This is a genomic window from Enterobacter cloacae complex sp. BZL2005, from assembly GCF_049238885.1.
In the GTDB taxonomy this organism is placed as follows: Bacteria; Pseudomonadota; Gammaproteobacteria; order Enterobacterales; family Enterobacteriaceae; genus Enterobacter; species Enterobacter roggenkampii.
The window spans coordinates 112986-203815 of the sequence record NZ_JBMKGI010000007.1 but is presented as its reverse complement, the minus strand read 5'-3'; the positions used below and the strand labels follow the sequence as shown (position 1 = coordinate 203815).

General features: G+C 57.0%; 77 protein-coding genes and 3 tRNA genes (1 of these 80 only partly in view). 57 read left to right on the top strand and 23 right to left on the bottom strand.

Features of this window, described 5'->3' with window-relative positions; all coding sequences use genetic code 11:
• Positions 1–115 precede the first annotated feature (115 nt).
• Entirely contained in the window at positions 116–1504 is a 1389-nt protein-coding gene (locus ACOTXI_RS14715) for a sugar porter family MFS transporter (protein WP_421633943.1), read from the top strand.
• A gap of 133 nt (positions 1505–1637) precedes the next feature.
• Complete coding sequence (locus ACOTXI_RS14710) at positions 1638–2330, top strand: aspartate/glutamate racemase (RefSeq protein WP_008499677.1); 693 nt, start codon at positions 1638–1640, stop codon at positions 2328–2330.
• Here ACOTXI_RS14710 and ACOTXI_RS14705 read toward each other — a convergent pair.
• Positions 2325–3251, bottom strand: coding sequence for a LysR family transcriptional regulator (locus ACOTXI_RS14705; RefSeq protein WP_058653956.1), 927 nt, complete (start codon positions 3249–3251; stop codon positions 2325–2327). The two genes, ACOTXI_RS14710 and ACOTXI_RS14705, sit on opposite strands and share 6 nt — an antisense overlap.
• A gap of 121 nt (positions 3252–3372) precedes the next feature.
• On the opposite strand from ACOTXI_RS14705, the gene lysA reads away from it, so the two are divergent.
• A complete protein-coding gene (gene lysA / locus ACOTXI_RS14700) occupies positions 3373–4635 on the top strand; it encodes a diaminopimelate decarboxylase (protein ID WP_008499675.1) in 1263 nt (420 codons plus the stop codon).
• On the opposite strand, the gene ACOTXI_RS14695 is transcribed toward lysA, so the two are convergent.
• On the bottom strand, positions 4605–5642 hold the full coding sequence (locus tag ACOTXI_RS14695; RefSeq protein ID WP_008499674.1) for a LacI family DNA-binding transcriptional regulator: 1038 nt from the start codon (positions 5640–5642) through the stop codon (positions 4605–4607). The two genes, lysA and ACOTXI_RS14695, sit on opposite strands and share 31 nt — an antisense overlap.
• Positions 5643–5862: 220 nt before the next feature.
• Here ACOTXI_RS14695 and ACOTXI_RS14690 point away from each other — a divergent pair, with 220 nt between their 5' ends.
• Positions 5863–6348: a GNAT family N-acetyltransferase gene (locus ACOTXI_RS14690; protein WP_008499673.1), complete on the top strand. Its 486-nt coding sequence runs from the start codon at positions 5863–5865 to the stop codon at positions 6346–6348.
• Here the strand turns inward: ACOTXI_RS14690 and galR are convergent.
• Positions 6309–7325 (bottom strand): HTH-type transcriptional regulator GalR, encoded by a 1017-nt coding sequence (gene galR / locus ACOTXI_RS14685; RefSeq protein WP_021242019.1) that lies wholly within the window; start codon positions 7323–7325, stop codon positions 6309–6311. The genes ACOTXI_RS14690 and galR overlap by 40 nt on opposite strands.
• Before the next feature lie 425 nt (positions 7326–7750).
• On the opposite strand from galR, the gene aas reads away from it, so the two are divergent.
• Both aas and lplT read left to right on the top strand, forming a co-directional pair.
• Positions 7751–9910 carry a bifunctional acyl-ACP--phospholipid O-acyltransferase/long-chain-fatty-acid--ACP ligase gene (aas, locus tag ACOTXI_RS14680; protein ID WP_058653955.1) on the top strand — a complete coding sequence of 720 codons (2160 nt, stop codon included), beginning with the start codon at positions 7751–7753 and terminating at the stop codon, positions 9908–9910.
• Positions 9903–11096, top strand: a complete 1194-nt coding sequence (gene lplT / locus ACOTXI_RS14675; RefSeq protein ID WP_058653954.1) for a lysophospholipid transporter LplT — start codon at positions 9903–9905, stop codon at positions 11094–11096. Before aas ends, lplT begins: the two co-directional genes overlap by 8 nt.
• Before the next feature lie 92 nt (positions 11097–11188).
• Here lplT and ACOTXI_RS14670 read toward each other — a convergent pair whose 3' ends face one another.
• The 3 genes from ACOTXI_RS14670 to mutH all read right to left on the bottom strand — a co-directional run bounded on the left by ACOTXI_RS14670 (position 11189) and on the right by mutH (position 13400).
• The gene (locus ACOTXI_RS14670; protein ID WP_023294476.1) at positions 11189–12229 is read right to left on the bottom strand and encodes an NADP(H)-dependent aldo-keto reductase; all 1041 of its coding nucleotides are present in this window, start codon (positions 12227–12229) and stop codon (positions 11189–11191) included.
• A gap of 131 nt (positions 12230–12360) precedes the next feature.
• On the bottom strand, positions 12361–12579 hold the full coding sequence (locus ACOTXI_RS14665) for a YgdI/YgdR family lipoprotein (protein WP_058653953.1): 219 nt from the start codon (positions 12577–12579) through the stop codon (positions 12361–12363).
• A 128-nt stretch (positions 12580–12707) separates the two neighbouring features.
• Positions 12708–13400, bottom strand: a complete 693-nt coding sequence (mutH, locus tag ACOTXI_RS14660; protein WP_021242015.1) for a DNA mismatch repair endonuclease MutH — start codon at positions 13398–13400, stop codon at positions 12708–12710.
• Positions 13401–14083: 683 nt separating this feature from the next.
• On the opposite strand from mutH, the gene rppH reads away from it, so the two are divergent.
• The 12 genes from rppH to recD all read left to right on the top strand — a co-directional run bounded on the left by rppH (position 14084) and on the right by recD (position 32413).
• Positions 14084–14614 carry an RNA pyrophosphohydrolase gene (gene rppH, locus ACOTXI_RS14655; RefSeq protein ID WP_013098553.1) on the top strand — a complete coding sequence of 177 codons (531 nt, stop codon included), beginning with the start codon at positions 14084–14086 and terminating at the stop codon, positions 14612–14614.
• Between the two features lie 12 nt (positions 14615–14626).
• On the top strand, positions 14627–16873 hold the full coding sequence (gene ptsP / locus ACOTXI_RS14650; protein ID WP_008499665.1) for a phosphoenolpyruvate--protein phosphotransferase: 2247 nt from the start codon (positions 14627–14629) through the stop codon (positions 16871–16873).
• A gap of 192 nt (positions 16874–17065) precedes the next feature.
• A complete protein-coding gene (lgt, locus tag ACOTXI_RS14645; protein ID WP_008499664.1) occupies positions 17066–17941 on the top strand; it encodes a prolipoprotein diacylglyceryl transferase in 876 nt (291 codons plus the stop codon).
• A gap of 6 nt (positions 17942–17947) precedes the next feature.
• A complete protein-coding gene (gene thyA, locus ACOTXI_RS14640; protein ID WP_008499663.1) occupies positions 17948–18742 on the top strand; it encodes a thymidylate synthase in 795 nt (264 codons plus the stop codon).
• Between the two features lie 184 nt (positions 18743–18926).
• Complete coding sequence (locus ACOTXI_RS14635; protein WP_032622705.1) at positions 18927–19391, top strand: prepilin peptidase-dependent protein; 465 nt, start codon at positions 18927–18929, stop codon at positions 19389–19391.
• Positions 19382–19942, top strand: coding sequence for a prepilin peptidase-dependent protein (locus ACOTXI_RS14630; protein ID WP_032622690.1), 561 nt, complete (start codon positions 19382–19384; stop codon positions 19940–19942). The genes ACOTXI_RS14635 and ACOTXI_RS14630 overlap by 10 nt, the downstream gene beginning before the upstream one ends.
• Positions 19939–20340, top strand: coding sequence for a DUF2509 family protein (locus ACOTXI_RS14625; RefSeq protein WP_021242011.1), 402 nt, complete (start codon positions 19939–19941; stop codon positions 20338–20340). Before ACOTXI_RS14630 ends, ACOTXI_RS14625 begins: the two co-directional genes overlap by 4 nt.
• A complete protein-coding gene (locus ACOTXI_RS14620) occupies positions 20325–20648 on the top strand; it encodes a prepilin-type N-terminal cleavage/methylation domain-containing protein (protein WP_008499660.1) in 324 nt (107 codons plus the stop codon). Before ACOTXI_RS14625 ends, ACOTXI_RS14620 begins: the two co-directional genes overlap by 16 nt.
• 12 nt (positions 20649–20660) lie before the next feature.
• Entirely contained in the window at positions 20661–24035 is a 3375-nt protein-coding gene (recC, locus tag ACOTXI_RS14615) for an exodeoxyribonuclease V subunit gamma (RefSeq protein ID WP_058653952.1), read from the top strand.
• A gap of 139 nt (positions 24036–24174) precedes the next feature.
• Positions 24175–27057 (top strand): pitrilysin, encoded by a 2883-nt coding sequence (gene ptrA / locus ACOTXI_RS14610; RefSeq protein WP_058653951.1) that lies wholly within the window; start codon positions 24175–24177, stop codon positions 27055–27057.
• Entirely contained in the window at positions 27054–30596 is a 3543-nt protein-coding gene (gene recB / locus ACOTXI_RS14605; protein ID WP_058653950.1) for an exodeoxyribonuclease V subunit beta, read from the top strand. The genes ptrA and recB overlap by 4 nt, the downstream gene beginning before the upstream one ends.
• Positions 30593–32413 (top strand): exodeoxyribonuclease V subunit alpha, encoded by a 1821-nt coding sequence (recD, locus tag ACOTXI_RS14600; protein ID WP_023325996.1) that lies wholly within the window; start codon positions 30593–30595, stop codon positions 32411–32413. Before recB ends, recD begins: the two co-directional genes overlap by 4 nt.
• A gap of 34 nt (positions 32414–32447) precedes the next feature.
• On the opposite strand, the gene argA is transcribed toward recD, so the two are convergent.
• Positions 32448–33779 (bottom strand): amino-acid N-acetyltransferase, encoded by a 1332-nt coding sequence (argA, locus tag ACOTXI_RS14595; RefSeq protein WP_008499655.1) that lies wholly within the window; start codon positions 33777–33779, stop codon positions 32448–32450.
• 227 nt (positions 33780–34006) lie between these two features.
• On the opposite strand from argA, the gene amiC reads away from it, so the two are divergent.
• Positions 34007–35260: an N-acetylmuramoyl-L-alanine amidase AmiC gene (amiC, locus tag ACOTXI_RS14590; protein WP_021242006.1), complete on the top strand. Its 1254-nt coding sequence runs from the start codon at positions 34007–34009 to the stop codon at positions 35258–35260.
• A gap of 87 nt (positions 35261–35347) precedes the next feature.
• Here amiC and ACOTXI_RS14585 read toward each other — a convergent pair.
• The 3 genes from ACOTXI_RS14585 to ACOTXI_RS14575 all read right to left on the bottom strand — a co-directional run bounded on the left by ACOTXI_RS14585 (position 35348) and on the right by ACOTXI_RS14575 (position 35666).
• Positions 35348–35424: transfer RNA gene (locus ACOTXI_RS14585), tRNA-Met, on the bottom strand.
• A 44-nt stretch (positions 35425–35468) separates the two neighbouring features.
• Positions 35469–35545: transfer RNA gene (locus tag ACOTXI_RS14580), tRNA-Met, on the bottom strand.
• A 44-nt stretch (positions 35546–35589) separates the two neighbouring features.
• A tRNA-Met gene (locus tag ACOTXI_RS14575) sits at positions 35590–35666 on the bottom strand.
• A gap of 208 nt (positions 35667–35874) precedes the next feature.
• Between ACOTXI_RS14575 and mltA the strand changes: the two genes are divergently transcribed.
• Positions 35875–36972 (top strand): murein transglycosylase A, encoded by a 1098-nt coding sequence (mltA, locus tag ACOTXI_RS14570; RefSeq protein WP_021241890.1) that lies wholly within the window; start codon positions 35875–35877, stop codon positions 36970–36972.
• Between the two features lie 75 nt (positions 36973–37047).
• On the top strand, positions 37048–37854 hold the full coding sequence (gene tcdA, locus ACOTXI_RS14565) for a tRNA cyclic N6-threonylcarbamoyladenosine(37) synthase TcdA (RefSeq protein ID WP_008499651.1): 807 nt from the start codon (positions 37048–37050) through the stop codon (positions 37852–37854).
• Here tcdA and csdE read toward each other — a convergent pair.
• Complete coding sequence (gene csdE / locus ACOTXI_RS14560; RefSeq protein WP_058653949.1) at positions 37845–38291, bottom strand: cysteine desulfurase sulfur acceptor subunit CsdE; 447 nt, start codon at positions 38289–38291, stop codon at positions 37845–37847. The genes tcdA and csdE overlap by 10 nt on opposite strands.
• The gene (gene csdA, locus ACOTXI_RS14555) at positions 38291–39496 is read right to left on the bottom strand and encodes a cysteine desulfurase CsdA (protein WP_058653948.1); all 1206 of its coding nucleotides are present in this window, start codon (positions 39494–39496) and stop codon (positions 38291–38293) included. Before csdA ends, csdE begins: the two co-directional genes overlap by 1 nt.
• A gap of 192 nt (positions 39497–39688) precedes the next feature.
• Between csdA and ACOTXI_RS14550 the strand changes: the two genes are divergently transcribed.
• The 4 genes from ACOTXI_RS14550 to rlmM all read left to right on the top strand — a co-directional run bounded on the left by ACOTXI_RS14550 (position 39689) and on the right by rlmM (position 42711).
• Positions 39689–39916 (top strand): YgdI/YgdR family lipoprotein, encoded by a 228-nt coding sequence (locus ACOTXI_RS14550; RefSeq protein WP_008499648.1) that lies wholly within the window; start codon positions 39689–39691, stop codon positions 39914–39916.
• Between the two features lie 349 nt (positions 39917–40265).
• The gene (gene gcvA, locus ACOTXI_RS14545; RefSeq protein WP_008499647.1) at positions 40266–41183 is read left to right on the top strand and encodes a glycine cleavage system transcriptional regulator GcvA; all 918 of its coding nucleotides are present in this window, start codon (positions 40266–40268) and stop codon (positions 41181–41183) included.
• Positions 41184–41222: 39 nt separating this feature from the next.
• Complete coding sequence (locus ACOTXI_RS14540) at positions 41223–41618, top strand: DUF423 domain-containing protein (protein ID WP_058653947.1); 396 nt, start codon at positions 41223–41225, stop codon at positions 41616–41618.
• The gene (gene rlmM, locus ACOTXI_RS14535; RefSeq protein WP_021241891.1) at positions 41611–42711 is read left to right on the top strand and encodes a 23S rRNA (cytidine(2498)-2'-O)-methyltransferase RlmM; all 1101 of its coding nucleotides are present in this window, start codon (positions 41611–41613) and stop codon (positions 42709–42711) included. The genes ACOTXI_RS14540 and rlmM overlap by 8 nt, the downstream gene beginning before the upstream one ends.
• A 63-nt stretch (positions 42712–42774) precedes the next feature.
• On the opposite strand, the gene xni is transcribed toward rlmM, so the two are convergent.
• The 5 genes from xni to queF all read right to left on the bottom strand — a co-directional run bounded on the left by xni (position 42775) and on the right by queF (position 49210).
• Positions 42775–43530 (bottom strand): flap endonuclease Xni, encoded by a 756-nt coding sequence (gene xni, locus ACOTXI_RS14530; protein WP_421633942.1) that lies wholly within the window; start codon positions 43528–43530, stop codon positions 42775–42777.
• Between the two features lie 112 nt (positions 43531–43642).
• Positions 43643–45010, bottom strand: a complete 1368-nt coding sequence (locus ACOTXI_RS14525; RefSeq protein ID WP_058653946.1) for an L-serine ammonia-lyase — start codon at positions 45008–45010, stop codon at positions 43643–43645.
• 65 nt (positions 45011–45075) lie between these two features.
• Positions 45076–46371 (bottom strand): HAAAP family serine/threonine permease, encoded by a 1296-nt coding sequence (locus ACOTXI_RS14520; RefSeq protein ID WP_008499642.1) that lies wholly within the window; start codon positions 46369–46371, stop codon positions 45076–45078.
• A gap of 515 nt (positions 46372–46886) precedes the next feature.
• Entirely contained in the window at positions 46887–48251 is a 1365-nt protein-coding gene (gene ppnN, locus ACOTXI_RS14515) for a nucleotide 5'-monophosphate nucleosidase PpnN (protein WP_008499641.1), read from the bottom strand.
• Positions 48252–48367: 116 nt separating this feature from the next.
• A complete protein-coding gene (gene queF / locus ACOTXI_RS14510; RefSeq protein ID WP_023294462.1) occupies positions 48368–49210 on the bottom strand; it encodes an NADPH-dependent 7-cyano-7-deazaguanine reductase QueF in 843 nt (280 codons plus the stop codon).
• Between the two features lie 69 nt (positions 49211–49279).
• On the opposite strand from queF, the gene syd reads away from it, so the two are divergent.
• The 8 genes from syd to ACOTXI_RS14470 all read left to right on the top strand — a co-directional run bounded on the left by syd (position 49280) and on the right by ACOTXI_RS14470 (position 57633).
• Entirely contained in the window at positions 49280–49825 is a 546-nt protein-coding gene (gene syd, locus ACOTXI_RS14505) for a SecY-interacting protein (protein WP_032653211.1), read from the top strand.
• 631 nt (positions 49826–50456) lie between these two features.
• Positions 50457–50786, top strand: coding sequence for a YqcC family protein (locus tag ACOTXI_RS14500; protein WP_046091902.1), 330 nt, complete (start codon positions 50457–50459; stop codon positions 50784–50786).
• Positions 50783–51559 carry a tRNA pseudouridine(65) synthase TruC gene (truC, locus tag ACOTXI_RS14495; RefSeq protein WP_023325990.1) on the top strand — a complete coding sequence of 259 codons (777 nt, stop codon included), beginning with the start codon at positions 50783–50785 and terminating at the stop codon, positions 51557–51559. The genes ACOTXI_RS14500 and truC overlap by 4 nt, the downstream gene beginning before the upstream one ends.
• Positions 51560–51583: 24 nt before the next feature.
• Positions 51584–52033 carry a flavodoxin gene (locus ACOTXI_RS14490; RefSeq protein ID WP_008499636.1) on the top strand — a complete coding sequence of 150 codons (450 nt, stop codon included), beginning with the start codon at positions 51584–51586 and terminating at the stop codon, positions 52031–52033.
• 334 nt (positions 52034–52367) lie between these two features.
• Complete coding sequence (gudP, locus tag ACOTXI_RS14485) at positions 52368–53723, top strand: galactarate/glucarate/glycerate transporter GudP (RefSeq protein WP_032675441.1); 1356 nt, start codon at positions 52368–52370, stop codon at positions 53721–53723.
• Positions 53723–55063, top strand: coding sequence for an enolase C-terminal domain-like protein (locus ACOTXI_RS14480; protein WP_058653945.1), 1341 nt, complete (start codon positions 53723–53725; stop codon positions 55061–55063). The genes gudP and ACOTXI_RS14480 overlap by 1 nt, the downstream gene beginning before the upstream one ends.
• A gap of 15 nt (positions 55064–55078) precedes the next feature.
• A complete protein-coding gene (gudD, locus tag ACOTXI_RS14475; RefSeq protein ID WP_058653944.1) occupies positions 55079–56416 on the top strand; it encodes a glucarate dehydratase in 1338 nt (445 codons plus the stop codon).
• A gap of 77 nt (positions 56417–56493) precedes the next feature.
• On the top strand, positions 56494–57633 hold the full coding sequence (locus ACOTXI_RS14470; protein WP_058653943.1) for a glycerate kinase: 1140 nt from the start codon (positions 56494–56496) through the stop codon (positions 57631–57633).
• Positions 57634–57722: 89 nt separating this feature from the next.
• Here the strand turns inward: ACOTXI_RS14470 and barA are convergent, their stop codons facing one another.
• Positions 57723–60482: a two-component sensor histidine kinase BarA gene (barA, locus tag ACOTXI_RS14465; RefSeq protein WP_021241900.1), complete on the bottom strand. Its 2760-nt coding sequence runs from the start codon at positions 60480–60482 to the stop codon at positions 57723–57725.
• A gap of 57 nt (positions 60483–60539) precedes the next feature.
• Here barA and rlmD point away from each other — a divergent pair, with 57 nt between their 5' ends.
• From rlmD to eno, 5 genes are all read left to right on the top strand, one after another.
• Complete coding sequence (rlmD, locus tag ACOTXI_RS14460; protein ID WP_058653942.1) at positions 60540–61838, top strand: 23S rRNA (uracil(1939)-C(5))-methyltransferase RlmD; 1299 nt, start codon at positions 60540–60542, stop codon at positions 61836–61838.
• A gap of 51 nt (positions 61839–61889) precedes the next feature.
• Complete coding sequence (relA, locus tag ACOTXI_RS14455; protein WP_008499628.1) at positions 61890–64121, top strand: GTP diphosphokinase; 2232 nt, start codon at positions 61890–61892, stop codon at positions 64119–64121.
• A gap of 65 nt (positions 64122–64186) precedes the next feature.
• On the top strand, positions 64187–64978 hold the full coding sequence (mazG, locus tag ACOTXI_RS14450) for a nucleoside triphosphate pyrophosphohydrolase (RefSeq protein WP_058653941.1): 792 nt from the start codon (positions 64187–64189) through the stop codon (positions 64976–64978).
• A 223-nt stretch (positions 64979–65201) separates the two neighbouring features.
• Entirely contained in the window at positions 65202–66839 is a 1638-nt protein-coding gene (pyrG, locus tag ACOTXI_RS14445; protein WP_008499626.1) for a glutamine hydrolyzing CTP synthase, read from the top strand.
• 82 nt (positions 66840–66921) lie between these two features.
• Complete coding sequence (gene eno / locus ACOTXI_RS14440) at positions 66922–68220, top strand: phosphopyruvate hydratase (RefSeq protein WP_003862715.1); 1299 nt, start codon at positions 66922–66924, stop codon at positions 68218–68220.
• 53 nt (positions 68221–68273) lie between these two features.
• Here the strand turns inward: eno and ACOTXI_RS14435 are convergent, their stop codons facing one another.
• Positions 68274–69377: an SDR family oxidoreductase gene (locus ACOTXI_RS14435; RefSeq protein WP_058653940.1), complete on the bottom strand. Its 1104-nt coding sequence runs from the start codon at positions 69375–69377 to the stop codon at positions 68274–68276.
• Positions 69378–69741: 364 nt separating this feature from the next.
• A complete protein-coding gene (locus ACOTXI_RS14430; protein WP_008499624.1) occupies positions 69742–70566 on the bottom strand; it encodes a MurR/RpiR family transcriptional regulator in 825 nt (274 codons plus the stop codon).
• A gap of 165 nt (positions 70567–70731) precedes the next feature.
• On the opposite strand from ACOTXI_RS14430, the gene ACOTXI_RS14425 reads away from it, so the two are divergent.
• From ACOTXI_RS14425 to queE, 3 genes are read left to right on the top strand one after another with little or no spacing between them, the layout of a single operon-like run.
• Positions 70732–72291 carry a PTS transporter subunit EIIC gene (locus ACOTXI_RS14425; RefSeq protein ID WP_058653939.1) on the top strand — a complete coding sequence of 520 codons (1560 nt, stop codon included), beginning with the start codon at positions 70732–70734 and terminating at the stop codon, positions 72289–72291.
• Complete coding sequence (locus ACOTXI_RS14420) at positions 72291–72998, top strand: N-acetylmannosamine-6-phosphate 2-epimerase (RefSeq protein WP_046091899.1); 708 nt, start codon at positions 72291–72293, stop codon at positions 72996–72998. The genes ACOTXI_RS14425 and ACOTXI_RS14420 overlap by 1 nt, the downstream gene beginning before the upstream one ends.
• A gap of 54 nt (positions 72999–73052) precedes the next feature.
• Positions 73053–73724 (top strand): 7-carboxy-7-deazaguanine synthase QueE, encoded by a 672-nt coding sequence (queE, locus tag ACOTXI_RS14415; RefSeq protein WP_021241905.1) that lies wholly within the window; start codon positions 73053–73055, stop codon positions 73722–73724.
• A gap of 88 nt (positions 73725–73812) precedes the next feature.
• Here queE and queD read toward each other — a convergent pair whose 3' ends face one another.
• The gene (gene queD / locus ACOTXI_RS14410; protein WP_008499619.1) at positions 73813–74175 is read right to left on the bottom strand and encodes a 6-carboxytetrahydropterin synthase QueD; all 363 of its coding nucleotides are present in this window, start codon (positions 74173–74175) and stop codon (positions 73813–73815) included.
• A 306-nt stretch (positions 74176–74481) separates the two neighbouring features.
• Between queD and cysJ the strand changes: the two genes are divergently transcribed.
• Genes cysJ through cysH form a run of 3 tightly spaced genes read left to right on the top strand, consistent with a single transcriptional unit; the run spans position 74482 to position 78749 of the window.
• Positions 74482–76287 (top strand): NADPH-dependent assimilatory sulfite reductase flavoprotein subunit, encoded by a 1806-nt coding sequence (gene cysJ / locus ACOTXI_RS14405; RefSeq protein WP_045417797.1) that lies wholly within the window; start codon positions 74482–74484, stop codon positions 76285–76287.
• Positions 76287–77999: an assimilatory sulfite reductase (NADPH) hemoprotein subunit gene (gene cysI / locus ACOTXI_RS14400; RefSeq protein WP_023325980.1), complete on the top strand. Its 1713-nt coding sequence runs from the start codon at positions 76287–76289 to the stop codon at positions 77997–77999. The genes cysJ and cysI overlap by 1 nt, the downstream gene beginning before the upstream one ends.
• Positions 78000–78014: 15 nt before the next feature.
• Complete coding sequence (gene cysH, locus ACOTXI_RS14395; protein ID WP_008499616.1) at positions 78015–78749, top strand: phosphoadenosine phosphosulfate reductase; 735 nt, start codon at positions 78015–78017, stop codon at positions 78747–78749.
• Positions 78750–78847: 98 nt separating this feature from the next.
• On the opposite strand, the gene ACOTXI_RS14390 is transcribed toward cysH, so the two are convergent.
• Positions 78848–79891 (bottom strand): aminopeptidase, encoded by a 1044-nt coding sequence (locus ACOTXI_RS14390; protein ID WP_008499615.1) that lies wholly within the window; start codon positions 79889–79891, stop codon positions 78848–78850.
• A 246-nt stretch (positions 79892–80137) separates the two neighbouring features.
• On the opposite strand from ACOTXI_RS14390, the gene cysG reads away from it, so the two are divergent.
• The 11 genes from cysG (at position 80138) to ACOTXI_RS14335 (ending at position 88924) form a co-directional block, all read left to right on the top strand.
• Positions 80138–81487, top strand: a complete 1350-nt coding sequence (gene cysG / locus ACOTXI_RS14385; protein ID WP_165614934.1) for a siroheme synthase CysG — start codon at positions 80138–80140, stop codon at positions 81485–81487.
• Between the two features lie 9 nt (positions 81488–81496).
• The gene (gene cysD / locus ACOTXI_RS14380) at positions 81497–82405 is read left to right on the top strand and encodes a sulfate adenylyltransferase subunit CysD (RefSeq protein WP_008499613.1); all 909 of its coding nucleotides are present in this window, start codon (positions 81497–81499) and stop codon (positions 82403–82405) included.
• Between the two features lie 9 nt (positions 82406–82414).
• A complete protein-coding gene (cysN, locus tag ACOTXI_RS14375; protein ID WP_058653938.1) occupies positions 82415–83839 on the top strand; it encodes a sulfate adenylyltransferase subunit CysN in 1425 nt (474 codons plus the stop codon).
• Positions 83839–84444: an adenylyl-sulfate kinase gene (cysC, locus tag ACOTXI_RS14370; protein WP_021241908.1), complete on the top strand. Its 606-nt coding sequence runs from the start codon at positions 83839–83841 to the stop codon at positions 84442–84444. The genes cysN and cysC overlap by 1 nt, the downstream gene beginning before the upstream one ends.
• Positions 84445–84502: 58 nt before the next feature.
• Positions 84503–84829, top strand: a complete 327-nt coding sequence (locus tag ACOTXI_RS14365) for a DUF3561 family protein (RefSeq protein WP_008499610.1) — start codon at positions 84503–84505, stop codon at positions 84827–84829.
• 166 nt (positions 84830–84995) lie between these two features.
• Entirely contained in the window at positions 84996–85307 is a 312-nt protein-coding gene (ftsB, locus tag ACOTXI_RS14360; RefSeq protein ID WP_008499609.1) for a cell division protein FtsB, read from the top strand.
• A gap of 19 nt (positions 85308–85326) precedes the next feature.
• Positions 85327–86037: a 2-C-methyl-D-erythritol 4-phosphate cytidylyltransferase gene (gene ispD / locus ACOTXI_RS14355; protein ID WP_058653937.1), complete on the top strand. Its 711-nt coding sequence runs from the start codon at positions 85327–85329 to the stop codon at positions 86035–86037.
• Positions 86037–86516 carry a 2-C-methyl-D-erythritol 2,4-cyclodiphosphate synthase gene (ispF, locus tag ACOTXI_RS14350; protein WP_008499607.1) on the top strand — a complete coding sequence of 160 codons (480 nt, stop codon included), beginning with the start codon at positions 86037–86039 and terminating at the stop codon, positions 86514–86516. Before ispD ends, ispF begins: the two co-directional genes overlap by 1 nt.
• Positions 86513–87562 carry a tRNA pseudouridine(13) synthase TruD gene (truD, locus tag ACOTXI_RS14345; protein WP_058653936.1) on the top strand — a complete coding sequence of 350 codons (1050 nt, stop codon included), beginning with the start codon at positions 86513–86515 and terminating at the stop codon, positions 87560–87562. Before ispF ends, truD begins: the two co-directional genes overlap by 4 nt.
• Positions 87543–88304, top strand: coding sequence for a 5'/3'-nucleotidase SurE (gene surE / locus ACOTXI_RS14340; RefSeq protein WP_021241911.1), 762 nt, complete (start codon positions 87543–87545; stop codon positions 88302–88304). Before truD ends, surE begins: the two co-directional genes overlap by 20 nt.
• Positions 88298–88924, top strand: coding sequence for a protein-L-isoaspartate(D-aspartate) O-methyltransferase (locus ACOTXI_RS14335; RefSeq protein WP_058653935.1), 627 nt, complete (start codon positions 88298–88300; stop codon positions 88922–88924). Before surE ends, ACOTXI_RS14335 begins: the two co-directional genes overlap by 7 nt.
• A gap of 94 nt (positions 88925–89018) precedes the next feature.
• On the opposite strand, the gene ACOTXI_RS14330 is transcribed toward ACOTXI_RS14335, so the two are convergent.
• On the bottom strand, positions 89019–89150 hold the full coding sequence (locus tag ACOTXI_RS14330) for a peptidase (protein WP_369751013.1): 132 nt from the start codon (positions 89148–89150) through the stop codon (positions 89019–89021).
• On the opposite strand from ACOTXI_RS14330, the gene nlpD reads away from it, so the two are divergent.
• A complete protein-coding gene (gene nlpD, locus ACOTXI_RS14325; RefSeq protein ID WP_240613108.1) occupies positions 89092–90165 on the top strand; it encodes a murein hydrolase activator NlpD in 1074 nt (357 codons plus the stop codon). The two genes, ACOTXI_RS14330 and nlpD, sit on opposite strands and share 59 nt — an antisense overlap.
• 59 nt (positions 90166–90224) lie before the next feature.
• A protein-coding gene (gene rpoS / locus ACOTXI_RS14320; protein WP_008499600.1) for an RNA polymerase sigma factor RpoS crosses the window boundary here: on the top strand, positions 90225–90830 show its 5' portion. It continues 387 nt past the right edge of the window; only the first 606 of its 993 coding nucleotides appear in the window; the start codon lies at positions 90225–90227; its stop codon lies off the right edge, out of view.

The following is a 90830-nucleotide window of genomic DNA, read 5'->3' as shown; positions in this document are numbered from 1 at the left end:
CATCCGCATAGTGCACTGGGTTATCGCTCGCCACGGGAATATCTGCGGCAGCAGGCCAGTAATGGGTTAAGTGATAACAGGTGTCTGGAAATATAGGGGCAAATCCACTACCCTAATGCCCGCTGCGCTGCGTGATACTCGCCGCATGAACCAGTTTGTCTCTATTGCCGCCGCCGTGGCGGGCCTGTTATTTGGACTGGATATTGGCGTCATTGCCGGTGCATTGCCCTTTATTACCGATCACTTTACCCTGAGCAGCCGCCTGCAGGAGTGGGTGGTCAGCAGCATGATGCTCGGCGCGGCCATCGGCGCGCTGTTCAACGGCTGGCTCTCGTTTCGCCTGGGGCGCAAATACAGCCTGATGGCCGGAGCGGTTCTGTTTGTCGCCGGCTCCATTGGCTCCGCGTTTGCCGCAAACGTTGAGGTTCTGCTGCTTTCCCGCGTGCTGCTGGGCGTGGCGGTGGGGATTGCCTCCTACACGGCGCCGCTTTATCTCTCCGAAATGGCGAGCGAGAACGTGCGCGGAAAGATGATCAGCATGTATCAGCTGATGGTCACGCTGGGTATTGTGCTGGCGTTTCTGTCTGACACCTACTTCAGCTACAGCGGCAACTGGCGCGCAATGCTTGGCGTGCTGGCGCTGCCAGCGGTGGTGCTGATTGTTTTAGTGATTTTCCTGCCGAACAGCCCGCGCTGGCTGGCACAAAAAGGGCGCCACGTGGAGGCGGAAGAGGTGCTGCGTATGCTGCGCGATACCTCCGAAAAAGCCCGCGAAGAGCTGAACGAGATCCGCGAAAGCCTGAAGCTCAAGCAGGGGGGCTGGGCGCTGTTTAAAATCAACCGCAACGTGCGCCGGGCGGTCTTCCTCGGCATGCTGCTGCAGGCGATGCAGCAGTTCACCGGCATGAACATCATCATGTACTACGCGCCGCGCATTTTCAAAATGGCCGGGTTCACCACAACCGAACAGCAGATGATCGCCACCCTGGTGGTCGGGCTGACCTTCATGTTTGCCACCTTTATTGCCGTATTCACCGTGGACAAGGCGGGCCGCAAACCGGCGCTGAAAATTGGCTTCAGCGTGATGGCGCTCGGCACGCTGATCCTCGGCTACTGCCTGATGCAGTTTGATAACGGCACGGCTTCCAGCGGACTCTCCTGGCTTTCTGTCGGGATGACCATGATGTGTATCGCAGGCTACGCGATGAGCGCCGCGCCGGTGGTGTGGATCCTGTGCTCCGAAATTCAGCCGCTCAAATGCCGCGACTTTGGCATCACCTGTTCCACGACCACCAACTGGGTATCGAACATGATCATCGGCGCGACCTTCCTGACGCTGCTGGACGCGATTGGTGCAGCGGGGACGTTCTGGCTCTATACGGTGCTGAACGTGGCATTTATTGGCGTCACGTTCTGGCTGATACCAGAAACCAAAGGCGTGACGCTGGAACACATCGAGCGCAAGCTGATGGCCGGGGAGAAACTGCGGAACATCGGCGTGTGATCGTATTGCCTGTCTACGTATTCCAGCGTATGCAGGCGATTACGGATATTGGTTTAACAAGGCGCTGAACAGAGCGCCTTTTTTTATTGGCACCGGTTGTGTTAAAAGAAGAAATCAACGAAAAGGAGGGATGATGAAAACGATCGGCCTGTTAGGTGGAATGAGCTGGGAATCGACAATCCCTTATTATCGCCTGATTAACGAAGGGGTGAAGCAGCGTTTGGGTGGTCTGCATTCCGCAAGCCTGCTGCTGCACAGCGTGGATTTTCATGAAATCGAAGCCTGCCAGTCGAGCGGCGAGTGGGATAAAGCCGGGGCGATCCTGGCCCAGGCGGCGCTGGGGCTAGAGCGGGCTGGGGCCGAGGGGATATTGCTTTGTACCAATACCATGCACAAAGTGGCATCGCATATTGAGAACCGCTGCTCGCTGCCGTTCCTGCATATCGCTGACGCGACCGGGCGTGCAATTGCGGCATCCGGGATGCGCCGCGTAGCGCTGCTGGGCACGCGCTACACTATGGAGCAGGATTTCTATCGCGGGCGTTTGCGCAGCGAGTTTGGGATCGAAAGCCTGATCCCTGAAGAAGAGGACCGGGCGCGCATCAATCAGATTATTTTTGACGAGCTCTGTCTCGGCACCTTCAGCGAAACCTCCCGCGCCTTCTACGTCAGCGTCATCGAAAAACTCGCGCAGCAGGGGGCTGAAGGGGTGATCTTCGGCTGCACGGAGATCGGTTTGCTGGTACCCGTTGAGCGAAGCCCTCTTCCGGTATTTGATACCACCGCTATTCATGCTGCGGATGCCGTGGCGTTTATGCTGTCATAATGGGTCCTGCAGGTCAGGTAAGCGAAGCGCCACCTGACGCGCGTGCTCCATGACGTGTTCGGTGAAAGCATCCACCAGCGCGGAAGCCGGACGGTGTAGCGGACGGATAAGGTTTACGGTGAACGGGACGGACACGCTAAAGCGGCGGATGACGATCCCGCTTCCCGCATAATCCAGCGCCGTGAGCGGATTCACCACCGCGACGCCGACGCCGGCACGCACCATCGCGCAAATCGAGGCCGCGCTGTGCGTTTCCACCGCCATTCGCCGTTTTACCTGATGCTCGGCAAACAGGGTATCCAGCAGCTGTCTGTAACTGTCGGTCTGCGACAGGCTGATGTAGTTTTCCCCGTGGAAATCCTCCGGCGTGAGCACCGCCTTACCGGCAAGCCGATGCCCGGCGGGCAGAACGCACACTTCATCTAACGAGAGCAGCTCCGTGCGCGCCGTGCCCGCTGGGGTGGTGAGGGTTTCGGTTAGCCCTAAATCATGGCGCTGAGCCGAAAGCCACTCTTCAAGCAGGGGAGATTCCTGCGGCACGATGGTGAGGCTGACCTCCGGGTATCGGGCCAGAAAGGGTTGCAGCAGCATCGGCAAAAAGGATTGCGAAAAGACGGGCAGGCAGACAATCGACAGCTCGCCCTGGCGAAACTCGCGCAGGCTTTCCGCGGCGCTCACGATTCTGTCCAGCCCGTACCAGGAGCGCTGAACTTCCTCAAACAGGCGTAACCCTTGTACAGTCGGGTGAAGCCTGCCCCGGGTGCGTTCGAATAGCTTCAACCCCAGCACTTTCTCGAAGCGCGCCAGCTCGCGGCTCACCGTCGGCTGCGAGGTATGCAGCATCTGTGCGGCTTCGGTGAGATTGCCGGTGGTCATCACGGCGTGAAAAATCTCGATATGGCGTAAATTGACGGCGGGCATAGGGCACCTGAAAGCAGAGAACTGTCCATATCATTTTTGCATAGACTCGCGATAAAACGATATTTTTTATTCTCCTTGCGCTGTGGCGTAATCATCAAAACGTATTTATCCGGAGAAGACCATGCCACGCCCGCTGAACCAGACTGATACCGATTTGAACGCCGACAACCTGCTGCGCCTGCCTGCCGAGTTTGGCTGTCCGGTGTGGGTCTACGACGCGCAGATCGTCCGCGAGAAGATCGCCGCCCTGCATCAGTTCGACGTGGTGCGTTTTGCCCAGAAGGCCTGCTCCAATATTCATATTCTGCGCCTGATGCGCGAGCAGGGCGTGAAGGTTGACTCCGTTTCACTCGGCGAAATCGAGCGCGCGCTGGTAGCCGGATACGATCCGAAAGCCGACAGCGACGCGATCGTCTTTACTGCCGATGTGATCGACGATGCGACGCTGGCGCGCGTTCACGAACTGCAGATCCCGGTAAATGCCGGTTCTGTGGATATGCTCGAGCAGCTCGGTCAGGTTTCTCCCGGCCACCGCGTCTGGCTGCGCGTGAACCCGGGCTTTGGTCATGGCCACAGCCAAAAAACCAATACCGGCGGCGAAAACAGCAAGCACGGGATCTGGTATGCCGACATGCCTGCCGCGCTGGAGGTGTTACAGCGCTACAACCTGAAGCTGGTGGGCATTCATATGCACATTGGCTCTGGGGTGGATTACGGCCACCTGGAACAGGTGTGCGGCGCGATGGTGCGTCAGGTTGTCGACTTCGGTCAGGATCTGGAGGCGATCTCTGCGGGCGGTGGTCTCTCCATTCCTTATCGCGAAGGGGAAGAGGCGATCGATACCGATCACTATTACGGTCTGTGGAGCGCCGCGCGCGATCAAATTGCCGCGCATCTGGGCCACGCGGTGAAGCTGGAAATTGAGCCGGGTCGTTTCCTGGTGGCGGAAGCCGGCGTGCTGGTTTCGCAGGTCCGCAGCGTGAAAGAGATGGGGTCTCGCCACTTCGTCTTGATTGATGCAGGCTTTAACGACCTGATGCGTCCGTCCATGTACGGCAGCTATCACCACATTACCGCCCTGGCTGCCGACGGCCGCGATTTAACGCAGGCGCCGCGCGTTGAGACGGTCGTTGCGGGGCCGCTGTGCGAATCGGGTGACGTGTTTACCCAGCAGGAGGGCGGCAAAGTGGAAACCCGCGCGCTGCCAGAGGTCAAACCGGGTGATTATCTTGTGCTGCACGACACCGGTGCCTACGGGGCGTCTATGTCCTCTAACTACAATAGCCGCCCGCTGCTGCCGGAAGTGCTGTTTGATAATGGCAAGGCGCGGCTGATACGCCGTCGCCAGACCATTCAGGAACTGCTGGCTTTAGAACTCATCTGATGAAAGTACGGCCCCGTTGTGACCGAATCGCGTAACACCAGCGTGCCGGTAAACGGCGGGATGGCATCGACCGGCTGGTTTCTTGCCAGCCGGATCGCCTGATCGATGGCGGTGACAATCATATTGTCGATGGGCAGATAAACCGACGAGAGCGCAGGCTCCAGCCATTTCGCGCTTGGGGCATCGTCAAAGCCGAACAGGGAGATATCCTGCGGGATTTTCAGCCCCGCCTGGTGCAACGCTTTGGACGCACCCAGCGCCATATCGTCGTTACAGGCAAACAGGGCGCTAAACGGTACTCCGTCGGCAATCAATTCCTTGCAAAGCTCGTATCCCCGCGTCATTCCTGCATCGCCGTACTTTATCCGACGCTCGTCCAGACGGATACCGTGCTTTTCCAGCGCCTTGCGATAGCCCATCAGCCGCGCTTTACCCGTGGGAGTGTGGATCGGGACGGTGATACAGGCGATCTCCCGATGGCCCTGGCCGATCAGGTAATCCACGGCCTTGAATGCGGCATCCTGCTGTTCGAAGAACACGCAGCGATCCGGCGCCTGGCTCACTTCACGGTTAATGACCACCAGCGGCGTTTTCACGGTGTTCATCAGTTTGACGATCGCTTTTTCGCTCATGTAGCGCGTGTAAAGCACGATGGCGTCGCACTGGCGATCGGCCAGCATCTGCACCGCCTGCTCTTCCTGTTCCGGCGCGTCGTGACCGTCGGTGACGATCAGCTGTTTCCCGTGAGTTTCGGTCTGCCGCGACGCCTGCTGGAGAAGGCGGCCAAAATAAAAGCCGTCAAAGGTCGAGACGACCAGACCAATGCTGTTGCTGGTCTGGTTAGCCAGCGAGCGCGCGAGAAAGTTCGGGCGATAGCCCAGCTCTTCCATCGCAGCAAACACCTGCTGACGCGTACTCTCTTTTACCTGACCTGTGCCGTTCAGCACGCGCGATACCGTGGCCTTCGACACGCCCGCGCGCAGTGATACATCCAGCATTGTTGCCATTCTATATTCCTGCTTCCACGTAACGATCTGCAGTTTACCACAGAGCTTATGCCGTATAAGCGATGCGGGAAGCGCAAAAACTCTGCCACGATCACGCTTTTTGGTAACGATTCGTCCGGCCAGCCTGAAGTCAAACTCAATAGCCTGACTCTGGTAAGATAATCACCGAACCGGGCTGGAGCATCAGGCCAGTAAATACATGAGAAAATGCAGGTGAAACATGAATAAGGCTGTCATCCTCCCGCTTTACAAGGCGCCACACTTCGCAGAGCAGGTTACTGACTGGATCTGGCAGGCCTTTGGCGAAGGGCTTCCTCGGGAATTTTTCCACAGTATTGTTGAGCACAGCCAGACGCCGGGGGCATTACCATTGACGTTTATTGCCGTTGAAGGCGAACAGCTTCTCGGCACGGTGGGACTCTGGCGCTGCGATTTGATCACCCGTCAGGATCTCTGTCCGTGGCTGGCGGCGCTCTACGTTGACGACGCGGCGCGAGGCAAAGGGCTGGCGGGGCAGCTTCAGCAGCATGTTATCGCTTACGCCGCGCAGTCCGGGTATGAGGAGCTCCATCTCTGGTCTGCCTGCCGCGACTTCTACGAACGTTACGGCTGGCAGTATATCGGTGATGGGCTGGAATACCCCAACACGCGGGTGCACCTCTACCGTTATTCGCTCTGCGCTTCTGCAGGCGACGCAACGGAGTGACGACGGACCAGCGTCGGGCTAAACAGATGGGTAATTTCCGGCGGCTGGCGCTGTTCAGCCAGCGCTAGCGCCAGCTCGGCGGCCTGCGTTGCCATGGTGATGATCGGGTAGCGCACGGTGGTCAGACGCGGGCGAACGTAGCGGGAGACCAGCACGTCATCGAAGCCAATCAGCGAAATTTCCGCCGGTACCTCAATTCCGTTGTCATTCAACACCCCCATTGCCCCTGCGGCCATAGAGTCGTTATAGCTGGCAACCGCCGTGAAATTCCGTCCGCGGCCCAGCAGTTCGGTCATGGCCTGTTCACCGCCGCTCTCGTCCGGTTCACCGTAGGCCACCAGACGGTCATTACACGGCAGCCCGTTTTCACGCAGGGCATCGTAGTAGCCCTGCAGACGGTCTTCCGCATCAGAAATGGGGTGATTGGAACAGAGATAGCCAATCCGGGTATGGCCCTGCTGAATCAGGTGCCGCGTGGCAAGCCAGGCGCCGTAGCGGTCGTCGAGCGCCACGCAGCGTTTCTCAAAGCCGGGAATGATACGGTTGATAATCACCATTCCGGGCATCTGCTTCATCAGGTGAATCAGTTCGGCATCCGGGATCATTTTAGCGTGAACCACCAGCGCCGCGCAGCGGTGGCGGATCAGTTGCTCGATAGCCTGGCGTTCCTTTTGTTCGTTATGATAGCCATTGCCGATCAGCAAAAAATTGCCTGTCTGATAGGAAACCTGTTCAACCGCTTTCACCATGGCGCCGAAAAAAGGATCAGAAACATCGCCCACCACCAGACCAATCGTTTCTGTGGACTGCTGGGCGAGCGCGCGAGCGTTGGCATTGGGATGATAATTCAGGGATTCCATGGCGCTTTGTACCGCCTGACGTGATGCGTCACTGGCCTTTGGTGAATCATTAATCACGCGCGAGACGGTTGCCACCGACACGCCAGCCAGACGGGCCACATCCTTTATTGTCGCCATTCATTACCTTCTTATTGGGGGTAAGCGTTTACACACCAAATAGTGTTGCGGAAAAGCGGCGTGCATTCAAGGGGAGCGGATTTCCGCTCTCCACAAACGTGACGCAGCACACCCCTGGCGGTGTAATCGTTACACGCCCAGTCATGTCTGAAAAATGTGAATCTGAACCTTTAGTTACACTTTGCCTCAGGCTGTTGCGATTGTCCGATAGCAAGGGTGTTAAAGAGGTTGATACAGTTGAGATCCCAGAGGTATTGATTGGTGAGAATTCTTAGTACGGTTTCGTACTCATCTCTTGCACCAACCTGCGCGGATGCGCAGGTTTTTTTTCGCCTCCACTTTTGCTGTCGCTCCCTTATCACTTCTCGTGTAATCTGCCACCATTTACTAATAACCCTCCACACTGGCTGGCAAAGGGAGTTGAGATGCTATTTGGGTTCTTCCGTACGCTTTTCCGTATTCTTTTTCGCATCCGCATCACTGGCGACACCCGGGCGCTTAGCGGCGAACGCGTTTTGATCACACCAAACCATGTTTCCTTTATAGACGGCATCCTGCTGGCGCTGTTTTTGCCCGTGCGTCCGGTGTTTGCGGTGTATACCTCCATCAGCCAGCAGTGGTACATGCGCTGGCTCTCGCCGCTGATTGATTTTGTGCCGCTCGACCCGACAAAGCCGATGATGATTAAGCATCTGGTACGTCTGGTCGAGCAGGGGCGCCCGGTGGTCATTTTCCCTGAAGGACGGATCTCCGTGACCGGTTCGCTGATGAAAATCTACGACGGCGCGGGGTTTGTTGCGGCGAAGTCAAAAGCGACCGTGGTGCCGCTGCGTATTGAAGGCGCGGAGCTGACCCATTTCAGCCGTCTGAAGGGGCTGGTGAAGCAGCGTCTGTTCCCCAAAATCACGCTGCATATCCTGCCGCCAACGTCATTACCGATGCCCGACGCGCCGCGTGCCCGCAATCGCCGTAAAATCGCCGGGGAAATGTTGCATCAGATCATGATGGAAGCGCGTATGGCCGTGCGCCCGCGCGAAACGCTCTACGAATCCCTGCTTTCCGCGCAGTACCGCTATGGCGCGAAGAAAAACTGCATCGAAGACATTAACTTTACTCCGGATACCTATCGCAAGCTGCTGACCAAAACCCTGTTTGTGGGGCGTATTCTGGAGAAGTACAGCAAAAAGGGCGAAAAGATTGGCCTGATGCTGCCTAACGCGGGCATCAGCGCGGCGGTGATTTTCGGTGCGGTTTCCCGGGGCCGTATTCCGGCGATGATGAACTACACGGCGGGCGTGAAGGGGCTGACCAGCGCGATAACCGCTGCGCAAATCAATACCGTATTCACCTCCCGCCAGTTCCTGGACAAAGGCAAGCTCTGGCATCTTCCCGAGCAGCTCACTCAGGTGCGCTGGGTCTTCCTGGAAGATCTGAAAGCGGACGTGACCACCGGCGACAAGCTGTGGATTTTTGCGCATCTGCTGATGCCGCGTCTGGCCCAGGTCAAACAGCAGCCGGAAGATGACGCGATTATCCTCTTCACGTCGGGTTCTGAAGGCAACCCAAAAGGCGTCGTCCACAGCCACAAGAGCATTCTGGCAAACGTTGAGCAGATCAAAAGCATTGCCGACTTTACCGCGAACGACCGGTTTATGTCGGCGTTGCCGCTGTTCCACTCCTTTGGCCTGACGGTGGGGCTGTTTACCCCGCTGCTGACCGGCGCTGAAGTGTTCCTCTATCCCAGCCCACTGCATTACCGCATCGTGCCGGAACTGGTGTATGACCGTAACTGCACCGTGCTGTTCGGGACCTCTACCTTCCTGGGGAACTATGCGCGTTTTGCCAATCCGTATGACTTCTATCGCGTGCGGTACGTGGTGGCTGGCGCAGAAAAACTGCAGGAGAGCACGCGGCAGATCTGGCAGGACAAGTTTGGCCTGCGCATCCTCGAAGGCTATGGCGTGACCGAGTGTGCGCCCGTGGTCTCGATTAACGTGCCGATGGCGGCGAAACCGGGAACGGTTGGCCGCATTCTGCCGGGGATGGACGCGCGTCTGCTGGCGGTGCCGGGCATAGAGGACGGCGGCCGTCTGCAGCTGAAAGGGCCAAACGTGATGAACGGGTATCTGCGCGTGGAAAACCCAGGCGTGCTGGAAGCGCCGACGGCGGAGAACGTCAACGGCGAGGTTGAAACCGGCTGGTACGACACCGGTGATATTGTCCGCTTTGATGAACAAGGCTTTGTACAGATCCAGGGACGCGCGAAACGCTTCGCCAAAATCGCCGGTGAAATGGTCTCTCTGGAAATGGTGGAGCAACTGGCGACAGCCGTGTCCGCCGAGAAGATGCACGCCACCGTCGTGAAGAGCGATGCCAGCAAAGGTGAGGCGCTGGTACTGTTTACGACCGACAGTGAGCTTAAGCGCGACAGATTACTGAGCTATGCACGCGAACACGGTATTCCTGAACTGGCCGTGCCGCGCGATATTCGCTACCTGAAACAGCTCCCGGTGCTGGGCAGCGGGAAGCCCGATTTCGTGACCCTGAAAGGCATGGTTGAAGAGGCGGAACAGCAAAATGCGTGAGTCAGTACACACTAACACTTCACTCAGGTCGAAAGGCATGATGGCCGTCATTGCCGCGCAGTTTCTCTCTGCGTTCGGCGATAACGCGCTGCTGTTTGCCACGCTGGCGCTGCTGAAAGCCGAGTTTTACCCCGACTGGAGTCAGCCGATCCTGCAGATGGTGTTTGTGGGCGCTTACATTATCTTTGCCCCGTTTGTGGGACAGGTGGCGGACAGTTTCCCGAAAGGCCGGGTGATGATGTTTGCCAACGGCCTCAAGCTGCTGGGTGCCGCCAGCATTTGCTTTGGCTTCAATCCGTTTATTGGCTACACGCTGGTGGGCATTGGAGCCGCCGCCTACTCCCCGGCGAAGTACGGCATTCTCGGCGAGTTGACCACCGGGGATAAGCTGGTGAAAGCCAATGGTCTGATGGAGTCATCCACTATTGCCGCTATCCTGATTGGCTCCGTTGCGGGCGGCGTGCTGGCCGACTGGCATGTGTTGGCGGCACTGGGCGTGTGTGCAGTGGTGTATGGCGGGGCGGTCGTGGCGAACCTGTTTATTCCGAAGCTGCCTGCGGCTCGCCCGGGTCAATCCTGGCGATTTAAACCGATGACCGGCAGTTTCTTTACCGCCTGCCGCGTGCTGTGGCATAACGGTGAGACGCGTTTCTCCCTGATGGGGACCAGCATGTTCTGGGGCGCGGGCGTCACGCTGCGCTTCTTGCTGGTTCTGTGGGTGCCGGTGGCGCTGGGCATTACTGATAATTCGACGCCAACCTATCTTAATGCGATGGTGGCCATCGGCATTGTGGTTGGGGCGGGCGCGGCGGCGAAGCTGGTCACGCTGGAGACGGTCGCACGCTGCATGCCCGCAGGGATCCTGATTGGCGTTGTGGTGCTTATCTTCTCGCTGCAGCATGCGTTATTGCCCGCGTATGCTCTCCTCATCCTGATTGGTATTCTGGGGGGCTTCTTCGTGGTGCCGCTGAATGCGTTACTGCAGGAGCGGGGCAAGCAGACCGTCGGGGCAGGCAATGCCATTGCGGTACAAAACCTGGGTGAAAACCTGGCGATGCTGTTAATGCTGGGGCTCTACTCGCTGGCGGTAAAAGTGGGTGTGCCGGTGGTGGGGATTGGCGTCGGGTTTGGCGGGCTGTTTGCGATTGCGATTGCGAGCTTGTGGATGTGGCAACGTCGCCGTTGATATCTGGCCGGGTGGCGGCTTCGCCTTACCCGGCCTACGTTTGCGCACCTGCAGGCCCGGTAAGCGTAGCGCCACCGGGCAAAAGTATCAGGCTACGGTGCAGGATAAGTATAAACCTGGTGCACCGCTTCAATCTCCGCTAACACCTCTTCACTCAGGTTCAGATGGAAACTCTCAATATTGGTTTTCAGCTGTTCCATCGTGGTTGCGCCCAGCAGGGTACTGGCAACAAACGGCTGACGACGCACGAAGGCCAGCGCCATCTGCGCAGGGTCAAGACCGTGACGCTTCGCGATATCCACATAGGCGGCAACGGCTTTCTGCGTCTGCTCGCCGCTGTAGCGGGTAAAGCGGCTAAAGAGGGTATTACGCGCACCGGCCGGTTTCGCACCGTTCAGGTATTTCCCCGTCAGCGTGCCGAAGCCGAGACAGGAGTAAGCGAGCAGCTCCACCTCTTCATACTGCGTCACTTCGGCCAGACCCACTTCATAGCTGCGGTTAAGCAGGCTGTACGGGTTCTGGATAGTCACGATACGCGGCAGATCGTGCTTATCCGCCAGGTGTAGATAGCGCATGACCCCAAAGGCCGTTTCGTTAGACACGCCAATGTAGCGGATTTTTCCCGCACGCTGGCATTCGGTCAGCGCTTCCAGCGTTTCCAGTAGCGTCACGGTGGGGGCGCTCTCATTCCAGCTGTAGCCGAGCTTACCAAAGCAGTTGGTTGACCGCTGCGGCCAGTGCACCTGGTAGAGGTCGAGATAGTCGGTTTGCAGACGCTTGAGGCTGGCATCCAGCGCGGCGCGGATATTTTTGCGATCGAGGATCTGGTTCGGGCGGATCCCGGTATCGTTGTTGCGCGCGGGGCCACTGACTTTGGAGGCAATTACCAGCTTTTCACGGTTGCCGCGTTTTGCCAGCCAGTTACCGACGTAGGTTTCGGTAAGTCCCTGCGTCTCAGGACGTGGCGGAACAGGGTACATCTCTGCGACATCAATCAGGTTAATGCCCTGGCTGACGGCGTAATCGAGTTGTGCATGGGCATCGGCTTCGCTGTTTTGTTCACCAAATGTCATCGTGCCCAACCCAAGTTGGCTAATTTCCAGAGCGCTGTGGGGGATACGGTGATAATGCATAGCCGGCTTCCTCAGTAGACTTATAGACCGCGTCAGGCCGTGCCCGACAAAGGAATATAAACATGGCAGAGGGGAAGCAAAAGGGGAAGAAAAAAATCAAAAAGGCCAGCAAGCGACTGACCTCTCTCTGTTTATCGCTCGATAATTTGCGAGACTTCGTCGCGATTGATCTGCATTTTATTGCCTTCCTGGTCGCGGTAGCTGACCAGACCGGTATCATCGTCGACTTCGGGTTTGCCGTCGGTCAGGATCATTTGACCATCTTTTGTCGCCATGACGTAATCGCTGCTACAGCCCGATACAGCAAACGCTAAACCGACTGCTGACACTAACACTGCCCATTTTTTCATCGTTATCGTCCTCATCTGGCTTGTATCAAATCATAATCTAGTATTAACCCGATATAGCGACTTGAGGAAGCGGTAAAATCTTAAAAAGCAGTCGATTATGTTCGAGAGCTCTCAAAATAAGTAAAAAACTATGTTTTCAACAGGAAATGACGTGCAAGTAGTGCACCGGTGAAATTCTTTTTGAGATAAAAACCGCGCGGCAACGTCAGGATAGGCTCGCCCTGCGCGCCGATTGCCTCGGTAAGTGCTTTACTGTTGGCCGCTTTCGGACGCAGCTGTAATACTTCTCCGTGTCGGGCGGTGATACGCTCTACCTGCCCAAGCACAATCATGTCCATCAGTTCCTCCCAGTCCAGACGCAGCTGATGCTCCTCATCCTCGTCAGGGCTCCAGAGCAGCGGCGCGCCAACGCGACGGTCAGCCAGGGGGATCTGACGCTCACCCTCAACCGGTACCCACAGTACGCGCTTCAGCTTGTGGCGAACGTGGCTGGTTTCCCAGGTTACGCCGGTATTGCCGGTTAATGGCGCAACGCAGACGAAGGTGGTTTCAAGCGGCTTGCCCTGGCGGTCTACTGGGATGGTTTTTAACTCCACGCCAAGGGCTGCAAAATCCTGCTCGGGTTTGCTCCCTGCGCTGGCACCCAGCCACAGCTCCAGCAGCATACCGATCCAGCCTTTATCCCGCTTCAGATCCTTTGGGATCGGAAGCCCGGCCATTGCCGCCAGCTCGCCAAGCGAAAAGCCAGCCAGACGCTGTGCCTGCAGTAGCAACTGGCTCTCGCTGGACGGTGGTGAGAGCAAGGGTGTAAGCGGGTGCATGACGGTAACCTTTTGATTAAAAAATAAACGAAGAAAATGTCCCCTGTGGATAGAGTTTAACTATTTCTGTACCAATATGACATCTCTATGATTTATAGGATTTTTTATTGGTCTGAAATCGTTCCGCCTGGGTGAGAAAACCGGTTGTTCAAATCTGGTCACTGACAATGAACAGGATCTTACACCATGTTATCCACAGAAAAATGGGATAACTGGGCATAACCCTGACTACTGTTTCCATTTACAGCCTTGACGTGCGATGAAAATCGAATTTTCAAACAAATTGTGACTAACTTATTGGCACAATCTGTGGATAAAACCGACGCTGTTCGATCTTTCATCAGTGCGACGATCCCTGATGTGACGATCGTCACGCTAATCAGTTTTTTGTTTATCTCAATGCGTATAACAATATGAAAATAATCATATTAATGGAGTGGGGTATAAAAAGACGTTTTGTGGTGCTTGAGGTTGTTCATCGGTAATCAGACACTTCTTCACAACTATATCCACAGAAAAGGTGAATAAAATTCCCTTTGCTGTCTCATATCTGTTTATAACTCCGCACATATTTGTGAGTTATTCAATTGTTATTAGCTTGCAGGCCTGTAAGAGAGTGGTTTACCGCCTCCCTGTAGTGTGAAACAATCATTCATATATAAGGTTTAGTTTGGGGTAGTCCGGTGATTGATGACGATGGCTACCGCCCAAACGTAGGAATAGTAATTTGTAATCGTCAGGGCCAGGTGATGTGGGCCCGTCGATATGGTCAGCACTCCTGGCAGTTCCCGCAAGGCGGGATCAATCCTGGAGAGTCCCCAGAACAAGCGATGTACCGGGAGCTTTTTGAAGAGGTCGGTTTGAGCCGAAAAGATGTTCGCATCCTGGCTTCGACCCGCAACTGGTTGCGTTACAAGTTACCGAAACGTTTGGTGCGTTGGGACACAAAGCCGGTTTGTATCGGCCAGAAACAGAAGTGGTTTCTGTTGCAGTTGGTGGGCAACGATTCAGACATCAATATGCAAACCAGCAGTACGCCGGAGTTCGATGGCTGGCGCTGGGTGAGCTATTGGTATCCTGTTCGTCAGGTCGTGTCATTTAAGCGCGATGTTTACCGTAGGGTGATGAAAGAGTTTGCAAGTGTGGTGATGCAGCTTCAGGAGATCCCGCCTAAGCCGCAGAGCGCACCTGCCTGGCGACGTAAAAGAGGTTAAGCTACGCAAATCATGCTCACCCGCTTGCGAGAAATAGTCGAGAAGGTGGCCAGCGCGCCGCGTCTGAACGAGGCGCTGAATATTCTGGTCACCGACATCTGTCTTGCGATGGAGACCGAGGTCTGTTCGGTGTATCTGGCCGACCACGATCGGCGCTGCTATTACCTGATGGCGACCCGTGGTTTGAAAAAACCGCGTGGACGCACCGTAACGCTCGCATTTGATGAGGGTATCGTGGGTCTGGTTGGGCGACTGGCTGAACCCATTAACCTTGCTGACGCGCAAAAACACCCCAGCTTTAAATACATTCCTTCCGTAAAAGAAGAGCGCTTCCGCGCTTTCCTTGGCGTGCCGATTATCCAGCGTCGCCAGCTGCTCGGCGTGCTGGTTGTCCAGCAGCGTGAGCTACGTCAGTACGACGAAAGCGAGGAGTCATTCCTCGTCACGCTTGCCACGCAGATGGCGGCGATCCTCTCCCAGTCTCAGCTTGCCGCGCTCTTTGGCCAGTATCGCCATACGCGCATTCGTGCCCTTCCGGCCTCGCCAGGCGTGGCGATTGCTGAAGGCTGGATGGATGCCACGCTGCCGCTCATGGAGCAGGTTTACGAAGCCTCAACGCTTGATGAAGCGCTGGAGCGCGAGCGTCTTACCGCCGCGCTGGAAGAGGCCGCGAATGAATTTCGTCGCTACAGCAAGCGCTTTGCCGCAGGCGCGCAAAAAGAGACGGCGGCCATCTTTGACCTCTATTCGCACCTGCTTTCCGATGCGCGCCTGCGCCGTGAGCTTTTTGCGGAAGTGGATAAAGGCTCGGTCGCGGAGTGGGCGGTTAAGAAGGTCATCGAAAAATTTGCCGATCAATTTGCGGCACTGACCGACGGTTACCTGAAAGAGCGCGCAGGCGATCTGCGCGCCCTGGGGCAGCGCCTGCTGTTCCATCTTGATGACACCATTCAGGGGCCTAACGCCTGGCCAAAACGGTTTGTTCTGGTCGCCGATGAACTCTCAGCAACGACGCTGGCTGAACTGCCGCAGGACAGGCTGGCTGGTGTGGTGGTGCGCGATGGTGCCGCCAACTCGCACGCCGCCATTATGGTGCGCGCGCTGGGTATCCCTACCGTTATGGGGGCGGACATTCAGCCGTCGGTGCTTCATCGCCGTACGCTGGTGGTCGACGGCTATCGCGGTGAGCTACTGGTCGATCCTGAGCCGGTTCTGCTCCAGGAATACCAGCGTCTTATCAGCGAAGAGAATGAATTAAGCAAGCTGGCGGAAGATGACGTTAACCTGCCCGCCCAGCTTAAGAGCGGTGAGCGGATCAAAGTCATGCTCAACGCCGGTTTAAGCCCTGAGCATGAAGAGAAGCTGGGCAGCCGCATCGACGGCATTGGCCTGTACCGCACTGAAATCCCGTTCATGCTGCAAAGCGGTTTCCCCTCTGAAGAGGAGCAGGTGGCGCAGTATCAGGGCATGCTGCAGATGTTTAACGACAAACCTGTCACCCTGCGAACCCTGGACGTCGGGGCGGATAAACAGCTGCCCTATATGCCGATCAGCGAAGAAAACCCGTGCCTGGGCTGGCGTGGGATCCGCATTACGCTCGATCAGCCGGAGATCTTCCTGATCCAGGTGCGCGCGATGCTCCGCGCCAACGCGGCGACGGGCAATCTCAGCATCCTGCTGCCGATGGTCACCAGCATCGATGAGATCGACGAAGCGCGTCGGTTGATCGAACGTGCAGGCCGTGAAGTGGAAGAGATGATCGGTTATGCGATTCCGAAACCGCGGATCGGCGTCATGCTTGAAGTGCCGTCTATGGTCTTTATGCTGCCGCAGCTGGCGAACCGGGTTGATTTTATCTCTGTCGGCACGAACGACCTGACGCAATATATTCTGGCCGTCGACCGTAACAACACCCGCGTCGCCAGTATCTATGACAGCCTGCATCCGGCGATCATTCGCGCCTTAGCGATGATTGCCCGTGAAGCGGAGCAGTACGGCATTGATTTACGCCTGTGCGGTGAAATGGCCGGGGACTCCATGTGCGTTGCGATCCTGATTGGTCTGGGATATCGCCATCTGTCGATGAACGGTCGCGCTGTTGCCCGCGTGAAGTATCTGTTGCGGCATATTGACATCAATGATGCCCGCGAGCTGGCTGAACGTAGCCTTGAGGCGCAGCTGGCTGCTGAGGTTCGCCACCAGGTCGCGGCGTTTATGGAACGACGCGGTATGGGCGGTCTGATCCGCGGCGGCCGCTAAAGCCTCTCTCCCTCTCCCTGTGGGAGAGGGCACCAGCGCGCATAAAACCCTATACACATCTTTTACATCTCGGGCGCATCCTCCGCGCCCGCCTTGTGCTATGATTCGCAACTTTGGAGCCTCTGCTTACGGCAGAATCGCATTTCTACCGCTGTCCACTTTCAGCGGAATAACAACATCTTGTGGTGACAGATGAACAGTGGTTATCTGCATTTTCCGGAATTTGATCCGGTCATTTTCTCAGTAGGACCTGTTTCGCTTCACTGGTACGGTCTGATGTACCTGGTGGGCTTCATTTTTGCCATGTGGCTCGCTGGCCGTCGCGCCAGCCGTCCTGGCAGCGGCTGGACTAAAAACGAAGTTGAAAACCTGCTCTATGCGGGCTTCCTCGGCGTGTTCCTGGGTGGCCGTATTGGGTATGTGCTGTTCTATAACTTCCCGGTATTCCTGAATGACCCTCTCTATCTGTTCCGCGTCTGGGACGGCGGCATGTCCTTCCACGGCGGCCTGATTGGGGTGATCCTGGTGATGGTGATTTTTGCCAAACGCACCAAACGCAACTTCTTCCAGGTGTCAGATTTCATCGCACCGCTGATCCCGTTTGGTCTCGGCGCTGGTCGTCTGGGCAACTTCATCAACGGTGAGCTGTGGGGGCGTGTCGACCCGAGCGTTTCCTTTACCATGCTGTTCCCGGGGTCGCGCGCGGAAGACATGGCGCTGTTGCCGTCGCACCCTGAGTGGCAGTCCATTTTCGATACCTACGGCGTGCTGCCGCGCCATATGTCCCAGCTGTACGAGCTGGCGCTGGAAGGCGTGGTGCTGTTTATCATCCTCAACCTGTTTATCCGCAAACCGCGCCCGATGGGGGCTGTCTCCGGCTTGTTCCTGATTGGCTATGGCGCGTTCCGCATCATCGTCGAATTCTTCCGCCAGCCGGACGCCCAGTTTACCGGCGAGTGGGTACAGTACATCAGCATGGGGCAGATCCTCTCCATTCCGATGATTGTCGCGGGTGCCATTATGATGATTTGGGCGTATCGTCGTCGTCCACAGCAACAACTTTCCTGAGGAACCATGAAACAGTATCTTGAATTGATGAAAAAAGTGCTCGATGAGGGCACGCCGAAAAATGACCGCACCGGTACCGGTACGCTCTCCATTTTTGGCCACCAGATGCGCTTCAACCTGCAAGAAGGCTTCCCGCTGGTGACGACAAAGCGCTGCCACCTGCGCTCGATCATTCATGAACTGCTCTGGTTCCTGCAAGGCGATACTAACGTTGCGTATCTGCACGAAAATAACGTCTCCATCTGGGACGAATGGGCAGACGAGAACGGCAACCTGGGCCCCGTTTACGGCAAGCAGTGGCGCGCATGGCCCACGCCTGATGGCCGCCATATTGACCAGATCACCACCGTGATGAACCAGCTGAAAAACGATCCGGACTCGCGCCGCATCATCGTTTCCGCCTGGAACGTTGGCGAGCTGGATAAAATGGCGCTGGCGCCGTGCCACGCGTTCTTCCAGTTCTATGTCGCTGACGGCAAGCTCTCCTGCCAGCTCTACCAGCGCTCCTGTGACGTGTTTCTCGGCCTGCCGTTTAACATTGCCAGCTATGCGCTGTTAGTTCACATGATGGCGCAGCAGTGCGACCTGGAAGTGGGTGATTTCGTCTGGACCGGTGGGGATACCCATCTCTACAGCAACCATATGGAACAGACGCATCTCCAGCTAACCCGCGAACCGCGTGCGCTGCCGAAGCTGATTATCAAACGCAAACCGGCATCCATCTTCGACTACCGCTTTGAAGATTTCGAGATTGAGGGCTACGACCCGCACCCGGGCATCAAAGCGCCTGTTGCGATCTGATGCGGTAAAGCCTGACATAACCGGTGCTCTTTAGCGCCGGTTTTTTTTCGCCTTTCTCCCGTTTCCCGAAGCGCTATCCAGAAAGCGTGCAACGCGCTGCAACCCTCCTAATGCTGCGGATAACGCCTCGCAAAACGATAATCCGATGCTCGTCATGTTCACGGCGCTTCGCCACACTCCCGGTATGAAAAAAGAGAACGGTTTTACGCTTATCGAAATGCTGGTCGCTGTTTCGCTTGTCGTCATCCTCAGCGCTTCAGGTCTGTACGGCTGGGACAGCTGGCAACGGCATCAGCGGCTGTGGCAAACCGCCAGTCAGGTGCGAGATTACCTGCTGTTTCTGCGCAACCATGCCAACCGCCACAACCGCGACCATCAAATCACCCGTCAGCGGGTTGGCGACAGGGACTGTCTGGTGAGCTCTGCCGTGCAGGGCTGTGAGAAGGACAGCCCCTTTGTGCTGCTCCCCCTCTGGCCTGAGGTCGCGATCGGCGAGGTCACGCCGTCGCTGGGGTTCTATGGATTACGGGATACGGCATGGGCAGGGCGGATACGCGTTCAAAGTCGTGCCGGAGACTGGCTGATTATCGTTTCAGACGGAGGGCGCATCAGGATGTGTAAGGTCTCCGAGGGAGGACAATGTCGATGAGACAGGGCGGCTTTTCGCTTACCGAAGTGCTGATTGCTACGGTCATCAGCAGCCTGTTATTGATAAGCACATCGCGCTTTTTACCCGGATTACAGCGGGCGGTATTACTGCAATCTACCCAGCGAGAGCTGGAAGAAGAGATCTGGCAACGCCTGTTCGCCCTCGGCAAACAGCTTCAGCGTGCAGGGTACTGCGCGGGAAATTGCCAGGGACAGGCGCTGACGATCGGCAGGCAGGGGCGCTGCATCATTGCGCGGTGGGATGCCAACAGTAACGGCTACTGGGATAGCAGCGCGTCAGAAAATGACAGCACTGGTTTTCGTCTGGAATCGGGGGCGCTGGAAACCCTGCGTGGCGCGACGTCGTGTGAAGGAAAAGGGTGGGAAAAGCTCACGGACCCGGACAGGCTTGCGATAGCACACTTTGTGGTGAGGAGAGTCGAACATGCCGGTTTTGCGCCAGAGCTGAATATCGAACTGGCCGCGAGGCGTAAAGATGAAAAAGGGGAACCCTGGCAGGCGTTGTATACGGTCACGGGGTACAACCTGTGAATCGTCAACGCGGCATATCTTCGCTGGCGTTGGTTCTGCTTTTACTGGTGCTCGGTACTTTGATCCTGACGGGCCTCAATCAGCAGCTCACAACGTTCAGTGCGCTCGTCGGCGGTGAGAGCCGCTCGCTTCAGCAGCAGGCGACGGTTCAGTCCGCGCTTGAGTGGGGACGTGTTCAGCGCTGGGCGTCAGCGCCACCAGTCCAGTGCAAAACGACATCGGCATGGCGGGTGTGTTTGCGTCAGCTGAGCGAGGCGCGGGTACTGCTGATAGCCGGCGGCAACGACCTGCTGCTCTGGCGCAGGGGAGAGATCGTCGACGGGATAGTGCGCTTTTCGCCTCACGGCTGGAGCGATTTTTGCCCCCTTAAGGAGAGTGCGTTATGTCAGCTGCCGTGAGCAGAGAAAAAGGGTTTAGCATGGTTGAGGTCCTGCTGGCGATGATGCTGCTGGTGGTGGTCGTGACGGCACTGTCGGGGTATCACCGGGCGCTGGCGGCGCGGTTCACCGTGTTTAATCAGTATCGCCAGCTCTGGCACCATGCCTGGAACCAGTCTCAGCTCTCAACAAATGTTCTCCCGGCAGGCTGGCAGGCCAGTCGGGGGCAGACAACGCTCGCAGGATGTGTCAGCATCACGGTTACACTTATTTCTCCTCTGGGTCGGCGCGGTGAGTTAACGCGTCTGCATTGCCCGGTTAGCCAGTAGTCGGGAGCGTCTATGTTAAGGGTCTACCACTCAAATCGTCTGGATGTGCTGGAAGCACTGATGGAGTTTATCGTTGAGCGCGAGCGGCTTGACGATCCTTTTGAGCCTGAAATGGTGCTGGTGCAGAGCACCGGTATGGCGCAGTGGCTGCAAATGTCGCTTTCCCGCAAGTTTGGTATTGCCGCGAATATTGATTTCCCGCTGCCTGCGAGCTTCATCTGGGAGATGTTTGTCCGCGTGTTGCCGGATATCCCGGAGCAGAGCGCCTTCAACAAGCAGGCCATGAGCTGGAAGCTGATGGCGCTGCTGCCGGAAATGCTGCAGCACGATGAATTTGCCATGCTGCGCCACTACCTCAATGACGATACCGACAAGCGCAAGCTGTTCCAGCTGGCGTCGCGCACTGCCGATCTCTACGACCAATACCTTGTTTACCGCGCTGACTGGTTAATTCGTTGGGAAGCGGGCGAGTTGGTTGAAGGCCTGCCGGAGGCGCAAATATGGCAGGCCCCGCTGTGGAAAGCGCTGGTGGAGCATACCGAGAAACTGGGCCAACCTAAGTGGCACCGTGCCAATCTCTACGATCGGTTTATCTCAATACTTGAAAATGCGTCGGAACGCCCGGCCCGACTGCCGTCACGCGTTTTTATCTGCGGGATATCCGCATTACCCCCTGTCTATCTGAAGGCGCTGAATGCGCTGGGTAAACATATTGATATTCATATTTTGTTTACCAACCCTTGCCGACAGTATTGGGGGGATATTCTCGACGAACGCTGGCTTGCACGGCTGGTAACTCGCCAACGAAAACGCCTTTTTGAAGAACGATCCATCCCGCTGTTTAAAGACGGCTCGACGGCCGGGCAGCTTTTCGATGAAGACGGTATCCAGAACCTGCCCAATCCGCTGCTTGCCTCGTGGGGGAAGCTGGGGCGTGACTACATTCACATGCTTTCAGACATCACTTCCTCAGGTGAAGGTGATGTGGATGCCTTTGTTGAGATCGCCCCGGACTGCCTGCTGCATAATATTCAGTTAGATATTCTGGATCTGGAAAACCGCGCCGTCATGGGCGTGACGGCGAACGAGTTCGAACGCAGCGACAATAAGCGAAAACTGGATCCTGACGATCGCAGCGTCACGATCCACGTTTGCCACAGCCCGCAGCGTGAGGTCGAAGTGCTTCACGACCAGCTGCTGGCGATGCTGCAGGAGGATCCCGATCTGACGCCACGCGATATCGTGGTGATGGTGGCGGATATCGATAGCTACAGTCCCTTTATTCAGGCCGTCTTTGGCAGCGCGACGGGGGAACGGTACCTGCCTTATGCGATATCTGACCGTCGTGCCCGCCAGTCGCATCCGGTATTGCAGGCGTTTATCACTCTCCTGTCACTGCCGGATAGCCGGTTTATCTCCGAAGATGTCCTGGCGTTGCTGGATGTTCCCGTGCTGGCCGCACGCTTCAACATTAATGAAGAGGGTCTGCGCTACCTTCGTCAGTGGGTGAATGAGTCTGGCGTGCGCTGGGGGATCGATGACGATAACGTTCAGGAGTTCGAGCTTCCCGCAACCGGACAGCACACCTGGCGATTTGGCCTGACGCGTATGCTGTTGGGCTATGCCATGGAAAGCAGCCAGGGTGAGTGGAATGAGGTGCTGCCTTACGATGAGTCCAGCGGGTTAATTGCTGAACTGGTGGGGCATTTAGCATCGCTATTAATGCAGCTTAACCGCTGGCGATATGCGCTGTTGCAGCCGCGTCCACTTGAAGAATGGCTCCCGGTCTGCAGGGCGTTACTCAATGATTTCTTCCTGCCGGACAATGACACCGAAGCGGCGATGGCGCTCATTGAAACCCAGTGGCAGGCTATCATCGACGAAGGCGTGAATTCCCACTACCACGAGGCCATCCCGCTGTCGCTGTTGCGTGATGAGTTGACGCAGCGGCTTGACCAGGAGCGAATCAGCCAGCGTTTCCTGGCGGGGCCTGTCAATATCTGCACCCTGATGCCCATGCGTTCTATCCCGTTCAGGGTGGTCTGCCTGCTTGGCATGAACGACGGTGTGTATCCGCGCGCGCTGCCGCCGCTGGGGTTCGACTTAATGAGCGCAAACCCAAAACGGGGCGATCGTAGCCGCCGCGATGATGACCGCTACCTCTTCCTTGAAGCGCTCATTTCCGCGCAGAGCAAGCTCTATATCAGCTATATCGGCCGTTCTATTCAGGACAACAGCGAGCGTTTCCCCTCCGTACTGGTGCAGGAGCTGGTGGACTATATCGGCCAGAGCCACTACCTGCCGGGAGATGAAGAGCGCAACTGTGATGAAAGCGAGCAGAGGGTGAAAGCCCATATCACCTGTTTCCACAGCCGCATGCCGTTTGACCCGGTGAACTATATTGCCGGCGAGCGCCAGAGCTATGCCCATGAGTGGTTACCGGCGGCGAAAAAAGAGGGGAATGCGCATACCGATTTCATTCAGGAACTTGACCCGCGCCCCATCGACACCCTGACCTTCGAGCAGCTTCAGCGGTTTTGGGCACATCCGGTGCGCGCCTTCTTCCAGCAGCGACTGCAGGTCAACTTCCGCTCTGAAGAGAGTGAAATTCCTGATGCAGAACCGTTTACGCTGGAAGGTCTGGAGCGCTACCAGTTAAACCTGCAGCTGCTGAATGCGCTGGTTGAAGAGGAAGATGCGGACAAACTTTACCGTCGCTACCGTGCTGCGGGTCAGCTGCCCTACGGAGCGTTTGGGGAGATCGTCTGGGAGGCGCAGTGCCAGGAGATGACCGCTCTGGCAGAGCGCGTAAGAGCGTGCCGACAGCCGGGGAAAAGTATTGAAATTGATCTCAACTGCAACGGGGTACAGCTCACGGGCTGGTTAACCCAGGTACAGCCGGATGGGCTGCTGCGCTGGCGGCCCTCAATGCTAAGCGTTTCGCAAGGATTGCAACTCTGGCTGGAACATCTTGTCTACAGTGCGGGTGGGCATAAAGGCGAAAGCCGCATTTTCGTGCGCAAAGAGGGCGAATGGCGCTTCCCGCCGATGGAAGCCGAGCAGGCGTTAGGTTATCTGTCTTTGTACATTGAAGGCTACCGTCAGGGAATGAACAAACCGCTCCTGTTACTACCGGAAAGTGGCGGCGCCTGGATAAAAGCCTGTTATGACGCGCAGAATGATGCGATGTTAACGGATGAGGCTTCGCTCCAGAAAGCGCGCAGTAAGTTTATGCAGGCCTATGAAGGAAACATGATGGTGCGGGGTGAAGGTGAGGATGTCTGGTATCAGCGTTTGTGGCGAGCGCTCGAGCCAGAATACTTTGAGGCTATCACGGAAGAGGCGCAGCGCTACCTGTTGCCGTTGTTTAGATTTAATCAGTCCTGAGTGCTGTATAAAAATTGCGCAGATAAAGGTGTTCATTTATGATGCACTTCTTATCACGGACTGATGTACCCAAAGAAAGAGATGTTGGCGTGTCCAGCACGCAGTTTGTTAATGATGTAGCCGTGATAAAGAGGTCGTAATGCCAGGCAGCACCTTGTTTAAAGCGTTTGTTTTGTTTATTGCCCTTTGGGCGCCCGTCACTCACGCAGACTCCGGTTGGCAACCCGTTCAGGAAACTATCCGTAAGAGCGAAAAAGATACCCGTCAATATCAGGCTATTCGCCTTGATAACGGGATGACCGTGCTGCTGGTTTCCGACCCGCAGGCGGTGAAATCCCTGTCGGCATTAGTGGTGCCGGTTGGGTCGCTGGAAGATCCTGACGCTCATCCTGGGCTTGCACACTATCTGGAACATATGACGCTGATGGGGTCAAAAAAATACCCGCAGCCAGATAGCCTGTCCGAATTTCTGAAGATGCATGGCGGTAGCCACAATGCCAGTACGGCACCGTACCGCACGGCCTTTTATCTCGAAGTTGAAAATGATGCGCTGGAAGGGGCGGTCGATCGCCTTGCTGATTCCATTGCCGCGCCGTTGCTGGATAAAAAATACGCCGATCGTGAACGCAATGCGGTGAATGCCGAGCTGACCATGGCCCGCACGCGAGACGGTATGCGCATGGCGCAGGTCAGCGCCGAAACCATCAACCCTGCGCACCCGGGTTCGCGCTTCTCCGGCGGTAATCTGGAAACCTTGAGCGACAAACCGAACAGCCCGGTGCTGGATGCCCTGCACGCGTTTCGCGATAAATACTACTCCGCCAACCTGATGAAAGCGGTCATCTACAGCAATAAACCGTTGCCGGAGCTGGCAGCCATGGCGGCCAAAACCTTTGGCCGGGTGCCGAATAAAAATATCGACCTGCCGCAAATAACCGTTCCGGTGGTCACGGACGCGCAAAAAGGCATCGTGATCCACTACGTTCCTGCCATGCCGCGCAAAGTGCTGCGCGTGGAATTCCGCATTGATAACAACACGGCACAGTTTCGCAGTAAAACCGATGAGCTGGTCACCTATCTGATTGGTAACCGTAGCCCGGGTACGCTGTCTGACTGGCTGCAAAAGCAGGGGCTGGCGGAAGGCATTCGCGCCGACTCCGATCCGGTTGTGAACGGCAATAGCGGCGTGCTGGCGATCTCCGCGACCCTGACTGACAAAGGACAGGCCAACCGTGATGAAGTCGTAGCGGCTATCTTTAGCTACCTCTCCTTACTGCGTGAGAAAGGCGTCGATAAGCGCTATTTTGATGAACTCGCGCACGTGCTGGATCTCGATTTCCGCTACCCGTCCATCACCCGCGACATGGATTATGTGGAGTGGCTGGCGGACACCATGATCCGCGTGCCGGTGGAACATACCCTCGACGCGGTGAATATTGCCGACCGGTATGATGCCGGGGCGTTAAAAGACCGCCTGGCGATGATGACGCCGGAGAATGCCCGCATCTGGTACATCAGCCCGAACGAACCGCATAACAAGACGGCGTACTTTGTCGATGCCCCTTATCAGGTGGATAAAATCAGCGCCCAGACCTTCGCCGACTGGCAGAAGAAGGCCGGTGAGATTGCGTTGAAGCTGCCGGAGCTGAACCCCTATATTCCGGATGACTTCTCGCTGATCAAAACGACGAAAGATTACCCGCATCCGGAACTCATCATTGATGAGCCCACGCTGCGCGTCGTGTACACCCCAAGCCGCTATTTCGCCAGCGAGCCAAAGGCCGATGTCAGCGTGGTGCTGCGTAACCCGAAAGCCATGAACAGCGCCAAAAATCAGGTGATGTTCGCGCTCAATGACTATCTCGCCGGTATCGCGCTCGATCAGCTCAGCAACCAGGCCGCCGTGGGCGGGATCAGCTTCTCCACCAACGCCAATAACGGTTTGATGCTTAATGCAAACGGCTATACCCAGCGCTTGCCTCAGCTGTTCCAGGCCCTGCTGGAGGGCTACTTCAGCTACACGCCGACGGAAGAGCAGCTTGAGCAGGCTAAATCCTGGTATGCCCAGATGATGGATTCAGCCGAGAAGGGCAAGGCTTACGATCTGGCGCTTATGCCGGCGCAAATGCTGTCTCAGGTTCCTTATTTCCAGCGTGAGGATCGCCGCGCGCTGCTGCCTTCCATCTCCTTAAAAGACGTGCTGGCGTACCGCGATGCGCTGAAAACCAACACGCGTCCGGAGTTCCTGATCGTCGGCAACATGAGTGAGGATCAGGCCAAAACCCTGGCGCAGAATGTTCGCACTCAGCTCGGCTCTAAAGGCGACGAGTGGTGCCGCAACCAGGACGTGCTGGTTGAGAAAAAGCAGAATGTGATCTTTGAAAAAGCGGGTAACAGCACGGATTCCGCGCTGGCCGCGGTCTTTGTGCCAACGGGCTACGATGAATTCGCCAGTTCAGCGCAGAGCGCCGTGCTGGGACAGATTATTCAGCCGTGGTTCTATAACCAGTTACGCACAGAGGAGCAGCTTGGCTACGCGGTGTTTGCCTTCTCCATGAACGTCGGTCGTCAGTGGGGGCTGGGTTTCCTGCTGCAAAGCAGCGATAAACAACCGGCGTATCTCTGGCAGCGTTACCAGGCCTTCTTCCCGCAGGTGGAAGCAAAACTGCGTGCCATGAAGCCGGAAGAGTTTGCCCAGATCCAGCAGGCCGTCATCGCGCAGGTGATGCAGCCGCCGCAGACGCTGGGTGAAGAAGCCTCGCAGCTGAGCAAAGATTTCGATCGCGGTAATCTGAAATTTGATTCGCGTGATAAAGTAGTGGCCGAGATAAAACAGCTGACGCCGCAGAAGGTTGCCGACTTCTTCCATCAGGCGGTCATTAAGCCGCAGGGAATCACCATCCTGTCCCAGGTTTCCGGTAGCCAGAACGGGAAAACGGAATACGTGAACCCGAAAGGCTGGAAAGTCTGGAAGAGCGTCAGCGCGCTGCAGCAATCTATGCCCTGGAGTAAGAAAGAATGACCGATACCGCTGAGTCCCTTGATCCCTTACGTTTACCTCTGCAGGGTGAACGATTGATTGAAGCCTCAGCGGGAACGGGAAAAACCTTCACCATTGCCGCCCTCTATCTGCGTCTTCTGTTAGGGCTTGGCGGCAACGCCGCTTTTCCGCGCCCTTTGAGCGTGGAAGAGCTGCTGGTGGTCACCTTCACCGAGGCCGCTACGGCGGAGCTGCGGGGCCGTATTCGTACCAATATCCACGAGCTGCGCATTGCCTGTCTGCGTCAGAGCACGGATAACCCCCTCTACGCGAGCCTTCTGGAAGAGATTGCCGATAAGCAGCAGGCAGCCCAGTGGCTGCTGCTCGCTGAACGGCAGATGGACGAAGCGTCCGTCTTTACCATTCACGGTTTTTGCCAGCGCATGCTGAGCCTGAACGCGTTCGAGTCCGGTATGCTGTTCGAACAGCAGCTCATTGAAGATGAGTCCGTGCTTCGCTATCAGGCCTGCGCGGATTTCTGGCGTCGCCACTGCTACCCCTTACAGCGCGATATTGCCGAAGCGGTACACGCGCTCTGGAAAGGCCCGGAGGCGCTGCTGCGCGCGATCGATCGTTATCTACAGGGGGAAGCGCCGGTCATCAAATCCCCGCCGCCGGCAGATGATACCCTGGCCTCGCGGCATGAAAAAATCATCGCGAAAATTGCGGACATCAAGCAAAAGTGGATGGAGTCAGTCGGCGAGATTGACGCCATTATCGAAAATTCTGGGATTGACCGTCGCAAGTTCAATCGTGGCAATCAGGGAAAATGGATCGACAAGGTCAGCGCCTGGGCGCAGGAAGAGACGCGGGGCTACCAGCTCCCGGACGCGCTGGAGAAATTCTCCCAACGTTTCCTGGCTGAGCGGACAAAAGCCGACGGCATTGTGCCTGAGCATCCCCTGTTTGTGGCGATTGAAACCCTGCTGGCGGAGCCCCTTACGCTCAACGATCTGATGATCGCTCGCGCCATGACGGAAATTCGTGAGGCCGTGGCGCGCGAAAAGCGCCGCCGTGGCGAGCTGGGGTTCGACGATATGCTGAGCCGCCTGGATGCGGCGCTGTGCAGTGAAAATGGCGAAGCGCTTGCCGCCGCGATTCGCACCCGCTTCCCGGTGGCGATGATAGACGAATTCCAGGACACCGACCCTCAGCAGTACCGCATTTTCCGCCGTATCTGGCGCCAGCAGCCCGACACCGCGCTGCTGTTAATCGGCGATCCGAAACAGGCCATCTACGCCTTCCGCGGTGCGGATATTTTTACCTATATGAAGGCACGCAGCGAGGTTGCCGCGCACTACACGCTCGATACCAACTGGCGCTCCTCTCCCGGCATGGTGGAAAGCGTCAACGCGCTGTTTAGCCGCATGGATACGGCGTTTATGTTCCGTGAGATCCCGTTTCAGCCGGTAAAATTTGCCCCGAAAAACGCCTCGTTGCGCTTCGAGTTTAACGGCGTGACGCAGCCTGCCATGAACTTCTGGCTGCTGGATGGGGAAGGCTGCGGCGTTGCCGACTATCAAAATGCCATGGCCCAGCACTGTGCTGCGCAAATCCGTGACTGGCTCAGTGCGGGAGCGCGGGGCGAGGCGCTGCTGTGGAAGGGGGATAACTCCACTCCGGTAAAGGCATCGGATATTACGGTGCTGGTGCGCAGCCGTCAGGAGGCCGCATTCATCCGCGACGCCCTGACGTTACTGAATATCCCCTCCGTCTACCTCTCGAACCGCGACAGCGTCTTTGAAACGCTGGAGGCGCAGGAGATGTTATGGCTGCTGCAGGCCGTGCTGGCCCCGGAGCGGGAAAGTACATTGCGCAGCGCATTAGCCAGCGCGATGCTCGGACTGAACGCGCGCGATATTGATGCGCTCAACAATGACGAAGCCGCGTGGGATGCGGTGGTGGAAGAGTTTGTCCACTACCGGGAAAGATGGCAGAAGCGCGGCGTGATGGCGATGGTGCGCGAGCTCATGGCTCAGCGGCACATTGCCGAGAATATGCTGGCTACCGCAGGCGGGGAGCGGCGGCTAACCGATATTTTGCACATCAGCGAACTCTTGCAGGAGGCGGGTACGCAGCTGGAGAGCGAGCACGCCCTGGTGCGCTGGCTGGCGCAGCAGATTGCCGATCCGAACAGCAATTCCTCCAGCCAGCAGATGCGCCTCGAGAGTGATAAACATCTGGTGCAGATCGTCACCATCCACAAGTCGAAAGGCCTGGAATATCCGCTGGTCTGGCTGCCGTTTATCGCCAATTACCGCGTGCAGGATCAGGCTTTTTACCACGATCGCGAGTCTTTTGAGGCGGTGCTCGATCTCAGCAACGCGGAGTCCAGCGTTGAGCTGGCAGAGGCCGAACGTCTGGCGGAAGATTTGCGCCTGCTCTACGTGGCGCTGACCCGCTCGGTATGGCACTGCAGCCTGGGCGTTGCGCCGCTGTTCCGTCGCCGTGGCGAAAAGAGCGGAGAGAGCGATTTTCATCTGAGCGCGCTGGGGCGGCTTATTCAGCAGGGTGAACCCAAAGACGCGGCGGGCCTGCGCCAGTGCATCGAATCGCTTTGTACTGATCATGTTGCCCTGCATATTCCATCGCTGCCCGACAACAGCCGCTGGCACATGCCGGAGCCGCACGAGTCAGATCTCCATGCCCGTCGGGTGATACGCACGATTGCCGACGACTGGCGCGTTACCAGCTACTCCGGCTTACAGCAGCACGGGCAGAGTATTGCGCAGGATCTGATGCCAAAACTGGACGTGGATGCCGCAGGCGCCGGTAGCGTACCCGCTGAGCCGGTGCTGACGCCGCACCAGTTCCCGCGCGGCGCCTCGCCGGGCACGTTTTTACACAGCCTGTTTGAAGAGCTGGATTTTACCCAGCCGGTTTCCGAAGAGTGGGTGCTGAAGATGCTACAGAGCGGTGGTTACGACGCGCAATGGCAGCCGGTTCTTACTGAATGGATCAGCGCGGTTCTGCACGCCCCGCTCACCGCACAGGGGATCTCGCTTAGCCAGTTGACCGCCAAAGATAAGCAGGTGGAGATGGAGTTTTACCTCCCCATCGCCAGCCCGCTCAGGGCCGAGGCGCTTGATGCGCTGATCCGCGAGTACGATCCGCTATCCGCCGGGTGCCCGCCGCTGAACTTCCGCCAGGTGCAGGGAATGCTAAAAGGCTTTATCGACCTGGTTTTCCGCCACGACGGGCGCTACTACCTGCTGGATTACAAATCGAACTGGCTGGGCGAAGACAGCACAGCCTATACCCAACAGGCGATGGCGTCGGCTATGCAACTGCATCGCTACGATCTGCAGTACCAGCTTTATACCCTGGCGCTGCACCGTTACCTGCGCCATCGTATTGCCGATTACCGTTACGACGCGCATTTTGGTGGCGTGATTTACCTGTTCCTGCGCGGCGTGGATGCCAACGACCCGCGTTCCGGCGTCTTTAGCACGCGTCCGGCTGTGGAGCTGATTGAAAAAATGGATAACCTGTTTGCCGCAGGCACGGAGGAGATGGCATGACGATGCAGGCGCTACTGCTGGACGCGGTTGAACAACGATTACTGCGCCACCTGGACGTGCAGTTTGCCATGATGGTGGCAGGCGAGGAGCCAGCCGTCATGCTTGCCGCCGCGATTCTGAGCAAAGACGCGGGGGAGGGGCACGTATGCCTGCCGCTGTCGCGTCTGGCGGTGGATGAGAAAATGCCGCCGGCTTTACAGGCGTGTTTCGCGCTGCTGGGTGACGCACTGGACTGGCAGGCGATACTACGCGGTTCGCCTGCCGTGAGCGGAGCCGATACCGGGACGCCAATGATTCTGGTCGGCGAGCGTTTGTATCTTAACCGGCTGTGGCGTAACGAACTGACGGTGGCGCGCTTCTTCAGCGAGACCAACGCCCCGCTTCCCTGCGATGAAACGCAGCTCCGGCAAACGCTGGATGCGCTGTTTTCCTCTGACGAGGCGACAGACTGGCAGAAAGTGGCGGCAGCCGTGGCCTTAACGCGTCGGATCTCGGTGATTTCAGGCGGACCGGGCACCGGGAAAACGACCACCGTGGCAAAACTGCTTGCCGCGCTAATTCAGCTGTCGGGTGAGCAAAAGTGCCGTATTCGCCTGGCGGCCCCCACCGGTAAAGCCGCGGCGCGTCTCACGGAATCGTTAGGCGGCGCGCTGCAAAAGCTGCCGCTTACCGGGGAGCAGCTGGCGCTTTTCCCCAACGAAGCCAGCACGCTACACCGTTTGCTTGGCGCTCAGCCCGGCAGCCAGCGTTTGCGCTACCATGCCGGTAATCCCCTGCACCTGGATGTGCTGGTGGTGGATGAGGCGTCGATGATTGACCTGACGATGATGTCGCGTTTGATTGATGCCCTACCGCCGCACGCGCGCGTTATTTTCCTGGGCGATCGCGACCAGCTTGCCTCCGTGGAGGCAGGGGCTGTGCTGGGCGATATCTGCACCTATGCCAGCCTGGGATATACCGCAGAACGCGCTCAGGAGCTCGCCCGTCTCACCGGATGCTCGCTCACCTCTGAAAACCATTCGCTTGCAGGAGCGCTGCGCGACAGCCTGTGTCTGCTGCAGAAAAGCTACCGCTTCGGCAGCGATTCCGGTATCGGCCAGCTTGCGGCGGCCGTGAACCGGGGCGACCGGCGCACAACCACTGCGGTGTTTGACGGCACCTTTACGGATATTGAGAAAAAATCGCTGCAGACCGGGGAAGAGTATCAGGCGATGCTGGATGATGCCCTGCAGGGGTATCAGCACTTTCTGACGGGCGTACAACAGCAGCGTTCGCCGGAGCAGGTCATTGCCGCGTTTGGTGAATATCAGCTGCTTTGTGCGCTGAGGGAAGGTCCCTTTGGTGTCCGGGGCCTGAACGACAGGCTGGAACAGCTGCTGGTGCAAAAGCGTAAAATAAACCGCACCCCGCACTCGCGCTGGTATGAAGGGCGACCGGTGATGATTTCCCGCAACGACAGCGCGCTGGGGTTGTTTAACGGGGATATCGGGATTGCGCTCGACTGCGGCCAGGGGCTGCGCGTCTGGTTCCAGATGCCGGACGGGAGCGTGAAGTCTTTCCAGCCCAGCCGTTTGCCCGAGCATGAAACCGCCTGGGCGATGACGGTGCATAAGTCCCAGGGCTCCGAGTTTAACCACGCGGCGCTGATCCTGCCCACGCAGCTTTCCCCCGTCATTACCCGCGAGCTGATCTATACCGCCATTACGCGCGCGCGTCAGCGCCTGTCGCTGTATACCGATGAACGCGTGCTGGTGCAGGCGATTGCCACCCGCACGGAACGCCGAAGCGGGCTGGGCGCGATATTTGAGTCCCTCTGAACGAACGCCCTCGCCGTACGGTGAGGGCGTCGTATCATCCCAGGTCCGCCATCAGCACTTTTGAACGGCGCTGATAGTTGTACATCTCTTTCTTCGTTTCCGGCAGAGAATCGATATCCACCGGCGTGAACCCGCGCTCCTGGAACCAGTGAATGCTGCGCGTCGTCAGGACGAACAGCTTGCTCAGCCCCATCTGGCGCGCCTGTGCCGCCACGCGCTCAAGCAGCATTTCACCGCGTGAAGAGCTGCGGTAATCAGGATGCACCGCCACGCAGGCCATTTCACCGATCTTCTCTTCCGGGAACGGATAGAGCGCGGCGCAGGCAATCGTCAGGTTATCGCGCTGAATAATGGTGAATTTGTCGATTTCCATCTCAAGCTGCTCGCGTGAACGACGCACCAGAATACCCTGCTGTTCCAGCGGGCGGATCAGCTCCAGAATACCGCCGATGTCGTTGATGGTGGCGCGGCGGATCTGCTCTGCGCTCTCCATGACAATCTGCGTACCAATACCGTCGCGGGAGAACAGCTCCTGCAGCAGGGCGCCGTCTTCCTGATAGCTGATCAGGTGGCTACGACGCACGCCGCTGCGGCAGGCCTTCACGGCGCCACGCAGGAAGCGGACCGTGCCGGAGTGATAATCGCCTTCGGCTTCCAGCGCTTCCACGCGGGCCTGGGCTTCATTCGGGAAGAGTTCCGGCACGATCGTTCCTTCATCATTCACGACGCCCTGGGAGGAGCAGAACCCAATCATTTTTTCCGCCTTCAGCTTGATCGCCAGCTGCGTGGCGATCTCTTCGGACGTCAGGTTAAAGCTTTCGCCGGTCACGGAAACGGCGACCGGGCCCATCAGGACGATGGCGCCGCTGTCCAGCTGGCGGTGAATGGCTTCTTCATCAATACGACGAATGCGGCCGCTGTGGCAGTAATCCACGCCATCGTCCACGCCGAGCGGCTGGGCAATGATGAAGTTGCCGCTCACGACGTTGATATGCGCGCCCTGCAGCGGCGTGTTGTTCAGGCTCATGGACAGGCGAGCGGTGATATCCAGCTGCAGCAGACCTGCCGCCTGCTTCACCAGCTCAAGGGTTTTGGCATCCGTGACGCGGGTATGCTTGTGGTAAATCGGCTCGTGATGGTGAGCGGCCAGGTTAGCGTCGATCTGCGGGCGCGCGCCATAGACCACCACCAGGCGGATCCCCAGGCTGTGCAGCAGGCCAATGTCATTGACGATGCTGGAAAAATTTTCATGCTCAATGGCTTCGCCGCCAAGCATTATGACAAACGTTTTTCCTCGATGGGCGTTGATATAGGGAACAGAATGGCGGAATCCCTGGACCAGTTCGGTTCTACGTTCCTTCACCATGGCACAACCCTTAATGAATGTTTATTCGTAATTTCTGTATTTTTATTCGATTATAGCCGCGTGTGCAAGCGCAAATTTTCCGCGACCCACAGAAAATGATAAGTAATCCGTGCGTTAGCGTATGATTGTTTACCCTTTTATAGATGACAGTTTATGCGTCATTCGTTAAAGTTTTCGGTCAATCTGGACATTTTGTATATCAGTCAGTGTTCTTGCTCGGGAGAAGCATGTCGGGATCCAATTCAGCAATAAGCCGCCGCCGTTTGTTAAAAGGGGCCGGGGCAATGTGGTTGCTTAGCGTCAGTCAGGTCGGTCTTGCCGCCACCAGTCAGGTCGTGGCGGTGCGCGTCTGGCCATCGTCGACCTATACGCGCGTGACGGTCGAATCCAATCGCGTGCTGAAATATAAGCAATTTGCCCTCAGCAACCCGGAACGTGTGGTGGTGGATCTCGAAGGCGTTAACCTCAACTCCGTGCTGAAAGGGATGGCGGCGCAGATCCGCGGCGACGATCCGTTTATTAAATCGGCGCGCGTCGGGCAGTTCGATCCGCAAACCGTGCGCATGGTGTTTGAACTGAAGCAGAACGTGAAGCCGCAGCTGTTTGCCCTGGCGCCTGTCGCGACGTTCAAAGAGCGCCTGGTCATGGATCTCTACCCGGCCAATGCGACGGATATTCAGGATCCACTTCTTGCCCTGCTGGAAGATTACAACAAAGGCGATCTGCAGCGTCAGGTTCCGCCGGCGCAAAGCGGTCCGCAGCCGGGGAAAGCAGGGCGCGATCGTCCGATTGTGATCATGCTCGATCCAGGCCACGGCGGCGAAGACTCCGGTGCGGTGGGGAAATACCGCACGCGTGAAAAAGACGTGGTTCTGCAAATTGCCCGTCGTCTGAAGGCGCTGATTGATAAAGAAGGCAATATGCGCGCCTATATGACGCGTAATGAAGACGTCTTTATTCCGCTGAAGGTCAGGGTGGCGAAAGCACAGAAGCAGCGCGCAGATTTGTTCGTCTCGATCCATGCGGATGCGTTTACCAGCCGTCAGCCAAGCGGCTCGTCGGTGTTTGCGCTCTCAACCAAAGGCGCGACCAGTACCGCAGCAAGATACCTGGCGGATACCCAGAACGCCTCGGACCTGATCGGTGGCGTGAGCAAAAGCGGCGACCGCTACGTCGACCACACCATGTTCGACATGGTGCAGTCGCTGACCATTAACGACAGCCTGAAGTTTGGTAAAGCGGTGCTGGGCAAGCTGGGCAACATCAATAAGCTGCACAAGAACAGCGTTGAACAGGCCGGATTTGCGGTACTCAAGGCGCCGGATATCCCGTCCATCCTGGTTGAAACCGCGTTTATCAGTAACGTGGAAGAGGAGCGTAAGCTCAAGACGGCAAAATTCCAGCAGGAAGTGGCGGAGTCGATTCTGGCAGGGATTCGTGCGTATTTCTCTGACGGGGCGACGCTGGCGCGGCGCGGGTAGATCTTTTGGCCGGGTAAACGCCCGGCAAATTCACAAACGACAGATACAAAAAAACACCCTTAAGGGTGTTTATTGTTTTAGAAGTATTGGTTGCGGGGGCCGGATTTGAACCGACGACCTTCGGGTTATGAGCCCGACGAGCTACCAGGCTGCTCCACCCCGCGTCCGTCTTTCTACTCTCGCAGAAACTTACTTCTTCAAATTTGATTGGTTGCGGGGGCCGGATTTGAACCGACGACCTTCGGGTTATGAGCCCGACGAGCTACCAGGCTGCTCCACCCCGCGTCCGTCTTTCTACAGTCGTAGAAGATACTTCATCAAATTTTAATTGGTTGCGGGGGCCGGATTTGAACCGACGACCTTCGGGTTATGAGCCCGACGAGCTACCAGGCTGCTCCACCCCGCGTCCGTGGATGCGCACTATACTCGGATAGACTTGTGATGCAACCCCTTTTTCACATTTATCATGATTTTGTATGCAAATTGAACGACATGGCGCTGTTTGGACTATTTTTTGCGCAAAATTTGCCAAAGGGCATGCGATCGCATTTCATTAGCCCTGGCGGTTTGTTATCTTCATCACGCGGAAATGGGCAACTTAAAGACGAGACAGAATGAAAGGACGTTGGGCGAAGTATCTGATGGCGGGCGCAATGGTAGCGATTCTTGCGGCCTGTTCTTCCAAACCGACCGATCGCGGTCAACAGTATAAAGACGGGAAGTTATCCCAGCCTTTCTCTTTAGTTAATCAGCCTGATGCGGTCGGCGCACCGATCAATGCCGGTGATTTCTCCGAGCAGGTCTACCAGATCCGCAACGCGTCACCGCGTCTGTACAGCGCACAGAACAACGTTTATAGCGCGGTGCAGGACTGGCTGCGCGCGGGCGGCGATACGCGCAACATGCGCCAGTTTGGTATCGACGCCTGGCAGATGGAAGGGGCCGATAACTACGGCAACGTTCAGTTTACCGGCTACTACACCCCGGTTATCCAGGCGCGACACACGCGTCAGGGCGAGTTCCAGTACCCTATCTACCGTATGCCGCCAAAACGCGGCCGTCTGCCGTCGCGCGCTGAGATCTACGCCGGTGCGCTAAGCGAAAACTACGTTCTTGCTTACAGCAACTCCCTGATGGACAACTTCATCATGGACGTTCAGGGCAGCGGCTATATTGATTTTGGCGACGGCTCGCCGCTTAACTTCTTCAGCTATTCCGGTAAAAACGGCCACGCCTATCGCAGTATTGGCAAGGTGCTGATCGACCGCGGCGAAGTGAAGAAAGAAGACATGTCGATGCAGGCGATCCGCGAGTGGGGCGAAAAGCACAGCGAAGCCGAGGTGCGTGAGCTGCTGGAGCAGAACCCGTCGTTCGTCTTCTTTAAACCGCAAAACTTCGCGCCGGTGAAAGGGGCGAGTGCGGTACCGCTGATTGGCCGTGCGTCGGTGGCATCGGATCGTTCGATTATTCCTGCGGGCACCACGCTGCTGGCTGAGGTCCCGTTGCTGGACAACAACGGCAAGTTCAACGGCCAGTATGAGCTGCGTCTGATGGTGGCGCTGGACGTTGGCGGCGCGATCAAAGGGCAGCACTTCGATATCTATCAGGGCATTGGCCCGGATGCAGGCCACCGCGCAGGCTGGTATAACCACTACGGACGCGTGTGGGTGCTGAAGGCCGCACCGGGTGCCGGAAACGTATTCAGCGGCTGATTGTGGTATTCTGAGCGCAATACGGATTACTGTTCAGGGTGAGGAGAACCTCACCCTTTTTACATCTGAGGTGTTATGTCTGTGGTAATCAGCGATGCCTGGCGCCAGCGTTTTGGCGGCACGGCACGTCTCTATGGTGAAAAAGCCCTGCAGCTGTTTGCGGATGCGCATGTCTGCGTCGTGGGCATTGGTGGTGTGGGGTCGTGGGCCGCAGAAGCGCTGGCGAGAACCGGTATTGGCGCAATCACGCTGATTGATATGGATGACGTGTGCGTCACCAACACCAACCGTCAAATCCATGCCCTGCGTGATAGCGTCGGCCTGGCAAAATCTGAGGTCATGGCGGAACGTATCCGCCTGATTAACCCGGAATGTCGGGTCACGGTGATTGATGATTTTGTGACGGCAGATAACGTCGCTGAATACATGAGCAAAGGCTACAGCTATGTGATTGACGCCATCGACAGCGTGCGTCCAAAAGCGGCGCTGATCGCCTACTGTCGTCGTTACAAGGTTCCCCTGGTGACGACCGGCGGCGCGGGCGGGCAAATCGACCCTACGCAGATCCAGGTGGCCGATCTGGCGAAAACCATTCAGGATCCTCTTGCCGCCAAGCTGCGTGAACGCCTGAAAAGCGACTTTAACGTCGTGAAGAACAGCAAGGGCAAGCTGGGCGTAGACTGCGTGTTCTCGACCGAAGCGCTGGTCTACCCGCAGGCCGATGGTTCCGTGTGTGCGATGAAAAGCACGGCTGAAGGGCCAAAGAGAATGGATTGCGCCTCAGGCTTTGGCGCGGCCACTATGGTGACCGCTTCCTTTGGCTTTGTGGCGGTGTCTCACGCCCTGAAGAAGATGATGGCGAAGGCGGAACGTCAGGCCTGAGCCTGACGAGCGGCGTCCAGTACCGCCTCGTTGAGCGCGATCAACCCCTGACCGCGCGAGGCGCTGAGCTGCGCGCGCAGCCCCAGCTCATCAAATAACGCCAGCGGCGAATGCGCCAGCAGTTCCGCCGCGCTTTTCCCTTCCACTGCCGTCAACAATACGGCCAACAGGCCCCGCACGATGCGGCCTTCGCTGTCGCCGAAGAAGTGCATCTTCTCACCGGAAACGCTCACGCCCAGCCAGACGCGATTTTCACAGCCTGCAATCTCTTTCGCCTGCGCCTTGAGATCGTCAGAGAGGGTCGGTAACTGCTTACCGAGAAGAATCAGCTGGCGATATTTATCTTCCCACTGTGAAAGCGGGGCAAAGGTCTGTTTTAACGTCTCTTCAGTGATGACCGTGCCAAACGGATGTCCGGCTAAAGCAGCGCTAGTCATTAATCCACCAGTATTTCAAGGGCGCGGTCAACGGCGCTAACCAGCGCGTCGACATCGCTTTGGGTATTATACGGCGCAAACGAGGCGCGCAGCGTACCGCTTACGCCGAGCGCCGCCAGCAGCGGCTGGGCGCAGTGCTGTCCTGCGCGCAGGGCAATGCCGTATCCGGCCAGCAGCGTCACCATATCGCTATGATGCACGCCAGCAAAATCAAAGGCGAGCAGGCTGGAATCCTGAACGCGGAACGAGCGGAAACCCGGGCGCTTTTTCAGTTCTTCCTCTGCCAGCGTCGCCAGCCCCCGGCTCCAGCTTTCAGCCTGAACACTGTCTGTTTCTGCCAGCCACTCCAGCGCCGCGCTTAGGCCAATCACGCCGGCCACGTTCGGCGTACCGGCTTCAAGGCGATAGGGGACATCCTGCGTTCTGAAGCCCTCGAACGACACTTCAGCGATCATCTTGCCGCCCCCGAGCCAGGGCGTCATTTTTGCCAGAAGTTCCGGCTTGCCGTACAACACCCCAATACCGGTTGGCCCGTAGAGCTTATGTCCTGAGAAGGCATAGAAGTCAATATCCAGCGCCTGCACGTCGGCGGGGAAATGCACCACGCCCTGGGCGCCGTCGACCATCACCACCATCCCGCTGGCATGGGCTATCCGAATAGCCTGAGCCAGGTCCGGGCAACCACCGGTAACGTTGGACATCTGTCCGAGCGCCAGAATGCGGCTGCGGGGGGTAATCAACTCGGGGAGACGGGCCACATCGGGCAGAAGGTCTGCGCCCAGCGGAAGCTTCACCACGCGTGCACCCGTTTGTTCGGCCACCATCAGCCACGGCACCAGGTTGGCGTGATGTTCCGCCTCGCTGACGACGATCTCATCGCCCGGCTGAAGCAGCGGGCGCGCGTAGCACTGGGCCACCATATTGATGGCCTCGGTGGTGCCGCGCGTCCAGACGATATTTTTCCCGCTTTCGGCATTGATCAGGTGCGCCACGCGATCGCGTGCGGCTTCATAGCGCGCGGTCAGGCGCTGCGCTTCGGCAAACTGGCTGCGATGTACGTTGCCGGCGCTCAGGCTGTAGAACTGCTGCGTGGCCTCGATCACCGCCTGGGGCTTCAGGGCCGTGGCGGCGCTATCAAGGTAAATACCGGCATCGGCCAGTGCCGGAAACTGTGCGCGAAACTGCGCAGGACTGAAAGCGTTCATGGAATTCCTCGTGTCGATAGAGAGATCGTCGCGCAATTTCAGCGGCAGGGCAAGGAGGTTGATATCTATCAGATTTGTCTGCTTATCCTGGCGACCTCGAAAAAGCAGGTTATGCTAAATAGTGTTAGGCGGATGTTTTAGCCTGTTATAAATCGAGGTTTGAATAGCATTAATTGCTAAAGGAGAATAATCATGAATAAGACAGCTGCAATCATCTCTGCCTGTGCGTTTACTTTTGCCCTGAGCGCCTGTTCCGGTAACAACTACGTGATGCACACCAACGATGGTCGTTCCATCGTTTCGGAAGGGAAACCGACAACCGATAACGATACCGGGATGATTTCGTACAAAGATGCTAACGGGAACAAGCAGCAGATCAACCGCACGGACGTGAAAGAGATGAAAGAGATCGAGCATTAACCGATCGCAGGCGAAAAAAAAGCACCGCAAGTTGGCGGTGCTACATTAATCACTATGGACAGACAGGGTAAATGTACAGGAAGTGAAAAATTGGTAGCGTTGCTACCGTGGTCTGAATCGCAGACCAATTGCAAACACAACAACACAACATCACAACCGTAAGCCAAAAGCCCTTCAGAACACGCATTCCGAAAAAAGCTCTTCGTTCCGGCTCAGGAAGTGCCGCCACTATAGGTATTTGCTGGTAGTTCCTCAACGGACAAATTATAATGGCTCAGATAAAAAAAACTAATAGGTTAAACGTTGTTTCCTATTTGTTAAATTCCTTTAACATCTAAGCCATATAACCATGTCAAAGCGATTGCCCCCCCTCAACGCATTACGTGTTTTTGATGCAGCAGCACGTCACCTGAGCTTCACCCGCGCAGCCGATGAGCTTTTTGTGACACAGGCCGCAGTAAGTCACCAAATCAAGTCTCTGGAGGATTTTCTGGGCCTTAAGCTGTTTCGTCGACGCAACCGCTCGTTGCTGTTGACCGAAGAGGGGCAGAGCTATTTTCAGGATATTAAAGAGATTTTTTCGCAGCTTACTGAAGCCACGCGTAAACTACAGGCCCGCAGTGCAAAAGGTGCTCTGACTGTTAGTTTATTGCCCAGTTTTGCCATTCAGTGGCTGGTGCCAAGACTCTCAAGCTTTAACTCAGCTTATCCGGGGATAGACGTTCGAATCCAGGCCGTGGATCGTCAGGAAGACAAGCTGGCCGATGACGTGGATGTCGCGATTTTTTATGGGCGCGGTAACTGGCCGGGCTTGCGTGTTGAGAAATTATACGCAGAATATCTCCTGCCGGTCTGTTCCCCTCTGCTATTAACGGGCGACAAAGCGCTGAAGTCTCCCGCTGACCTGGCGCAGCATACGCTTTTGCATGATGCCTCTCGACGCGACTGGCAAACTTATACCCGTCAATTAGGTCTTACACATATAAACGTGCAGCAGGGACCCATCTTTAGCCACAGTGCGATGGTGTTACAGGCTGCCATTCACGGGCAGGGCGTGGCGTTGGCGAACAACGTCATGGCGCAGTCCGAAATAGAGGCAGGTCGCCTGGTCTGCCCTTTTAATGATGTACTGGTCAGCAAGAATGCGTTTTATCTGGTTTGTCATGACAGTCAGGCAGAACTGGGTAAAATAGCCGCCTTCCGGCAGTGGATACTGGCGAAAGCGGCAAGCGAGCAAGAAAAATTCCGCTTCAGGTATGAACAATAACGTTTGTGTGCCGGGCACGCATCAATTCAGGACTTAAACATGACCAGCCGATTCATGCTGATTTTTGCCGCGGTGAGTGGCTTTATTTTTGTTGCACTGGGCGCCTTTGGCGCACATGTCTTAAGCAAGTCGTTGGGCGCTGTAGAGATGAGCTGGATCCAGACCGGCCTTGAATATCAGGCGTTCCATACGCTGGCAATCTTTGGGCTGGCGGTGGCGATGCAGCGCCGTATCAGCATCTGGTTTTACTGGAGCAGCGTCTTCCTGGCGCTGGGTACGGTGCTTTTCAGCGGCAGCCTTTACTGTCTGGCACTTTCCCATTTACGCCTGTGGGCGTTTGTTACACCTGTCGGTGGCGTCAGCTTCCTGGCGGGTTGGGTATTAATGTTTATCGGAGCTATCCGTCTGAAACGCAAGGGCGTTGTTCATGAATAAGGTTGTTTTATATTGTCGCCCGGGGTTTGAGAAAGAGTGCGCCGCGGAAATTACCGATAAAGCGGCGAAGCGCGAAATCTTCGGCTTTGCCCGCGTAAAAGAAAACGCGGGCTATGTGGTATTCGAATGCTATCAGCCTGAAGATGCGGATAAGCTGGCGCGCGAGCTGCCGTTCAGCTCGCTGATTTTTGCGCGCCAGATGTTTGTCGCGGGTGAGCTGCTCAAAGACCTTCCCCCTGAAGACCGCATCACGCCAATCGTGGGCATGCTGCAGGGCGTGGTGGAGAAGGGCGGCGATCTGCGCGTTGAAGTGGCGGATACCAACGAAAGTAAAGAGCTGATGAAGTTCTGCCGTAAGTTCACTGTTCCGCTGCGCGCGGCGCTGCGTGATGCGGGCGTGCTGACGAACTACGAAACGCCGAAGCGTCCGGTGGTGCATATCTTCTTTATTGCACCGGGCTGCTGCTATACGGGCTACTCGTACACCACCAACAACTCTCCTTTCTTTATGGGCATCCCGCGTTTGCGCTTCCCGGCCGATGCGCCAAGCCGTTCTACGCTGAAGCTGGAAGAGGCGTTCCACGTCTTTATCCCGGCGGATGAGTGGGATGAGCGTCTGGCAAACGGCATGTACGCTGTCGATCTCGGCGCGTGCCCGGGCGGCTGGACCTATCAGCTGGTGAAACGCAACATGTGGGTATCGTCCGTTGATAACGGCCCAATGGCGCAAAGCCTGATGGACACCGGACAGGTCACCTGGCTGCGTGAAGACGGTTTCCGCTATCGCCCGAACCGCAACAACATCTCATGGATGGTGTGCGACATGGTTGAGAAACCGGCGAAAGTGGCCGCGCTGATGGCCTCCTGGCTGGTTAACGGCTGGTGTCGCGAGACCATTTTCAACCTCAAGCTGCCGATGAAAAAGCGCTATGAGGAGGTGTCGCAGAACCTGGCCTACATTCAGGAGCAACTGGACGAACACGGGATTAACGTGGAGATCCAGGCGCGTCAGCTGTATCACGACCGCGAAGAGGTGACGGTGCATATTCGTCGCTGGTGGGCGGCCGTAGGCGGGCGTCGCGACGAGCGATAGCACGTACTTTGTTTTGCCCGGTGGCGCTGCGCTTACCGGGCCTACAAAAACCCTGTAGTCGTTTTAACGTTCTAAGCGCAATTGCTGTAAATTCCCGTCCAGCTGTAAATCCGTCTGTAGCGTTGCGATTTCCCGGCAGATAAACGCCATCTCTTTATGCGCCTCCAGCTTCTTGCGCCATTTTTCGGGCTCCTCGTCCAGACGGGCGTAAATGCCCTCCAGACTCTGAAAATCGGTCAGCAACTGCGCGGCGCTCTTCGGCCCAATACCGGCCACGCCCGGAACTTTAGAGCTGCTGATGCCTGCCAGGCCCCAGTAATCCGGCAATTGCTCAGGCGATACGCCAAACTCGCTGGCAATGAACGGCGCGTCCAGCCAGCGTTTTTGAAAATAGTCGCGAATGCGAATAGTCGGGGAGAGCAGCTGGCAGTAGCCTTTATCCGTTGAAACGATCGTGGCCTGATGCCCGGCACTCGCCACCTTTACGGCCAGGGTGGCCGCGAGATCGTCGGCTTCATTTCCCTGTGCGCCCCAGCAGGGGACGCCCCGCTGTTCAAATGCGGCGCGCAGCATGGGTAATTCGGCGTGAAGATCGTCCGGCATCGGTGCGCGTCCGGCTTTGTAGTCGGGCAGACGCTGGTGCCGCCAGCCCGTGTTGCGGGCTTCGTCATCAAAAACCGCGACCGCGTGGGTGGGCTCGCTGTGGCGGATAAGCTGTTCCAGCGCGTGCAGGCAGGTGTCTTTACAGGGCGTCCCCTGTACCGCATGGATACGGCGAATCAGGTTAAGTGCATCGACGATAAGTAAATGAACGGCCACAGATAATCTCCCTTCTATCTCATGCAAGAAGGGTAACACTGTCAGCAGCGTGAAACTATGAATGGTGGGGAAATCAGGAAGAAGCCTCGCAAAACGAGGCTTCCTGAGAGGCTTAATCGCAGGTCACGATCTTCATCGCCAGGCCGCCGCGAGAGGTTTCGCGGTATTTGGCGTTCATATCTTTACCCGTTTCGTACATGGTTTCGATAACCTTATCGAGACAGACGCGCGGTTCGCTGGTGCGGCGCAGCGCCATACGCGCCGCGTTTACCGCCTTCACGGAGGCAATCGCGTTACGCTCGATGCACGGAACCTGTACCTGTCCGGCAACCGGATCGCAGGTCAGCCCCAGGTTGTGTTCCATGCCGATTTCCGCAGCGATGCACACCTGCGCCGGGCTTGCGCCTAACAGCTCCGCCAGACCTGCCGCCGCCATGGAGCACGCCACGCCGACTTCACCCTGACAGCCCACTTCCGCACCGGAAATGGAGGCGTTCATCTTATACAGAGAACCAATCGCACTGGCCACCAGCAGGTAGCGTGCCAGCGAGTTCGCGTTCACTTCACGGATAAACTTGTCGTAGTACGCCAGTACGGTCGGAACGATGCCGCAGGCACCGTTGGTTGGCGCGGTGACCACACGGCCCCCTGCGGCGTTTTCTTCGTTTACCGCCAGGGCGAACATGTTGATCCAGTCCACCACGGCCATCGGGTCCGTTGTCGTTTTGTCGGTGCTCACCAGCATACGGCGCAGCGCCGCCGCACGACGCGGTACGCGAAGCTTGCCCGGCAGAACGCCTTCGGTGGTGATCCCGCGCTCAATACCGCCGCGCATCACGTCCCAGACGTTAGCGAAGTGCTGTTCCAGCTCCTCTTTGCTGTGCAGCGCCAGCTCGTTTTTCATCATCAGACCGGAGAGGGAAAGGCCCGTCTCCTGGCAGTGGCGCTGGAGGTCTGCCGCCGTTTTGTACGGATACGGCACCTCGACAGAAGAGGTACTGGTTTGACCAAAGTGGTCTTCGTCGACGATAAAACCGCCGCCGATAGAGTAGTAAGTCTGGCTGTATACCGCTTTGTCGCCGGCCAGCGCGGTAATGCGCATGCCGTTTTCGTGTAGCGACAGGTTGTCCGCATGGAAATTCATGCAGTGGTCAACCGGGAATTCAACCTCATGCTCGCCGTTCGCCAGCAGCAGGCGCCCGTGGGTGTTCACGTCCTGGATAAAGCCAGGGATCGCATCAATATCAACGGTGTCCGGCAGGTTTCCCGCCAGGCCCATGATAATGGCGATATCGGTGTGGTGGCCTTTCCCGGTCAGGGAAAGTGAGCCGTATACATCGACAACCACGCGGGTGATGTCGTGCAGGATGCCGCGTGCAATCAAGTCATCCGTGAACTGCTTACCGGCTTTCATCGGTCCGACGGTGTGAGAGCTGGAAGGACCAATACCGATTTTGAAGATATCGAATACGCTAATCATGATGCGTCCATTGCTTTCAGTCAGAGAGGAGGGAGTGCGCCGTCCGGGGACGGCGCGGGTGAGAATCAGAACATGGTGTACAGGGAGTAGAAGATCGCAGAGATAGCGATAAGCCCCATGATAACCACAAAGACGTTGCTGACATGACCGCTGTACTTACGCATAGCCGGGACTTTCTGAATCGCGTACATCGGCATCAGGAACAGAATCATCGCGATGACCGGGCCGCCAAGGGTTTCAATCATGCCCAGGATGCTTGGGTTCAGCGTCGCTACCGCCCAGGTGGTGAGCAGCATGAACAGTGCAGTGATTTTGTTCAGCTTGTTGATTTCAATGCTCTTGCCTTTACCGCGCAGAGATTTGATCACCATACCGTTGAAGCCTTCACGTGCGCCGAGGTAGTGGCCCAGGAAGGATTTGGTGATGGCGATCATCGCGATGATCGGTGCCATCCACGCAATCAGCGGTGCGTTAAAGTGGTTCGCCAGGTAAGACAGAATTGAGATGTTCTGCTCTTTCGCTGCCGCCAGGTCCGCCGGGGAGAGGCTCAGTACGCAGCTGAAGACGAAGAACATAACGGTCAGCACCATCATGATGTGAGCGCGTGCCAGGATGCTGGAGCACTTCTTCTCTGCGCCATTACCGTACTCTTCACGTTTCGCCACGGCGAAAGAGGAGATGATTGGGGAGTGGTTGAAGGAGAAGACCATTACCGGGATCGCCAGCCACAGGGTCATCAGCAGGCCGTTACCGGTTGCAGACGCGCTGCTCAGGGACAGGGTTTCCAGCGCTGCGCCGTTCCACTGTGGGATCAGGTAGCAGGCCAGCAGCATCAGTGCGGCCACAAACGGGAACACCAGCACGCTCATCGCTTTCACAATCATCTGCTCACCGAAGCGCACGATGGTCATCATGCCGACAATCAGGATCAGAGACAGGATGGCACGCGGTGGCGGCGTCATGTGCAGCTGGTGCAGCATGAAGCTTTCAACGGTGTTGGTGATCGCCACGCTGTAAACCAGCAGGATAGGGTAAATCGCAAAGAAGTAGAGCAGGGTAATCAGTTTACCTGCGCCCACGCCGAAATGCTCTTCAACCACTTCAGTGATGTCTTCGCCCGGGTTTTTACCGGACAGCACGAAGCGGGTCAGACCGCGGTGTGCAAAGAAGGTCATCGGGAAAGCAATGATAGCCATAATGATCAGCGGAATCAGACCGCCGACGCCTGCGTTGATAGGAAGGAACAGTACACCAGCGCCGATTGCCGTGCCGTAAAGGCCAAGCATCCACATGGTATCCGTTTTGCGCCAACCACTTCGGGATTCAATCGAAGCAACGGTGCTGGTTTGAGTGGTTTCCATCTGTATCTCCTGGAGGAAGCAAATTGTCAGGTTTTTAGTCAAATCCGATGAAAAAGTGCCTGACGGTAATATGAAATTCGTTCAGTGACGGTTTTTTAATAATTTTCGCCCGTAACTATTGGCGGGCGGAAAGATACATTCTCGTTATGAATCTATCAGTGATCGCGATCCCAAATGCAATAATCCACTTATGATGTGGGCATCTTTAGACCATTTATCTGTTAAAAAAACATCAAAGAGAATTTACGCGCGCGAAGGCTACCACCAACGACATGTGCGCTGAAAGACTGGCCCTTGATATAGGTGTCTTTCGCTGTAAAGAAATGGGTTTTTAGTATTTTCTGGCAGGTAATTTGGATTAAGGCTGATAATTTACGGTTGAAAGATATAGGTAATCGTTTGCGTTTGTGGCGATTTTGTAAAAGATATAAGTGATGCCTATGAATTACATCAGGAATAAAAAAAGCCGGAACGCGCGACAGGGCGACCCGGCTTTGATGAGATGCCGCTAAGCGTTATGTGCAGATTTCGTAGCAAGGAATATAGGCGGAGCCCGGCAGCTTCATGCGGTGCTGGGCGACAAAGCCCTGCAGCATGTCATCCATGCGGCGCATCATCTCCGGGTCGCCGTGGATCTTGTACGGACCGTACTGCTCAATGGCGCGGATACCGACCTCTTTGACGTTGCCCGCCACAATCCCGGAGAAGGCGCGACGCAGATCGGCGGCCAGGACTTCCACCGGCTGGTCCGGGTAGAGTTTCAGGTTCGCCATGTTCTCGTGTGAAGGCTCGAACGGGATCTGCAGGTCCGGCGCAATGCGGATTGACCAGTTAAAGCTGTAGGCATCCCCGGTATCGCGACGGTTCTCCTTCACCAGCGGCATCGCTTTTTTCATCTGGCGCGCCACTTCCGCAGCATCGTCGATGATGATGCGATAGTGACGACGCGCGGCTTCACCCAGCGTGTGTACGATAAACTCGTCCAGCACGCGGAAGTAGTCGGCGCTCTCTTTCGGCCCGGTCAGGATCAGCGGCAGGACCTGATCTTTGTTGGCCGGGTTCATCAGAATACCCAGCAGATAGAGCAGCTCTTCCGCTGTCCCCACGCCGCCCGGGAAGATGATGATGCCGTGGGCGATACGAACAAACGCTTCAAGACGTTTTTCGATATCCGGCATGATAATCAGCTCGTTAACCAGCGGGTTAGGTGGCTCAGCGGCGATGATGGACGGCTCGGTCATGCCGATAAACCGTCCCTCTTTGTAGCGTTGCTGCGCGTGACCCACTGCGGCCCCTTTCATTGGCGCTTCCATCGCACCCGGACCACATCCGGTACAGATATTCAGCTCGCGCAGGCCAAGCTGGGTGCCCACCCGACGCGCATAAAGGTATTCGGTTTCGTTAATGGAGTGACCGCCCCAGCAGACGACCATGTTCGGCGCTTCACCCACGTGCAGGGCACGGGCGTTGCGCAAAATAGAGAACACCAGGTTGGTGATATGGACCGAACTTTCCAGGTCGAGATGCTGGAAGCGGCCTGCGTTGTGGATCTGCCCGTTAACAAACAGGATGTCACGCAGCACGGCAAACAGGTTAGCCTGAAGTGAACGGATGATGCGTCCGTCGACGAATGCCTCTTCCGGCGGGTTGATGACTTCAAGCTTCACGCCGCGCTCGCGGCGCAGCACGTTGATATCAAAGCTTTCGAAGCGGGACAGCAGTTCTTTACTGTTGTCTGTCAGGCTTCCGGAGTTCAGAACGGCAAGTGAACAGTTACGAAACAGTTGATAAAGATCGCTGCTGGCCGTGCGTTTAAGCATGTCCACTTCCAGCTGCGACAACATATCCATTGAGCCAAGCGGGCTAATATGTGTAATCAAGTGAGCTCCTTACGGGACGATTATCGTCTTTCCCTGTTGATTACAATAGCCCTGCCGCGTGACGTTTCACAACCTAAAGCGCGGAAGATACCGCGCATATTGTGAAAATATTTATATTACTGACGCACCAGCCGGCCCGTCGCCGGGACAAAATCGGTATTGGTGCGCCACGGGTTAATGTCCAGGCCGCCGCGGCGGGTGTAGCGCGCGTAAACGCTCAATTTTTCTGGCTGGCAGAAGCGTTGGATATCGCTAAAGATGCGCTCCACGCACTGCTCGTGGAATTCATTGTGATGGCGGAACGACACCAGATAGCGCAGCAGCTTTTCCCGGTCGATTTTTGGCCCGCGATACTGGATCTGCACCGAGCCCCAGTCCGGCTGGTGGGTAATCAGGCAGTTGGATTTAAGCAGATGGCTCACCAGCGTCTCTTCAACCACCTTGCCGCTCGCCGCGTTTTCGAGGTAATCGGCGCTGAATTCATAATTCTCCACCTCGATATCCTGATCGTCGATGCAGGTCCCGTTGAAGTGGGCGACTGGCTGGCCTTCCAGCTCGTGCAGGCGGTACAGTGAAACGCTCACCTTTCCCTGCGCGCAGGCGCTTAAATCACGTTCCAGGGTGCGCTGAACGTCGTCCCAGCTGTTGAATTTGGTCTGGTTAAAACTGTTGAGATAGAGCTTAAAGCTTTTGGACTCGACGAGATTCACGCTGGCATAGTCCAGCTCAACGTGTCCCACCGCCACCTGCGGCAGGCCGCGCGCGTTGAGCCACGAGAGTTCGTACAGCGTCCAGATATCGCCACCCACGAACGGCAGCGCGTCCGCGTGCAGTCCCAGAGGGTCGCGGTTCAGGCTACGCGGCACGCCCTGCAGCAGGCTTGCATCGTAGGTATCGCGGTAATCGGTCGATTTACCCAGCGTTAAGCCGGTTAACGCCTGATGATTTTCGTAAGACATGTTTCATAGCCACTTTACAGGTACACTTATGGCCTGAGTTTATCCTGTCTGACAAGAAGAGAGAAATCGGTGGACATCGAAACTGCAAATGCCCTCACTACCTTTACGACCCGCTATTGCGACGCATGGCATGAAAAGCAGGGCACGTGGCCGCAAAGTGCTGATTTATATGGCGTCCCTTCGCCGTGCATTATCTCTTCGCTTGAGGATTACGTGATCTGGCAGCCGAAGCCGAATAACGGTGAGCAGAATGTAAATGCGGTTGAACGAGCAATGGACATTGTGGTACAACCAGCGGTTCATGCGTTTTATGCCACGCAGTTTGCAGGGGATATGCCCGCGCGTTTTGCGGACATGACGCTGACGCTGTTGCAGACCTGGAGCGAAGACGATCTGCAGCGTGTTCAGGAAAACCTGATTGGTCATCTGGTCACGCAAAAACGCCTTAAGCTTTCTCCGACGCTCTTTATCGCCACGCTGGACAGCGAGCTGGACGTTATCTCCGTCTGTAACCTGTCAGGCGAAGTGATTAAAGAGACTATCGGTACCCGCAATCGCGAGACTCTCGCCTCTTCTCTTGCGGATTTCCTCACCCGACTTGAGCCCCTTCTGTAATCCATGCTGCTACAGCGCGTGTGAGAGATCTCTTACAAGGTTTGTGAGAGATCGCTGGAACATTCAGTATTACCTCATTAAATTCAGATTAATATCACTCTATTTTTCAACGAATTAGTTGTTCCTCCTATTATTTTTAGGGAGTCCCCGCGTCTTACAACGCTGGCTGAGTGGGTTGTAAGACGAAGCGGAATAGCGAATTCTATCTCCGTCGACAGGAAGCCGACACGAGAAACGAACATCAGGATGATGGCGTTTCTCACACAGGACTCGTCAGGATGGCGCAGCAGGAAGGCTTCTGGATGAAGCGAAGTGGATAACGCAGGATGCGTAAGGGACACCTCCAGGAAGGAGAACGAGAGCCGGTCAGGATGGTCGGTGGGTCAGGAAGGCCAGGACGTTTCAGGATGAAACAAACACGTCAGGAAGATGTGTGCAGGATGCGAAAGGTAGACGGATGACCAGGCCTTCGGGCTTCAGGAAAAGTTGTCACGGATGAGCAGGGAGCACGAATTGTAGCTGGAATGCTGCGGAACGAACCGGGAGCACTGTTTTTACAGTGCTCCCTTTTTTATTTCTGCCTTTCGCAATGCTATGCTGCGCGCCGTTCACATTTTCAGTTGAGGTTACTATGACGCAACACGATAGCGTTCGTGCTCAGTTGCACGCCATCGAAGCCCTTTTGCGCCAACATCAGCTGTGGCAGGAGACCGCGCCGCAGCCAGAAGCGTTCACCAGCACCCAGCCTTTCTGCCTGGATACGCTGGCCCCTTTCGAGTGGCTACAGTGGGTGTTAATTCCGCGCATGCACGCCCTGCTTGAGGGGGGGCACCCCTTACCGCAGGCGTTTGCTGTCTCTCCCTATTATGAAATGGCGCTCGACGCGACGCACCCTGCGCGCGACGTCATGCTGGTCGAACTGGAAAAGCTGGATGCCCTGTTTGCCGGTGAAGATGCATGACGCTTGAGATCCTCTATCAGGACGAGTGGCTGGTGGCGGTGAATAAACCGTCAGGCTGGCTGGTGCACCGCAGCTGGCTGGATCGCGATGAGAAAGTGGTGGTGATGCAGACCGTTCGCGACCAGATTGGTCAGCATGTGTTTACCGCCCATCGCCTCGACAGGCCGACCTCCGGCGTGCTGCTGATGGGGCTTTCCAGCGAAGCTGGCCGTCTGCTGGCGCAGCAGTTCGAACAGCACCAGATCCAGAAGCGCTACCACGCGATCGTGCGTGGCTGGCTGACCGAGTCCGCCACCCTGGATTATCCGCTGGTGGAGGAGCTGGACAAAATCGGCGATAAATTTGCCCGGGATGACAAAGGCCCGCAGCCGGCCGTGACCGATTATCGCGGCATGGCAACCACGGAAATGCCGGTAGCCACCAGCAAATTTCCGACCACACGCTACAGCCTGGTTGAGCTTCTGCCGAAAACCGGGCGCAAGCACCAGCTGCGACGCCATCTGGCGCATCTGCGCCACCCGATTATTGGCGACAGCAAACACGGTGATTTGCGCCAGAACCGCAGCGCGGCCGAACACTTTGGCTGCCATCGTCTGATGTTACACGCAAGCGAGCTGAGCTTGATGCACCCGTTTACCGGCGAGCCGCTGACTCTCCGCGCGGGGCTGGACGACGTCTGGATGCAGGCGCTGTCACAGTTTGGCTGGCTGGGACAACTCCCCGAAAATGAAAGGGTTGAGTTTGTATCGGGCAACGTTCAGGATGAAGAGTAAGCGCATTCACTATGGGAAAATAGCATGGCTGAAGTAGGCATTTTTGTCGGCACAATGTACGGCAACTCGCTGCTGGTCGCGGAAGAGGCGGAGGCGATTCTGGCAAGCCAGGGTCATAAAGCCACGGTCTATGAAGACCCGGAGCTGGCGGACTGGGAAAAGTATAAAGATAAATACATTCTGGTGGTGACCTCCACCACCGGGCAGGGCGATCTGCCGGACAGCATCGTGCCGCTGTTCCAGGGCATTAAAGACCAGCTTGGCTATCAGCCAGACGTTCGCTACGGCATCATCGCCCTCGGCGACAGCGCTTACGCTAACTTCTGCGGCGGCGGCAAGCAGTTCGATGCGCTGTTGCAGGAGCAGAGCGCCCAGCGCGTCGGCGAGATGCTGCTGATTGATGCGGGTGAGCACCCGGAGCCAGAAAGCGAATCAAACCCGTGGGTGGAGAACTGGGCCTCACTTCTCAAATAACACTCTGCCCGGCGGCGCTTCGCTTGCGCGGGCCTACGGGTTTTCCAGGCCGGGTCAGGCGTAGCCGCCACCCGGCATTACACTTCGCACCAAACGCCATTTCCGTGAACCACCTTCCACTCCTCTGGGCTTATGCCCTAAACAACCTCCCTCACGCCCTTTAATACTGTGTTTTTGCACGGTGAGGTGAAGAGGCACTCCTTCATATACTTTTCCGGTCACGATAAAACGGCTTCAGGCCGTACCAAAACGACAAAAACCAATCTCATTCTGCTTACCCTACCGGTGCTGTACAGAATGAACCAGGCGAAAGCTATGTTTCAGGAGTGCAACAATGAGTTCATTAAGCCACGCAGCGAGCAGCGCTGAAAAGCGCACCAATGCCCGCTACTGGATAGTGGTGATGCTGTTTATCGTCACGTCCTTTAACTATGGTGACCGCGCCACGCTGTCGATTGCCGGCTCGGAAATGGCAAAAGATATCGGCCTTGATCCCGTGGGCATGGGTTACGTTTTCTCCGCCTTCTCGTGGGCCTACGTCATCGGGCAAATTCCTGGCGGCTGGCTGCTCGACCGCTTTGGCTCGAAACGGGTCTACTTCTGGTCCATCTTCATCTGGTCTGCCTTTACTCTGCTGCAGGGCTTCGTCGATATCTTCAGCGGCTTCGGCATTATCGTCGCGCTCTTCACGCTGCGCTTCCTGGTGGGCTTAGCGGAAGCGCCTTCCTTCCCGGGCAACAGCCGCATTGTGGCGGCCTGGTTCCCGGCGCAGGAGAGGGGAACGGCGGTGGCGATTTTCAACTCCGCACAGTACTTCGCGACGGTGATCTTTGCGCCCATTATGGGCTGGCTAACCCATGAGGTGGGCTGGTCGCACGTGTTCTTCTTTATGGGCGGACTCGGGATCGTCATCAGCTTTATCTGGCTGAAAGTAATCCACGAACCCAATCAGCATCCTGGCGTAAACAAAAAAGAGCTGGAGTACATCGCGGAAGGCGGCGCGCTGATTAACATGGATCAGAAATCCTCGACGGCGAAAGTCCCGTTCAGCCAGAAATGGGCGCAGATCAGGCAGCTTGTCGGCTCGCGCATGATGATCGGGATCTATCTGGGCCAGTACTGTATCAACGCCTTGACCTACTTTTTCATCACCTGGTTCCCGGTGTACCTCGTGCAGGCACGCGGCATGTCGATTCTGAAAGCGGGGTTTGTTGCCTCGGTCCCGGCCATCTGTGGCTTCGTGGGGGGCGTGCTCGGCGGGGTGATTTCCGACTGGCTGATGCGCCGCACGGGTTCACTGAACATCGCGCGTAAAACGCCCATCGTGCTCGGCATGCTGCTCTCCATGACCATGGTGTTCTGTAACTACGTCAATGCCGAGTGGATGATTATCGGCTTTATGGCGATGGCCTTCTTCGGCAAAGGCATTGGCGCGCTGGGCTGGGCGGTAATGGCGGATACGGCCCCGAAAGAGATCAGCGGCCTGAGCGGCGGTCTGTTCAACATGTTCGGCAACATCTCCGGGATTGTGACGCCCATCGCTATCGGCTACATCGTCGGTACCACCGGCTCTTTCAACGGTGCGCTAATCTACGTGGGTGTGCATGCGCTGGTGGCGGTCCTGAGTTACCTGGTGCTGGTGGGGGATATCAAACGCGTCGAACTTAAACCTGTTGCGGAGCGTGGCTGATGACAACGCAATCGAGCCCTATCGTCACCGAGATGAAGGTCATCCCGGTGGCCGGGCAGGACAGCATGCTGCTCAATATTGGCGGCGCGCATAACGCCTGGTTTACCCGTAATATCGTCGTGCTAAAAGACAGCGCAGGGAATACCGGCGTGGGCGAGGCCCCTGGCGGAGAGGTGATTTACCAGACGCTGGTCGATGCCATTCCGCAGGTCGTGGGGCAGGAGATTGCCCGTCTGAACAGGGTGGTTCAGCGGGTGCATAAGGGCAACCAGTCGGCAGACTTTGAGACGTTTGGTAAAGGTGCCTGGACGTTTGAACTGCGCGTCAATGCGGTCGCCGCACTAGAAGCGGCTCTGCTTGATTTACTGGGTAAGGCGCTCAATGTCCCGGTCTGCGAACTGCTGGGGCCCGGCAAACAGCGCGATGCGGTCACCGTGCTGGGCTATCTGTTCTACATTGGCGATCGCAATAAAACCGATCTCCCCTATCTGGCTCGCTCCAGGGGCGAACACGACTGGTATCGCCTGCGCCACCAGGAAGCGCTCTCCAGCGACGCGGTGGTGCGGCTGGCCGAGGCGGCGCAGGATCGCTACGGCTTTAAGGATTTCAAGCTGAAGGGCGGCGTGCTGCCCGGCGAGCAGGAGATTGAAACGGCCCGGGCGCTGAAAAAGCGCTTACCGGATGCGCGGATCACCGTCGATCCCAACGGCGCATGGCTGCTGGATGAAGCGATTAGCCTGTGCAAAGGGCTGGGGGATATCCTGTCCTATGCGGAAGACCCCTGCGGCGCGGAACAGGGCTTTTCGGGCCGCGAAGTGATGGCCGAGTTCCGTCGGGCCACCGGACTGCCGGTGGCGACCAATATGATCGCTACCAACTGGCGCGAACTAGGTCATGCGGTGATGCTGAACGCCGTGGACATACCGCTGGCGGACCCGCACTTCTGGACGCTCTCAGGCGCGGTCCGCGTGGCGCAGCTGTGCGATGACTGGGGACTCACCTGGGGCTGTCATTCGAACAATCACTTTGATATTTCGCTGGCGATGTTTACCCACGTTGGCGCGGCGGCGCCGGGTAACCCGACCGCCATCGACACGCACTGGATTTGGCAGGAAGGCGAAGCCCGCCTGACGAAAAATCCGCTGGAAATCATCAATGGCAAAATTGCCGTACCGGATGCGCCGGGCCTGGGCGTGGAGCTGGATTGGGATCGGATCCATAAAGCCCATGAGGCGTATAAAAAATTGCCGGGCGGCGCGCGAAACGATGCGGGCCCGATGCAGTACCTTATTCCCGGCTGGACATTTGACCGTAAGCGCCCTGTTTTCGGACGTCACTGATAAAAGGATTACACGATGAGTACTTTTACGACCCCTGTCGTCACTTCCATGCAAATCATTCCGGTTGCGGGCCATGACAGCATGCTGATGAATCTGAGCGGCGCGCACGCGCCGTTCTTCACGCGCAACATTGTCATCATCAAAGACAATGCCGGCCATACCGGCGTGGGTGAAATTCCGGGCGGGGAGAAGATCCGCAAAACGCTGGAGGACGCCATTCCGCTGGTGGTGGGCAAAACGCTGGGTGAGTACAAAAATGTCCTCAACACCGTGCGTAACACCTTTGCCGATCGCGATGCCGGGGGCCGGGGTCTGCAGACCTTCGATCTGCGCACCACTATCCACGTGGTGACCGGCATTGAAGCCGCGATGCTGGATCTGCTGGGCCAGCATCTGGGCGTTAACGTTGCGTCGCTGCTGGGCGAGGGGCAGCAGCGCAGCGAAGTGGAAATGCTGGGCTATCTGTTCTTTGTCGGCGACCGCAAGCTGACGCCACTGCCGTATCAGAGCCAGCCGGATGAACAATGCGACTGGTACCGGCTTCGCCACGACGAGGCAATGACCCCGGATGCGGTGGTGCGCCTGGCGGAAGCGGCATACGAAAAATATGGCTTCAACGATTTCAAACTGAAGGGCGGCGTGCTGGCCGGGGAAGAAGAGGCGGAAGCCGTCACCGCGCTGGCAAAACGTTTCCCGCAGGCGCGTGTGACGCTCGATCCGAACGGGGCCTGGTCCCTTGATGAAGCGATTGCGATCGGCAAGCAGCTGAAAGGTGTGCTGGCCTACGCGGAGGACCCGTGCGGGGCTGAGCAAGGCTTCTCTGGCCGTGAAGTGATGGCGGAATTCCGTCGCGCTACGGGGCTGCCGACCGCGACCAATATGATTGCGACCGACTGGCGTCAGATGGGACACACCTTATCCCTCCAGTCAGTCGATATTCCGCTGGCTGACCCGCACTTCTGGACGATGCAGGGGTCGGTTCGCGTGGCGCAGATGTGCCATGAGTTTGGCCTGACCTGGGGTTCGCACTCCAACAACCACTTCGATATCTCGCTGGCGATGTTCACGCACGTCGCCGCCGCTGCGCCGGGCACGATCACTGCTATCGACACCCACTGGATCTGGCAGGAAGGTAATCAGCGTCTTACTAAGCAGCCGTTTGAGATCAAAGGTGGCATGGTGCAGGTGCCTTCTACGCCGGGGCTGGGGGTTGAGCTGGATATGGATCAGGTCATGAAGGCCCATGAGCTGTATCAGAAACACGGTCTGGGCGCGCGCGACGATGCGATGGCGATGCAGTATCTGATCCCTGACTGGACATTCGACAATAAACGCCCGTGCATGGTACGATAAACGCATTGGGACCGCTCCCATGAGCGGTCTTTTACGTGGTGTATGCTTAACGTAACGACTATGCGTAAGGATGGCTTATGAAAATTGTTATCGCACCGGACTCGTATAAGGAAAGTTTGAGTGCGCTTGAGGTTGCGACAGCGATAGAGCGTGGTTTTCGCGAGATCTTTCCCGAGGCGGTTTACGTGAAGCTGCCGGTCGCGGACGGTGGCGAAGGGACGGTTGAGGCGATGATCGCGGCAACGCAGGGAAGCATTGTACATGTTCCGGTGACCGGCCCGCTGGGCGAGCGCGTGGAGGGGTTTTATGGCTTGTCCGGTGATAAGCAGAGCGCCTTTATTGAAATGGCGGCGGCAAGCGGCCTGGAGCGGGTTGCGCCTTCGCAGCGTAATCCGCTGAAAACCACCTCCTGGGGCACGGGCGAACTGATTCGTCACGCGCTGGATGCGGGCGTTAAGCATATTATTATTGGCATTGGCGGCAGCGCTACCAATGACGGCGGCGCAGGGATGGTGCAGGCGCTGGGGGCGAAGCTGCTGGACGACAATGAACAGCCTCTTGGGCAGGGCGGGGGCGAGCTGGGAAAACTCGCGCGTATCGACCTGAGCGTGCTGGACAAGCGTCTGGCGGAATGCCGGATTGAGGTGGCCTGCGATGTAACCAATCCGCTTACCGGGAAGGATGGCGCGTCAGCCGTATTCGGCCCGCAAAAGGGGGCCACTCCCGAGATGATCGTCACCCTGGACAATGCGCTTGCGCACTATGCGAGCGTCATTGCCCGGGATCTGGATATCGACGTACTGAACCTTGCTGGCGGCGGCGCGGCGGGGGGCATGGGCGCGGCGCTCTACGCCTTTTGCGGCGCGCAGCTGCGCCAGGGCATTGAGATCGTGACCGATGCGCTACACCTGGCCGACCAGGTGGCCGATGCGGATCTGGTGATCACGGGGGAAGGCCGCATTGACAGCCAGACGATCCACGGCAAAGTCCCGGTGGGGGTGGCGAAGGTGGCAAAACGCTTTAACAAACCCGTTATTGGCATTGCAGGCAGCCTGACGGCGGACGTTGGCGTGGTACACGATCACGGCATTGATGCCGTGTTTAGCGTGATCTACACCATCTGCACGCTGGAAGACGCGCTGGAAAATGCCGGCGAGAACGTCAGGATGGCCGCAAGGAATATCGCGGCGGTGCTGAAAGTGGGGCAGGCATTTTAACTGTGATTGCCGGGTGGCGGCTTCGCCTTACCCGGCCTACGTTAGTGCACCTGTAGGCCCGGCAAGCGTAGCGCCACCGGGCTTTTACCTCAGCTCCCCAACACCTTCATCGCTTCCCGCGTCACGTTATCCATTTCATCCAGCAGCTCCAGGAACTCCGGTTCAAGCTCCGATTCCGGCGTGCCCGCACGCAGCTGCTGCTCCAGAAGCTGACAGAGGTTTTTCAGCCGCGGTACGCCGCTGTACCCGCAGCTGCCGTGCAGCTTGTGGATTGCGTCCAGCAGATCTTCCGGGTTTTCACCCACCAGCTGCTCTTCCACCTTATTGCGAATTTCCGGCAGAAACGCGACCAGCATTTGCAGCATGTCGCGGGCCAAATCGGGTTTACCTGCCGCCTGGCGCAGCGCGAGCTGCCAGTCAAAGGTGGCGTTCTGATTAACGCTTATCTCAGCCTGCTCGCTGGAAACCGTGTACGTTCCGCCAATATGACCCGGCTTGTAGCGCAACAGCAGGCTATGAAGTTTCTCTTCATCGATGGGCTTTGCCAGATAGTCATTCATCCCGGCGCTCAGCAGCTTCTCCTTCTGGCCCGCCATCGCGTGCGCGGTGACAGCAATAACCGGCGTTTGCTGCTGATGCGGCAGCTGGTGGATCAGCTCGCAGGCCCGGATGCCGTCCATGCCCGGCATCTGAATATCCATCAGGATTAAATCGAACTGCATCTGCTTAGCCTGTTCAACCGCCTGCGCGCCGCTGGTGCACAGCTCCACATGCTGAACCTGGTCCTCAAGCAATGCGCCAATGAGCTTCAGGTTGGCCGGATTATCATCCACCGCCATCACGCTCATCGGCAATTTTTGCTCATCGTTAATCAGCGGAAGGGCATGCTGGCTAAGACGGCAATATTCCGTGAGGGCTGGCAGCAAACGGGTTGCGGTCAGTGGTTTCAAAAGACACGCGGCCGCGCCGTCGTTTTTCAGTTCTTCCGCGTTGAGCTGCCCATGGCACGGCAGCGCCAGCAGCAGGTAGTCGGTCATCGACGCGGCTTTCGCCAAGCGCTCCTGCTGCATGGTCAACTCGCCGGTGAAGGTGACCGGAATGCCCATCAGCAGAATATCGTAATGCTCTACGGCAAGCGCCGAGAAGGTGGGGCTGTAGACCACCTCCAGCGGCGTGGTGCTTAAGATGTCGAGCGTACACTGCGCCGCCGCAGCGTTAGGCTCAACGTAGGCCAGACGCTTGCCTTTCAGGCAGTCCGTCACCGGGCCATCGGTCAGCACGTTCGGATTAAGGTCCAGATTAATGTGGAACCAGAAGGTTGAACCGCGGTTTGGCTGGCTGTGGAATGAGATATCGCCGCCCATCTCGTTCACCAGGCGCTGGGTGATCACCAGCCCCAGACCGGTACCGCCATGACGGCGGGAGATGCTAGCGTCCGCCTGACGGAACGCCTGGAACAGACGCGACTGGTCGCGCTCCGGAATACCGATGCCGGTATCGCGGATCTGGACTTCAATCTGGACCTTATTGCTGCTGATCGAGCGTTTCTCTACCAGGATGTCGATATTACCGCTTTCGGTGAACTTAATGGCATTCCCGACAAGGTTGGTTATGACCTGCTGCAGGCGCAGCGGATCGCCAATAACGTTATCCGGCACGTCGTTTTTAATGTTAAGCGTCAGCTCCAGGCCTTTGTCGTGCGACGAGTGCGCGAGCAGCGTCACCACTTCATCCAGCGTGCTGCGCAGCGGGAAGGGGATACTCTCGAGGATCAGCTTGCCCGCTTCCAGCTTGGAGAAGTCCAGCACGTCGTTAATGATCGCCAGCAGGTTGTTGGCCGAGCGTTCAATGGTATGCAGGTGATCCCGCTGAGTGGGGTTGAGCTCGCTTTTCAGGGTCAGACGGGTAAAGCCGATCACGCCATTGAGCGGCGTGCGCAGCTCGTGCGACATATTGGCAAGGAATTCCGATTTAATACGCGCCGCTTCCTGAGCGCGCTTTTTCGCCAGATCCAGCTCAACGTTCTGGATCTCCATCTGCTCCAGCGTTTCGCGCAGGTCGGACGTCGCCTGGTCAACGTTGTGCTGCATCTCTTCGTGATACGCCGCCAGCGACATCGCCATCGAGTTGATGCCGTTTTTCAGCATGTCCAGCTCGCCCAGCATAAACCCTTCCACACGGCTGTCGAGCTGTCCCCGGCGGATGCGGTCAACCGTGTTAACCATGTTGCGGATGGGACCCGTCACGTCGCGCATCAGGCGCCAGCCGAAGATCAGCGCAATGCCGATGCAGAACAGCATCATCACGCCGGAAATGAAAATCTCTTTGTACTGCTGTAGCCGGACCGACTTGAGATCCAGCTCCAGCGCCACATATCCCAGCATATTATTGCTGGATTTGGCGTCGGACTGTGCAGACTCATCGGGGGAATAGCTTTCCGACACGATCGGCGTGCGCAGGATCATGATATCGCCGCGCCGCAATACGGTGAGGTGGCGCGGGAACGGCGTACCGTCCGGGATTTTCAGGGCCGCAGGATCGAGATGAAAGTTTGAGGTCACAAACAGGCGGTTATGTTCGTCGTAAACGGAAATGGCGCGTACGATGTCCGAGTGGCGGCGGTGGAGTACGCTGATTAACTGCCCAATGGATTCGCGGTTTTGCAGGTTCATGCCGTACTCGCTGGAGACGGCAAGCGGTTCGATAATACTGGCGCCTGCATCTTCCAGCTGTCGCTGCAAATCGTTATAGCGGTGCACCACAAAGAAGATACTCAGCAGCAAACCGATGAGAACGGTGGGGGCGAGGATCAAAATCATCATGCGCGCGCGCAGGCTGTAGTTGGTCATGGCGTTCCGTTATGGGACAATTAAGATAATTATGGTTATGTGAGAAAAATCTCGGCGATGGCGCAATTCTACTCTGCAAAGCGACGCGTGACGACGCGTCAAATCATCACTGTTGAGGCCACGGACCTCGATCCGTTTGGCCAGGGAGTGGCACGCCACAATGGTAAGGCTCTGTTTATAACAGGTTTACTGCCAGCAGAACGAGCAGAAATTACGCTGACGGAAGATAAACGCCAGTTTGCGCGCGGGCAGGTTAAGCGTCGCCTCAGCGATAGCCCGGAGCGTGTGGCACCCCGCTGCCCCCATTTTGGCGTGTGCGGCGGCTGCCAGCAACAGCATGCGAGCACAGAATTACAGCAAAAAAGCAAAAGCCGCGCGCTGGCGCGTCTGCTCAAACATGACGTTAACGAAATTGTTGCCGATCAGCCCTGGGGCTATCGTCGTCGCGCGCGCCTGAGCCTCAGCTATCAGCCAAAAACGGAGCGGCTGGAGATGGGGTTTCGCAAGGCCGGCTCCAGCGACATCGTTGACGTGAAGCGGTGCCCCATTTTGGTGCCCCATCTTGAGGCATTGCTCCCGGAAGTGCGCATCTGCCTCTCCGGGCTGGACGGCGTACGCCATCTTGGGCACGTCGAACTGGTCATGGCAAACAATGGCCCGCTGATGGTGCTGCGCCATACCGCGCCGTTGTCGAAGAAAGATCGCGAAAAACTGGAACGCTTTTCGCATTCCCACGACCTGGCACTTTTCCTTGCACCACAAAGCGAGATACTTGAACAGGTTACCGGTGAGTCGCCCTGGTATGCGTCAAACGGGCTACGCTTAACGTTCAGCCCGCGGGATTTCATTCAGGTGAATGATGGCGTTAACCAGCAGATGGTGGCGAAAGCGCTGGCGTGGCTGGACGTTCAGAAAAGCGACCGGGTGCTCGATCTGTTCTGCGGAATGGGCAACTTCACGCTGCCGCTGGCGCAAGAAGCGGCCAGCGTCGTCGGTGTGGAAGGCGTTGAGGCGCTGGTGGCGAAAGGGCAGGAGAACGCGCGGCAGAACGGCTTGCAAAATGTGACATTCTTTCATCAAAATCTTGAGGACGATGTCACCCAACAGCCGTGGGCAAAGCAGGGCTTTGATAAAATTTTGCTCGACCCGGCACGTGCCGGTGCCCCGGGCGTGATGGCACATATTATTAAACTCGCGCCAAAGCGTGTGGTCTATGTTTCCTGTAACCCGGCAACGCTTGCCCGGGACAGCGAGGCACTGCTCAGCGCGGGTTACCAGATTCAGCGTCTGGCAATGCTGGACATGTTCCCGCACACTGGGCATCTGGAATCGATGGTGTTGTTCAAGCACATCTAATTTGTTTGGCTTGTCGACTTCGACAGGCCCTGGTCCCTAAAGGAGAGGACAATGGTTGCGGTAAGAAGTGCACATCTCAATAAAGCTGGGGAGTTTGACCCACAAAAATGGATCGCAAGTCTGGGAATTTCCAGCCAGCAGTCGTGTGAACGCTTAACCGAAACCTGGGCCTATTGTCTGCGCACCACGCAGGGGCATCCCGACGCCGATCTTCTCCTGTGGCGCGGCGTGGAGATGGTTGAAATCCTGTCCATGCTGAACATGGACATCGAAACGCTGCAGGCCGCGCTGCTCTTCCCCCTCGCGGATGCGGACGTGGTCAGCGAAGACGTGCTGCGCGACAGCGTCGGAAAATCCGTCGTCGCGCTGATCCACGGCGTGCGCGATATGGCAGCCATTCGTCAGCTCAAAGCCGCGCATACGGATTCTGTCTCCTCAGAGCAGGTCGATAACGTTCGCCGGATGCTGCTGGCCATGGTGGATGATTTCCGCTGCGTGGTCATCAAGCTGGCCGAGCGTATTGCCCATCTGCGAGAGGTGAAGGATGCGCCGGAAGACGAGCGCGTGCTGGCTGCCAAAGAGTGTACAAACATCTATGCGCCGCTGGCGAACCGGCTGGGGATTGGTCAGCTGAAGTGGGAGCTGGAAGATTACTGCTTCCGCTATCTGCACCCGGCGGAATACAAACGGATTGCCAAACTCCTGCACGAGCGCCGTATCGATCGCGAGCACTATATCGAGGAATTTGTCGGCGGACTGCGCCAGGCGATGAAAGAAGAGAACGTGCGCGCCGAAGTCTACGGTCGACCAAAGCACATCTACAGCATCTGGCGCAAAATGCAGAAGAAACACCTCGCCTTCGACGAGCTGTTTGACGTGCGCGCCGTGCGTATCGTGGCGGAGCGTCTGCAGGACTGCTACGCCGCGCTGGGGATAGTGCACACGCACTTCCGTCATCTGCCCGATGAGTTCGACGACTATGTCGCCAACCCCAAACCGAACGGCTATCAGTCAATCCATACCGTGGTGCTTGGCCCTGGCGGTAAAACGGTCGAGATTCAGATCCGCACCAAACAGATGCACGAGGACGCCGAGCTGGGCGTTGCCGCGCACTGGAAATACAAAGAAGGCACGTCCGGCGGGGCGCGTTCAGGCCACGAAGACCGCATTGCCTGGCTGCGTAAGCTGATTGCGTGGCAGGAAGAGATGGCCGATTCCGGCGAGATGCTCGACGAAGTGCGCAGCCAGGTCTTTGACGATCGCGTCTACGTCTTTACCCCGAAAGGGGACGTTGTCGACCTGCCGGCCGGCTCTACGCCGCTCGATTTTGCCTACCACATCCATAGCGATGTCGGGCACCGCTGCATCGGGGCGAAAATTGGCGGGCGTATCGTACCGTTCACCTATCAGCTGCAGATGGGCGACCAGATTGAAATCATTACCCAGAAGCAGCCGAACCCGAGCCGGGACTGGCTTAACCCGAACCTGGGGTATGTCACCACCAGCCGCGGGCGCTCGAAGATTCACGCCTGGTTCCGCAAACAGGATCGAGACAAGAATATCCTTGCCGGCCGCCAGATCCTTGACGACGAGCTGGAGCATATCGGGATCAGCCTGAAAGAGGCGGAGAAATTCCTGCTGCCGCGCTACAACTTCAACGAGCTTGATGAGCTGTTAGCGGCGATTGGCGGCGGTGATATTCGTCTGAATCAGATGGTGAACTTCCTGCAGGCGCAGTTCAATAAGCCAAGCGCGGAAGAGCAGGACGCGGCGGCGCTGAAGCAGCTGCAGCAGAAAACTTACGCGCCGCAGCAGCGCAGCAAAGACAACGGCCGCGTGGTGGTCGAAGGTGTCGGTAACCTGATGCACCACATTGCCCGCTGCTGTCAGCCAATTCCAGGCGACGATATCGTCGGCTTTATCACTCAGGGGCGCGGAATTTCGATTCATCGTTCCGACTGCGACCAGCTTGCCGAGCTGCAGTCCCATGCGCCGGAGCGCATCGTGGAAGCGGTCTGGGGCGAGAGCTACTCCGCCGGCTACTCGCTGGTGGTGCGCGTCACCGCCAACGACCGCAGCGGCCTGCTGCGCGACATTACGACCATTCTCGCCAACGAGAAGGTCAACGTGCTGGGCGTCGCCAGCCGCAGCGATACCCGCGAGCAGCTTGCCACCATCGATATGACCATCGAAATCTATAACCTGCAGGTGCTGGGCCGCGTGCTTGGCAAGCTGAACCAGGTGCCGGATGTGATTGACGCGCGTCGTCTGCACGGCGGCTAAACATCCTCTTCCGTAGGCCGGGTAAGGCAACGCCGCCACCCGGCATTTTTCATCAGGACAGTATTATGACTCAAATCGACCGCCTGCTCGGCATCATGAAACGCCTGCGCGACCCGGAAAACGGCTGCCCGTGGGACAAAGAGCAGACTTTCGCCACCATCGCCCCGTACACCCTTGAAGAGACCTACGAGGTGCTGGACGCCATTTCCCGTGAAGATTTTGACGACCTGCGCGGCGAGCTGGGCGATCTGCTTTTCCAGGTTGTGTTCTACGCGCAGATGGCGCAGGAAGAGGGGCGCTTTAACTTTGACGATATCTGCGCTGCCATCAGCGACAAGCTTGAGCGCCGTCATCCCCATATTTTCGGTGACGCTACCGCAGGAACCAGCACCGAAGTCCTGGCCCGCTGGGAGCAGATCAAGAGCGCCGAGCGGGCAGAAAAATCCCAGCACTCCGCGCTGGACGACATTCCGCTGAGCCTGCCCGCGCTGATGCGCGCGCACAAAATCCAGAAACGCTGCTCCGCCGTGGGGTTTGACTGGACCTCACTCGGCCCGGTGCTGGATAAAGTGCACGAAGAGATTGACGAGGTGATGCACGAAGCGCAGCAGGCAATGGTGGATGAAGCAAAGCTTGAGGAAGAGATGGGCGATCTGCTGTTTGCGACCGTCAACCTTTCTCGCCACCTGGGTGTAAAAGCGGAAACGGCGCTGCAAAAAGCCAACCTTAAGTTCGAACGCCGCTTTCGCGAAGTGGAGCGGATTGTCGCCTCGCGAGGCCTGGAAATGAGCGGTATTGACCTCGACGCGATGGAAGAAGTCTGGCAGGAAGTAAAGCGCCAGGAATCTGATCTCTAACGAAATTTTGCGATCAAGCGCAATTTGTGTGATTTTTTAAATGACAAGCGCTTGATTTGCGTCAAAAACATTTACCCAAAAGGGGCTATTTTCTCACTCCTTATGTTTGTCATGGCCTGGAATGGAGACGGAGAATGAAAGTTTGTGGCGCTCGCCGTGTTCGGGTATACTACTTTCCCGTCCTGGTTATTCCATCGTTTCACCCTAACTTCTCAGGTTCAGCATGACAACGAACTATATTTTTGTGACCGGCGGGGTCGTATCCTCTCTGGGTAAAGGCATTGCCGCAGCCTCCCTCGCAGCCATTCTTGAAGCCCGTGGCCTCAATGTGACCATGATGAAACTGGATCCGTACATCAACGTCGATCCTGGCACCATGAGCCCAACCCAACACGGGGAAGTGTTCGTTACTGAAGACGGCGCTGAAACCGATCTGGATCTTGGCCACTACGAGCGTTTCATTCGTACCAAAATGACCCGTCGTAATAACTTCACGACTGGCCGCATCTACTCTGACGTTCTGCGTAAAGAGCGCCGTGGTGACTATCTGGGCGCGACCGTGCAGGTTATCCCACACATCACTAACGCCATCAAAGAGCGTGTCCTTGCCGGTGGCGAAGGGCATGACGTTGTGCTGGTTGAAATCGGCGGTACCGTGGGTGATATCGAATCCCTGCCGTTCCTCGAAGCGATTCGTCAGCTGGCGGTAGACATTGGTCGTGAACACGCGCTGTTCATGCACCTGACGCTGGTGCCTTACATGGCGGCGGCAGGTGAAGTGAAAACCAAACCGACCCAGCACTCTGTTAAAGAGCTGCTCTCTATCGGTATTCAGCCTGACATCCTGGTTTGCCGTTCCGATCGCGCCATTCCGGCGAACGAACGTGCGAAAATTGCATTGTTCTGTAACGTGCCTGAAAAAGCCGTTATTTCAATGAAAGATGTCGATTCCATTTATAAAATCCCGGGCCTGTTGAAATCACAGGGTCTGGACGATTATATTTGTAAACGATTCAGCTTGAACTGTCCGGAAGCAAACCTGTCTGAATGGGAACAGGTTATTTACGAAGAAGCCAACCCGGCAGGCGAAGTGACTATCGGTATGGTCGGCAAGTACATTGAGCTGCCGGATGCCTATAAGTCCGTGATCGAAGCGCTGAAACACGGTGGTCTGAAGAACCGTGTCTCCGTGAACATCAAGCTGATTGATTCGCAGGATGTTGAAACGCGTGGCGTTGAAATCCTGAAAGATCTGGATGCTATCCTTATCCCTGGCGGCTTTGGCTACCGTGGTGTAGAAGGCAAGATCGCCACCGCGCGTTATGCGCGTGAAAACAATATTCCATACCTCGGCATCTGTCTGGGTATGCAGGTTGCGCTGATCGAATTTGCGCGCAACGTAGCGGGAATGGAAAACGCGAACTCTACGGAATTTGTGCCAGACTGTAAGTACCCTGTTGTGGCGCTTATCACTGAATGGCGTGATGAAGATGGTAACGTCGAAGTCCGTACCGAGAAGAGCGATCTGGGTGGCACTATGCGTCTCGGCGCACAGGCCTGCCAGCTGACTGACGATAGCGTGGTTCGCAAGCTGTACGGCGAGCCGGTCATCACCGAGCGCCATCGTCACCGCTATGAAGTCAACAACATGCTGTTGAAACAAATTGAAGCTGCGGGTCTGCGTGTTGCGGGCCGCTCCGGGGATGATCAGTTAGTCGAGATCATCGAAGTGCCAAACCATCCGTGGTTTGTCGCCTGCCAGTTCCACCCGGAATTTACTTCAACGCCACGTGACGGGCATCCGCTGTTTGCAGGCTTCGTGAAGGCCGCCAGCGACTACCAGAAGCGTCAGGCGAAGTAAAAAAAGTTAGAACGGCAACGCGTACCTTTGGTACGCGTTGTTTGTCTGGAGTTTTAGTTTAACTTGTACTGAGGAAAATCTAATGTCCAAAATCGTTAAAGTCATCGGTCGTGAAATCATCGACTCCCGTGGTAACCCGACCGTTGAAGCCGAAGTTCATCTGGAAGGTGGTTTCGTCGGTATGGCAGCTGCTCCATCAGGTGCTTCTACCGGTTCCCGCGAAGCGCTGGAACTGCGTGATGGCGACAAATCCCGTTTCATGGGCAAAGGCGTACTGAAAGCGGTTGGCGCTGTTAACGGTCCTATTGCTCAGGCTATCGTTGGCAAAGATGCCAAAGATCAGGCTGGCATCGACAAGATCATGATCGATCTGGACGGTACTGAAAACAAATCTAACTTCGGTGCGAACGCAATCCTGGCCGTTTCCCTGGCGAACGCCAAAGCGGCTGCGGCGGCTAAAGGTATGCCACTGTTCGAGCACATCGCTGAACTGAACGGCACCCCAGGCAAATACTCCATGCCTGTACCAATGATGAACATCATCAACGGTGGTGAGCACGCAGACAACAACGTTGATATTCAGGAATTCATGATTCAGCCAGTTGGCGCGAAATCCCTGAAAGAAGCAGTACGTATGGGTTCTGAAGTGTTCCACAACCTGGCTAAAGTTCTGAAAGCTAAAGGTATGAACACGGCTGTGGGTGACGAAGGTGGCTATGCGCCAAACCTGGGTTCTAACGCAGAAGCACTGGCTGTTATCGCTGAAGCGGTAAAAGCAGCGGGCTACGAGCTGGGCAAAGACATCACCCTGGCGATGGACTGTGCAGCATCTGAATTCTACAAAGACGGTAAATACGTTCTGGCTGGCGAAGGCAACAAAGCGTTCACCTCCGAAGAGTTCACTCACTTCCTGGAAGACCTGACCAAACAGTACCCAATCGTGTCTATCGAAGACGGTCTGGACGAGTCTGACTGGGCTGGCTTCGCATACCAGACTAAAGTACTGGGCGACAAAATCCAGCTGGTGGGTGACGACCTGTTCGTAACCAACACCAAGATCCTGAAAGAAGGTATCGAGAAAGGCATCGTTAACTCCATCCTGATCAAATTCAACCAGATCGGTTCCCTGACCGAAACGCTGGCTGCGATCAAAATGGCGAAAGACGCTGGCTACACCGCGGTTATCTCTCACCGTTCTGGCGAAACTGAAGACGCGACCATTGCTGACCTGGCTGTGGGTACCGCTGCTGGCCAGATCAAAACGGGTTCTATGAGCCGTTCTGACCGTGTTGCTAAATACAACCAGCTGATTCGTATCGAAGAAGCGCTGGGCGAAAAAGCACCATACAACGGTCGTAAAGAGATCAAAGGCCAGGCATAATCGCTTAAGCCTTAACATGAAAATGCCAGTCGAATGACTGGCATTTTTTTTGGCTATTTAAAATCGACCGCCATTTGCTCCGGAATGGTCAGCCCCCGGGTGGTTTGCACGCAGCGGGCAATATAATCCGTAAACCGGGGTGGCTTCGGCATCCCCATGCTCAGCAGCTTATCGTTGCTGAATCGCACGTTAAGCGTGGCAAACGCACCGTATAACCGCATGGCTCTCAGCATCAGACGTTCGTTGCACGGGCCAAAAATCGTTTTCAGTTCACGGCGCATTCTGACCAGCGTTTCGTAGCTGACCTGTGCGTACTTATCGCCGACGGGGGCTTTCTCCAGCGCCTGCGCCATCGCATTATCAATATCCGCAAAGCGAACGCTGTTCTCTTCTCCGGCCGAAATGTGTACCACTTCCCCCGGACGCGCGTTGCTGTTGAGCAGCATTAACAGCGCGTCGGCACAATAATCCACCGGGACAACGTCGATCCGGTCCTCCATCGAGCACATAAACTTCTGCAGCATCAGGCCCATGCTGAAGACCCAGAAAATACTGCTCGAGGGCGTGCAGCCGTGGCGTGTATGGCCGACAACGATGGACGGACGCGCGATGAGCAGCGGCAGGTTCGGACATTCCTGGCGCATCAGCTGTTCGATGGTTGACTTCGAAAACGTGTATTCCACCAGGTGTTCAGCATTCTCTCTGAATTCGGCGCTTTCGGCGACCAGGGAATCCTGCTCCGGCGTACATGACATTGCCGTGCCCACGTGGAGGAAGCGTTGTAGCGTTGAAACCTGCTCCATGCGGCGCGCCAGTGCCAGCGTTCCTTCCACGTTGACCTTCCAGATGAGCGGGTTGTTACCAAATGAGGCAACAGCTGCACAGTTCACGACATGCGTGACCTGGTCCAGACGCGGATCGTTCAGGAAGGCTTCAGGCTGGCTGAGATCGCCAATGAGGATATTGTCCACGCTCAGAATGGCCAGTTTGTCCTCAGGAACGTTGAACTTGCGCATGTTCTCCAGCACGCGCTCCAGCCCGCTCTGCGGATCGCTGGCACGCGCGAGCAAAAGCAGTTTTACGGATTGATCGCTGGTCAGAATTTTTTCCAGTACTGCACCGCCCAGAAACCCCGTCACGCCTGTAATCATTAACATCTTCTTTAATACCGTCTCATTATGATTGATGAGGCGGATTGTAGGCGTGCAAAAGTAAACGGCATTTAAATAATAAAACGCCCAAATCGACAGCATCTTAAGCTTATTTTAAGGAAAGGAATTCAGGTGGAGATATTGGACATTACAGGCAGGGTGAAAATTCAATTTATTAAAATGAATATTTCAACGTGATGATTTGTAAGTTCTTTTTGTGGTGCTCATCGGATGATGAACTTAATTCTAAATGTAATAAATATAATACTTTGTTACACCAAACATTTACCGGATAAATGATTTAAACACCACTTAACTTAAATCAGGCGACATTAAGCGCAGGCTATTTTATTTAGCCTGCGAAGGGTTTTTAGAGTAACAGAGGAAGCGTGGCGCTGGCCGTTTGCTGGCTAACGTCGCCGTAACGGCCATCCAGCGCAATCATGGACGTGGTCAGCAGTTCGACCAGCAGCATGACCCCAACTTTGGCATTGAGCGCGCCCGCGCTAAGCGGCCCCTCTGGCTTGGCGGCCACCAGCTGCATGTCGCTCAGGGACGCCAGCGGGCTGCGGGGCGTATTGCTGAGTGCCAGAACCTTAACGCCGCGCTTGCGGGCAAGCTTCACCACGTGGAGTAGATCCCGCGTTGAGCCGGAACTGGAGATGGCCACCACCAGGGTTTCTGACGAAAGCGTTGTCGCATTCATGGCCGCGCGGTGCATATCGCTAAACAGCTGTGCGGGTTTGCCCAGACGCAACAGCTTGTAGTGCAGATACTCCCCGAGGATCGCGCTGGCCGCAACGCCATAAATCTGCACCGACTGCGCCTGATGCAGCGCCAGCGCGGCCTTTTCAAGCAGCGTGCGGTCAAGGAGCCTGGCGGTGTCCTGCAAAGCCTGCACCGACTCATCCACGACGTTATCAATCTCATCCCCCGCCTGACGCGCGGGCTGGCCCTGCTGAATATCCAGCGCAAGCGCCATTTTAAATTCGTTATAGCCCTTGCAGCCCAGCGTGCGGCAAAGACGCGTCACGCTGGCCTCGCTGGTGTGGCTCTCGCGCGCCAGTTCGGTGATCGTCAGGTAGAGCACCCGGGCAGGATCGCTGAGAACAAACTCACCGAGTTTTTGTTGTGTTGGGCTGTACCCGGAAGCCTCCTGGCGTAGCTTCAGCAGCAGGTTTTCATGGTCTGACATGCTCGATCCTTAATGCGTTTCTCTGCGACTAGTGTGGCGTAAAGCGGGGGCGGGATGCCAGTCATTTCGAAAAAGTATGATCGTCGTCCTGGTTTTTGATGATAATTTTCACTATTTAAAATTAATATGGTAAAAATTTTCATCTATTAATGGGGGGATGAAAAAATGATGCAAATATTCAGTGGGGCTTCTTCAGGGGGATGGTTTGAAAAAGCGCAGCGCTTTGGCAAATCCTTTATGTTGCCGATTGCCGTGCTGCCTGCGGCGGGTCTGCTGCTGGGGATAGGCGGCGCGCTATCCAATCCCAACACGCTGGCGGCCTATCCGTTTTTAGACGTGAGCTGGCTGCAGGCCATTTTCACCATCATGAGCAGCGCAGGATCCATCGTGTTTGCGAACCTCTCGGTGCTGTTTGCGGTTGGGGTCGCCGTCGGGCTGGCAAAAAGCGATAAGGGCACGGCGGGGCTGGCGGCGCTTCTCGCGTTTCTGGTGATGAATGCCACCATCAACGCGCTGCTGATCCTCACCGGCAAACTGGCGCATGAGAACCCGGGTGCGGTGGGGCAGGGCATAACGCTGGGTATTCAGACGCTGGAAACCGGCGTCTTTGGCGGCGTGGTGATTGGGCTGGTAACCTGCGCGCTCCATCATCGGTTTAACAAGATTGCACTTCCGCAGTTCCTGGGCTTTTTTGGCGGCTCGCGCTTTGTTCCTATCATCAGCTCGCTGGCGGCGATACTCGTCGGTGCGCTCATGACCGTGGTCTGGCCGCATTTCCAGAAGCTGATTTTTGGTCTCGGCGGGCTGGTGGATGCGACCGGCTATCTGGGTACTTTGCTGTACGGCTTCATTTTACGCATGCTGGGTCCGTTCGGTCTGCACCACATCTTCTATCTGCCTTTCTGGACCACCGCGCTTGGCGGGAGTGAAATCGTCAACGGACACCTCGTGGAAGGCACGCAGCGGATCTTCTTCGCTCAGCTGGCTGACCCGAACACGCAACATTTCTATGAGGGCACGTCACGCTTCATGTCCGGGCGCTTTATTACGATGATGTTTGGCCTGCTCGGGGCGTGCCTGGCGATGTACCACACGGCAAAACCCGAGAACAAAAAACGCGTTGCCGGGCTGCTGCTTTCTGCGGCGTTAACCTCGTTCCTGACCGGGATTACCGAGCCTATCGAATTCTCGTTCCTGTTTATTGCGCCGGTGCTCTACGTCATCCATGCGCTGTTTGACGGGCTGGCATTCATGCTCGCGCACATGCTGCATATCACCATCGGGCAAACCTTCTCCGGCGGTTTCATCGACTTCGTGCTGTTCGGCATTTTGCAGGGAGAAGCCAAAACCAACTGGATGTTCGTTCCGCTGGTCGGCGTACCGTGGTTCTTCCTTTACTACTTTACCTTCCGCTATCTGATTAACCGCTTTGATTTCGCGACGCCAGGTCGGGAAAAGGAGGCGATGGCTGATGAGGTCAGTCTGCCGCAAAACGAACGCGCAGCCGCGGTGATCGCCGGATTAGGCGGAAAAGAGAATCTGGACGAGGTGGACTGCTGCGCCACGCGTCTTCGCGTCACGGTTAAAGACGGCAGCAAAGTGAATGAGTCGGCACTGAAAGCCACCGGGGCGCGCGGCGTTATCGTGCGCGGCAACGGCGTTCAGGTCATTTATGGCCCGCACGTCACGATTATCAAAAACGAAGTGGAAGAGATCTTATCGTAATGAAAACTGTACTGGATACCCTGAAGGGAAAACTGGTCGTCTCCTGTCAGGCGCTGGAAAATGAACCGCTGCACAGCCCGTTTATTATGTCGCGCATGGCGCTGGCTGCGGCACAGGGCGGGGCTGCCGCCATTCGCGCGAACAGCGTGGTGGATATCGAGGCCATCAGGCAGCAGGTGTCTTTGCCGGTCATCGGCATCATCAAACGGGATTATCCCGAAAGCGAGGTGTTTATCACCGCGACAATGAAAGAAGTGGATGAGCTCATGAGCGTCTCGCCGGACATCATTGCGCTTGATGCGACGGCGCGGCCACGTCCCGGCGGAGAATCTCTGGAAACGCTGGTCTCACGCATCCGCGCACGTTATCCCGCGGTGCTGCTGATGGCGGATATCTCCTCCGTGGAGGAAGCCGTGACGGCGCAGGCGCTGGGCTTTGACTGCGTCGGCACCACGCTTTACGGCTACACGGCGGAAACGGCGGGCCATTCACTTCCGGAAAACGACTGCGCGTTCCTGAAGGCGGTGCTGGCGGCCGTGACGGTGCCCGTGGTTGCCGAAGGCAACGTGGATACCCCCGAGCGTGCGGCCAGGTGTCTGGCGCTGGGCGCGCATACGGTGGTGGTCGGCGGCGCGATCACCCGTCCGCAGCAAATTACCGAACGGTTTATGGCGGCGATTGACGCGCAAAGCACCGATGGAGCATGACCATCCGGCGGGGATCTGCGATACTTATCGTTTATCCCTTTTACTGAGATGACTATGCAGTACCCGATTAACGAGATGTTCCAGACCCTGCAAGGCGAGGGTTACTTTACCGGCGTTCCCGCTATTTTCATTCGTTTACAGGGATGCCCGGTTGGCTGTGCCTGGTGTGACACCAAACATACGTGGGATAAGCTCGCAGATCGGGAAGTGTCGCTGTTTAGCATTCTGGCGAAAACCAAAGAGAGCGATAAGTGGGGCGCGGGCAGTGCCGAAGATCTGCTCGCCATTATTGGCCGTCAGGGCTGGACGGCGCGCCACGTCGTGATCACCGGCGGTGAACCCTGCATCCACGATCTGACGCCGCTGACCGAGCTGCTCGAAAAGAACGGCTACAGCTGCCAGATTGAGACCAGCGGCACCCATGAAGTGCGCTGCTCGCACACCACCTGGGTGACGGTATCGCCAAAAGTGAATATGCGCGGCGGGTATGACGTGCTGTCTCAGGCGCTGGAGCGCGCGGATGAGATTAAGCACCCGGTAGGGCGCGTGCGTGATATCGAAGCGCTGGATGAACTGCTGGCCACGCTGACGGACGAAAAGCAGCGGGTCATTGCCCTGCAGCCTATCAGCCAGAAAGACGATGCAACGCGTCTGTGCATTGAAACCTGTATTGCGCGCAACTGGCGCCTGTCGATGCAGACGCACAAGTATCTGAATATCGCCTGAAAAAAAGCCCGGTGGCACGAGCGCTTACCGGGCCTGGGTTTCGAGGCTTTTGTAGGCCGGGTAAGGCGAAGCCGCCACCCGGCAAGCATCACTCGCCGCGATACACGCAGCCTGCCGTACAGGTCTCTTTGATCATCACCGCGCTCAGCAGCGGTACCCGCGGTTTCATCTGATCCCAAATCCATTTCGCCAGCACCTCGCTGGTCGGGTTTTCAAGGCCCGGGATCTCATTCAGGTAGTAGTGATCCAGACGATCGTAGGTCGGCTTAAACGCCGCCTTCAGCTCGGCAAAATCCATGATCCAACCGGTATGCGGATCAACTTCACCGGTGATCTCAAGACGCACCATGAACGAATGCCCGTGCAGACGGCCACATTTATGCCCTTCAGGGACATGCGGAAGGTGGTGGGCGGCTTCGAAGGTGAAATCTTTAAACAGTGTGGTGGACATGATCGCTCTCAGTAATGCGGAAAAAACCGCCGCATAGTACCGGAAAGCACAATTTTTAGCATTAACTAAAACGGCTCTGAGCGGCAACCGCCTCGTATACGGGGTGTTTATCGCTATTTGTTCTTATATTTCAAATAATTATTTAATCGGTTTTATCGCTAAGCATGACAACCAAAACAGGTTAGTCCATTTGGTTATTTATTATTTCCATCCCTTCTTTAATTGTTATTATCCTCGCCGTTAACCTTATCTTCAGTTTGGATTTATTCGCTTAAAGTCCGCTTGGCTACTGGAACATAACGACGCATGACAACACAGGCCCCACCTTCAAACTTGCTTCCCCTGAACCCGGAGCAGCTGGCGCGCCTTCAGGCTGCCACCTCTGATTTTTCTCCCACTCAGCTTGCCTGGGTCTCCGGCTATTTCTGGGGAATGCTCAATCAGCAGCCTGGCGCTGTGGCGGGTGCTCCGGCCACGGCCGTAGAAATTCCGGCCATTACCCTGATTTCCGCCTCGCAGACGGGTAACGCCCGCCGCGTGGCCGAAGCGCTGCGTGACGACCTGCTGGCCGCCAGGCTGAACGTGAACCTGGTCAACGCCGGGGATTATAAATTTAAGCAAATCGCGTCAGAAAAACTGCTGGTGGTGGTGGCTTCTACGCAGGGTGAAGGTGAACCCGCTGAAGAAGCGGTGGCGCTGCATAAGTTCCTGTTCTCGAAAAAAGCGCCGAAGCTGGATGGCACGGCGTTTGCCGTCTTTGGCCTGGGCGATACCTCCTATGAATTCTTCTGCCAGTCCGGCAAAGACTTCGACAGCAGGCTGGCGGAGCTGGGCGCAGAGCGCCTGCTGGACCGCGTTGACGCGGATGTTGAATACCAGGCCGCCGCCGCTGAATGGCGTACCCGCATCGTTGACGTGCTAAAAGCGCGCGTGCCGAAAGAGACGTCAGCCCAGGCCGCGTTCACCGCGACGGGTGCTGTTAACGACATCCACACCAGCCCGTACACCAAAGAGGCGCCGCTGACGGCGAGCCTGTCGGTGAACCAGAAAATTACCGGCCGCGATTCAGAAAAAGACGTTCGCCATATCGAAATCGATCTGGGCGACTCTGGCCTGCGCTATCAGCCTGGCGATGCGCTGGGCGTCTGGTATCAGAACGATCCGGCGCTGGTGAAAGAGCTGGTTGAGCTGCTGTGGCTGAAAGGCGACGAGCCCGTCACCGTTGACGGCAAAACGCAGCCGCTTTCTGAAGCGTTGCAGTGGCATTTTGAGCTGACGGTGAATACCCCGAATATCGTCGAAAATTATGCCACCTTAACGCGCAGCGAATCCCTGCTGCCGCTGGTGGGCGACAAGGCGAAGCTGCAGCATTACGCCGCGACGACGCCGATTGTCGATATGGTGCGCTTCTCTCCGGCTCAGCTGGATGCCGATGCGCTGATCGGCCTGCTGCGTCCGCTGACCCCACGCCTGTACTCGATTGCCTCGTCTCAGGCCGAGGTGGAGAGCGAAGTGCATATCACCGTCGGCGTGGTGCGCTACGACATCGAAGGCCGCGCCCGTACGGGTGGAGCATCGGGCTTCCTGGCAGACCGCGTGGAAGAAGAGGGCGAAGTGCGCGTCTTTATCGAGCACAACGACAACTTCCGCCTGCCTGCAAACCCGGAAACGCCGGTCATCATGATTGGCCCGGGCACCGGCATTGCGCCGTTCCGCGCCTTCATGCAGCAGCGTGCGGCGGATGGCGCACCGGGTAAAAACTGGCTGTTCTTCGGCAACCCGCACTTTACGGAAGATTTCCTCTACCAGGTGGAGTGGCAGCGCTACGTCAAAGAAGGCGTACTGACCCGCATCGATCTGGCCTGGTCCCGCGACCAGAAAGAAAAAGTATACGTACAAGACAAACTGCGCGAACAGGGCGCAGAGCTGTGGCGCTGGATCAATGACGGTGCCCACATTTATGTCTGCGGCGACGCCAATCGCATGGCGAAAGACGTTGAGCAGACTTTGCTGGAAGTGATTGCCGAATTCGGCGGTATGGATGCCGAAGCGGCGGATGAATTTTTAAGTGAGCTGCGCGTTGAGCGCCGTTATCAGCGAGATGTCTACTAATGAGCGAAAAACATCCAGGGCCACTGGTGGTCGAAGGTAAACTGACAGACGCCGAGCGCATGAAGCTGGAAAGCAACTATCTGCGTGGCACCATTGCTGAAGATCTGAATGACGGTCTCACCGGCGGTTTCAAAGGCGACAACTTCCTGCTGATCCGTTTCCACGGCATGTACCAGCAGGACGACCGCGACATCCGCGCCGAGCGTGCAGAGCAGAAGCTGGAGCCGCGTCACGCGATGCTGCTGCGCTGCCGTCTGCCGGGTGGGGTGATTACCACCAAACAGTGGCAGGCGATCGACAAGTTTGCCGGTGAAAACACGATCTACGGCAGCATCCGTCTGACCAACCGTCAGACCTTCCAGTTCCACGGCATTCTGAAGAAGAACGTCAAGCCGGTGCACCAGATGCTGCACTCCGTTGGGCTGGACGCGCTGGCGACCGCCAACGACATGAACCGTAACGTGCTCTGCACCTCGAACCCGTATGAGTCCGAGCTGCATGCCGAAGCGTACGAGTGGGCGAAGAAGATCTCCGAGCACCTGCTGCCGCGCACCCGCGCCTATGCGGAGATCTGGCTCGATCAGGAAAAAGTCGCGACTACGGACGAAGAACCGATCCTCGGCCAGACCTACCTGCCGCGTAAGTTTAAAACCACGGTAGTGATCCCGCCGCAGAACGATATCGACCTGCACGCCAACGACATGAACTTCGTGGCGATTGCCGAAAACGGCAAGCTGGTGGGCTTTAACCTGCTGGTGGGCGGCGGCCTGTCCATTGAGCACGGTAACAAGAAAACCTATGCCCGCACTGCGAGCGAGTTCGGCTTCCTGCCGCTGGAGCATACGCTGGCCGTGGCGGAAGCGGTGGTGACGACCCAGCGCGACTGGGGTAACCGTACCGACCGTAAAAACGCGAAAACCAAATACACCCTGGAGCGCGTGGGCGTCGAGACGTTCAAAGCGGAAGTGGAGCGTCGCGCGGGCATCAAGTTTGAGCCGATCCGCCCTTACGAATTCACCGGTCGCGGCGATCGCATTGGCTGGGTGAAGGGTATCGATAATAAATGGCACCTGACGCTGTTTATCGAAAACGGCCGTATTCTGGATTATCCGGGGCGTCCGCTGAAAACCGGTCTGCTGGAAATTGCGAAGATCCATAAGGGCGAGTTCCGCATTACCGCTAACCAGAACCTGATCATTGCCGGCGTGCCGGAAAGCCAAAAGGCGAAGATCGAGAAGCTGGCGCGCGATCACGGGTTAATGGATGCGGTCAAACCGCAGCGTGAAAACTCAATGGCCTGCGTGTCGTTCCCGACCTGTCCGCTGGCGATGGCGGAAGCGGAACGTTTCCTGCCGTCATTCACTGACAAGGTAGAAGCGATTCTGGAAAAACACGGCATTCCGGACGAGCATATTGTTATGCGCGTGACGGGCTGCCCGAACGGCTGCGGTCGCGCGATGCTGGCCGAACTGGGGCTGGTGGGGAAAGCGCCGGGGCGCTACAACCTGCACCTGGGCGGTAACCGTATCGGCACGCGCATTCCGCGTATGTTCCGCGAGAACATCACCGAGCCGGAAATTCTTGATTCCATCGACGAGCTTGTCGGGCGCTGGGCGAAAGAGCGCGAAGCGGGTGAAGGCTTCGGCGACTTTACGGTGCGTGCGGGCATCATTCGCCCGGTGCTCGATCCCGCCAGGGATTTCTGGGAGTAACCACGAGAGGTAATTATGTCCGTACTCGATCTAAACGCCCTTAATGACCTGCCAAAAGTCGAACGCATTCTGGCGCTGGCAGAAACCAATGCCCACCTTGAAAAGCTGGACGCTGAAGGGCGCGTGGCGTGGGCGCTGGAAAACCTGCCGGGAGAGTATGTGCTCTCGTCGAGCTTTGGTATTCAGGCGGCGGTCAGCCTGCATCTGGTGAATCAGATCCGTCCGGACATTCCGGTGATCCTCACCGATACCGGCTACCTGTTCCCGGAGACCTACCAGTTTATTGACGAGCTGACGGACAAGCTCAGGCTGAACCTCAAGGTCTACCGCGCGACGGAAAGCGCGGCCTGGCAGGAGGCGCGCTACGGCAAGCTGTGGGAGCAGGGCGTTGAGGGCATTGAGAAATACAATGAGATCAACAAGGTCGAGCCGATGAACCGGGCGCTGAAAGAGCTTAATGCCCAGACGTGGTTCGCGGGCCTGCGCCGCGAGCAGTCCGGCAGCCGGGCAACCTTACCGGTGCTGGCGGTGCAGCGCGGGGTCTTTAAAGTGCTGCCGATTATCGACTGGGACAACCGGACGGTGTATCAGTACCTGCAAAAGCACGGGCTGAAATACCATCCGCTGTGGGACCAGGGCTATCTGTCGGTGGGCGATACCCACACCACGCGTAAGTGGGAACCGGGAATGGCGGAAGAAGAGACGCGATTCTTCGGGCTGAAGCGCGAGTGCGGGTTGCACGAAGGGTGATAACCTTTTTGCCCGGTGGCGCTGCGCTTACCGGGCCTACTAAGGCTCGTTCCATATGTAGGCCCGGTAAGGCGTAGCCGCCACCGGGCTTAACGGCCTCAGGCTTTCCCCGCTTTCGCCAGCTCCTTCACCAGCGGCAGCATCACCTTCACCACATCACGACTGCGGTGTTCAATCCGCTGCGGCAGCGCGCGATCGATGTGCTGCTGATTGTCCAGCATCACGTTGTGCCAGCTCGTCCCGTCCGGGAAGGCCTTCGATTTAGCCCGCTGCTGGTAGCCATCTTTTTTGCCCAGCGCCCAGTTCGTCGCTTCCACGTACAGCACCGGAATGCCCGCCTTATCGAACACTTCCCCGTCGTTGCAGCAGCCTGTGCCTCGCGGATAATCCGGGTTACCGCCGGGATTGCTGGTGGCATAAACCCCATGGCTGCGGGCTATCGCCAGGGCCCGGTCGCGCGTCAGTTTCCGCACGGTACCCGGCGTACTCTGCCCGCTGTTGAAATAGAGCTTGTCGCCGACGATCAGGTTATCGAGGTTGATCACCAGCAGCGTATTTTTCTTCTCCTCAGCGCTCATACGCTTAAGGAGATTCTCAGCGCCGAGTTTGCCCTCTTCCTCACCGCTGGTGGCAACAAAACGAATGCCATATTGGGTGGGAATATCTTTCATCCGCTCGGCCAGTTCGAGCATCACGCCCAGGCCTGCGGCATTGTCGTCCATGCCCTGCAGCGTCAGCCCGCCAAGATTGTTATCCGTATCGGCGTCACTCATCGGGGCGTAGGTATCAAGGTGCGCCATAATGATAATTTGCTCTTTTGCGCTGCCTTCGTGGGCCGCAATCACCGTACTGCCGGTCACGTTATGCCAGTTTTTCGTTTTATTGCGTGAGGTATAGACGTAGCGGCTGTGAAACGATCGGATATCGCTCTGGTAACCCATGTCGGCAAACTGCTGGCGAAGATAGTCCGCAGAGAGCATTTCCGCAGGCGATCCGGTCATGCGGCCAGGGAAAACGGTGGCAATATGCCGCGCCTGCATAGTGGCGATTTCACCATAAGGTTGGTTTTTTGCCTGGGCAGGAAGAATAAAGCAAACGCCGAGCGCCAGGGCAGCAATACGGTGGCGCGTTGCGGAAAACATAGTGAGTCCTTAAAAACAGAGCAAAATAATAACCCGCCTAGTATGAAACTGTGATCGTCCATACACAATTTGAATCGTTCTTAAATGCCCGAAATGTCGCGCGTTAAGCACTTTTTGGTATTAGCTTTTTCACAGCGTTATTCCATTGAGTAACTACTCATTCCAATTCGTAATTTCATTCGGTCTAAGCCGCCCCCTATAGTCCCTCTATTCCTCGTTGTTAGTGAGTTGTTGCCTGTGGACTATCTGCCCTTATTTGCTGCGATTAAAGAGAAACCGGTGCTGGTGGTTGGCACGGGTGAAATCGCCGATCGTAAAATCGCGTTTCTGCAGCGCGCAGGGGCCCAGGTGCAGGTCGTTGAAGAGACGGATTTCGACGAGTCACAAATCGACAGCGTCGTGCTGGTAATTGCGGCGACCGACGATCGTGAACTGAACCAGCGGATCTCCGACGCCGCTCAGGCCCGTTACCGCCTGGTGAACGTGGTGGACGACCAGCCTTTATGCTCGTTTATTTTCCCGTCGATCGTTGACCGCTCGCCGCTGCTGGTGGCGATCTCCTCCGGCGGTACCGCACCGGTGCTGGCGCGCGTGCTGCGGGAAAAAATCGAAGCGCTGCTGCCGACCAGCCTCGGGCGCATGGCGGAGAAAGCCAGCTACTGGCGCAACCATCTGAAAACCCGCCTGACCAGCGTGACGGAACGCCGTCGCTTCTGGGAGCGCGTGTTTCGCGGCCGCTTTGCCAGCCTGATGCATGCCGGTAATGAGACAGCGGCGCAGAAAATCCTCGAGGACGAACTGGATAACCCCGGCAGTACGGGCGGGGAGATCATTCTGGTGGGCGCGGGGCCGGGCGATGCCGGGCTCCTGACGCTGCGCGGCCTGCAGGTGCTGCAGGATGCGGACGTGGTGTTCTACGACCACCTGGTCACCGACGGCGTGCGCGAGCTGATCCGTCGCGACGCGGAGCAAATCTGCGTCGGCAAACGGGCGGGCGAACACTCGGTGCCGCAGCACGACACCAACCAGATGCTAATTGACGCCGCGAAAGCGGGCAAAACCGTGGTGCGCCTGAAGGGGGGCGATCCGTTCATTTTCGGTCGCGGCGGCGAAGAGCTGCAGGCGGCAGCCGAAGCGGGCGTTCCGTTCCAGGTGGTGCCCGGCATCACGGCGGCTTCTGCGGTAACGGCCTACGCCGGTATCCCGTTGACCCACCGCGATTACGCCCAGAGCGTCACCTTTGTGACCGGCCACTACAAGGCGGACAGCACGCCGTTCGACTGGTCGCATCTCGCCCAGAGCCGCCAGACGCTGGCGATATACATGGGCACGATGAAGGCGGCGGACATCAGCGAACAGCTTATTCAGCACGGTCGCGAGGCGACGACCCCCGTCGCCGTCATTTCTCGCGGCACGCGCGTCGATCAGCATGTTGCTGTCGGCACACTTCAAGACCTTGCAACCCTGGCGAAAGATGCCCCGATGCCTGCCCTGATCGTGGTGGGGGAAGTGGTGCAGCTGCACAGTACGCTCGCCTGGTTTCAGCACACAACCGATACAGAAGGCTTTGGTTCTTCTGTTGTAAATTTGGCTTAAGGAACGGTTATGGACCAAAAACGTCTTACACACCTGCGGCAGCTCGAAGCGGAAAGTATCCATATTATCCGCGAAGTGGCCGCCGAGTTTTCTAACCCGGTGATGATGTACTCCATCGGCAAAGATTCCAGCGTCATGCTGCATCTGGCGCGTAAAGCGTTTTATCCGGGCACGCTGCCGTTCCCGCTGCTGCACGTGGACACCGGCTGGAAATTCCGCGAGATGTACGAGTTCCGCGATCGTACCGCGAAAGCCTACGGCTGCGAGCTGCTGGTGCATAAAAACCCGGAAGGGGTGGCGATGGGCATTAACCCGTTCGTGCACGGCAGCGCCAAACACACCGATATCATGAAGACCGAAGGGCTGAAGCAGGCGCTGAATAAATACGGTTTTGACGCGGCCTTCGGCGGCGCGCGCCGTGACGAAGAGAAATCCCGCGCCAAAGAGCGTATCTACTCCTTCCGCGATCGCTTCCACCGCTGGGACCCCAAAAACCAGCGTCCGGAGCTGTGGCACAACTACAACGGCCAGATTAACAAGGGCGAAAGCATCCGCGTCTTCCCGCTCTCCAACTGGACCGAGCTGGATATCTGGCAGTACATCTATCTGGAAAACATCGAGATCGTTCCGCTGTATCTGGCCGCCGAGCGTCCGGTGCTGGAGCGTGACGGCATGCTGATGATGATCGACGACGATCGCATCGACCTGCAGCCGGGTGAAGTGATCAAAAAACAGATGGTGCGTTTCCGCACCCTCGGCTGCTGGCCGCTGACCGGCGCGGTGGAATCCAACGCCCAGACGCTGCCGGAGATCATCGAAGAGATGCTGGTGTCGACCACCAGCGAGCGACAGGGGCGCGTGATTGACCGCGACCAGGCAGGCTCCATGGAGCTGAAGAAACGTCAGGGTTATTTCTAAGGAGCCGCCATGAATACCACTATTGCTCAACAAATTGCCAACGAAGGCGGCGTGGAAGCGTATCTGCACGCGCAACAACACAAAAGCCTGCTGCGTTTTCTGACCTGCGGCAGCGTGGATGACGGGAAAAGTACCCTGATTGGCCGCCTGCTGCACGATACGCGCCAGATTTATGAAGATCAGCTCTCCTCCCTGCATAACGACAGTAAGCGTCACGGTACCCAGGGCGAAAAGCTGGATCTGGCGCTGCTGGTTGACGGCCTGCAGGCGGAGCGCGAGCAGGGCATCACGATTGACGTGGCCTACCGCTATTTCTCTACCGAGAAGCGCAAATTTATTATTGCCGACACCCCGGGGCACGAGCAGTACACCCGTAACATGGCGACCGGCGCATCGACCTGTGACCTGGCGATCCTGCTGATCGACGCCCGTAAAGGCGTGCTGGATCAGACCCGTCGCCACAGCTTTATCTCCACGCTGCTGGGGATCAAACACCTGGTGGTGGCGGTCAACAAGATGGATCTGGTGAACTTCAGCGAAGAGAAGTTCGAGGAGATCCGCCAGAGCTACCTGACCTTTGCCGAACAGCTGCCGGGCAACCTGGATATCCGCTTTGTGCCGCTCTCGGCGCTGGAAGGGGATAACGTCGCCTCCCAGAGCGCGAACATGCCGTGGTACAGCGGCCCGACGCTGCTGGAAGTGCTGGAAACGGTTGAAATCCAGCGCGTGGTCGACACCCAGCCGATGCGCTTCCCGGTGCAGTACGTGAACCGTCCTAACCTCGACTTCCGCGGTTTCTCCGGCACCCTTGCGTCAGGCTCTGTGAAGGTCGGTCAGCGCGTCAAGGTGCTGCCATCCGGCGTGGAATCGACCATCGCACGCATCGTCACCTTCGACGGTGACCTGCAGGACGCAGGCGCCGGTGAAGCGGTTACGCTGGTGCTGAAAGACGAGATTGATATCAGCCGGGGCGATCTTCTGGTGGATGCCCGGGAAACCCTGGCCGCCGTACAGGGGGCTTCCGTGGATGTGGTGTGGATGGCGGAGCAACCGCTGACGCCGGGCCAGAGCTACGACATCAAAATTGCCGGCAAGAAGACCCGCGCCCGCGTGGACGGTATTCAGTTCCAGGTGGACATCAACAATCTGACCCAGCGCGAGGTTACCGAGCTGCCGCTGAACGGTATTGGTCTGGTCGATCTGACCTTCGACGAACCGCTGGTGCTGGATCCGTATCAGCAGAACCCGGTGACGGGCGGGCTTATCTTTATCGACAGGCTGACCAACGTTACCGTCGGGGCCGGTATGGTACGCGAACCGATTAAACAGGCTGCCGTGGCCTCTGAATTCAGCGCCTTTGAGCTGGAATTGAACACGCTGGTGCGTAAACACTTCCCGCACTGGGGCGCGCGCGATCTGCTGGGAGGCAAGTAATGGCCGCCCATGATGAGAACGTCGTCTGGCATCCTCATCCGGTCACCGTCGCCCAGCGCGAACAGCTCCACGGTCACCGTGGGGTTGTGCTGTGGTTTACCGGGCTGTCCGGCTCGGGTAAATCGACGGTGGCGGGCGCGCTGGAAGAGGCATTGCATCAGCAGGGCGTAAGCACGTACCTGCTGGATGGCGACAACGTGCGCCATGGCCTGTGCAGCGATTTAGGGTTCAGCGACGACGACCGCAAAGAGAACATCCGCCGGGTCGGGGAAGTCGCCAGCCTGATGGCCGATGCCGGGCTGGTGGTGCTGACCGCGTTTATCTCTCCGCACCGCGCCGAGCGCCAGATGGTGCGCGAACGCGTCGGTCAGGATCGCTTTATTGAAGTGTTTGTGGATACGCCGCTGGAGGTTTGCGAAGCGCGCGACCCGAAAGGGCTGTACAAAAAAGCGCGTGCCGGGGAGCTGCGCAACTTCACCGGCATTGACGCGGTATACGAAGCGCCTGAATCGCCTGAAATTCACCTGGAGGGTCAACAATTGGTAACAAATTTAGTAAGCCAATTATTAGACCTGCTCAGACGGGACGATATTATCAGATCCTGAGACGGTATCGTTCGGGAGCTGTCTTCCCGAACGATGAGTCACGGTCACAGGACTAGCTATGCGCAACAGTGAACATTACATTACCACTACCGGGTCGGAGCCGCTTGCGACCGACGACGAAACGACCTGGTCATTTCCTGGGGCCATCATTGGCTTCGTCTCATGGTTGCTGGCGCTGGGTATCCCGTTTCTTATCTACGGCGGAAACACGCTGTTCTTCTTTCTCTACACCTGGCCTTTCTTTCTGGCGCTGATGCCTGTGGCGGTTGTCGTCGGCATTGCGCTGCACTCGCTGCTCAATGGCAAGCTGCTCTACAGTACCGTGGTCACGATTGTGACGGTGGTGCTGATGTTTGGTCTGTTATTTTTGTGGCTCATGGGCTAACTTCAGCCATAATTCAAACCGTAACCAACTGTGTAACGATATTGAGCAGGACGATTCTGCGGAAAAAATGTGGTACATTTGCCCGCGATGTTGCGGCATCTCTGTTACCCCGGCGTAGTGCTCTGGGGAAGTCTTGGGATGATGATGCCGTTTTTCAGGGGGCAGGATGGGTAAACTAACGCTGCTGTTGCTGGCTTTGCTAATCTGGCTGCAATATTCGCTGTGGTTCGGTAAGAACGGACTGCACGACTATAGCCGGGTGAGCGATGACGTCGCGGCTCAGCAGGCAACAAACGCCAAACTTAAGGCGCGAAACGATCAACTCTTCGCTGAAATTGATGACCTCAATGGCGGGCAAGAGGCGATTGAGGAACGCGCACGCAATGAACTCAGTATGACTAAGCCGGGCGAAACCTTTTATCGTCTGGTTCCGGATGCGTCTAAACGCAATCAGGGCTCAGCACAAAACAATCGATAATCAGGCCCAGGATTACGACATGGCAGTAACTTTTTCGGACGTATGCGCCGTGGTGCCGGCCGCAGGTTTTGGCCGGCGCATGCAGACAGAATGTCCCAAGCAATACCTCTCTATTGGCGATAAAACGATCCTCGAGCACGCCGTGGCTTCGCTGCTGGCGCACCCGCGGGTGACGCGGGCGATCATCGCTATCAGCCCGGGCGATGCGCGCTTCGCGCAGCTCCCGCTGGCAAATCATCCACAGATTACCGTTGTCGATGGCGGTGCCGAGCGCGCCGATTCCGTGCTGGCAGGCATTCAGGCGGCCGGTAACGCGCCGTGGGTGCTGGTCCATGACGCGGCACGTCCGTGCCTGCATCAGGACGATCTCGCTCGCCTGCTGGCATTGAGCGAAACCAGCAAAGTGGGCGGCATTCTGGCCGCTCCAGTGCGCGACACCATGAAGCGTGCCGAGCCGGGCAAACGGGCTATCGCCCACACCGTCGATCGCGTCGATCTCTGGCACGCGCTGACGCCGCAATTTTTCCCCCGCGAACTGCTCCACGACTCCTTGACGCGCGCGCTTAACGAAGGTGCGACCATCACGGACGAAGCCTCTGCGCTGGAGTACTGCGGTTTCCACCCTGAGCTTGTTGAAGGACGTGCTGATAATATTAAAGTGACGCGTCCGGAAGATTTACAGCTCGCGGAATTTTATCTTACCCGTTTGACCCATCAGGAGAAGGCATAATGCGAATTGGACACGGTTTTGATGTACACGCCTTTGGCGGCGAAGGCCCAATTATCATTGGCGGCGTGCGCATTCCTTATGAAAAAGGGCTGCTGGCGCATTCTGATGGCGACGTGGCGCTGCATGCGCTGACCGACGCGCTGCTGGGCGCGGCCGCACTGGGTGATATCGGCAAGCTGTTCCCGGACACCGACCCGGCGTTTAAAGGGGCGGACAGCCGTGAACTGCTGCGCGAAGCGTGGCGCCGCATCCAGGCGAAAGGCTATACCCTTGGCAACGTCGACGTGACGATTATCGCCCAGGCCCCAAAAATGCTGCCGCACATTCCGCAGATGCGCGTATTTATTGCTGAAGATCTGGGCTGCCATATGGACGACGTGAACGTCAAAGCGACGACGACCGAGAAGCTGGGCTTTACCGGTCGCGGCGAAGGCATTGCCTGTGAAGCCGTGGCGCTGCTGGTGAAGGCGAGCAAATGACAGACTTTGACAACCTGACATACCTGCACGGTAAGCCGCAGGGGAACGGGGTGCTGAAAGCCAGCCCTGAAGATTTCCTCGTGGTGGAGGATCTGGGCTTTGAGCCGGATGGCGAAGGCGAACATATCCTGGTGCGTATTCTGAAAAATGGCTGCAATACCCGCTTTGTGGCCGACGCGCTGGCAAAATTCCTCAAAATTCATGCCCGCGAGGTGAGCTTTGCCGGGCAGAAAGATAAACACGCCGTCACGGAACAGTGGCTCTGCGCGCGCGTTCCCGGCAATGCGATGCCTGATTTAAGCAAATTTGAGCTTGAGGGCTGTAAGGTACTGGAATATGCCCGCCACAAGCGCAAACTGCGTCTGGGCGCGTTAAAAGGCAACGCGTTTACGCTGGTGCTGCGCGAAGTGACTGACCGTGAAGACGTTGAAAAACGCCTGAATGCCATCAGCGACCGCGGCGTACCGAACTACTTTGGCGCGCAGCGCTTTGGCATCGGCGGCAGCAACCTGCAGGGCGCACTGCGCTGGGCGCAAAGCGACGCGCCGGTGCGTGACAGGAATAAACGCAGTTTTTGGTTGTCGGCGGCCCGCAGTGCGTTGTTTAATCAGATTGTGAGCGAAAGGCTGAAAAAACCAGACGCGAATCAAGTTGTTGTTGGCGATGCGCTACAATTAGCGGGACGCGGAAGCTGGTTTGTGGCAACGGCCGAAGAGATGGCCGATGTCCAGTCGCGCGTGGACGCAAAAGGGCTGCTGGTCACCGCCGCGTTGCCCGGTACGGGCGACTGGGGAACCCAGGGGGAGGCCCTGGCCGCCGAGCAGTCAGCCGTGGCGGATGCGCCAGAATTGCAGTCCTTGCTGGTGCGGGAAAAAGTCGACGCGGCACGCCGCGCGATGCTGCTCTATCCGCAGCAGTTAAGCTGGAACTGGTGGGATGACGTGACCGTCGAGTTACGCTTCTGGCTGCCGGCAGGCAGCTTTGCCACCAGTGTTGTCAGGGAACTTATCAACACCTCGGGTGATTATGCGAATATTGCTGAGTAACGATGACGGGATCCACGCGCCAGGCATTCAGACCCTGGCGAAACACCTCCGTGAATTTGCGGATGTGCAGGTCGTGGCACCCGATCGTAACCGCAGTGGAGCGTCTAACTCGCTGACGCTGGAGTCGTCGCTTCGCACCTTTACCTTTGAAAATGGCGATATTGCCGTACAGATGGGCACGCCAACCGACTGTGTTTTTCTGGGCGTGAACGCGCTGATGCGGCCGCGTCCGGATATCGTCGTCTCCGGCATTAACGCCGGGCCTAACCTCGGCGATGACGTGATTTACTCCGGCACCGTGGCGGCCGCAATGGAAGGCCGCCATCTGGGATTCCCGGCGCTGGCGGTCTCGTTGAACGGCTACACGCACTACGACACCGCCGCCGCGGTGACCTGTTCGATCCTGCGGGCGCTCGGCCGCGAGCCGTTGCGTACCGGACGCATCCTCAACATCAACGTGCCGGATCTTCCTCTCGATGAAATTAAAGGCATCCGTGTCACCCGTTGCGGGAGTCGACATCCTGCCGATCAGGTGATCCCGCAGCAGGATCCGCGCGGCAACACGCTTTACTGGATCGGCCCTCCCGGCGATAAGTGCGATGCGGGTCCGGATACCGACTTTGCCGCCGTGGAGGAAGGCTATGTTTCGGTTACCCCGCTGCACGTAGATTTAACCGCGTATAGCGCGCATGATGTGGTGTCGGGCTGGCTGGATCGCGCAGGAGTGAACGCGCAATGGTAAACAAACGTGTACAAACTCTTCTGGAACAACTACGCGCGCAGGGGATCCGCGACGAGCACGTGCTCGAAGCGCTCGCCCTGGTTCCGCGTGAGAAATTTGTAGACGAGGCGTTTGAACACAAAGCGTGGGAAAACGTGGCGCTGCCCATCGGGCAGGGCCAGACGATTTCGCAGCCTTACATGGTGGCTCGCATGACGGAGCTGCTGGAGCTGACGCCCGACTCTCGCGTGCTGGAGATTGGCACCGGGTCGGGGTATCAGACCGCGATCCTGGCGCATCTCGTTCATCACGTATGCTCCGTGGAGCGGATCAAAGGTTTACAGTGGCAGGCGCGTCGTCGCCTGAAACAACTTGATTTACATAATGTTTCGACACGACACGCTGATGGATGGCAGGGTTGGAAGGCTCGTGCCCCGTTTGACGCGATCATCGTGACGGCGGCCCCGCCAGAAATTCCAGCAGCCCTGTTGTCGCAGCTGGATGAGGGGGGCATTCTGGTTCTGCCTGTCGGGGACGAGCAGCAGCTGTTGAAGCGCGTTCGTCGGCGCGGCGGCGAGTTTATTATCGACACCGTGGAAGCCGTGCGCTTTGTGCCTCTGGTGAAGGGGGAGTTGGCCTGAGACTCGGAATTATCCAGGGTTATTAAGGCAAATTCAGCGTATGGTGTGGCGCGAAAGATTCGTGCCATCACGGTAAATTTTAAGTCACTGGTAGTTAACACATTCCTGGGGGATAAATGAGCGCGGGAAGCCCTAAATTCACCATCAGCCGTGTTGCGGCATTATCACTGGTTTCGCTCTGGCTGGCAGGCTGTACAAGTTCTAACAACGCGCCTGCGCCCGTCAGTTCCGTCGGCGGAAACAGCGGCTCCGGTAACACGTCCAGCGGAATGTTAATCACGCCGCCACCTAAAATGGGAACAGCTGCGCCGCAGCAAACACCACAAATCCAGCCTGTGCAACATCCTGTTACACAGCCAATGCAGGTTCAGCCAGTTGAACAGCCTGTCCAGACCCAAAATGGCCGCATAGTCTATAACCGCCAGTATGGGAACATTCCGAAAGGCAGCTACACCGGTGGCAGCACCTATACCGTGAAACGCGGTGATACGCTGTTCTACATTGCGTGGATTACCGGGAACGATTTCCGTGACCTCGCGCAGCGCAACAACGTCCAGGCCCCATATGGTCTGGAAGTCGGGCAAACGCTCCAGGTGGGCAACGCGACGGGTACGCCGCTTACGCCTGGCAACACGGTTTCAGCGGCCGATGTGACGGCTCAAAACAACAGCGTTAAGCCTGCACAAAAATCCACCACGGTGGTTGCTTCACAACCTGTAATTACGTATTCTGAGGATTCAGGTGATCAGACTGCTAACAAAATGTTGCCGAATAATAAAGGGACTGCGACTGCTGTCACAGCACCGGTTACGGCACCTGTGGTTAGCTCTACTGAACCGACTGCCAGCAGTATGACCTCCAGTTCGCCGATTTCTGCATGGCGCTGGCCGACTGACGGCAAGGTTATCGAGAACTTCTCTTCCTCCGAAGGGGGAAATAAAGGGATCGATATCGCAGGGAGTAAAGGACAGGCTATCATCGCGACCGCAGATGGACGCGTTGTGTATGCCGGTAACGCTCTGCGCGGTTACGGTAATCTTATCATCATCAAACACAACGATGATTACCTGAGTGCCTACGCCCATAACGACACAATGCTGGTCCGGGAACAACAAGAAGTTAAGGCGGGGCAAAAAATCGCTACCATGGGTAGCACCGGAACCAGTTCTACACGCTTGCATTTTGAAATTCGTTACAAGGGGAAATCCGTAAACCCGCTGCAGTACTTGCCGCAGCGATAATTTGACGGGGCATGCCAGCCAGGGTGTCTCGTTCAGGGATCACGGGTAGGAGCCACCTTATGAGTCAGAATACGCTGAAAGTTCATGATTTAAATGAAGACGCGGAATTTGATGAGAACGGAGTAGAGGCTTTTGACGAAAAAGCCTTAGTAGAAGAGGAACCCAGTGATAACGATTTGGCTGAAGAAGAGCTGTTATCGCAGGGCGCCACACAGCGTGTACTGGACGCGACTCAGCTTTACCTTGGGGAGATTGGTTACTCCCCACTGCTAACGGCCGAAGAAGAAGTCTATTTCGCACGTCGTGCTTTGCGTGGTGATGTGGCCTCGCGTCGTCGCATGATTGAAAGTAACCTGCGACTGGTCGTGAAAATTGCCCGCCGTTACGGCAATCGTGGTCTGGCTCTGCTGGATCTGATTGAAGAGGGCAACTTAGGTCTCATCCGCGCAGTTGAGAAGTTTGACCCGGAACGCGGGTTCCGTTTCTCAACCTACGCGACCTGGTGGATTCGTCAGACCATCGAACGGGCTATTATGAACCAGACCCGTACGATTCGCCTGCCGATTCACATCGTCAAAGAGTTGAACGTGTATCTGCGTACCGCGCGCGAGTTGTCCCATAAGCTGGACCACGAGCCAAGCGCAGAAGAAATTGCCGAACAACTC

What these genes read in the sequence shown, in the direction of transcription:
- queF (WP_023294462.1), bottom strand. Translation starts at nt 49,210, where the DNA reads ATGTCTTACGAAAATCATCAGGCGTTAACCGGCTTAACGCTGGGTAAA.
- lysA (WP_008499675.1), top strand. Translation starts at nt 3,373, where the DNA reads ATGCCACGCCCGCTGAACCAGACTGATACCGATTTGAACGCCGACAAC.
- ACOTXI_RS14665 (WP_058653953.1), bottom strand. Translation starts at nt 12,579, where the DNA reads ATGAAAAAATGGGCAGTGTTAGTGTCAGCAGTCGGTTTAGCGTTTGCT.
- relA (WP_008499628.1), top strand. Translation starts at nt 61,890, where the DNA reads ATGGTTGCGGTAAGAAGTGCACATCTCAATAAAGCTGGGGAGTTTGAC.
- ACOTXI_RS14630 (WP_032622690.1), top strand. Translation starts at nt 19,382, where the DNA reads ATGTCGATGAGACAGGGCGGCTTTTCGCTTACCGAAGTGCTGATTGCT.
- barA (WP_021241900.1), bottom strand. Translation starts at nt 60,482, where the DNA reads ATGACCAACTACAGCCTGCGCGCGCGCATGATGATTTTGATCCTCGCC.
- queD (WP_008499619.1), bottom strand. Translation starts at nt 74,175, where the DNA reads ATGTCCACCACACTGTTTAAAGATTTCACCTTCGAAGCCGCCCACCAC.
- rlmD (WP_058653942.1), top strand. Translation starts at nt 60,540, where the DNA reads ATGGCGCAATTCTACTCTGCAAAGCGACGCGTGACGACGCGTCAAATC.
- ACOTXI_RS14480 (WP_058653945.1), top strand. Translation starts at nt 53,723, where the DNA reads ATGACAACGCAATCGAGCCCTATCGTCACCGAGATGAAGGTCATCCCG.
- ACOTXI_RS14695 (WP_008499674.1), bottom strand. Translation starts at nt 5,642, where the DNA reads ATGGCAACAATGCTGGATGTATCACTGCGCGCGGGCGTGTCGAAGGCC.
- cysN (WP_058653938.1), top strand. Translation starts at nt 82,415, where the DNA reads ATGAATACCACTATTGCTCAACAAATTGCCAACGAAGGCGGCGTGGAA.
- galR (WP_021242019.1), bottom strand. Translation starts at nt 7,325, where the DNA reads ATGGCGACAATAAAGGATGTGGCCCGTCTGGCTGGCGTGTCGGTGGCA.
- queE (WP_021241905.1), top strand. Translation starts at nt 73,053, where the DNA reads ATGCAGTACCCGATTAACGAGATGTTCCAGACCCTGCAAGGCGAGGGT.
- truD (WP_058653936.1), top strand. Translation starts at nt 86,513, where the DNA reads ATGACAGACTTTGACAACCTGACATACCTGCACGGTAAGCCGCAGGGG.
- eno (WP_003862715.1), top strand. Translation starts at nt 66,922, where the DNA reads ATGTCCAAAATCGTTAAAGTCATCGGTCGTGAAATCATCGACTCCCGT.
- cysC (WP_021241908.1), top strand. Translation starts at nt 83,839, where the DNA reads ATGGCCGCCCATGATGAGAACGTCGTCTGGCATCCTCATCCGGTCACC.
- mutH (WP_021242015.1), bottom strand. Translation starts at nt 13,400, where the DNA reads ATGCACCCGCTTACACCCTTGCTCTCACCACCGTCCAGCGAGAGCCAG.
- rlmM (WP_021241891.1), top strand. Translation starts at nt 41,611, where the DNA reads ATGAATAAGGTTGTTTTATATTGTCGCCCGGGGTTTGAGAAAGAGTGC.
- ptsP (WP_008499665.1), top strand. Translation starts at nt 14,627, where the DNA reads ATGCTCACCCGCTTGCGAGAAATAGTCGAGAAGGTGGCCAGCGCGCCG.
- ACOTXI_RS14550 (WP_008499648.1), top strand. Translation starts at nt 39,689, where the DNA reads ATGAATAAGACAGCTGCAATCATCTCTGCCTGTGCGTTTACTTTTGCC.
- ACOTXI_RS14390 (WP_008499615.1), bottom strand. Translation starts at nt 79,891, where the DNA reads ATGTTTTCCGCAACGCGCCACCGTATTGCTGCCCTGGCGCTCGGCGTT.
- ACOTXI_RS14690 (WP_008499673.1), top strand. Translation starts at nt 5,863, where the DNA reads ATGAATAAGGCTGTCATCCTCCCGCTTTACAAGGCGCCACACTTCGCA.
- mltA (WP_021241890.1), top strand. Translation starts at nt 35,875, where the DNA reads ATGAAAGGACGTTGGGCGAAGTATCTGATGGCGGGCGCAATGGTAGCG.
- cysJ (WP_045417797.1), top strand. Translation starts at nt 74,482, where the DNA reads ATGACAACACAGGCCCCACCTTCAAACTTGCTTCCCCTGAACCCGGAG.
- ACOTXI_RS14335 (WP_058653935.1), top strand. Translation starts at nt 88,298, where the DNA reads ATGGTAAACAAACGTGTACAAACTCTTCTGGAACAACTACGCGCGCAG.
- recD (WP_023325996.1), top strand. Translation starts at nt 30,593, where the DNA reads ATGACGATGCAGGCGCTACTGCTGGACGCGGTTGAACAACGATTACTG.
- ispD (WP_058653937.1), top strand. Translation starts at nt 85,327, where the DNA reads ATGGCAGTAACTTTTTCGGACGTATGCGCCGTGGTGCCGGCCGCAGGT.
- ACOTXI_RS14635 (WP_032622705.1), top strand. Translation starts at nt 18,927, where the DNA reads ATGAAAAAAGAGAACGGTTTTACGCTTATCGAAATGCTGGTCGCTGTT.
- ACOTXI_RS14365 (WP_008499610.1), top strand. Translation starts at nt 84,503, where the DNA reads ATGCGCAACAGTGAACATTACATTACCACTACCGGGTCGGAGCCGCTT.
- csdE (WP_058653949.1), bottom strand. Translation starts at nt 38,291, where the DNA reads ATGACTAGCGCTGCTTTAGCCGGACATCCGTTTGGCACGGTCATCACT.
- surE (WP_021241911.1), top strand. Translation starts at nt 87,543, where the DNA reads ATGCGAATATTGCTGAGTAACGATGACGGGATCCACGCGCCAGGCATT.
- ftsB (WP_008499609.1), top strand. Translation starts at nt 84,996, where the DNA reads ATGGGTAAACTAACGCTGCTGTTGCTGGCTTTGCTAATCTGGCTGCAA.
- ACOTXI_RS14520 (WP_008499642.1), bottom strand. Translation starts at nt 46,371, where the DNA reads ATGGAAACCACTCAAACCAGCACCGTTGCTTCGATTGAATCCCGAAGT.
- aas (WP_058653955.1), top strand. Translation starts at nt 7,751, where the DNA reads ATGCTATTTGGGTTCTTCCGTACGCTTTTCCGTATTCTTTTTCGCATC.
- cysI (WP_023325980.1), top strand. Translation starts at nt 76,287, where the DNA reads ATGAGCGAAAAACATCCAGGGCCACTGGTGGTCGAAGGTAAACTGACA.
- tcdA (WP_008499651.1), top strand. Translation starts at nt 37,048, where the DNA reads ATGTCTGTGGTAATCAGCGATGCCTGGCGCCAGCGTTTTGGCGGCACG.
- gudD (WP_058653944.1), top strand. Translation starts at nt 55,079, where the DNA reads ATGAGTACTTTTACGACCCCTGTCGTCACTTCCATGCAAATCATTCCG.
- ptrA (WP_058653951.1), top strand. Translation starts at nt 24,175, where the DNA reads ATGCCAGGCAGCACCTTGTTTAAAGCGTTTGTTTTGTTTATTGCCCTT.
- csdA (WP_058653948.1), bottom strand. Translation starts at nt 39,496, where the DNA reads ATGAACGCTTTCAGTCCTGCGCAGTTTCGCGCACAGTTTCCGGCACTG.
- ACOTXI_RS14490 (WP_008499636.1), top strand. Translation starts at nt 51,584, where the DNA reads ATGGCTGAAGTAGGCATTTTTGTCGGCACAATGTACGGCAACTCGCTG.
- ACOTXI_RS14425 (WP_058653939.1), top strand. Translation starts at nt 70,732, where the DNA reads ATGATGCAAATATTCAGTGGGGCTTCTTCAGGGGGATGGTTTGAAAAA.
- cysH (WP_008499616.1), top strand. Translation starts at nt 78,015, where the DNA reads ATGTCCGTACTCGATCTAAACGCCCTTAATGACCTGCCAAAAGTCGAA.
- mazG (WP_058653941.1), top strand. Translation starts at nt 64,187, where the DNA reads ATGACTCAAATCGACCGCCTGCTCGGCATCATGAAACGCCTGCGCGAC.
- ACOTXI_RS14670 (WP_023294476.1), bottom strand. Translation starts at nt 12,229, where the DNA reads ATGCATTATCACCGTATCCCCCACAGCGCTCTGGAAATTAGCCAACTT.
- gcvA (WP_008499647.1), top strand. Translation starts at nt 40,266, where the DNA reads ATGTCAAAGCGATTGCCCCCCCTCAACGCATTACGTGTTTTTGATGCA.
- ACOTXI_RS14540 (WP_058653947.1), top strand. Translation starts at nt 41,223, where the DNA reads ATGACCAGCCGATTCATGCTGATTTTTGCCGCGGTGAGTGGCTTTATT.
- cysD (WP_008499613.1), top strand. Translation starts at nt 81,497, where the DNA reads ATGGACCAAAAACGTCTTACACACCTGCGGCAGCTCGAAGCGGAAAGT.
- ACOTXI_RS14500 (WP_046091902.1), top strand. Translation starts at nt 50,457, where the DNA reads ATGACGCAACACGATAGCGTTCGTGCTCAGTTGCACGCCATCGAAGCC.
- ACOTXI_RS14525 (WP_058653946.1), bottom strand. Translation starts at nt 45,010, where the DNA reads ATGATTAGCGTATTCGATATCTTCAAAATCGGTATTGGTCCTTCCAGC.
- thyA (WP_008499663.1), top strand. Translation starts at nt 17,948, where the DNA reads ATGAAACAGTATCTTGAATTGATGAAAAAAGTGCTCGATGAGGGCACG.
- ACOTXI_RS14715 (WP_421633943.1), top strand. Translation starts at nt 116, where the DNA reads ATGCCCGCTGCGCTGCGTGATACTCGCCGCATGAACCAGTTTGTCTCT.
- argA (WP_008499655.1), bottom strand. Translation starts at nt 33,779, where the DNA reads ATGGTGAAGGAACGTAGAACCGAACTGGTCCAGGGATTCCGCCATTCT.
- recC (WP_058653952.1), top strand. Translation starts at nt 20,661, where the DNA reads ATGTTAAGGGTCTACCACTCAAATCGTCTGGATGTGCTGGAAGCACTG.
- ACOTXI_RS14705 (WP_058653956.1), bottom strand. Translation starts at nt 3,251, where the DNA reads ATGCCCGCCGTCAATTTACGCCATATCGAGATTTTTCACGCCGTGATG.
- ACOTXI_RS14435 (WP_058653940.1), bottom strand. Translation starts at nt 69,377, where the DNA reads ATGTTAATGATTACAGGCGTGACGGGGTTTCTGGGCGGTGCAGTACTG.
- ACOTXI_RS14710 (WP_008499677.1), top strand. Translation starts at nt 1,638, where the DNA reads ATGAAAACGATCGGCCTGTTAGGTGGAATGAGCTGGGAATCGACAATC.
- ACOTXI_RS14430 (WP_008499624.1), bottom strand. Translation starts at nt 70,566, where the DNA reads ATGTCAGACCATGAAAACCTGCTGCTGAAGCTACGCCAGGAGGCTTCC.
- ACOTXI_RS14470 (WP_058653943.1), top strand. Translation starts at nt 56,494, where the DNA reads ATGAAAATTGTTATCGCACCGGACTCGTATAAGGAAAGTTTGAGTGCG.
- truC (WP_023325990.1), top strand. Translation starts at nt 50,783, where the DNA reads ATGACGCTTGAGATCCTCTATCAGGACGAGTGGCTGGTGGCGGTGAAT.
- ispF (WP_008499607.1), top strand. Translation starts at nt 86,037, where the DNA reads ATGCGAATTGGACACGGTTTTGATGTACACGCCTTTGGCGGCGAAGGC.
- pyrG (WP_008499626.1), top strand. Translation starts at nt 65,202, where the DNA reads ATGACAACGAACTATATTTTTGTGACCGGCGGGGTCGTATCCTCTCTG.
- lplT (WP_058653954.1), top strand. Translation starts at nt 9,903, where the DNA reads ATGCGTGAGTCAGTACACACTAACACTTCACTCAGGTCGAAAGGCATG.
- recB (WP_058653950.1), top strand. Translation starts at nt 27,054, where the DNA reads ATGACCGATACCGCTGAGTCCCTTGATCCCTTACGTTTACCTCTGCAG.
- gudP (WP_032675441.1), top strand. Translation starts at nt 52,368, where the DNA reads ATGAGTTCATTAAGCCACGCAGCGAGCAGCGCTGAAAAGCGCACCAAT.
- amiC (WP_021242006.1), top strand. Translation starts at nt 34,007, where the DNA reads ATGTCGGGATCCAATTCAGCAATAAGCCGCCGCCGTTTGTTAAAAGGG.
- ACOTXI_RS14420 (WP_046091899.1), top strand. Translation starts at nt 72,291, where the DNA reads ATGAAAACTGTACTGGATACCCTGAAGGGAAAACTGGTCGTCTCCTGT.
- lgt (WP_008499664.1), top strand. Translation starts at nt 17,066, where the DNA reads ATGAACAGTGGTTATCTGCATTTTCCGGAATTTGATCCGGTCATTTTC.
- ACOTXI_RS14620 (WP_008499660.1), top strand. Translation starts at nt 20,325, where the DNA reads ATGTCAGCTGCCGTGAGCAGAGAAAAAGGGTTTAGCATGGTTGAGGTC.